General features: G+C 70.0%; 104 protein-coding genes and 1 pseudogene (1 of these 105 only partly in view). 57 read left to right on the plus strand and 48 right to left on the minus strand.

The window, feature by feature from the left end; translation table 11 throughout:
- Positions 1 to 242 precede the first annotated feature (242 nt).
- Complete coding sequence (locus BWR60_RS15895) at positions 243 to 902, minus strand: hypothetical protein (protein ID WP_088152002.1); 660 nt, start codon at positions 900 to 902, stop codon at positions 243 to 245.
- An 80-nt stretch (positions 903 to 982) separates the two neighbouring features.
- Between BWR60_RS15895 and BWR60_RS15900 the strand changes: the two genes are divergently transcribed.
- From BWR60_RS15900 to hpnJ, 11 genes are all read left to right on the plus strand, one after another.
- Positions 983 to 1,525 carry a TetR/AcrR family transcriptional regulator gene (locus BWR60_RS15900; protein ID WP_179221792.1) on the plus strand — a complete coding sequence of 181 codons (543 nt, stop codon included), beginning with the start codon at positions 983 to 985 and terminating at the stop codon, positions 1,523 to 1,525.
- Positions 1,526 to 1,550: 25 nt separating this feature from the next.
- A complete protein-coding gene (sugE, locus tag BWR60_RS15905) occupies positions 1,551 to 1,871 on the plus strand; it encodes a quaternary ammonium compound efflux SMR transporter SugE (RefSeq protein ID WP_088152004.1) in 321 nt (106 codons plus the stop codon).
- A 154-nt stretch (positions 1,872 to 2,025) separates the two neighbouring features.
- Positions 2,026 to 2,346, plus strand: a complete 321-nt coding sequence (locus BWR60_RS15910; RefSeq protein WP_088152005.1) for a DMT family transporter — start codon at positions 2,026 to 2,028, stop codon at positions 2,344 to 2,346.
- Between the two features lie 70 nt (positions 2,347 to 2,416).
- The gene (gene pseI / locus BWR60_RS15915) at positions 2,417 to 3,463 is read left to right on the plus strand and encodes a pseudaminic acid synthase (RefSeq protein ID WP_088152006.1); all 1,047 of its coding nucleotides are present in this window, start codon (positions 2,417 to 2,419) and stop codon (positions 3,461 to 3,463) included.
- A 241-nt stretch (positions 3,464 to 3,704) separates the two neighbouring features.
- A complete protein-coding gene (locus BWR60_RS15920; protein WP_088152007.1) occupies positions 3,705 to 5,096 on the plus strand; it encodes an FGGY-family carbohydrate kinase in 1,392 nt (463 codons plus the stop codon).
- Positions 5,097 to 5,143: 47 nt separating this feature from the next.
- On the plus strand, positions 5,144 to 5,842 hold the full coding sequence (locus tag BWR60_RS15925; RefSeq protein ID WP_088152008.1) for a class II aldolase/adducin family protein: 699 nt from the start codon (positions 5,144 to 5,146) through the stop codon (positions 5,840 to 5,842).
- Between the two features lie 19 nt (positions 5,843 to 5,861).
- On the plus strand, positions 5,862 to 6,602 hold the full coding sequence (locus BWR60_RS15930; RefSeq protein WP_088152009.1) for a lysozyme inhibitor LprI family protein: 741 nt from the start codon (positions 5,862 to 5,864) through the stop codon (positions 6,600 to 6,602).
- Positions 6,599 to 7,306, plus strand: coding sequence for a lysozyme inhibitor LprI family protein (locus tag BWR60_RS15935; RefSeq protein WP_088152010.1), 708 nt, complete (start codon positions 6,599 to 6,601; stop codon positions 7,304 to 7,306). Before BWR60_RS15930 ends, BWR60_RS15935 begins: the two co-directional genes overlap by 4 nt.
- Before the next feature lie 318 nt (positions 7,307 to 7,624).
- Entirely contained in the window at positions 7,625 to 8,092 is a 468-nt protein-coding gene (locus BWR60_RS15940) for a PRC-barrel domain-containing protein (RefSeq protein WP_088152011.1), read from the plus strand.
- A 214-nt stretch (positions 8,093 to 8,306) separates the two neighbouring features.
- Positions 8,307 to 9,455, plus strand: coding sequence for a bacteriohopanetetrol glucosamine biosynthesis glycosyltransferase HpnI (gene hpnI / locus BWR60_RS15945; RefSeq protein WP_088152012.1), 1,149 nt, complete (start codon positions 8,307 to 8,309; stop codon positions 9,453 to 9,455).
- Positions 9,452 to 10,879, plus strand: coding sequence for a hopanoid biosynthesis associated radical SAM protein HpnJ (hpnJ, locus tag BWR60_RS15950; protein ID WP_218823523.1), 1,428 nt, complete (start codon positions 9,452 to 9,454; stop codon positions 10,877 to 10,879). Before hpnI ends, hpnJ begins: the two co-directional genes overlap by 4 nt.
- A 71-nt stretch (positions 10,880 to 10,950) precedes the next feature.
- On the opposite strand, the pseudogene BWR60_RS38980 reads toward hpnJ, so the two are convergent.
- Positions 10,951 to 11,857: pseudogene (locus BWR60_RS38980) on the minus strand (agmatinase).
- Entirely contained in the window at positions 11,854 to 13,161 is a 1,308-nt protein-coding gene (locus BWR60_RS15960; RefSeq protein ID WP_088152014.1) for a PQQ-dependent sugar dehydrogenase, read from the minus strand. The pseudogene BWR60_RS38980 and the gene BWR60_RS15960 overlap by 4 nt, the downstream one beginning before the upstream one ends.
- A 201-nt stretch (positions 13,162 to 13,362) precedes the next feature.
- On the opposite strand from BWR60_RS15960, the gene BWR60_RS15965 reads away from it, so the two are divergent.
- Both BWR60_RS15965 and BWR60_RS15970 read left to right on the plus strand, forming a co-directional pair.
- Positions 13,363 to 13,923 carry a sugar O-acetyltransferase gene (locus BWR60_RS15965; RefSeq protein WP_088152015.1) on the plus strand — a complete coding sequence of 187 codons (561 nt, stop codon included), beginning with the start codon at positions 13,363 to 13,365 and terminating at the stop codon, positions 13,921 to 13,923.
- 97 nt (positions 13,924 to 14,020) lie between these two features.
- Positions 14,021 to 14,968 carry an amidoligase family protein gene (locus BWR60_RS15970; RefSeq protein WP_218823527.1) on the plus strand — a complete coding sequence of 316 codons (948 nt, stop codon included), beginning with the start codon at positions 14,021 to 14,023 and terminating at the stop codon, positions 14,966 to 14,968.
- Positions 14,969 to 15,152: 184 nt separating this feature from the next.
- Here the strand turns inward: BWR60_RS15970 and gshB are convergent, their stop codons facing one another.
- The 4 genes from gshB to rsmI are packed head-to-tail and all read right to left on the minus strand — an operon-like array spanning position 15,153 to position 18,271.
- On the minus strand, positions 15,153 to 16,100 hold the full coding sequence (gshB, locus tag BWR60_RS15975) for a glutathione synthase (RefSeq protein ID WP_088152017.1): 948 nt from the start codon (positions 16,098 to 16,100) through the stop codon (positions 15,153 to 15,155).
- Between the two features lie 8 nt (positions 16,101 to 16,108).
- Complete coding sequence (locus BWR60_RS15980) at positions 16,109 to 16,927, minus strand: SirB1 family protein (RefSeq protein WP_088152018.1); 819 nt, start codon at positions 16,925 to 16,927, stop codon at positions 16,109 to 16,111.
- A gap of 35 nt (positions 16,928 to 16,962) precedes the next feature.
- The gene (locus BWR60_RS15985; protein ID WP_088152019.1) at positions 16,963 to 17,349 is read right to left on the minus strand and encodes a YraN family protein; all 387 of its coding nucleotides are present in this window, start codon (positions 17,347 to 17,349) and stop codon (positions 16,963 to 16,965) included.
- Entirely contained in the window at positions 17,339 to 18,271 is a 933-nt protein-coding gene (gene rsmI / locus BWR60_RS15990) for a 16S rRNA (cytidine(1402)-2'-O)-methyltransferase (protein WP_144445636.1), read from the minus strand. The genes BWR60_RS15985 and rsmI overlap by 11 nt, the downstream gene beginning before the upstream one ends.
- 26 nt (positions 18,272 to 18,297) lie before the next feature.
- Here rsmI and BWR60_RS15995 point away from each other — a divergent pair, with 26 nt between their 5' ends.
- From BWR60_RS15995 to BWR60_RS16005, 3 genes are all read left to right on the plus strand, one after another.
- A complete protein-coding gene (locus tag BWR60_RS15995) occupies positions 18,298 to 19,479 on the plus strand; it encodes a penicillin-binding protein activator (protein ID WP_088152020.1) in 1,182 nt (393 codons plus the stop codon).
- A 75-nt stretch (positions 19,480 to 19,554) separates the two neighbouring features.
- Positions 19,555 to 21,150 (plus strand): CYTH and CHAD domain-containing protein, encoded by a 1,596-nt coding sequence (locus tag BWR60_RS16000; protein ID WP_179221793.1) that lies wholly within the window; start codon positions 19,555 to 19,557, stop codon positions 21,148 to 21,150.
- Positions 21,151 to 21,181: 31 nt separating this feature from the next.
- A complete protein-coding gene (locus BWR60_RS16005; protein ID WP_088152095.1) occupies positions 21,182 to 21,814 on the plus strand; it encodes an AAA family ATPase in 633 nt (210 codons plus the stop codon).
- Positions 21,815 to 22,078: 264 nt separating this feature from the next.
- On the opposite strand, the gene BWR60_RS16010 is transcribed toward BWR60_RS16005, so the two are convergent.
- From BWR60_RS16010 to bla, 4 genes are all read right to left on the minus strand, one after another.
- The gene (locus BWR60_RS16010; protein ID WP_088152022.1) at positions 22,079 to 22,273 is read right to left on the minus strand and encodes a hypothetical protein; all 195 of its coding nucleotides are present in this window, start codon (positions 22,271 to 22,273) and stop codon (positions 22,079 to 22,081) included.
- A gap of 241 nt (positions 22,274 to 22,514) precedes the next feature.
- A complete protein-coding gene (locus BWR60_RS16015) occupies positions 22,515 to 23,384 on the minus strand; it encodes an ABC transporter permease (protein ID WP_088152023.1) in 870 nt (289 codons plus the stop codon).
- The gene (locus BWR60_RS16020; protein WP_088152024.1) at positions 23,381 to 24,169 is read right to left on the minus strand and encodes an ABC transporter permease; all 789 of its coding nucleotides are present in this window, start codon (positions 24,167 to 24,169) and stop codon (positions 23,381 to 23,383) included. Before BWR60_RS16020 ends, BWR60_RS16015 begins: the two co-directional genes overlap by 4 nt.
- Before the next feature lie 66 nt (positions 24,170 to 24,235).
- The gene (bla, locus tag BWR60_RS16025; protein WP_088152025.1) at positions 24,236 to 25,117 is read right to left on the minus strand and encodes a class A beta-lactamase; all 882 of its coding nucleotides are present in this window, start codon (positions 25,115 to 25,117) and stop codon (positions 24,236 to 24,238) included.
- 174 nt (positions 25,118 to 25,291) lie between these two features.
- Here bla and BWR60_RS16030 point away from each other — a divergent pair, with 174 nt between their 5' ends.
- On the plus strand, positions 25,292 to 26,164 hold the full coding sequence (locus BWR60_RS16030) for a LysR family transcriptional regulator (RefSeq protein ID WP_088152026.1): 873 nt from the start codon (positions 25,292 to 25,294) through the stop codon (positions 26,162 to 26,164).
- A 167-nt stretch (positions 26,165 to 26,331) separates the two neighbouring features.
- Here the strand turns inward: BWR60_RS16030 and BWR60_RS16035 are convergent, their stop codons facing one another.
- Positions 26,332 to 28,518: a malate synthase G gene (locus BWR60_RS16035; RefSeq protein ID WP_088152027.1), complete on the minus strand. Its 2,187-nt coding sequence runs from the start codon at positions 28,516 to 28,518 to the stop codon at positions 26,332 to 26,334.
- Between the two features lie 224 nt (positions 28,519 to 28,742).
- Between BWR60_RS16035 and BWR60_RS16040 the strand changes: the two genes are divergently transcribed.
- On the plus strand, positions 28,743 to 29,507 hold the full coding sequence (locus BWR60_RS16040) for an IclR family transcriptional regulator (protein WP_218823528.1): 765 nt from the start codon (positions 28,743 to 28,745) through the stop codon (positions 29,505 to 29,507).
- Positions 29,508 to 29,512: 5 nt separating this feature from the next.
- Here the strand turns inward: BWR60_RS16040 and BWR60_RS16045 are convergent, their stop codons facing one another.
- From BWR60_RS16045 to BWR60_RS16080, 8 genes are all read right to left on the minus strand, one after another.
- Positions 29,513 to 29,722 carry a cold-shock protein gene (locus BWR60_RS16045; protein WP_034832428.1) on the minus strand — a complete coding sequence of 70 codons (210 nt, stop codon included), beginning with the start codon at positions 29,720 to 29,722 and terminating at the stop codon, positions 29,513 to 29,515.
- 367 nt (positions 29,723 to 30,089) lie between these two features.
- Complete coding sequence (locus tag BWR60_RS16050; protein ID WP_088152029.1) at positions 30,090 to 31,037, minus strand: MarR family transcriptional regulator; 948 nt, start codon at positions 31,035 to 31,037, stop codon at positions 30,090 to 30,092.
- Between the two features lie 16 nt (positions 31,038 to 31,053).
- Positions 31,054 to 32,070: a Csu type fimbrial protein gene (locus BWR60_RS16055; RefSeq protein WP_088152030.1), complete on the minus strand. Its 1,017-nt coding sequence runs from the start codon at positions 32,068 to 32,070 to the stop codon at positions 31,054 to 31,056.
- A gap of 13 nt (positions 32,071 to 32,083) precedes the next feature.
- The gene (locus tag BWR60_RS16060) at positions 32,084 to 33,055 is read right to left on the minus strand and encodes a Csu type fimbrial protein (protein WP_179221794.1); all 972 of its coding nucleotides are present in this window, start codon (positions 33,053 to 33,055) and stop codon (positions 32,084 to 32,086) included.
- A gap of 16 nt (positions 33,056 to 33,071) precedes the next feature.
- Positions 33,072 to 33,647, minus strand: coding sequence for a Csu type fimbrial protein (locus BWR60_RS16065; RefSeq protein ID WP_088152032.1), 576 nt, complete (start codon positions 33,645 to 33,647; stop codon positions 33,072 to 33,074).
- Between the two features lie 15 nt (positions 33,648 to 33,662).
- Entirely contained in the window at positions 33,663 to 36,158 is a 2,496-nt protein-coding gene (locus BWR60_RS16070; protein ID WP_088152033.1) for a fimbria/pilus outer membrane usher protein, read from the minus strand.
- The gene (locus tag BWR60_RS16075) at positions 36,121 to 36,843 is read right to left on the minus strand and encodes a fimbrial biogenesis chaperone (RefSeq protein WP_088152034.1); all 723 of its coding nucleotides are present in this window, start codon (positions 36,841 to 36,843) and stop codon (positions 36,121 to 36,123) included. The genes BWR60_RS16070 and BWR60_RS16075 overlap by 38 nt, the downstream gene beginning before the upstream one ends.
- A gap of 23 nt (positions 36,844 to 36,866) precedes the next feature.
- Complete coding sequence (locus BWR60_RS16080; RefSeq protein ID WP_088152035.1) at positions 36,867 to 37,415, minus strand: Csu type fimbrial protein; 549 nt, start codon at positions 37,413 to 37,415, stop codon at positions 36,867 to 36,869.
- A gap of 356 nt (positions 37,416 to 37,771) precedes the next feature.
- Here BWR60_RS16080 and BWR60_RS16085 point away from each other — a divergent pair, with 356 nt between their 5' ends.
- From BWR60_RS16085 to BWR60_RS16095, 3 genes are read left to right on the plus strand one after another with little or no spacing between them, the layout of a single operon-like run.
- Positions 37,772 to 38,416, plus strand: a complete 645-nt coding sequence (locus BWR60_RS16085) for a trimeric intracellular cation channel family protein (protein ID WP_088152036.1) — start codon at positions 37,772 to 37,774, stop codon at positions 38,414 to 38,416.
- A 40-nt stretch (positions 38,417 to 38,456) separates the two neighbouring features.
- Positions 38,457 to 39,059, plus strand: coding sequence for a UdgX family uracil-DNA binding protein (locus BWR60_RS16090; protein WP_088152037.1), 603 nt, complete (start codon positions 38,457 to 38,459; stop codon positions 39,057 to 39,059).
- A 45-nt stretch (positions 39,060 to 39,104) separates the two neighbouring features.
- Entirely contained in the window at positions 39,105 to 39,314 is a 210-nt protein-coding gene (locus BWR60_RS16095) for a dodecin (RefSeq protein WP_088152038.1), read from the plus strand.
- 198 nt (positions 39,315 to 39,512) lie between these two features.
- Here the strand turns inward: BWR60_RS16095 and pseG are convergent, their stop codons facing one another.
- Both pseG and BWR60_RS16105 read right to left on the minus strand, forming a co-directional pair.
- Complete coding sequence (pseG, locus tag BWR60_RS16100) at positions 39,513 to 40,595, minus strand: UDP-2,4-diacetamido-2,4,6-trideoxy-beta-L-altropyranose hydrolase (protein ID WP_088152039.1); 1,083 nt, start codon at positions 40,593 to 40,595, stop codon at positions 39,513 to 39,515.
- Positions 40,579 to 40,902: a cupin domain-containing protein gene (locus BWR60_RS16105; protein ID WP_088152040.1), complete on the minus strand. Its 324-nt coding sequence runs from the start codon at positions 40,900 to 40,902 to the stop codon at positions 40,579 to 40,581. Before BWR60_RS16105 ends, pseG begins: the two co-directional genes overlap by 17 nt.
- Before the next feature lie 166 nt (positions 40,903 to 41,068).
- Here BWR60_RS16105 and BWR60_RS16110 point away from each other — a divergent pair, with 166 nt between their 5' ends.
- From BWR60_RS16110 to BWR60_RS16120, 3 genes are all read left to right on the plus strand, one after another.
- Positions 41,069 to 41,941: a substrate-binding domain-containing protein gene (locus BWR60_RS16110; RefSeq protein WP_088152096.1), complete on the plus strand. Its 873-nt coding sequence runs from the start codon at positions 41,069 to 41,071 to the stop codon at positions 41,939 to 41,941.
- A gap of 219 nt (positions 41,942 to 42,160) precedes the next feature.
- Positions 42,161 to 43,105 carry an ABC transporter permease gene (locus BWR60_RS16115; protein WP_088152041.1) on the plus strand — a complete coding sequence of 315 codons (945 nt, stop codon included), beginning with the start codon at positions 42,161 to 42,163 and terminating at the stop codon, positions 43,103 to 43,105.
- Complete coding sequence (locus tag BWR60_RS16120) at positions 43,102 to 44,550, plus strand: xylulokinase (RefSeq protein ID WP_088152042.1); 1,449 nt, start codon at positions 43,102 to 43,104, stop codon at positions 44,548 to 44,550. The genes BWR60_RS16115 and BWR60_RS16120 overlap by 4 nt, the downstream gene beginning before the upstream one ends.
- 51 nt (positions 44,551 to 44,601) lie before the next feature.
- Here the strand turns inward: BWR60_RS16120 and BWR60_RS38690 are convergent, their stop codons facing one another.
- The 3 genes from BWR60_RS38690 to BWR60_RS16135 all read right to left on the minus strand — a co-directional run bounded on the left by BWR60_RS38690 (position 44,602) and on the right by BWR60_RS16135 (position 48,205).
- The gene (locus tag BWR60_RS38690) at positions 44,602 to 46,632 is read right to left on the minus strand and encodes a beta strand repeat-containing protein (protein ID WP_088152043.1); all 2,031 of its coding nucleotides are present in this window, start codon (positions 46,630 to 46,632) and stop codon (positions 44,602 to 44,604) included.
- 497 nt (positions 46,633 to 47,129) lie between these two features.
- The gene (locus BWR60_RS16130; protein WP_088152044.1) at positions 47,130 to 47,591 is read right to left on the minus strand and encodes an OsmC family protein; all 462 of its coding nucleotides are present in this window, start codon (positions 47,589 to 47,591) and stop codon (positions 47,130 to 47,132) included.
- Complete coding sequence (locus BWR60_RS16135; protein ID WP_088152045.1) at positions 47,588 to 48,205, minus strand: GntR family transcriptional regulator; 618 nt, start codon at positions 48,203 to 48,205, stop codon at positions 47,588 to 47,590. Before BWR60_RS16135 ends, BWR60_RS16130 begins: the two co-directional genes overlap by 4 nt.
- A 158-nt stretch (positions 48,206 to 48,363) precedes the next feature.
- Between BWR60_RS16135 and BWR60_RS16140 the strand changes: the two genes are divergently transcribed.
- The 3 genes from BWR60_RS16140 (at position 48,364) to BWR60_RS16150 (ending at position 52,217) form a co-directional block, all read left to right on the plus strand.
- Positions 48,364 to 49,809, plus strand: coding sequence for a phospholipase D-like domain-containing protein (locus BWR60_RS16140; protein WP_218823529.1), 1,446 nt, complete (start codon positions 48,364 to 48,366; stop codon positions 49,807 to 49,809).
- An 87-nt stretch (positions 49,810 to 49,896) separates the two neighbouring features.
- Positions 49,897 to 50,484 carry a DUF2585 domain-containing protein gene (locus BWR60_RS16145; protein ID WP_088152047.1) on the plus strand — a complete coding sequence of 196 codons (588 nt, stop codon included), beginning with the start codon at positions 49,897 to 49,899 and terminating at the stop codon, positions 50,482 to 50,484.
- Between the two features lie 14 nt (positions 50,485 to 50,498).
- Positions 50,499 to 52,217 (plus strand): ABC transporter ATP-binding protein, encoded by a 1,719-nt coding sequence (locus BWR60_RS16150; RefSeq protein ID WP_088152048.1) that lies wholly within the window; start codon positions 50,499 to 50,501, stop codon positions 52,215 to 52,217.
- Between the two features lie 132 nt (positions 52,218 to 52,349).
- Here BWR60_RS16150 and BWR60_RS16155 read toward each other — a convergent pair whose 3' ends face one another.
- Entirely contained in the window at positions 52,350 to 53,246 is an 897-nt protein-coding gene (locus BWR60_RS16155; RefSeq protein WP_088152049.1) for an alpha/beta fold hydrolase, read from the minus strand.
- 156 nt (positions 53,247 to 53,402) lie between these two features.
- On the opposite strand from BWR60_RS16155, the gene BWR60_RS16160 reads away from it, so the two are divergent.
- Positions 53,403 to 55,103: a calcium-binding protein gene (locus BWR60_RS16160; protein ID WP_088152050.1), complete on the plus strand. Its 1,701-nt coding sequence runs from the start codon at positions 53,403 to 53,405 to the stop codon at positions 55,101 to 55,103.
- Positions 55,104 to 55,283: 180 nt separating this feature from the next.
- Positions 55,284 to 58,250, plus strand: a complete 2,967-nt coding sequence (locus BWR60_RS16165; protein ID WP_088152051.1) for a beta strand repeat-containing protein — start codon at positions 55,284 to 55,286, stop codon at positions 58,248 to 58,250.
- Between the two features lie 195 nt (positions 58,251 to 58,445).
- On the opposite strand, the gene BWR60_RS16170 is transcribed toward BWR60_RS16165, so the two are convergent.
- Positions 58,446 to 59,339, minus strand: coding sequence for a LysR family transcriptional regulator (locus BWR60_RS16170; protein WP_088152052.1), 894 nt, complete (start codon positions 59,337 to 59,339; stop codon positions 58,446 to 58,448).
- A 130-nt stretch (positions 59,340 to 59,469) separates the two neighbouring features.
- On the opposite strand from BWR60_RS16170, the gene BWR60_RS16175 reads away from it, so the two are divergent.
- On the plus strand, positions 59,470 to 61,044 hold the full coding sequence (locus BWR60_RS16175; protein ID WP_088152053.1) for an MFS transporter: 1,575 nt from the start codon (positions 59,470 to 59,472) through the stop codon (positions 61,042 to 61,044).
- Positions 61,045 to 61,068: 24 nt separating this feature from the next.
- Here the strand turns inward: BWR60_RS16175 and BWR60_RS38170 are convergent, their stop codons facing one another.
- Positions 61,069 to 61,236 carry a YqaE/Pmp3 family membrane protein gene (locus BWR60_RS38170; protein ID WP_081991824.1) on the minus strand — a complete coding sequence of 56 codons (168 nt, stop codon included), beginning with the start codon at positions 61,234 to 61,236 and terminating at the stop codon, positions 61,069 to 61,071.
- A 190-nt stretch (positions 61,237 to 61,426) separates the two neighbouring features.
- Between BWR60_RS38170 and BWR60_RS16185 the strand changes: the two genes are divergently transcribed.
- The 4 genes from BWR60_RS16185 to BWR60_RS16200 all read left to right on the plus strand — a co-directional run bounded on the left by BWR60_RS16185 (position 61,427) and on the right by BWR60_RS16200 (position 65,897).
- Positions 61,427 to 62,209 (plus strand): transporter substrate-binding domain-containing protein, encoded by a 783-nt coding sequence (locus BWR60_RS16185; RefSeq protein ID WP_088152054.1) that lies wholly within the window; start codon positions 61,427 to 61,429, stop codon positions 62,207 to 62,209.
- A 191-nt stretch (positions 62,210 to 62,400) separates the two neighbouring features.
- Positions 62,401 to 63,075, plus strand: a complete 675-nt coding sequence (locus BWR60_RS16190; protein WP_088152055.1) for an amino acid ABC transporter permease — start codon at positions 62,401 to 62,403, stop codon at positions 63,073 to 63,075.
- Positions 63,072 to 63,725, plus strand: a complete 654-nt coding sequence (locus BWR60_RS16195; RefSeq protein ID WP_088152056.1) for an amino acid ABC transporter permease — start codon at positions 63,072 to 63,074, stop codon at positions 63,723 to 63,725. The genes BWR60_RS16190 and BWR60_RS16195 overlap by 4 nt, the downstream gene beginning before the upstream one ends.
- A 72-nt stretch (positions 63,726 to 63,797) precedes the next feature.
- Entirely contained in the window at positions 63,798 to 65,897 is a 2,100-nt protein-coding gene (locus BWR60_RS16200) for a mechanosensitive ion channel family protein (protein WP_144445638.1), read from the plus strand.
- Between the two features lie 4 nt (positions 65,898 to 65,901).
- Here BWR60_RS16200 and BWR60_RS16205 read toward each other — a convergent pair whose 3' ends face one another.
- Positions 65,902 to 66,819 (minus strand): hypothetical protein, encoded by a 918-nt coding sequence (locus BWR60_RS16205; RefSeq protein ID WP_088152058.1) that lies wholly within the window; start codon positions 66,817 to 66,819, stop codon positions 65,902 to 65,904.
- A gap of 579 nt (positions 66,820 to 67,398) precedes the next feature.
- Between BWR60_RS16205 and BWR60_RS16215 the strand changes: the two genes are divergently transcribed.
- Positions 67,399 to 69,303, plus strand: a complete 1,905-nt coding sequence (locus BWR60_RS16215; RefSeq protein ID WP_088152060.1) for a calcium-binding protein — start codon at positions 67,399 to 67,401, stop codon at positions 69,301 to 69,303.
- A 184-nt stretch (positions 69,304 to 69,487) separates the two neighbouring features.
- Here BWR60_RS16215 and BWR60_RS16220 read toward each other — a convergent pair whose 3' ends face one another.
- The 4 genes from BWR60_RS16220 to BWR60_RS16235 are packed head-to-tail and all read right to left on the minus strand — an operon-like array spanning position 69,488 to position 74,490.
- Entirely contained in the window at positions 69,488 to 70,462 is a 975-nt protein-coding gene (locus BWR60_RS16220) for a substrate-binding domain-containing protein (RefSeq protein WP_088152061.1), read from the minus strand.
- On the minus strand, positions 70,459 to 71,775 hold the full coding sequence (locus BWR60_RS16225; protein ID WP_088152062.1) for an ABC transporter permease: 1,317 nt from the start codon (positions 71,773 to 71,775) through the stop codon (positions 70,459 to 70,461). The genes BWR60_RS16220 and BWR60_RS16225 overlap by 4 nt, the downstream gene beginning before the upstream one ends.
- Positions 71,772 to 73,361, minus strand: coding sequence for a sugar ABC transporter ATP-binding protein (locus BWR60_RS16230; protein WP_088152063.1), 1,590 nt, complete (start codon positions 73,359 to 73,361; stop codon positions 71,772 to 71,774). The genes BWR60_RS16225 and BWR60_RS16230 overlap by 4 nt, the downstream gene beginning before the upstream one ends.
- 55 nt (positions 73,362 to 73,416) lie before the next feature.
- Positions 73,417 to 74,490, minus strand: coding sequence for a LacI family DNA-binding transcriptional regulator (locus BWR60_RS16235; RefSeq protein ID WP_088152064.1), 1,074 nt, complete (start codon positions 74,488 to 74,490; stop codon positions 73,417 to 73,419).
- Positions 74,491 to 74,599: 109 nt separating this feature from the next.
- On the opposite strand from BWR60_RS16235, the gene BWR60_RS16240 reads away from it, so the two are divergent.
- Complete coding sequence (locus BWR60_RS16240; protein ID WP_088152065.1) at positions 74,600 to 75,691, plus strand: MBL fold metallo-hydrolase; 1,092 nt, start codon at positions 74,600 to 74,602, stop codon at positions 75,689 to 75,691.
- A 154-nt stretch (positions 75,692 to 75,845) separates the two neighbouring features.
- On the opposite strand, the gene BWR60_RS16245 is transcribed toward BWR60_RS16240, so the two are convergent.
- Positions 75,846 to 76,070, minus strand: coding sequence for a hypothetical protein (locus BWR60_RS16245; protein WP_088152066.1), 225 nt, complete (start codon positions 76,068 to 76,070; stop codon positions 75,846 to 75,848).
- A gap of 68 nt (positions 76,071 to 76,138) precedes the next feature.
- On the opposite strand from BWR60_RS16245, the gene BWR60_RS16250 reads away from it, so the two are divergent.
- The 4 genes from BWR60_RS16250 to BWR60_RS16265 all read left to right on the plus strand — a co-directional run bounded on the left by BWR60_RS16250 (position 76,139) and on the right by BWR60_RS16265 (position 80,738).
- Positions 76,139 to 76,738: a histidine phosphatase family protein gene (locus tag BWR60_RS16250; protein WP_088152067.1), complete on the plus strand. Its 600-nt coding sequence runs from the start codon at positions 76,139 to 76,141 to the stop codon at positions 76,736 to 76,738.
- Positions 76,739 to 76,758: 20 nt separating this feature from the next.
- Positions 76,759 to 77,736, plus strand: coding sequence for an ABC transporter substrate-binding protein (locus BWR60_RS16255; protein ID WP_088152068.1), 978 nt, complete (start codon positions 76,759 to 76,761; stop codon positions 77,734 to 77,736).
- Positions 77,737 to 77,946: 210 nt separating this feature from the next.
- The gene (locus BWR60_RS16260) at positions 77,947 to 79,653 is read left to right on the plus strand and encodes an ABC transporter permease (RefSeq protein WP_218823530.1); all 1,707 of its coding nucleotides are present in this window, start codon (positions 77,947 to 77,949) and stop codon (positions 79,651 to 79,653) included.
- Positions 79,641 to 80,738, plus strand: coding sequence for an ABC transporter ATP-binding protein (locus BWR60_RS16265; RefSeq protein WP_088152069.1), 1,098 nt, complete (start codon positions 79,641 to 79,643; stop codon positions 80,736 to 80,738). Before BWR60_RS16260 ends, BWR60_RS16265 begins: the two co-directional genes overlap by 13 nt.
- 23 nt (positions 80,739 to 80,761) lie before the next feature.
- Here the strand turns inward: BWR60_RS16265 and BWR60_RS16270 are convergent, their stop codons facing one another.
- Positions 80,762 to 81,109 (minus strand): calmodulin, encoded by a 348-nt coding sequence (locus BWR60_RS16270; RefSeq protein ID WP_088152070.1) that lies wholly within the window; start codon positions 81,107 to 81,109, stop codon positions 80,762 to 80,764.
- A gap of 279 nt (positions 81,110 to 81,388) precedes the next feature.
- Between BWR60_RS16270 and BWR60_RS16275 the strand changes: the two genes are divergently transcribed.
- The 4 genes from BWR60_RS16275 to BWR60_RS16290 all read left to right on the plus strand — a co-directional run bounded on the left by BWR60_RS16275 (position 81,389) and on the right by BWR60_RS16290 (position 85,680).
- Positions 81,389 to 82,618: an ROK family transcriptional regulator gene (locus tag BWR60_RS16275; RefSeq protein ID WP_088152071.1), complete on the plus strand. Its 1,230-nt coding sequence runs from the start codon at positions 81,389 to 81,391 to the stop codon at positions 82,616 to 82,618.
- Entirely contained in the window at positions 82,615 to 83,412 is a 798-nt protein-coding gene (locus BWR60_RS16280; protein ID WP_088152072.1) for an ATP-binding cassette domain-containing protein, read from the plus strand. The genes BWR60_RS16275 and BWR60_RS16280 overlap by 4 nt, the downstream gene beginning before the upstream one ends.
- Positions 83,413 to 83,438: 26 nt before the next feature.
- Positions 83,439 to 84,494, plus strand: coding sequence for a sugar ABC transporter substrate-binding protein (locus BWR60_RS16285; RefSeq protein ID WP_088152073.1), 1,056 nt, complete (start codon positions 83,439 to 83,441; stop codon positions 84,492 to 84,494).
- Between the two features lie 157 nt (positions 84,495 to 84,651).
- Complete coding sequence (locus tag BWR60_RS16290) at positions 84,652 to 85,680, plus strand: ABC transporter permease (RefSeq protein ID WP_218823531.1); 1,029 nt, start codon at positions 84,652 to 84,654, stop codon at positions 85,678 to 85,680.
- Positions 85,681 to 85,861: 181 nt separating this feature from the next.
- Here the strand turns inward: BWR60_RS16290 and otsA are convergent, their stop codons facing one another.
- From otsA to BWR60_RS16305, 3 genes are all read right to left on the minus strand, one after another.
- On the minus strand, positions 85,862 to 87,232 hold the full coding sequence (gene otsA / locus BWR60_RS16295) for an alpha,alpha-trehalose-phosphate synthase (UDP-forming) (protein WP_088152074.1): 1,371 nt from the start codon (positions 87,230 to 87,232) through the stop codon (positions 85,862 to 85,864).
- Between the two features lie 14 nt (positions 87,233 to 87,246).
- Positions 87,247 to 88,005: a trehalose-phosphatase gene (otsB, locus tag BWR60_RS16300; RefSeq protein WP_179221795.1), complete on the minus strand. Its 759-nt coding sequence runs from the start codon at positions 88,003 to 88,005 to the stop codon at positions 87,247 to 87,249.
- Between the two features lie 161 nt (positions 88,006 to 88,166).
- Positions 88,167 to 89,108, minus strand: coding sequence for a LysR family transcriptional regulator (locus BWR60_RS16305; RefSeq protein WP_088152076.1), 942 nt, complete (start codon positions 89,106 to 89,108; stop codon positions 88,167 to 88,169).
- Between the two features lie 117 nt (positions 89,109 to 89,225).
- Between BWR60_RS16305 and BWR60_RS16310 the strand changes: the two genes are divergently transcribed.
- Entirely contained in the window at positions 89,226 to 90,113 is an 888-nt protein-coding gene (locus BWR60_RS16310; protein WP_088152077.1) for an alpha/beta fold hydrolase, read from the plus strand.
- Positions 90,114 to 90,129: 16 nt separating this feature from the next.
- On the opposite strand, the gene BWR60_RS16315 is transcribed toward BWR60_RS16310, so the two are convergent.
- From BWR60_RS16315 to BWR60_RS37090, 6 genes are read right to left on the minus strand one after another with little or no spacing between them, the layout of a single operon-like run.
- Entirely contained in the window at positions 90,130 to 90,792 is a 663-nt protein-coding gene (locus BWR60_RS16315; RefSeq protein ID WP_088152078.1) for a hypothetical protein, read from the minus strand.
- A 57-nt stretch (positions 90,793 to 90,849) separates the two neighbouring features.
- Positions 90,850 to 91,215, minus strand: coding sequence for a DUF4870 family protein (locus BWR60_RS16320; RefSeq protein ID WP_052121506.1), 366 nt, complete (start codon positions 91,213 to 91,215; stop codon positions 90,850 to 90,852).
- Positions 91,216 to 91,249: 34 nt separating this feature from the next.
- Complete coding sequence (gene pspC / locus BWR60_RS16325) at positions 91,250 to 91,651, minus strand: envelope stress response membrane protein PspC (RefSeq protein WP_088152100.1); 402 nt, start codon at positions 91,649 to 91,651, stop codon at positions 91,250 to 91,252.
- Entirely contained in the window at positions 91,648 to 91,881 is a 234-nt protein-coding gene (pspB, locus tag BWR60_RS16330; protein WP_034846345.1) for an envelope stress response membrane protein PspB, read from the minus strand. The genes pspC and pspB overlap by 4 nt, the downstream gene beginning before the upstream one ends.
- A 57-nt stretch (positions 91,882 to 91,938) precedes the next feature.
- A complete protein-coding gene (gene pspA / locus BWR60_RS16335) occupies positions 91,939 to 92,607 on the minus strand; it encodes a phage shock protein PspA (protein WP_088152079.1) in 669 nt (222 codons plus the stop codon).
- Positions 92,608 to 92,627: 20 nt separating this feature from the next.
- Positions 92,628 to 92,792 (minus strand): hypothetical protein, encoded by a 165-nt coding sequence (locus BWR60_RS37090; protein WP_179221791.1) that lies wholly within the window; start codon positions 92,790 to 92,792, stop codon positions 92,628 to 92,630.
- Positions 92,793 to 92,950: 158 nt separating this feature from the next.
- On the opposite strand from BWR60_RS37090, the gene pspF reads away from it, so the two are divergent.
- The 4 genes from pspF to BWR60_RS16355 all read left to right on the plus strand — a co-directional run bounded on the left by pspF (position 92,951) and on the right by BWR60_RS16355 (position 96,623).
- Entirely contained in the window at positions 92,951 to 93,967 is a 1,017-nt protein-coding gene (gene pspF / locus BWR60_RS16340; RefSeq protein ID WP_088152080.1) for a phage shock protein operon transcriptional activator, read from the plus strand.
- Complete coding sequence (locus BWR60_RS16345; protein ID WP_088152081.1) at positions 93,964 to 94,794, plus strand: SDR family oxidoreductase; 831 nt, start codon at positions 93,964 to 93,966, stop codon at positions 94,792 to 94,794. Before pspF ends, BWR60_RS16345 begins: the two co-directional genes overlap by 4 nt.
- Before the next feature lie 237 nt (positions 94,795 to 95,031).
- On the plus strand, positions 95,032 to 95,916 hold the full coding sequence (locus BWR60_RS16350) for an MBL fold metallo-hydrolase (protein ID WP_088152082.1): 885 nt from the start codon (positions 95,032 to 95,034) through the stop codon (positions 95,914 to 95,916).
- A gap of 95 nt (positions 95,917 to 96,011) precedes the next feature.
- Positions 96,012 to 96,623: a helix-turn-helix domain-containing protein gene (locus BWR60_RS16355; RefSeq protein WP_218823532.1), complete on the plus strand. Its 612-nt coding sequence runs from the start codon at positions 96,012 to 96,014 to the stop codon at positions 96,621 to 96,623.
- Here the strand turns inward: BWR60_RS16355 and BWR60_RS16360 are convergent.
- On the minus strand, positions 96,589 to 97,188 hold the full coding sequence (locus BWR60_RS16360) for a hypothetical protein (protein WP_088152083.1): 600 nt from the start codon (positions 97,186 to 97,188) through the stop codon (positions 96,589 to 96,591). The two genes, BWR60_RS16355 and BWR60_RS16360, sit on opposite strands and share 35 nt — an antisense overlap.
- A gap of 183 nt (positions 97,189 to 97,371) precedes the next feature.
- Here BWR60_RS16360 and BWR60_RS16365 point away from each other — a divergent pair, with 183 nt between their 5' ends.
- The 6 genes from BWR60_RS16365 (at position 97,372) to BWR60_RS16390 (ending at position 103,137) form a co-directional block, all read left to right on the plus strand.
- Positions 97,372 to 98,580: an ABC transporter substrate-binding protein gene (locus BWR60_RS16365; protein ID WP_088152084.1), complete on the plus strand. Its 1,209-nt coding sequence runs from the start codon at positions 97,372 to 97,374 to the stop codon at positions 98,578 to 98,580.
- Between the two features lie 165 nt (positions 98,581 to 98,745).
- A complete protein-coding gene (locus BWR60_RS16370; RefSeq protein WP_088152085.1) occupies positions 98,746 to 99,504 on the plus strand; it encodes an ABC transporter ATP-binding protein in 759 nt (252 codons plus the stop codon).
- The gene (locus BWR60_RS16375) at positions 99,497 to 100,207 is read left to right on the plus strand and encodes an ABC transporter ATP-binding protein (RefSeq protein ID WP_088152086.1); all 711 of its coding nucleotides are present in this window, start codon (positions 99,497 to 99,499) and stop codon (positions 100,205 to 100,207) included. The genes BWR60_RS16370 and BWR60_RS16375 overlap by 8 nt, the downstream gene beginning before the upstream one ends.
- 240 nt (positions 100,208 to 100,447) lie before the next feature.
- Positions 100,448 to 101,335, plus strand: coding sequence for a branched-chain amino acid ABC transporter permease (locus BWR60_RS16380; RefSeq protein WP_034844959.1), 888 nt, complete (start codon positions 100,448 to 100,450; stop codon positions 101,333 to 101,335).
- A gap of 1 nt (position 101,336) precedes the next feature.
- Complete coding sequence (locus BWR60_RS16385; RefSeq protein ID WP_088152087.1) at positions 101,337 to 102,293, plus strand: branched-chain amino acid ABC transporter permease; 957 nt, start codon at positions 101,337 to 101,339, stop codon at positions 102,291 to 102,293.
- Between the two features lie 82 nt (positions 102,294 to 102,375).
- Positions 102,376 to 103,137, plus strand: a complete 762-nt coding sequence (locus tag BWR60_RS16390; protein WP_088152088.1) for a sulfite exporter TauE/SafE family protein — start codon at positions 102,376 to 102,378, stop codon at positions 103,135 to 103,137.
- A 13-nt stretch (positions 103,138 to 103,150) separates the two neighbouring features.
- Here BWR60_RS16390 and BWR60_RS16395 read toward each other — a convergent pair whose 3' ends face one another.
- Positions 103,151 to 104,167, minus strand: coding sequence for a homoserine dehydrogenase (locus tag BWR60_RS16395; protein WP_088152089.1), 1,017 nt, complete (start codon positions 104,165 to 104,167; stop codon positions 103,151 to 103,153).
- Between the two features lie 173 nt (positions 104,168 to 104,340).
- Between BWR60_RS16395 and BWR60_RS36380 the strand changes: the two genes are divergently transcribed.
- Positions 104,341 to 105,036, plus strand: a complete 696-nt coding sequence (locus BWR60_RS36380; RefSeq protein ID WP_144445640.1) for a hypothetical protein — start codon at positions 104,341 to 104,343, stop codon at positions 105,034 to 105,036.
- 251 nt (positions 105,037 to 105,287) lie between these two features.
- On the plus strand, positions 105,288 to 106,361 hold the full coding sequence (locus BWR60_RS16400) for a type I restriction endonuclease (RefSeq protein WP_088152090.1): 1,074 nt from the start codon (positions 105,288 to 105,290) through the stop codon (positions 106,359 to 106,361).
- 123 nt (positions 106,362 to 106,484) lie between these two features.
- On the opposite strand, the gene BWR60_RS16405 is transcribed toward BWR60_RS16400, so the two are convergent.
- Together BWR60_RS16405 and BWR60_RS16410 are read right to left on the minus strand one after the other, a co-directional pair.
- Positions 106,485 to 110,111 carry a hypothetical protein gene (locus BWR60_RS16405; protein ID WP_088152091.1) on the minus strand — a complete coding sequence of 1,209 codons (3,627 nt, stop codon included), beginning with the start codon at positions 110,109 to 110,111 and terminating at the stop codon, positions 106,485 to 106,487.
- A 632-nt stretch (positions 110,112 to 110,743) separates the two neighbouring features.
- Positions 110,744 to 111,429, minus strand: the 3' portion of a protein-coding gene (locus BWR60_RS16410) for an IS3 family transposase (RefSeq protein WP_088152092.1). The gene runs 175 nt beyond the window's last position; 686 of the gene's 861 nt are visible here — the last part of the coding sequence; its start codon lies beyond the right edge, outside the window — the gene reads right to left on this strand; it ends in the stop codon at positions 110,744 to 110,746.

A 111,429-nucleotide genomic window follows, 5' to 3' on the forward strand; every position in this document is an offset into this window, starting at 1 on the left:
GGAAGATGCGGCCGCGGCGCCAAGCTACCCCACGGGCTGCAAACCAAGGGGGATACGGGCTCACGACCGCGATGCGGTGCCGGGCATTGCCCGGCACCGCATCTCCACCATCCTCGCAGATCTTCAACACACAAGGGGGAGGGGGTTTCCCCAGCCCGATCTGATCGCGAAAGCCTGCGGACCGGTCTCGACCGCGAGTGCGTTCCCAACCATTCGCGCGCAGACGCGCGCAGCCCCTCCCCCTACCCCCCTCCCGCAAGGGGAGGGGGGACTTGAATAGAGTGGGCCGACGGATGCAGCTCGGGCCGGTAGCCGGCGGCGAGGACGGCGAGGCTGGGCAGCGGCGTCAGCAGGCCGACCTTGCCTAAGGGTAGCGTCCGGCCCTCGCCATAGCCTGACGGCGACCAGCGGCGCAGGCCGCCGCCCAGCACCAGCCAGGCGCCGCCGGGATCGTCGGGCAGCGCCACCATCGCCCCGTCCGGCAGACCCGCCGCCGGGTGCGGCACCACGCGCTGGCGGCGGGTGGCGGCGTCGATGCGGGCGGGGTGCAGCACGGCGTCCATTGCCTCGGCCCGCGGGGCCACCTCCAGGCCCTGCGCCGTCATCCAGGCGGCGCGCCAGGCATTGTAGGCCTCGCGCCGGCATTCGGCGCAGGGGCGGTGGCCGGCGGCGATCGCCACCGCCTCGTCCAGGAAGAACAGATGGGTCCAGCGGTTCGGCTGCATCACCGGCCGCCAGCGGCCCTTGAAGGACAGCCGGCAGCAGATCCAGCGCGTGGTCGACCAGGGCCGGCGGATCCGCCCCGCCGGGTCGTGGATGACGCCGCGATTGCCCAGCATCGTGCCGCGGGCAGGGTCGGCGACGATCTCGCCGAAGGGCGTGACGCGGTTGCGATGGGCCATGCGGCATCATGGCATGGCGGCCATGCCCTGCCATCGGCTTGCGACTATACCGACCAGTCGGTATAGTAACCCTTATGAGCATGCCCGACACCAAGACCCGGATCCTGACCGCCGCCGAGCAGGTGGTGCTGGAGCGCGGCGTCCCGGCCCTGACGCTGGACGCAGTGGCCGAGGCCGCCGGCCTGAGCAAGGGCGGGCTGATCTACCACTTCGAGAGCAAGGAGGCGCTGATCCGCGCCATGATCGCCCGGATCGGCGCCTGCATGCAGGAGCGGATGGACCGGCTGACCGCCGCGGATGCGCAGCCGGGCGCGCTGACCCGAGCCTATCTCGGCGCCGCCTTCCCGCCGCCCGGCACGCCGGACGACCGGGACGCGATGCGGGAGGCGGCGCTGATCGCCGCCCTGGGCTACGACGCTTCGCTGCTGGCGCCCTATGCCGCGCAATATGCCGGCTGGGTCGACCGGCAGAAGGCGGACGGGATCGACCCGGTGCTGGCCGCCATCGTCCGGCTGGCGGCGGACGGGCTGTGGCTGAACGAGGTGTTCGGCATCCGCGCCGTCGCCCCGGAAGACCGGGCGGCGGTGCTGCGGCGCCTGGCCGAAATGACGCACGGCGCCTGACCTTCAATCCTGAGGAGTTGCTGTCATGGCTTGGGTGATCCTGATCATCGCCGGGCTGTTCGAGATCGGCTGGGCGGTCGGCCTGAAATACACCGAGGGCTTCTCGCGCCTGTGGCCGAGCGTGGCGACCGCGGCGGCGATGATCGTCAGCCTGCTGCTGCTGGGCCTGGCGCTGAAGGACCTGCCGATCGGCACCGCCTATGCGGTCTGGACCGGCGTCGGCGCGGTCGGCACCGCGATCCTCGGCATCTGGCTGTTCGGCGACCCGGCCAATTTCGCCCGGCTGGCCTGCATCGGCCTGATCGTGGCTGGCATCGTCGGGCTGAAGCTGGTGACGCCGCACTGAGCTGCCCCCGTCCCTCCTTACCGTCATGGCGAGCCCCGAAGGGGCGTGGCCATCCAGGGGCCGGTTCGCATTGGCCCCTGGATGGCCACGGCGCTGCGCGCCTCGCCATGACGGAAGGGGGAGCCCTTAAACCCCGTCTGAGCGAGTCCGCGCCATGACCTGGATCCTGCTGTTCGGCGCCATCGCCTTCGAGGTCGCCGGCACCGTCTGCATGAAGCTGTCCGACGGCTTCCGCAACCCGCTGCCCTCGGTGCTGATCTTCGTGTTCTACGCCGCGGCCTTCGGCTGCCTGACGCTGACTCTGAAACGCATGGACCTCAGCCTGGCCTATGCGATCTGGGCCGGAATCGGCACCGTCCTGACCGTGACCATCGGCGTGCTGTGGTTCCAGGAGGCGATGACCACGCTGAAGCTGGCCTCGGCCGCCCTGGTGATCGCCGGGGTGGTCGGCATGAACCTCGGCGGCGCTCACTGAGGGCTGGCAATCCGGCGTCGGCTGGGCTCAACTGGCGCCGTTTCAGCCGCGCCATATCAGGGTTGCCCGCATGCAGGACATTTCCATCGCCGGCCGCAGGATCGGCCCCGACCACCCGCCCTATGTGATCTGCGAGCTGTCGGGCAACCACAATGGCGATCTGGCCCGCGCGCTCAGGATGATGGAGGCGGCCAAGGCCACCGGCGCCGATGCGGTCAAGCTGCAGACCTACACCGCCGACACCATCACCCTGGACCATGACGGCGACCAGTTCCGGATCAAGGGCGGGCTGTGGGACGGCCAGCGCCTGTACGATCTGTACCAGGAGGCGTCGACCCCCTGGGACTGGCACGAGGCGCTGTTCGCCAAGGGGCGCGAGCTCGGCATCACCGTCTTCTCCAGCCCCTTCGACAAGACCGCGGTCGACCTGCTGGAGGGGCTGGGCGCCCCGGCCTACAAGGTCGCGTCCTTCGAGGTCGTCGACCTGCCACTGGTCGAGTACATCGCCAGCAAGAAGAAGCCGATGATCATCTCCACCGGCCTGGCCAATCTCGGCGAGATCCAGGAGGTGATCGACACGGCGCGCAAGGGCGGCGCCGACGGGCTGGTGGTGCTGCACTGCATCAGCGCCTATCCGGCGCCGATGGAGGACGCCAATCTGCGCACCATCCCCAACCTGGCCGAGACCTTCGGCGTGATCAGCGGCCTGTCCGACCACACCATGGGCACCACCGCCTCGGTCGCCGCGGTGGCGCTGGGCGGGTCGGTGATCGAGAAGCACTTCACCCTGGCCCGCGCCGATGGCGGCCCTGATTCCGCCTTCTCGCTGGAGCCGGCGGAGTTCACCCGGCTGGTCGAGGACTGCAAGGGCGCCTGGGCGGCGCTGGGTCGCATCCGCTACGACCTGAAGGGGTCGGAGGCCGGCAACATCGTCTATCGCCGCTCGCTCTACGTCACCGCGGACGTCAAGGCCGGCGAGACTCTGACCGAGGCCAATGTCCGGTCGATCCGCCCGGGCTACGGCCTGGCGCCGAAGCACCTGCCCGAGGTGCTGGGCCGCCGCGCCGCCCGCGACCTGTCCCGCGGCGAGCCCTTCGCCTGGGCGATGGTGGAATGATACCCGCCTAGGGCCCGGCCCTTACCCCTCCTGTCATTGCCGGGCTTGACCCGGCAATCCAGGGGCCACTCAGCGCGGCATCGGCATTTCCTGGATGCCCGGGTCAAGCCCGGGCATGACAACAGGGTGAGGCGCGGTCGGTCCCGGACGTCCTAAGTCGGACCTATCCATCCTGTCCGCCTTGGGCAACACTGCCGCGGCATCCCGAAAGGGAAGAGCCACAAACAGGGCAGGGAAGCGCATGTCCGTCGTCGCGGTGCTCGATGTCGGCAAGACCAATCTGAAGCTTCTGGCGGTGACGCCGGAGGGCGCGGTGCTGGAGGCGGTGCGAACCCGCAACCTGTCGCGGCCCGGCCCGCCCTACCTGCATGTCGACCTGGCCGCGATCGAGGCCTGGCTGCTCGGCGCGCTGGGCGAGCTGGCCCGGCGCCATCGCCTGGCCGCCTTCGTCGCCACCGGCTACGGCACCAGCGGCGTGCTGGTCGACGAGGCCGGCCCGGCACTGCCGATGATGGATTACGAGGCCGAAGCGCCCGGCTGGCTGGACGAGGCCTATGCCGCCGAGGGGCCGGGCTTCGCCGAGACCGGCTGCCTGGTCGACCCCGGCGCGCATCGCCTGGCCAAGCAGATGCTGTGGCTGGAGCGCGACTTCCCCGACGGCTTCGCCCGCGCCCGCTGGCTGCTGACCCTGCCGCAATACTTCGCCTGGCGCCTCGGCGGCGTGCCGGCCAGCGAGATCACCACCCTGGCCGCCCAGACCCATCTGTGGAACCCGGCGGCGGGCGACTTCACCGGCATCGTCCGGCACCGCCTCTGGGACCGGCTGATCCCGCCGCGCCGCAACGCCTGGGACGTGCTGGGCACGATCCGGCCCGGCCTGGCCGCCGCGCACGGCCTGCCGCCGGACCTCGCCCTGCTGTGCGGCGTGCATGACAGCAACGCCAACTACCACCGCTTCCTGGCCGCCGGCCTCGGCGACGTGCCGCTGCTGTCCACCGGCACCTGGATCATCGGCTTCCGCCCCGGCCTGACGCTGGACCGGCTGGATCCGCGGCGCGGCATGGTCGCCAATGTCGATGTCGACGGCCGGCCGATCGGCTGCACCCTGCATATGGGCGGGCGGGAGTGGGATCGGATCGCCGGCCCGGATCCGGCCGCAGCCACGCCCGCCGACCTGGCCGCCCTGGTCGCTGCCGGCACCATGGCGCTGCCCGGCTTCGCCGAGGGCGACGGGCTGTTCCCCGGCCGGGCCGGCCGCGGCGAGATCATCGGGCCGCCGCCCACAGGCCCCGCCGGCCGCGCCGCGCTGGCGACCCTCTACACCGCGCTGGGCTGCGCCGCGGCGCTGGACCTGCTGCAGGCGCGCGGCCGGGTGATCGTCGATGGCGGCATCGCGGCCAACCCGCTCTTCGCGCCGCTGCTGGCGGCGCTGCGGCCGGGCGACCGGGTCGAGACCTCCACGGAATCCGACGGCAGCGCCATCGGCGCGGCGCTGCTCTGGGCCCGCAACCGGGGCCGTGCCGCCGCCCGGGTGCCGCTGCAGCCGGCCGCGCCGCTGGCCCTGCCCGGCCTCGCCGCCTATGCCGGGCGCTGGCAGCGCCTCGCTGGCGCGCCGGCCGTCCCGGCGGTATAGATCAGACCTATCCGCCGCCCATCAACCAGCCCGACCGAGGAAGCCCCATGTCCGCCCTCACCCATCTCGCCCTGCGGCAAGGCATCATCGACACCTGCCGCGAGATGAACGCCAGCGGGCTGAACCAGGGCACCTCCGGCAACGTGTCGCACCGGATCGAGGGCGGCATGCTGATCACCCCGACCAGCCTGCCCTATGCCCAGATGCAGCCCGAGGACATCGTCGAGATGTCCTTCGACGCCAGCTATGACGGGCGCCGCCTGCCCTCCTCCGAATGGCGCTTCCACCGCGACATCCTGAAGAACCGCACCGACGTCAACGTCGTGCTGCACACCCATTCGGTGTTCTCGACCACGCTGGCGGTGCATGAGAAGGGCATCCCCTGCTTCCACTACATGGTGGCGGTGGCCGGCGGCACCGACATCCGCTGCTCGCCCTATGCCTGCTTCGGCACGCAGGAGCTGTCGGACCATGCGCTGAAGGCGCTGGAGGGCCGCACCGCCTGCCTCTTGGGCCATCACGGGCTGATCGTGCTGGCCGAGAGCTTCGCCCAGGCGATGTGGCGCGCGGTCGAGGTCGAGGTTCTGGCCAAGATGTATGTCCACGCCTTGGCGATCGGCGAGCCGCCGCGGCTGACCGAATCCCAGATGGCGCAGGTGATCGAGCAGATGCGGCGGATGAGCTACGGCCAGGCGCCGGACATCGACGGCGTGAGCGACACGCCGCGCCCGCGCAGCGCGGCCTGAGGAACCGTTCTCGATCGTCATGAGAGCGCTTGCCGCCGCGGCCTGCCTGGCCGCGCTGATCCCCGCATTCGCCCGGGCGGCCGAGGCGCCGTCGTTCGACGTGCAGGTGATCGCCGCCCGGACCGGTCCGAAGGCCGATGTCGTGCTGGTGCTGATGGTCACCGGCAACGGCCTGGACTCCAGCGCCCTGCCGGCCGATGCCGACCGCTGCGACGGCACCGGCTATGCCCGCACCGACGACCCGCAGGAGACCGGTTGCTACAGGATCGCAGCCACCGAGAACGGCAAGCCGATCGGCCGCGTCTCCTATGACCTGATGCTCAACCACGGCAGCACCGCCTATCTGTTGCTGAGCTACCGCAGCCCGGCCGATCCGAAATCGGCCCGTGCGCTGCGGCTCGACCTCTCCTTCAAGCTCTGGGACGACGTCGTCCGCAACCGCGCCCCGGAGACGGCGATCGACCTGGCCAAGGCGCCGGGCTTCGACGACCCGGACAACCCCTGGGCGCCGCTCTACGCCTTCCAGGACCGGCGGCTGAACGAGGTCTATGACGCGCTGACCGCCAAGGTCGCGGCGGGCGAGGCGCGCGAGCTGCTGGTCCAGGCCGAGCGGGACTGGATCGCGCTGAAGGACGCCGATTGCAAGGCGCCCCTCGAGGCGACTCCGGCGGCGGAGGACTGGTGCCGGACGCTGCGCACCATCGACCGGATCGACCAGCTGGCGGAGTTCCAGCGCGGCCTGGCCGGGGCGACGCCATGAGAAGGATCGCGGTCTTGCTGGCGGCGCTCCTCCTCCCCGTCCTGCCGGCGCGGGCGGAGCAGGTGCTGTCGCTGGAGGTGCTGTCGGCGCGGCTGGCGCCCGGCCAGACCGATGTGCTGCTGCGCCTGATCGACGAGAGCGGCATCGACGTGCTGCGGCCCGAGGGTCGGTGCGACAGCACCCAGCCCGGGGCCGGCGAGGCGTCGAGCGGCTGCTACGCCGTGACCGTGGTCGAGAACGGCGCCCCGGTGCCGCGCGTCGCCACCCGCATCCTGGAGACCCGCGGTTCCGACGGCTTCCTGCTGCTGAGCTGGCCGTCGACGGCGACCGGCGAGCGCCGGGCCAGCCTGCGGATCGAGTATAACGGCTTCACCAATCACGACCCGGAGACCGAGCTGGCGCTGGCCGAGGGCGATGGCGGCGCGCTGGACCCGCAGGACCCGTTCGCCACCCTGCACCGCCTCTATGCCGGCAGGCTCGAGGCCTTCGCCGCCGGGCTGGCGGGCAGCCCGCCGGACGGGGTCGCCGATACCGGCCGCTGGCGCGACGCCTTCCTGGCGGCGCAGCAGGCCTGGTCCCGCTTCGCCGAGAGCGACTGCGCCGCGGCCGCCGCGCTGCTGGGCGAGGCCGCGCGCAGCCGCTGCCAGGCCGACCGGGCGATGCAGCGGATCGACCAGCTGGACGGCAGCTACGCGCCGGAGTGACGGCGGTGGCCTCTTGAGATCGGCCCACGGCCCCTTTCCCGCCATTGCGAGCGCAGCGAAGCAATCCAGGAGCCGGTGCGCACCGGCCCCTGGATTGCTTCGTCGGCTTCGCCTCCTCGCAATGACGGCGAGGGGATGGCCGTTGTGAAAAGGTCCCGCCAGGCGGGCGAGGCGGCGCGAGGACGCTCGCCGTCTAAACTCACAACCGCAGCGGGACCGCATCAAAAGCTCTACTTCCCGCCGCAATTAAGGAACATTGTCCGGCTTCAGACCCTTATCTCGGTTCCGCATCCGCGACCGTGAGACTGGAGGAAAAACATGCGTTCCATCCGCCTGCCCCAGGCCGTCACCGCCGCCGTGCTGCTGCTGGCCGGCCCGGCTTCAGCCCAGGACATGCAGGATCTGCTGGGCCAGGCCGGCAAGGCCCTCGACCAGGCCGGCCGGCAGGTGCAGCAGGGCTATGAGGACACCGCCAAGGCGATCGACGAGGCCATCGCCAACCCGGAGGACCCGACCCACGGCTCGCTGGCGACCCGGCTGATCCGGTCCGACGTACTCGATTCGGCACAGCGCCCGATCGGCGAGATCGCCGATTTCGTGATCGCCCCGAACGGCCAGGTGCTGCTGGCGATCATCCGCATCGGCGGCACGCTGGGCGTCGGCGGCCGGCTGGTCGCGGCCGAGTACGGCCAGCTGGAGCCGGTGCTGGTCAAGCGCCGCCCCGCCTTCGTCTACCGGGGCGATCTCGGCGCGCTGCCGGACTACAAGGTCGCCACCGGGAACTGACCCGTCCAATTCACACATCGCTGAAGTGAGTCTTTTCCAGTCCCCCCTCCCGCAAGGGGAGGGGGGACTCAGGAAGAGTCGTCCGAAGCCCCAGATGACAGCCGTCAAAAATTAGGCATTCCCTAAAGGGAGGCTGCCGCTCTAGCTTGCGCATCATCCTCGCCGATGCCGGACCCGTGGTCCGGGCCCGGCGTGAAGCGCGCGGGCACGAACGATGCTGGACGTCCTGCTGATCCCGGTCCTGATCCTGGCGGCGCTCGGGTGCCTGTACCTGGCCGCCGCCATCCTGCTGACCGGTCGCCATGCGAGGCGGCGCCCGCCGGAGCCCGGCAGCTTTCCGTCGATCACCGTGATCAAGCCGCTGCATGGCGTCGAGCCCGGGCTGTTCGAGAACCTCGCCTCCTTCTGCCGCCAGGACTATCCCGGCCCGGTGCAGATCCTGCTGGGCGTGGCCGACCCGCGCGATCCGGCGATCGCGGTGGTCGAGCAGGTGCGCGCCGCCTTCCCGCAGGCGGTGCTGGAGCTGGTGGTCGATGCCCGCCGGCACGGCAGCAACCGCAAGGTCTCGAACCTGATCAACATGGCGGAGCGGATCCGCCACGACGTGGTGGTCTTCTCCGACAGCGACGTGCGGGTGCCGGCCGACCATCTGCGGCAGATGGTGGCGGAGCTGCAGGCGCCGGGCGTCGGCTGCGTCACCTGCCTCTATCACGGCGTGCCGACCGGCGGCGTATGGTCGCGGCTGATCGGCCTGGGCATGGACACGCATTTCACGCCCAGCGTGATCGTCGGCCTCGGCCTGCGCCTGGCGCGGCCCTGCATCGGCACCACCATCGTCATGGGCCGCGACATGCTGGCGGAGATCGGCGGCCTGACCGCCTTCGCCGACCTGCTGGCCGAGGATTACGCCATCGGCGCCGCGGTCTGGGCCGCCGGCCGCAAGGTCGCGGTGTCGACCCAGCTGATCGGCCATCTGTGCAGCGAGGCCTCGGCCGGCTCGATGTGGGCCCATGAGATGCGCTGGGCCCGCACCATCAAGAGCATCGATCCGCTCGGCTATGCCGGGTCGCTGATCACCCATCCCTTTCCGGTGGCGCTGATCGCCTGGGCCCTGGGCGGGGGCCTGCCGGCCCTGGCGCTGGCCGGGCTGGCGCTGGCCCTGCGGATCGGGCTGTGCATCCGCTTCGAACGCGCCTACTCTCTGCCGCCGCGGCCCTACTGGCTGATTCCGGCGCGCGACCTGCTGGCCTTCGCGGTTTTCGTCGTGAGCTATCTCGGCTCCGGCGTGAACTGGCGGGGCCATTTGTATCAACTCGTACCAGACGGCACCTTGGTGACGGATCGGAGGCCACCCTCCCCATGACGATGAAGACGTTGTTCCTGCAGGCGCCGTCCTTCGACGGCTTCGACGGCGGTGCCGGGTCTCGCTACCAGGCCAAGCGCGAGATCAAGTCCTTCTGGTACCCGACCTGGCTGGCCCAGCCGGCGGCGCTGGTCGAGGGCTCGAAGCTGATCGACGGCCCGCCGTCGCGCACCAGCCCGGCCGCGGTCGCCGCGCAGGCCAAGGATTTCGACCTCGCCGTCCTGCACACCTCGACCCCGTCCTTCGCCTCCGACGTCAAGATGATCGAGGCGCTGAAGGCGGTGAACCCGAACCTGAAGGCCGGGCTGGTCGGCGCCAAGGTCGCGGTCGACCCGAATGGCAGCATGGAAGGGTCGCCGCTGATCGACTTCGTCGCCCGCAACGAGTTCGACTTCACCATCAAGGAGGTCGCCGACGGCCGCGACCTGGCGAAGATCGACGGGCTGACATACCGCAATTCCGAGGGGGTGGTGGTCCACAACCCGGAGCGCGCGACGCTCGAGAACATGGATGCGTTGCCCTTCGTCAGCCCGGTCTACCACCGCGACCTGGTGATCGAGGACTATTTCATCGGCTATCTGAAGCACCCGTATCTGTCGATCTACACCGGCCGCGGCTGCAAGTCGCGCTGCACCTTCTGCCTGTGGCCGCAGACCGTGGGCGGGCACCGCTACCGCACCCGCAGCGTCGGCCATGTGATCGACGAGATCCGCTGGGCGAAGCAGACGATGCCGCAGATCCGCGAGTTCTTCTTCGACGACGACACCTTCACCGACGACGCGCCGCGGGCCGAGGCGATCGCCCGCGAGCTCGGCAAGCTCGGCGTCACCTGGTCGTGCAACGCCAAGGCCAACGTGCCGCGCGAGACCCTGAAGGTGATGCGCGACAACGGCCTGCGCCTGCTGCTGGTCGGCTATGAATCCGGCAACCAGCAGATCCTGTTCAACATCAAGAAGGGCATGCGGATCGAGGTCGCGGAGAAGTTCACCAAGGACTGCCACGAGCTCGGGATCCAGATCCACGGCACCTTCATCCTCGGCCTGCCGGGCGAGACCAAGGAGACGATCCAGGAGACCATCCGCTTCGCCACCCGGATCAACCCGCACACCATCCAGGTGTCGCTGGCCGCCCCCTATCCGGGCACCTTCCTGTACAATCAGGCGGTGGAGAATGGCTGGCTGGACGCGGACCATGCCGAGCTGGTGGACGAGAAGGGCGTGCAGATCGCGCCGCTGCACTACCCGCATCTGAGCCATGGCGAGATCTTCCACTCGGTGGAGGATTTCTACCGGCGCTTCTACTTCCGCGCCCCGAAGATCGCCTCGATCGTCGGCGAGATGGTGCGCAGCCCGGAGATGATGAAGCGCCGCCTGCGCGAGGGCGTGGAGTTCTTCCGCTTCCTCAAGGAGCGCAAGGCCGCCTGAGCCCGGCGGATACCGGCATCGATGGCGCAGAGGCCCCGGACACGCGTCCGGGGCCTTTGTCTTGAGGGGGCTCAGCCCTGCCGGACGACGGCGCCGATCGCGTTGACCAGCAGGCGCGCCGCCGTGAGGGCCGACAGGCCGCCGACATCCGCGGGCGGATAGAGCTCGACCAGGTCGAAGCCGGCGATCCGCGCCCGCCGGCCGAGGCCGGCGATCAGGTCGATCGCCTGGGTGTAGCTGAGGCCGCCCGGCGTCGGGGCCGCCACGCCGGGCATGATGCCGGGGTCGAGGCCGTCGCAATCCAGGGTGACGACGACCTGCGCCCCCTCCGGAATGTGCCGCAGCGCCGCGTCGGCGCCATGGGCGTGGACCTCGCGGGCGGTCACGAAGCGGCTGCCGTAACGCCGAGCCGCCTCGATCTCCTCCGCCCGCGCGCTGCCGACCGCGCGCAGGCCGACCTGCACCATCCCGGCGACATACGCCATCTCGCTGGCGCGGCGCATCGGGCTGGAATAGCCGTTCGCCATGCCGCTCGTCGCGCCAGTCGATATGGGCGTCGATCTGCAGGATCCAGACCGGCCCGTGGCCGGCAAAGCCCGCCAGGAAGGGGATGACGACCGAATCGTCGCCGCCCAGCAGCATCGGCACGGCGCCCGACGCCAGCACCTGGCGCGTCTGCTCCTCGATCCGGGCCCGGTTCCCGGCGTTGTCGCGCATCGCGGTCGGGATGGTGCCGATATCGATGCAGCAGGCCGGCCCGCCGTCGAACAGCGGGCCGCCGAGATCGAAGTCCCAATGCGCGACAAGGTCGGCATCGTCCTGGCTGGCGGCGCGGATGGCGTCGGGCGCCAGGGCGTGGCCGCTGCTGTCCGCGCCGGGATAGGTGGTGCCATGCCCGGCCCCGAAGATCACGATCCCGGGGCCGCGGTCGCCGGCGAGGCGGGCGGGGAAACCCAGGAAGCCGGGCGCGGCGGTCATGGCGCCCCGGTGACCCGCCAGATCACGTCGCCGACATCGTCCGCCATCAGCAGCGACTTGCCGTCCGGGCCGACCGTCACCCCGACCGGCCGGCCGTAGGAGACGCGCTCGTCGGGCGACAGGAAGCCAGTCAGGATGTCGCGCACCGGCCCGGCGGGGCGCCCGTCCGCGAACGGCACGAAGACGAGCTTGTAGCCGCTGAGCTTGCTGCGGTTCCAGGATCCGTGCTGGCCGATCGCCATGCCGTCGGGGAAGCCGGGCAGCGTGCCGGCCGGAACCCAGCACAGGCCCAGCGACGCGGTGTGCCCGCCCAGCGCGAAGTCCGGGGTGAGGGCCGAGGCGACCAGCGCCGGGTCCTGCGGCACCCGGTCGTCGACGATCCGGTTCCAGTAGCAATAGGGCCAGCCGTAGAAGCCGCCGTCGCGCACCGAGGTCAGATAGTCGGGCGGCGTCTCGTCGCCCAGCCCGTCGCGCTCGTTCACCACGGTCCAGAGGGCGCCCGTCGTCGGCTCCCACGCCGTGCCGACCGGGTTGCGCAGGCCGGAGGCGAAGATGCGGACCTTGCCGCTGTCGAGGTCCAGCTCATGGATGGCCGCCCGGCCCTCCTCCGCCGCCATCCCCTCGTCGCCGATATTGCTGAGCGAGCCGACGCCGACATAGAGCTTCCGCCCGTCGGGGCTGGCCAGCAGGCTGCGCGTCCAGTGCCCGCCGGGCTTGAACCTTGCCAGCGTCTGCCCCGGCGCGGTGATGCGGGTGTCTCCGCGCGCATAGGGAAAGGCCACCACGCCGTCGGTGTTGCCGACATAGAGCGTGTCGCCGAGCTGCGCCATGCCGAAGGGCTGGTTCAGCCCGCCGAGGAACACCTCGCGGGTCTCGGCGACGCCGTCGCCATCGGCATCGCGCAGCAGGGTGATGCGGTTCGGGCTGTCCCCCACCGCGGCGGCCCGCTTCATCGTGCTGACCATGGCGTAGTCGAAGACGGAGCGGATGCCCCCCGGCACGCTCAGCGCCTCGGCCACCAGCACGTCACGATTCGGCAGCACGTGGATCCAGCGCGGATGCTTCAGGCCGGGCGCGAAGGCGTTGACCCGCAGCCCTGGTGCGGCGACAGGCGTCTGCCCCGCGGCCCATCCCTTCGCGGTCGGCATCTTCAGGGTCGGGATGCTGCCCTGCGGCTTCGCCGCCGGGATCGCCGGCGCGCTGCCGAAGGCGGGCGCCTGCGGGCCGTCGTTCCGGTGCCGCACAAAGACCGCCCCGGCGCCGACCAGCGCGACCACCCGGGCGAAGATGCCGGACAAGCTCATTGCGTTCCCCACAGGCTTGGACATGAGCGACACGAAGCGCCCGGAGGTCGCACCAACGTCAAGGTGTCGGCATGCGGTGCGGGCCGGTTGCGGAAATGGCGGAATCGAGGATAAGCCGGACAAGTGTGGGGTGGAAGACGTCCGGTGTCGACGCGCCGGCGTCATGCTCCGCAGGCTCGTTCGACGCGCCCGGAGGACAGAATGGCGGATGACGATCGCACCAGGATCATCCCGAGGCGGACGCCGGAATCGGCGGCCATGCTGGCCGGCGTCAGGCGGGCGATGGCGCTCACCGCCGCCCTCAACCGCCTGACTTTCGACGATGCGGACGAGGTCCGGGCCCTGTTCAGCGAGCTGACCGGCAGGCCGGTGGATGACGGCTTCCGGCTGATCCCGCCCTTCTACACCACCGGCGGGCCCGACATCACCGTCGGCCGCAATGTCTTCGTGAACCAGAACTGCACCTTCTACGACCTCGGCGGGATCGATATCGCCGACGATGTGATGATCGGGCCGAATGTGAGCCTGATCACCTCCGGCCATCCCCTGGCGCCGTCGCAGCGGCGCGACGCGGTCACCGCGAAGCCGATCGTGATCGGGAGGAATGTCTGGATCGCCGCCGGCGCGATCGTCATCGGCGGCGTCACGGTCGGCGAGGATTCCGTGGTCGCGGCGGGGTCGGTCGTCACCCGGGACGTGCCGCCGGGCAGCCTGGTCGGCGGCAACCCGGCGCGGGTCATCCGCTCGATTGCCGATGGCTGAGGGGATGCCCGGGCATCCCCGTCGCCTTCATTCCGGCCGGCCGCCCCCCATATGAACCGCAAGCTGCTGCCTCTCACCCATGGGGTCCCGACGGCCTGTGCCGCCCACCGAGTCCCTCTCCTTCCATCCCCTCCCCGCCCTGTCGCCCGTGCCGCCACGCCTGGTCGGAGTCGAGGTCGAGTTCACGGGCCCCTCCGCCCGCCGCGCGGCGCGGGCCCTGGCGGCCGGCGCCGGGGGCGAGGTGGTGGCGGAGGATGCGCATGCCTTCGCCGTCCGGCGCAGCGCGCTGGGCGACCTGGCGGTGGAGCTGGACCTGCGCTACGCCCACCCGCAACGGCACGGCATGACCCTGCCGGTGCGCATCGGACCGAAGGCCGCCGCCGGGCTGGGCTGGCTGCTGTCCGGCGCGGTGCCGCGCGAGCTGATCGTGCCGCCGCTCCCGGTCGGCCGGCTGGCCGAGGTCGACCGCCTGCTGGACCTGCTGCGCGCCGCCGGGGCCAAGGGGCGCGGCGCCACCCTGTTCGGCTCGCTGGGCCTGCATTTCAACATCGACGCGCCGGCCGCGGACCTGCCCCGCATCACCGCGGTGATGCTGGCCTTCGGGCTGATGGAGGCGCGGCTGCGGCGGGAGGTCGCGCGGGGGCAACGACGCCTGGAGCGGCACCTGCCGCCGCCCTATCCGCCGGCCTTCCTGCGCCGGATCGCGGCGCCGGGCTACCGGCCCGACCAGGCCGGGCTGATCGACGACTACCTGGCCGCCAACCCGACCCGCGACCGCGGCCTGGACCTGCTGCCGCTGCTGCTGAGCCTGGACCCGGAGCGGGTGCGGGCCCGGCTGCCCTATGAGAAGATCGCGCCCCGCCCGGTCTTCCACTACCGCCTGCCCCAGGCCCATCCCGGCGACCCTGGCTGGAGCGTCGCGCCCGACTGGAACCGCTGGGTGGCGGTGGAGCGGCTGGCGGCCGACGGGGAGCGGCTGGCCGCGGCGGCCCGGGCGTGGCAGGGGCCTGATCGCCTGTCCCCCGCAGGCGAGGCCTTATCCTAACGCCCTCCCCTCGCCGTCATTGCGAGGAGGCGAAGCCGACGAAGCAATCCAGGGGCCGGTTCGCGCTGGCCCTGGATTGCTTCGCTGCGCTCGCAATGACGATGTTGAGAATTCCGAAAGGTCTTGCAAGCGGGAGAGGCTACGCACTCAGCAGTCGACGCCCGCCGTGCCGGAACCGGCAGCCCTACATTCCCGCCCGTCGCGCCTCGATCGCGTCCCACAGCGTGGCCTCGATCTTCACCCCGTCCAGGCGGTTGATCTCGTGGATGCCGGTCGGCGAGGTGACGTTGATCTCGGTCAGGTAGTCGCCGATCACGTCGATGCCGACGAAGATCTGGCCGGTGGCCCGCAGGTCCGGGCCGATGCGGGCGCAGATCTCGCGCTCGCGCTCGGTCAGCGTGGTCTTCTGGGCCCGGCCGCCGACATGCAGGTTGGCGCGCGATTCGCCCTCCGCCGGCATGCGGCTGACCGCGCCCACCGGCTCGCCCTCGACCAGGATGATGCGCTTGTCGCCCTTGCGGATCTCCGGCAGGTAGCGCTGGATCATGATCGGCTCGCGGTACATCCGCTCATAGACCTCGAGCAGCGACACCAGGTTCTCGTCATCCGGCCGGATGCGGAACACGCCGGCGCCGCCATTGCCGTAGAGCGGCTTGACGATGATGTCGCCATGTTCCTGCCGGAAGGCGCGGATCTCGTCGCGGTCGGAGGTGATCAGGGTCGGCGGCATCAGCTCCGGATAATGCGTGACAAGCAGCTTCTCCGGCGCGTTGCGCACCTCCTTCGGGTCGTTCACCACCAGGACGCGGCCGGAGACATGCTCCAAGAGATGTGTCGCGGTGATGTAGCCCATGTCGAAGGGCGGGTCCTGGCGCATCAGGATGACGTCGACGGCGCCGAGATCGACCGTCTCCCACTCGCCGAAGCTGAAATGGGCGCCGCGCACCGCCTGTACCGTCAGCGGCCGGGCCCTGGCGGTCAGCGTGCCGTCGCGCAGGGTCAGCGCCCGCGGCAGGTAGTGCCACAGGCGATGGCCGCGCGCCTGCGCCTCCAGCGCCATGGCGAAGGTCGAATCCCCGCCGATGTCGATCGTCTCGATCGGATCCATCTGGATGGCGACGGCAAGGCCCATGATTGCCCTCAGTTGAGGCTGGTGCGGAAGGACTGGAGCAGGATCGCCGCCTCGTGGCGCTGGGTCTCCGGCTCCCCGGGGGCGGAGACATAGCGGTCGAGCGCGTCGATCGCGGCGCGCATGTTGCCGAGCCGGGCGTAGAGGATGCCGGCCTCGCGCAGCAGCGGCGCGTGCAGGGGGGCGAAGCGGCGCATCGCCTCGATCACCGACAGCGCCTTGCCGAAATCGCCGGCGCGGATGTGGCGAACCTTCAGGTTGTTCTGCAGCCGCAGCAGGATGTCGCGGTCCGACACCGGCTCGTAATGGTCGGGCATCAGCTCGGCCCCGGCGTCGAGCACGGCCTTCAAGAGGTCGCGCAGCTCGCCCGGGCCGCGATTCATCCCGGCATGGAACGGGTCGAGGATGGTGCGGGCGCCGCCGGCGTCGAGCCGGACCAGGAAATGGCTCGGAAAGTTCAGCCCGACCATGGTCCAGCCCTGGGCCCGGGCGACGTGCAGATAGAGGATGCCGAGCGTCACCGGCAGGCCCTTCCGCCGGTCGATCACCCGCATCAGGTTGGCGTTCTGCAGGTCGTCATAGCTGTCGACGTCGCCGGCATAGCCCCAGCGCCGCGCCAGCACGGCGGTCAGCGCCTCGGCCGGGGTCACCCGCTCGGCCTCGCGGGTGACGTCGCCGGTCAGCTGGTCGAGATGGCGGCGATACCAGTCGAACCCGACGCCGCGCGGCCGGTCGAGCGCCGCCAGCGCCAGCGCCGCCTCGGCGAGATCGATGGCGTCGTCCGGCTGAGCGCCGGCGCGGTCGAGTATCGACTGGATCGTCGGGTCCATGATCCTGACTTAGCCCGATACTCGCCGGGATTCCACTACCGATCGACCTGCCACGCATCGGCAATATGGACAGGCCAGCGCCAGGGCCGCACCACCACCAGATCGAAGCGCAGGTCGTGGTCCCGGGCGTAGCGCGGCTGCTGCGCCAGGAACAGGGTCGCGGCCCGCCGCAGGCGCTCGCGCTGGCGCGGCTGCAGCGCCAGCACCCCGGCGGCCAGGTCGGGCCGCGCCTTGACCTCGACGAAGGCCACGACGCGGCCGCGCAATGCCACGATGTCGATCTCGCCGAGCGGCGTCTTCAGCCGCCGCGCCAGGATGCGCCAGCCCTTTGCCCGCAGCAGCCACGCCGCCGCGCGCTCGGCCCGGTGGCCGAAGGCCTCGGCCCGGCGGCGGGACTCGTCGCGGGTCGGGCTAGTCCTCATCGGCGGCGAGGTCGAGCGCCAGGCGGTAGACCTCGCGCTTCGGCTCCCCGGTCGCCGCCGCCACGGCCTCGACCGCGTCGCGCAGGCTCATGGTCGCGAGCGCGCGGCGCAACTGCCCGGCGAGGTCCTCCTCGCTCGGCCGCGCCGCCGCGCCGGGCGGGCCGATGACGATGACGATCTCGCCCTTGGGCGGCCCGGCCTCGGCGTAATGCGCCGCCAGCTCCGGCAGCGGGCCGCGCCGCACCTCCTCGAACAGCTTGGTCAGCTCGCGCGTCACCGCCGCCTCGCGGTCGCCCAGCACCGCGGCCAGGTCGCTCAGGCATTCCGGCAGCCGGTGCGGCGCCTCGAACAGGATCAGCGTGGCGGCGATCGGCGCCAGCTCCTGGAGGAAGGTGCGGCGGGCGGCGGATTTCGGCGGCGGGAATCCCGCGAACAGGAACCGATCCGACGGCAGGCCGGACAGCAAGAGGCCGGTCAGCGGCGCCGAGGCGCCGGGCAGGCAGGTGACCGGCAGCCCCTCGTCCCGCGCCGCCCGCGCCAGCTTGAAGCCGGGATCGGAGATCATCGGCATGCCGGCGTCGGAGACCAGCGCGATGGCCTGGCCCTCGGCCACCCGGCGCAGGATCTGCGGCCGCATCTCGGCGGCGTTGTGCTCGTGATAGGGAATCAGCTTGGTGCCGATGCCGTAGAGCGACAGCAGCTTGCGGGTGGTGCGCGTGTCCTCGCAGGCGATCGCATCGGCGCCGCGGAGCAAATCGAGCGCCCGGAGCGTTATGTCGCCGGCATTGCCGATGGGGACCGCGGTCAGGTACAGGCCGGGTGCCGGTTTACTCGGCGATGCAGCACCGGTAGGGTCGACGGCAGAGGGCCGCCGCTGCCCGGCGCCGGTCGATTGTCGAGAGTGAGGGGGCGTCCGTGACAAGACTTGCGACAGTCGCAGAGGGGTCGATGGGTGGTGGCCGCGAGAAGCTGCGCCGCCTCGTCCGGCTGGCGGGGGCCGCCGCGATGGCCGCGGCACTCGCTGCCTGTGCTCAGTTCCAGACCGTACAGAGGCCGACCCCGATCGCGCAAGCGCCGACGCAGCAGCCGACCGCGCCGAGCCGCCCGAATGACGGGGTGCTGCGGGTCGGGCTGCTGCTGCCGCTGTCCGGCAGCAATGCCGCGCTGGGCGAGGCGATGCAGCGCGCGGCGCAGATGGCCGTGTTCGACACCGGCACCCAGGTCGTGCTGCTGCCGCGCGACAGCGGCGAGAGCGCCAGCGCCGCCGGCCAGGCCGCGCAGGCGGTGATCGCCCAGGGCGCCGACATCATCCTGGGGCCGCTGTTCAGCAAGGCGGTCTCGCCGGTGGCGCAGCAGGCCCGCGCGGCCGGGATCAACGTCGTGTCCTTCAGCACCGACACCGCCCAGGCGGGCGGCAACGTGTTCCTGCTGAGCGTGCTGCAGCAGCAGGCGATCGACCGGATCGTCGGCTACGGCGTCAACCACGGCATGCGCCGCTACGCCTTCCTGGCGCCGGACACGCAGTACGGCCAGCTGATGAGCCGGGCGATGGCCGAGGCGGCGGCCAAGTACGGCGCCGAGGTGCCGGTGGTCGAGCTGTACAACAGCAAGCTGAGCGACCCGACCCCGCTGCAGCAGAAGCTGCAATCCACCCCGGTGGACGCCGTGCTGGTGGCCGATGTCGGCAACCGGCTGAGCGTGGTGGCGCCGATGCTGGGCTATTCCGGCGTCACCGCCAAGCTGATGGGCACGGGCCAGTGGGACGACCCGTCGGTCAACCGCCAGTCCTACCTGGCCGGCGCCTGGTACGCCGCGCCCGACCCGTCGCGCCGCGCCGATTTCGAGAGCCGCTACGCCCAGCAGTTCGGCGCCCCGCCGCCGCGGCTGGCGACGCTCGCCTATGACGCGGTGGCGCTGACCGCGGCGCTGGCGAACCAGCCGGCGGGCGGGGGCAACCCCTTCACCACCACGGCGCTGGAGGATCCCAACGGCTTCGTCGGCATCGACGGCATCTTCCGATTCGGCCCGAACGGACTGGTGCAGCGCGGCCTGGCGGTGCTGGAGGCGCAGCCGGGCGGCCCGACCGTGCTGGAGGCGGCACCGGACAGCTTCTCGGGCGCCGCGTTTTAGGATAGGTACGACACCTCCTCTGGGTAAACAGGCGCCAATGACGCTATTGTGACGTTGTTTCGCCGGGAGATGCCGATGTCGACCGTTCAGCCAAGCCGGCCGAACGAACAGCCGGGCGGGGGCGGGCTGCCCCCCGAGGCCCCCGTCGAGATCGAGCTGAAGCTGCGCGTGGCGCCGGGCGACCTGGACCGGCTGCGCGGCGCCGAGCTTCTGACGCGGATCGCGGCCGGGCCGGGCACCACCCGGTCGCTGACCTCCTTCTACTACGACACGCCGGATTGCGCGCTGCAGCGCCGCGGCGTGACCCTGCGCGTGCGCCGCATCGGCCAGCGCTTCGTCCAGAGCCTGAAGACCGAGCGCCGCGGCGACGGCCTCGCCCGCGGCGAGTGGGAGGTGGCGCTGCCGGCGATGGTGCCGGCGCCGGACGCCTTCGACGACCCGGAGGCGAAGGCCCTGCTGGACGGCGTGCCGGTCGACGCGCTGACCCATCTGTTCACCTCACGCATCCAGCGCGAGACCCGGATCCTGTCGCTGCCGGACGCGGTGGTCGAATGCGCCTTCGACACCGGCACGATCGAGACCCGCGACGCCAGCGACCCGGTGGCGGAGATCGAGCTGGAGCTGAAGGAGGGCCGCGCCGCCGCCCTGTACCGGCTGGCGCTGTCCTTCCTGGACGAGATCCCGCTCAGGGTCAGCGAGGTGACCAAGGCGGAGCGCGGCTATCGCCTGGTGGCGCGCCGCCCGCCCGGGGTGATGTACGACCCGAAGACGCCGCTGGTTTCCGGCATGACGGTGGACGAGGCGATCGCCACCGTGCTGGCGCGCTGCCTGCGCCACTGGACCGCCAATGAGGCGGCGGCGGAGGATGGCGGCAACCCCGGCGGCGTGCACCAGATGCGGGTGGCGCTGCGCCGGCTGCGCTCGGCCCTGACCCTGTTCCGCAAGACCGTGCCCTCGCCCACGCTCGACTGGCTGCGCGACGAGGCGAAATGGCTGGCCAGCGCGCTGGGGCCCGCGCGCGACTGGGACGTCTTCCTCGGCTCCACGGTCGAGCCGCTGGACACGCTGCGGCCGGACGATCCCGGCATCGGCGCCCTGCGCGCCGCGGCGCAGCGCCAGCGCGAGGCCGGCTATGTCGCGGTGCGCCAGGTCCTGGCCGATCCGCGCTGCGCCCGGCTGCACCTGACGCTGGGCGAGTGGCTGGAGCGGCGGGGCTGGCGCGACCACGCCTCGACCCAGACGCTGACCGCGCTGGTCGAGCCGATCGACGGGCTGGCCGGACGGCTGGTGGCCCAGGCGCACCGCAAGGTGGTGACCCGCGGCCGGCACCTGGCCCGGCTGGACCCGCATCAGCGGCATGAGGTGCGGATCGCGCTGAAGCGGCTGCGCTACGCCATGGACTTCTTCCGGCCGCTGTTCGCGGAGAAGCGGGCCAAGCCCTTCGCCACCCAGCTGTCGAAGCTGCAGGACGCGTTCGGCCATCTCAACGACGTCGCCACGGCCGAGGGGCTGCTGCTGCGGCTGACCAACGACACCGCCGACCCGGCGCTGCACCGCGCCGCCGGCATGGTGCTGGGCTGGCACGCCCGCGGCGCCGAATCGACCGAACCGGAGCTGCTGGCGCAGTGGGACGCGTTCCGCGCCGTCAAGCCGTTCTGGACCAAGGAGTGAGAGGCCACCGGGCCTGGAGATGGAGAACGGCATGATTTCCGTGCTCGTCGCGAACACCAAGGGCGGCTGCGGCAAGACCACGATCGCGACGACCCTGGCCTCGGCCTTCGCCGGGCAGGGGCATTTCACTGTCCTGGCCGATGTCGACCGGCAGCATTCCAGCCTGGACTGGGCGAAGCGGCGGCCGGACGGGGCGCCCGCCCTGGCCGGGGCGGACTGGGCGAAGTCGGACTTCGTCGTGCCCAGGGACGCCGAGCGCCTGGTGATCGACGCGCCGGCGGCGCTGAAGATGAAGGATGTCGAGGCGCTGGTGAAGATGGCGGACGTCATCGTCCTGCCGGTGCTGCCCTCGGCCTTCGACGAGGGGGCGACCCGCCGCTTCCTGAACCGGCTGGAGGAGCTGAAGCCGATCCGCAAGAGCCGCGCCGCGGTGGCGGTGGTCGGCAACCGGATGCGGGTGCGGACGCGGGCGGCGGCCCAGCTGGACAGCTTCCTGGGCGGGCTGGGACACACGGTGGTGTCGCGGATCCGCGACAGTGCGGCCTATACCGAGGCTGCGGCGGAAGGCCTCAGCGTGTTCGACCTGCGCGGCCGCCGTGCCGAGGATCTGCGGGAAGACTGGGCGCCGCTGCTGCGCCACATCGAGGAGGCGGGTGCCGCCTGACTGGAGCCGGGGGTTACACGGTGAGAACCGCGTAGCCTCTCCCGCTTGCGGGAGAGGCCGGAGACGCGAAGCGGCTCCGGGTGAGGGGAGTTCGTCGAGGCCTTGGCCAGCCCTCACCCGGTCGCCCTACGGGCGCCCGGCCTCTCCCGCGTCCGGCGGGAGAGGCTACGCGAAGATGCTTGGCATCCAGTTGTTCTTCAGCAGGGCGCGCCGGCCCAACTCAACTGATCGCTCTCTGATACCGCCGCTATAAGACGCGTGGGCTCAATGCCGCGCGGTGTGGTCGCGCAGGACGTCGGCGATGAAGGTGTTGGCCAGGTCGGATGACGCTTCCGGATGGCGCTTGCGGAACGCCTCGAGCGCGGCGTCGCACGCCGTCCATTCATCAGCGCCGGCGGCGCGGCGTGCCTCATAGGCGCTGATGACGATGTCGCTGATCGAAGGAATGGACTGGCCCACGGAACCTCTCCCATTGCGCAATATCGGTGCCTGACGCGGCTAACAATCCGGCGGGTGAAGCTATCAACATTGCACTGCACAAAATGTTCCCTGTCCAGCCGATTCTTCGGGTGAAATCCGGTCAACACACTGTCGAAATCGTGGAAATTTTGAGTAAAGCCCTGTCTTCCAGGCGTATAGGACAATGTCCGAAATGATGAAGCCAAGATCAGGACAAGACCATGTCCGACTTAAGGTTTGCCTAAGGCTTCAGGCGCCAGCCTCTTGCAATCAGCAGGGCTGAGCAGGCCCAGAGCGCGGCGCCGCTGCCGGCCAGGACGGCCAGGCTGCGGCCGATGGATTCGGTTCCCGCACCGCCGAAGGCGATGCGGGCGGCGTCGATCGCGTAATAGACCGGGTTCAGGGCCACCGCCGCCGCCAGCGGCCCCGGCAGCAGCGCCACCGGGGCGAAGACGCCGGACAGGAAGGTGACCGGGATCAGCAGGAAGCCGAAGAAGGCGGCGGCCTGGTCCCATTTCTGCGCCCACAGCCCCACCAGCGTGCCGGCGGCGGCCAAGAGGAAGGCGCCGAGCGCCAGCACCAGGGCCAGCAGCAGCGGGTCGGCGATGCCGGTGCCGGCGGCCAGCAGCAGCGCCACCAGGCAGGGCAGGCCAGTGACCAGGCCGGAGGCGGTGCCGGCCAGGGCGTAGGCGGCCGCCACCTCCCACGCCGCCAGCGGCGGCATCAGGATGTCGCCGACCAGCCGCTCGACCTTGAGGAAGGTCAGGCTGTAGACCGTGGTCTCCGCCGCACGCAGCAGCACGACATAGACCACCAGCCCGGGCGCCAGGAACGGCAGCAGCCCGCCGGGGCCGGCCCAGGCCGCGGCGCCCCCCACATCACCCGTCGGGCCGGCCGCGATGGCGAAGACCGCGACATAGAGCAGGGTGGAGAAGGTCGGGGCCACGACCGTCTCCGGCCAGTCCTTGAGATAGGCCCGGAACTCGCGCCGGAACAGCGTGGCCAGGCCCAGCCAGTGCACCGCGCCGTAGCGCCGGACCGGGCGCGCCGCGCCGGCCGGGCGGGCCGCCCCCGCCGGGCTCGCAGCCCCCGCCGGGATCTTCGTCGTCACGCCTTCAGCTTGTAGCCGGTGGCGAGCATGCGCAGCAGCAGCCCCAGCAGCGCCGCGTTGACGCCGAGCAGCACGGCAACGCCGATCGCCAGCGTGCCGTCGCTGACGCCGATGAAGCCGTAGCGGAACCCGTCGATCATGTAGAAGAACGGGTTGAGATGGGCGATGAAATGCCAGGCTGGCGGCAACCGGTCGAGCGAGTAGAAGGTGCCGGACAGGAAGGCCAGCGGCGTGACCACGAAGTTGGTGACGGCGGCGATGTGGTCGAACTTCTCCGACCAGATGCCGCCGATGGCGCCCAAGAGCGCCAGCATCATCGAGGCGGCGAAGCCGTGGAACAGCACGAAGCCGGGATGGACCGGGTCGACCGGCACGAAGATCCGGATCGCGCCCCAGGTCACCGCCCCGACCAGCAGGCCGCGGATGACGCCGCCGGCGATGTAGCCCACCGCCAGCTCGGCCGGCGCCAAAGGCGGCATCAGCACGTCGACGATGTTGCCCTGGATCTTGGCGATCATCAGCGAGGAGGAGGTGTTGGCGAAGGCATTCTGGGCCATCGCCATCATGATCAGCCCCGGCGCCAGGAACTGCAGGAACGGCACCCCCGCGGCCTGCCGCCCTGCCCCGCCGAGGGCCAGGGCGAAGATGGCATAGAACAGGAGGGTGGTGACCACCGGCGCGGCGATGGTCTGGGTCGCGACCTTGAGGAAGCGGTGGACCTCCTTCGCGGTCAGGGTCCACAGGCCGATCCAGTTGATGCGGCCGATCGGGCGGGGCTGGGGCATGGGCGTTCTGGTGGCGGCGGGCCCGCGACCATAGCCCGCCCCGCCGCGCCCGTCACGCCACCCGGCTCACACCCCCGCCACGATCCGGCCGATCTCGGCGACCACCGGGTTGCGCTGCGCGAAGCTCAGCGACGGCAGCTCGCAATAGGCGGCGACCAGGACCGGGCCGCGATCCGTGGGCCAGGCGACGGCGATGTCGTTGGTGCTGCCCTCCGGGTTGCCGCCGGTGCCGGTCTTGTCGCCGACCAGCCAGCCGGCCGGGAAGCCGGCGCGCAGCCGGGTGTCGCCGGTCTTGTTGGTGATCAGCCAGGCCGCCAGCCGGTGCCGCGAGGCCGCGGACAGCGCATCGCCGAAGACCAGCTTGCGCAGCGTCTCCAGCACCGCCGCCGGCGTGGTGGTGTCGCGCGGGTCGCCCGGCGCGGCATAGGCATTCAGCGTCGGCTCGGTCCGGTCCAGCCGCGAGACCTCGTCGCCGAGCGAGCGCAGGAAGCCGGTGAGGCCGGCCGGGCCGCCGAAGCTGGCCAGCAGCAAGTTGCCGGCGGTGTTGTCGCTGTCGGTCACGGCGGCGTCGCACAGCTCGGCCACCGTCACCCCGGCGCCGCCGACCCGCGGCTCCAGCACCGATTTGCCGACCAGGTCCTTGCGCGCGATCACGATCCGCCGGTCCAGCCGCTCCTGCTTGCGGTCGACACGGGCCAGGACGAAGGCGGCCGCCAGCGCCTTGAAGGTGCTGCACAGGAGGAAGCGCTCATCGGCGCGGTGGCCGATGCGGGCGCCGGTGGCCAGGTTCAGCGCCGCCACGCCCAGGCGACCGCCATGGGCGCGCTCCAGCTCGGCCAGCCGGGCCGCCGCGTCACCGCCGGATTGGGCGGCCGCCGGCAGCGCGGCCAGCGCGGGGACGAGCAGGGAGCCGGCCAGCGCCAGCCGGCGCGATACCAGGATCGTCAATCGAGTCTCCATCATTCGGGGCTGCCGGACAGGCCATCATCGCCGTCCGGTCCGGGCCGGCGCCGGGGTCGCCGGTCGCCGCTGCCCCCTGAATAGGCGGAAGCGATGCCCCTGGCCAAACGAGGAATGCTTGGCATAGACATGAGATAATGTTGGCCATGGAGGGGCGCCCGGATGGATATCTCGCAGATGCCGCTGAACGCCCTGCGGGCCTTCGAGGCGTCAGCCCGGCTGGGCAGCTTCACCCGCGCGGGGCTGGAGCTGCGGGTGACCCAGACCGCCATCAGCCACCAGGTGAAGGGGCTGGAGGATACGCTGGGCGTCACCCTGTTCGAGCGCCTGCCGCGCGGCCTGGCCCTGACCGACGAGGGCATCGCCCTGGTGCCGGTGCTGACCGATGCCTTCCGCCGCATGAGCGCCACGCTGAGCCAACTGGAGGAAGGCAATTTCCAGGAGATCCTGACCGTCGGCGTGGTCGCCACCTTCGCCACCGGCTGGCTGCTGCGGCGGCTGCACGGCTTCCGGCGGCTGCACCCGTCGGTCGACCTGCGGGTCAAGACCAACAACAACCGCGCCGACATGCTGGCCGACGGGCTGGACTGGTTCATCCGCTTCGGCGACGGCGCCTGGCATGGCACCGAGGCGCAGCCGCTGCTGGGCGCGCCGCTGTCCCCGGTCTGCGCCCCGGCCTTGCGCGAGCGCCTGCGCCGCCCGGCCGATCTGGTGCATGAGCAGCTGCTGCGGTCCTACCGGATCGACGAGTGGAGCCTGTGGTTCCGCGCCGCCGGCATCGCGGCGCCGAAGCTGCGCGGCTGGATGTTCGATTCGTCGCTGACGCTGGTGGAGGCGGCGGCGCAGGGGGCTGGGGTGGCGCTGGTGCCGGTCGCCATGTTCGCCGACCCGATCGCGGCCGGCCGGGTGGTGCAGCCCTTCGCCATCGAGGTGCCGGCCGGCACCTACTGGCTGACCCGCCTGAAATCGCGCAGCGAGACCTCGTCGATGCAGGCCTTCCGCCGCTGGCTTGTGGCCGAGATCGGCGGGGCGTGAGAGACCGTTTGGAAACTCTACTCTGGCGGCCATCTGACGCGGTTTTCTGCGCTTCCGGTGCTCACGGACCTCACGTCCGCTGCGCTCCGGTTCTCGAAAACCACGCCAGCTGACTCGCCAGAGCGAATTTCCAAACGGTCTCTGAGCCCCGCCGTCCCGGTGCCGCCTCACCCCGCCGCGGCGGCGGCCTTCGCCTCGCGGCGGCGGCGGTGCAGGATCGGCTCGGTGTAGCCGTTGGGCTGGTCCAGCCCCAGCAGCACCAGGTCCAGCGCCGCCTGGAAGGCGATGCTGCCCTCGAAATCCGGCGCCATCGGGCGGTAGGCCGGGTCGCCGGCATTCTGGCCGTCGACCACCGCCGCCATGCGCCGCATCGTCTCCCGCACCTGCGCCTCGGTGCACAGCCCGTGCTTCAGCCAGTTGGCGATGTGCTGGGACGAGATGCGCAGGGTGGCGCGGTCCTCCATCAGCCCGACATCGTTGATGTCCGGCACCTTGGAGCAGCCGACGCCCTGGTCGATCCAGCGCACGACATAGCCCAGGATGCCCTGGGCGTTGTTGTCCAGATCGCGCTGGATCTCCTCGGCCGACAGGTTGCGGCCGCTCAGCAGCGGCGGGGTCAGGATCGCCTCGAGCTTGGCCTTCGGGCGGGAGCGCAGCTCCTCCTGCCGCGCCGCCACGTCGACCGCGTGGTAATGCGTGGCGTGCAGCACCGCCGCGGTCGGCGACGGCACCCAGGCGGTGCTGGCCCCGGCGCGGGGATGGCCGATCTTGGCGACCAGCATCTCGGCCATGGCGTCGGGCTTGGCCCACATGCCCTTGCCGATCTGCGCCCGGCCCTTCAGCCCGGCGGCCAGGCCCTGGTCGACATTGTTGTCCTCATAGGCCGACAGCCACACGGCGTCCTTGATGTCGCCCTTGGGCAGCACCGGCCCGGCCAGCATGCTGGTGTRGATCTCGTCGCCGGTCCGGTCGAGGAAGCCGGTGTTGATGAACACCAGGCGGTGCCGCACCGCGCGCATGCACGCCTTCAGGTTGACACTGGTCCGCCGCTCCTCGTCCATCACGCCGACCTTCAGCGTGTGGCGCGGCAGGCCCAGCGCATCCTCGACCCGGGCGAACAGCGCGTCGGTCAGCGCCGCCTCGTCGGCCCCGTGCATCTTCGGCTTGACGATGTAGACGCTGCCGGCGCGGCTGTTGCGCGGGCTCGCGGTCTTCTTCAGGTCATGGATGGCGCAGAGCGCGGTGACCAGGGCGTCGAGGAAGCCTTCCGGCACCTCGCGGCCATCCGGGTCCAGCACCGCGTCGGTGGTCATCAGGTGGCCGACATTGCGGACCAGCATCAGGCTGCGGCCCGGCAGGGTCAGGGTGCCGCCGCCGACCGCGGTATAGGTCCGGTCCTCGGCCAGCCGGCGGGTCATGGTCTTGCCGCCCTTGGCGAAGGTCTCGGCCAGGTCGCCCTTCATCAGCCCGAGCCAGTTGCGGTAGACCGCGACCTTGTCCTCGGCATCCACCGCCGCGACCGAATCCTCGCAGTCCTGGATGGTGGTGATCGCCGCCTCCAGCACCACGTCCTTGACGCCCGACGGGTTGTCGGCGCCGATCGGGTGCGACCGGTCGATCTGCAGCTCGACATGCAGCCCGTGATGGCGGAACAGCAGGCTGCGCTTGTCGTCCTCGCCGGCATAGCCGACCAGCTGCGCCGGATCGGCCAGGGCGGTGGTGCTGCCGTTGTCCAGCACGACCTCCAGCCCCGCCGCCGCGCCCGTCGTCAGGCGGTATTCCTTGACCTCGGCATGGCGGCCGGCGGCCAGCGGGATCGCACCGTCCAGGAATTTCGCCGCCTCGGCGATCACCGCCTGGCCGCGCTTGCGGTTGAAGCCGGCGCCGGGCGCCAGGTCGCCGGCCTGCGGTATGGCGTCGGTGCCGTACAGCGCGTCGTACAGGCTGCCCCAGCGGGCATTGGCCGCGTTCAGGGCGAAGCGGCCGTTCATCACCGGCACCACCAGCTGCGGCCCGGCGATGGTGGCGATCTCCGGGTCGACATTCGCGGTGTCGATGGCGAAGTCCGGCCCTTCCTCCCGCAGATAGCCGATGCCGGCCAGGAACGCACGGTACTCGGCCGGGTCCAGGGCCTGGCCGCGCCGCTCCTGGTGCCAGGCGTCGATCTGCTGCTGCAGCCGGTCGCGCTCCGCCAGCAGCGCCCGGTTGACCGGGCCCAGCTCCGCCACGATCGTGGCGAAGCGCTGCCAGAGGGCGTCGGGGTCGATGCCGGTGCCGGGGGCGATCTCGGTCTCGACCAGATCCGCCAGGGACGAGGCCACCCTTAAGGTGTGCCGGGAAACATAGGAGGTCATATGCAGCGCCGTGGTTGAAGGGCCATGATCATCCGGCTAGTCGAACGGAAGCGGGCGGTCCAGCGCGCCTTGGGGAGTTTCCCGCAATGCGGAAAACGCCGGTCCGGTGCTATGAAGAGTGTACAGCCATCGGTGCGGCAGCGTCCCGCCTCAGGTCGGGTGGAGTCATGAGAGAGAGGCGATCGGCGCCGGCCAGGGCGGAGGGCACACCCAGATCGGGCAGCGTGCAGTCGGTGGAGCGGGCGCTGTCGCTGCTCGAGGCGCTGGGCGAGGATGAGGAGGGCACGCGGCTGACCGACCTGGCGCAGCGCACCGGCCTGTCGCCCTCGACCGTGCACCGCCTGCTGACGACGCTGGAGCAGCGGCGCTTCGTGCAGTTCGACCCGTCGGACGGGATGTGGCACATGGGCCGGCAGGCGTTCGCGGTGGGGGCCGCCTTCGTGCGGCAGCGCAACTTCGTCGCCCCCGCCCTGCCCTTCCTGCGCCGGCTGCGCGACCAGACGCGGGAGACCGCCAATCTCGGCGTGGTCGATGACGGTGAGGTGGTGTGCCTGACCCAGATCGAGAGCCGCGAGATCATGCGCGCCATCACCCGGGTCGGCGGCCGGGCGCCGATGGCCTCCTCCGGCATGGGCAAGGCGATCCTGTCGACCTATTCCGAGGCCGATGTGGCGGCGATCGTCGCCCGGCACGGCCTGCCGAAGCTGACGCCGCGGTCGCTAACTGGCGCCGGCGCCCTGGCGGACGAGCTGGTGCGGGTACGGATGCGCGGCTATGCGGTCGACGACGAGGAGTTCGTCACCGGGCTGCGCTGCGTGGCGGCGGTGGTGCATGACGCGCAGGGCGAGGCGCTGTGCGCGATCTCGGTCTCCGGCCTCGCCACCCGCCTGACGCCCGACCGGGCGGCGGTGCTGGGGCCGCTGCTGCGTGACACCGCACGGGAACTGACGCGCACCCTGGGCGGGCGCGCGCCAGACCCGGCGGGATAGTCCTCTCAGACGGCCTTCAGATTCTCGGCCGATGACTTGTTGCGCCGCGGATCCATCTGCTCCTCATAGGAGATCTTCTGGCCCTCGTTGAGGCCGCGCAGACCGGCGCGCTCGACGGCGGAGATGTGGACGAAGACGTCCGGGCCGCCGTTCTCCGGCTGGATGAACCCGAAGCCCTTGGTGCTGTTGAACCATTTCACGGTGCCGATCGGCATCGCCTGCCTCCCAGGAAAGATGGCGCCGCGCAACAGCGCGCGGCGCGTCAGTCGGTCGCCGGGAAGGCTGCGTCCAGGACCGCGATTGCGGCCGGCCGGCCATCCGAACCGGAGTGACCACGCTATGATGGAGCCGGTTTCGTCCCAATGGCAAGACCAACAGCACTTGATCGCCCTGATATCGCGGCCGACTGGCGACAACAGGAGGCCCTTCCTTTTGCTCCGCTCAATATTGAATAATTCATGGTTCAATCAATACTGGCCGCATTGATATTTGACGATCTTCAGCGATTTTGTGAAATTTTTCACGTCAATGCATGATTGATCCAAGGTCCGGAGAGCTTGAATGACGACCATCGCGGCGTCCTCAGCCCGGTTGGCTGCTGGGTCTCTCCAGCAGGCCGCCGATCGAGCTGCGCAGCCGGCCCAGGAAGTGCTCGACGACGGTGATGGACGGGCCGGCGATCTCGACATTGATCCGGCGCTTGTCGGCGGGATCGATGCTCTTGCGCAGATAGCTCCGCTTCGCCAGCTCGTCGATCCGGCGGACGGTGGTGGAATAGGGCGCGTCGATCAGGCCGCACAGCTCGCTGACCGACACGCCGCCCCGCCCCGCCAACCGGCTGCGGTGCAGATACATCAGGATCTGGACATATTCGACGCTGACGAACTCGTCGCCCAGCGCGCCGGCGAGCGATTTGATGATGTCGAGCGAGGCGTCGACCAGGGCAACGGGGTTGTCGGTCATGGCAGCACGTCCATGGCTGGCGGTGGCGGTCTCGGCCGGGGCTTCCTGGTGCAGGCTCAGCATCTCCGCATGCTGGGCCACGATCTCCTGGCTGAGGTCGGCCATCCGGTCGAGGGTGGAATCGAGCCGCCCCATGCGGCGGCGGAAGCCGGCCAGGAAGACGATGTTGCGCCGGATCAGCATCCGGATCGCCGCCTCCCCGAGGCCGTGGTCATAGGCGCTGTGGCCCACCAGGTCGAAGGCGAGATCGCTGGCGCCGAGCAGGGCCCGGTCGCCGATGACGAGCAGCTTGCGCGCGCCGCCGCGCAGCGTGCCGAGGACGCGGCGGGCGAAGGCGACATCCACCGGACCGGGCAGCGAGCTGAGATAGACCAGGACCAGGTCCGGCTCGAGCGAGCGGATCTGAGGCATGTAGTCGCCGGCGATCGGCAGTTCGAACAGATCCGCCAGCGGGCGGATCTCGCCGCGCACGAGGTCGAGATCCTGCGGCCGCGCGCCGTACAGCACCGCCAGGGTCAGCTTGCCCCGCGTCGCTGTACCGGGGCCGATGTCCTGATGGTCACCCATGGAGGCCTCGCCGCGGTCAGAAGGTCGCGGTGACGACGACGAGATCGGTGTAGATGCCGGCGGCGGGCGCCACGGCCAGCGGGGTGGCGAGCTGGGCGCAGACCTGGTGGTTGTTGATCAGGTTCACCGTGTTCCCGGTGCCGGCCAGCGGCGACGCCGTGGTCCAGGCGGTGTTGCAGCCGGGCTGGAACAGCGCATAGGCCAGGTAGTCCGTGCCATTCCGCATCCGCCGGGTGCCGCCGCTGACGTTCTGGCCGTCGCCGATGGTGATGCTGTAGGGCGTCTGGTAGGTGCAGCGGATGCCGACATTGCCGAACTGCCGCACGCCGGCGGAGCTGGCCTGCGCCGCCGCGACCGAGCCCCAGGAGCCGAAATCGACGTCCTGGAAGTTCTCGAACTGGCAGTTCTTCGGCACCACCGCGGTCAGGGTGAAGTTGGTGACGATCGTGCCGCTCGGGTTGGATAGGCCGGCCTCGCAGCTGGCGTTGCCCGGGTTGAACAGGTACTTCGAGACCAGCTGGTAGCTGTCGGTGTAGGTGCCGGACCGCACCCGGTCCTGCTGCTGCCGGTCGATATAGGTCAGCGTCAGCAGGTTGGACCCCTCGATGTCGGTGCCCGAGGCCGATCCCGGCGAGCTGCCGAAATACATCAGGATGCCGCCGGTCGACTGGCTGCCGCCGCCGTCCTGGGCGTAGAGGCGGTTGAAGTTCTCCTTCATCTGCCACGCCAGCCGGGAATCGGCGTCCTTGGTCTGGTAGGTGGTGTAGTCGCTCGGGCCGATCTGGTTCCCGGTCGCGCGGATATAGGCGCAGACGCGGACGCTGGTGAAGGAGGAGGGCCGGGTGCATTTGTAGCGGACCTCCACCCCGCTGACCGTCGCCCCGGTGTTCGGCACGATGTCCACGGTGACCGAGCCGAAGCTCGGCGGGGTCTTCACGATGCAGGTCTGCGCCCGGGCGTCGGCCGGCGCGAACAGCAGCGTGGCGGCGGCGGCGAACGAGAGGAGGACGAGCAGGCGGGACAGGGAGGTCATGGGGGCTCGTCGGCTAGTAGTTGACCGTGATGACGACGGCGTCGCCGTAGGCTCCGGCAGAGGGGGTGGGCTGCGCGGGAACGCGGCCGTAGACGGTGAGATTCGGGGCGTTTCCGGTTCCCGTGCCGCCAACGGTCGAGCCGGTGACGCCGTCGCCCCACACATTGGTGCGGCCCGCATTGGTGTAGAGCTGGTAGAGGATCGTCTCGGACCCCAGCTTCATCCGCCGGTTGGTAATGGTGGCGCCCGGCCCGGTGCCGGCGCCGAGCGCGATCGAGTACGGCGTGCCCGGGGTACAGCGCATGTCGATCGGCGCCTGGGCGTCGAAGGCGGTGCCCAGCAGGCCGTGCGATCCGAAGTCGAGGACGTTGGATCCCCCGACCAGGCATTTGGCGTTGACCTGGGCGGTGACGTTGAACGGAAAGCCCGGGGTCCTGTTCGCCCCGCCGGCGCAGTTCGCCAGGTAGCTGTAATACATGATCGTGTGGTTGCCGCCGAAGCTCGACGAATAGGTGCCGAGCGGCGTGGTCGGCTGGCCGCCGAAGACACGGCCATACATGGTGAAGGTCTTGCTGCCGGCGCCGTTTCCATCCAGCGCGATCGTGTCCACCAGCGGGCCGCGGGGGTTCTGGCCCGGGAACACGGCGCTGCCCCAGATGTTGGTGCGGCCCGGATCGGTGTAGAGGTCGAAGGACAGGGTGTTCGTCCCGCTGCGGAGATATCGCGGCGTCAGGCTGGACGAGGAGCCGCCGCTGCCGTCGCCAATGTGCAGGCAGACCCAGACGGTGCGGTTGCGCGTGCCGGTGCAGTTGACCCTGACCTGTGTGGTCTGGTCCTGCGACGTCGTGGACAGCGTGTCGATGACCCCGAAAGTGAGGTCGGCGGGGGTGGCCGAGCAGCTTTGGGCCTGCGCCTCGCCGGGCCTGAGCAGCAGTGCGAGGGCGGCGAGCGGGGCGAGAGCGAGGAGGCGGAGCAGCGGGATCATCGGCGCGGCCTCGTCCTCAATAGGCGACGGTGAAGCGGACCGGGCCGCGGTCGCCGACGGCATGGCCCGCCGCCGGCGCGGTGGCGCGCCCGTACAGGGGCACGGTGACCGGGGCGCCGGTGCCGCTGCCGGGAACGGTGTCGACGCCGGCCCGGTCGCCCCAGACGCTCCGGCGCCCGGGGTCGCTGTACAGCCGGTAGGGCATGGCGGGCACGCCGCCTCCCGCGTCGAGGGCGAGGAGATAGGGCAGGCCCTTGGTGCAGTCGATATCGACGCTGCCGGTCCCTTCCAGCATCCGGCCGTCGACTGCCCGGCCGCCGGCCGCGGGGGCCGGGAAGGTCAGGGCCGCGCTCCGGTCGACGCTGCAGGCGGTGTCGATCGTGATCGTGATGTGCAGCGTCGACGCGCCACGGGTCCGCGACCCGGCGGTGCCCGGCATGTTGTCGCCGGGCAGCGAGCCGAGACCGACGGTCGGCCCGGGGTTCTCCGCCACGGCCTCCTGGGCCCGGGCCGGCGGCGACCAGGCCCGGTTGGCTGCGAGGACCAGGGCGATGGCGGTGCCGGCGAGGACGACGAGATGCGAGGAGCGCATGGGATCCTCCTCTCTTCAGCGGCAGGGGACGGGCCCGATCTCGGGCTGGGCGCCCGGGACCGGCTGGTAGTCGAAGCCGGCGCGGCAGGTGCCGGCGGCCTCCGGCAGGGTGACGGTGACGCCGTTCCGGCCGGACAGCCCGGTCAGGTAGGTGCGGCCGTCATAGCCGGTGACGGTGGCCTGGTCGGTGCCGTCGAGCTGCACCACCGCGCCGACCGGCAGCGGCTTGCCGTCCGGGCCGGTCAGGCTGACCACGGCGGCATCGACCTTCTTCACCCCGAAATCGACCACCGCGCCGGAGCGGTCGGCCGGCACCACCACGGTCTGGGTCTCGTCCGGCTGCAGGTCGAGCGCCAGGTTGGCCGGATCGATCGAGATCGTGTTGTTCTGGTACGACTGCAGGTAGGGCACGAAGGCGCGACCGCCGGAGTTGGTGATGGCGACGCGGCGGTTGTTGAGCGAGACCTCGACATTGGGCCCGCCGGCCTTGACCACGGCGAAGGCGTCATCGACCCGGTTGGCCAGGAACACGCCGCCGCCGGCGGCGACGATCGAGCCCTCGACCGTGCCGGTGACGCGGCCCATGTCGCCCGACTGCTCGAGCGAGCCCTGGAGATAGGCGACCGCGCTGCGGTAGTTGACCGTGGCGGACCGGTTGCCGGTGCCGTCGACCGTCTCCTGGTCGCGGACGGCCCAGCCGAGCGAGCCCTCCTCGAGCCGGGCGGACTTGGTCACGCTGGTGTCGAAGCTGGTGCGGTTGCCGGTGCGCGAGACATTGGCCGAGGCGGTCATGTCGCCGCCCAGCGGGATGGTGACGCCGGCGAAGACGCCGTAGTTGCTGCGATCGTCGAAATCGCCGTAGCCGGTGACGTAGACCGAGACGTCGTCGAAGACGGTGCGCGACCAGGAGGCGGTCAGGATCGAGCTGTCGCCGTCCCGGCCGGCGCCGCGGATGCGGGAGAAGCCCAGGCTGAGCGACGAGGGGTCGAAGCCGAGCGGGAAGGACACGCCGGTGCGCAGGATCTCGCGGGCGCGGGAGGAGATCGGCGCGTCATTGTCGTGGCGGCGGTCGACCACCAGGCCGACATCGTTGTAGTCGCCGAGCATGCGGTCGGCGCCGGCATAGAAGGAGTAGCCATTGCGCGAGACCTGGTAGAAGGCGGAGACCTTGCCGCCGGTCTCGTCGCCGTCCTTGGCGCCGTACTGGCTGGCGGCGGCCGCGGCGTTGATGGCGCCGTAGGGGCCGAGGCTGGTGACCACGCCGGCGCCGCCATTGAACAGGCCGCGGGTGGCCTCGAAATGCCCCTCCAGCGTGACCCAGTCGGTGAGGCCGTAGCGGACGCTGGCCGAGCCGGCCAGGCTGCGGTCGTACTGGAACGACTTGTCGCCGTAGCCGAGGCGGACGAAGCCGAGCTCGACCGAGAAATCGAAGAAGTCCGCGCGCAGCATGTCGGGCGCGAAGAAGTAGGAGCGCTGGGTGACGATCTCGCGGCCGAGCGCGTCCTTCATGACGATGCGGGCGTCGCCGCCGCCGCCGAGGAAGGGCAGGCCGGTGAAGTCGAACGGCCCGGCCGGAACCTCGCCCGAGAACACCCGGATGTTGTTCAGATAGAGGTCGAGGGTCGACGGCACCGAGGCGGTTCCGGCCAGGTTCGGCACCGGGGTGGTGACCAGGTCCGGCCGGATGTCGAAGTTGCGTTTGAACTGCAGGCCGCCGAAGCGGTAGGACGAGGTCCAGGACAGCGAGCCGGAGATGCTGTCGCCGGCCTGGTAGACGAACAGGTTCTCCGGGTCGGTATAGCGCCAGGCGCTGTCGAGGCGGATGAAGCCGTTGCTCTCGTTGTCGAAATGGTCGAAGTCGTTGACCCGGGCCAGCGCCGTGGTCGAGACGATGCCGAGGCGGCTCAGCACCCGGGCATCGAAGCTGCCGCTGAGGGTGTTGGTGGTGCTGCCGGCGCTGCTCCAGTCGTACTGGGACGTGCCGTACAGCGTGTAGTTCAGCAGGAAGCCGAGATCCGAGCGCACGGCGGAGAGATCCACCGGCCGCGACCCGGCGCCGACATCGACGCTGGTCGGCACGCGGGCGGTGTCCGGGGCGGTGAAGACGACCGTCTGCTTCGGCTCGTCATAGCGCCAGGTGACGCCGGCCAGGCTGTCGAGCGGGACCAGGCCGTCATTGTTCACCGTGCCGATTCCCGGCTTGATGCCGGCGGTCGACAGGTCGCCCGGGGTGGCGGCGAGCCTGCCGTCCGGCAGGCGCCTGAAGGTGGCCAGCGTGCCGGTCGAGCGGTCGTTGACGATGACGCCGAGCAGCAGGTCCTGGCTCGCATCCGGCCCGCCGGTCGGCAGCGCGTCGGGCGGCGGCACGTCCTGCGAGGACGGCGCGTCCTGGGCGGCCGCCGGCGCCGCGGTGCCGGCGACGCCGAGGGCGATAAGCAGGCACCAGGAGGCGACGCGCGGCCCGGCTCGCAGATTAACGGCCGGCGACCGTCGCCGTCTGGTTGACCGCATAGTCGTCCCCCTTGGCGGTAATGCTGACGCTGCTGCCCGGCTGGATGCGCTGGGCCCCGGCATTGGCGGTCCAGCGCTTGGTGCTGCCCGGCAGGACATAGCCGTTCAGCCCCTCCCCGAAGGAGACGCGGCCGGCAGGCGACGCGACCGTCAGGTTGGCGATCTTGGCGTGGCGGTCGCCGCTGTTGGTGGCCTCGACCACCAGGCTGCCGCCCTCGCGCCGGACATCCCAGCGCAGCTCGGCGCCGGCGGCACGATCGGCGAAGAACACCGGGATCGAGTAGCGGACGACGAGGTTCACGGCGTCGGCCGGGCGGCGGACATTGACCTCCGGCAGCTCGTCGATCAGCAGGCGGTAGGTCTGCTCGCCGCTGGCGACGGGGGCCGCGGTGCGGGCGACGCGGATGGTGTAGGTGGTGCCCGGCTGCAGCGAGGCGGCCGGCGGGCTGGCGACCACGTCGGTGGCCAGGGCCAGTTGGTCGTCGCCGCCGCTCTGCGTCCATTTGAAGACGCGGACCTGGACGTTGACCGGCCGGTCGCCGTTGTTGCGGAGGTTGACGGCGGACGCCTGGGCCGGCGCGGTCAGGTCGACGGAGACGGGCGACACCTGGAGGGATGCCGCCCGGCCGTCGGTTGCAAAGACCAGCCCAGGGACCACCGCGAGAAGCGCGAGGAAGCGGCGCATCAGGGGTGTCCTCGGGTCGGCGGTCAGTAGGTGACGGTGATGGTGACGGTGTCGTTGTAGACGCCGGCCGTCGGGGTGTTCTGCGGCGGGACGCGGCCGAACACCTGGGTGCTCTGGACGGTGCCGTCGGCGGTCTTCGACACGGTGTTGCCGCCGGCGCCGGTGGTGTTGCCCCAGACGGTGGTCCGGGCCGAGTCCTGGTACAGCTGGTAGGCCACGAACTCGGTGCCGTTCTTCATCCGACGGGTGGTGACGTCGCCGGGCGTGGACGGGTTCAGGCCGGCGTTGAGGCCGATCTGGTAGGCGGTGCCGTTGGTGCACTGGACCTGGATCGAGCCGGTGCCGCTGGTCGCGGTCTGGCCGTCCACATTGGCGTTCAGCACGCCGTGGCTGCCGAAGTCGAGCACGGCGTCGCCGGCGCCCGTGCCGCCGCTGCCGGCATTGACCTGGCATTCCTTGGTGATGGTGATCTTGACCTGCAGGTTGCCGGTCGCGGTGGCGGCGTCCGCCACGGTCGAGAACCCAGCCACGGCCAGCGCCGCCGCAGCCAGGATCGGGGTAACAGCCTTCATCGTCCTCTCCAAAACCCATGTTATGAGGCCGGGCTTCTCAATTGCCCGGTTCAGCCCGCACCCCCTTCCCTGGCCGTCGCGGCCCGCAGGCGAGTCGTGCGCTCTGACGCGTTTGCCAAAGGCGGGCCCAGTCCCCCGGAGCCGCATTCGAACTGATTTGTATCAAATTTTAGATAATTTAGAGTTACAGCTGCAACAGCAATCTTTCCCAATTTTGAGAGAATGTGGCCCGAGCCCCTGCCCACGGGATTGAATTCCGCGCAGATTCAAGGAGATATGGCGCCTTGGACGCTGCTTGGCGCCCGGCTAGGATGCCGGGGCCGGCGACGGGGCGGGGCCGGGTCAGGGGGGGTGGAATGCACGGGCAGATCGGGATCTGGCTGGATTGGGTCGGCGTCGCCGTCTTCGCGCTGACCGGCGCCCTGGTCGCGGCCCGCCGCCAGGCCGACCCGGTCGGCTTCATCATCCTGGCCACCGCCACCGGCATCGGCGGCGGCACGCTGCGCGACCTGCTGCTCGGCATCGGGCCGGTGTTCTGGATCGCCGATCCGGTCGACCTGGTGATCTGCGTCGCCGTGGCCCTGGCCGTGTTCTTCGGCCATCCGACCTTCGCCGGCCAGGGCCGGCGGCGCCGGGTGATCGTCTGGGCCGACGCGGTCGGCATGGCGCTGTTCGCGGTGACCGGCGCGGGGCGGGCGATGGATACCGGGGCGCCGGCGGTCTCGGCCATCGTGTGCGGCGCCATGACCGCCACCTTCGGCGGCATCATCCGCGACGTCATCATCGGCCAGGTCACGCTGATCGTCAGCGGCGAGATCTACGTCACCGCCGCGGTGCTGGGCGCGACCGTCTATGTGGTGATCCGGATGATCACCGGCGACGCGCTGCTGGCCGCCTGCCTCGGCGCCGCGGCGGCCTTCGGCCTGCGGGCGATGGCGCTCGGCCTCGGCTGGTCGCTGCCGCGATTCCCGCCCTCGCCGCCCGACACGCCGGCCGGCTGACCGTCCGGAACCGGCCCTCCGCCATTGCCATTCTCCAGGAATGGCAACCGAGACGCTGCAGGACCTGGCGGCCGAGGCACGCGGCTGCACCCGCTGCCCGCTGTACAAGCCCGCGACGCAGACGGTGTTCGGCGAGGGCCCGAGAGGCGCCGCCATCGTCTTCGTCGGCGAGCAGCCGGGCGACCAGGAGGACCGGCAGGGCCGTCCCTTCGTCGGCCCGGCCGGCCGGATCTTCGACCAGGCCCTGGCCGAGGCCGGCATCCCGCGCGACCGGGCCTACATCACCAACGCGGTCAAGCATTTCAAGTTCACGCCGCGCGGCAAGCGCCGCCTGCACAAGCGGCCGAACGCCTTCGAGATCGACCGCTGCAAATGGTGGCTCGACCGCGAACTGGCGCTGATCCGCCCGCGCCTGACCGTTGCTCTCGGCGCCACCGCGGTCCGGGCGCTGACCGGCCGGCCGCTCGCGATCGGCGAGACTCGCGGCCGGATCTTCGACCTGGCGCCGGACCTGCCGGGCCTGGTCACGGTGCATCCGTCCTCGCTGCTGCGGGTGCCGGATCCGGAGGCGAAGCGGCTGGCCTATGCCGCCTTCGTGAAGGATTTGGCCGTCGCCGCGGATGCGCTCACACTCACGGGGTGAACCGGCGGCACCCGCGACCGTCCGGACCGAAGGAGGAGACCGACCATGGGCCATACCTACGCCATCACCGAGCTCGCCGGCTCGTCGGAGAAGGGTCTCGAGGACGCGATCCAGACCGCCATCGCCACCGCGTCGAAGACGCTGCGCAACCTCGACTGGTTCGAGGTGAAGGAGATCCGCGGCCATCTCAAGGACGGCAAGGTGGGGCACTATCAGGTCGTGCTGCGTGTCGGCTTCCGCTACGACGAGAAATAGGCTCCGACTGGGTGAGCCGATCGGGCCAGTTGGTCACGTATTGCCTCTCCCGCTTGCGGGAGAGGTCAGAGACGCGAAGCGGCTCCGGGTGAGGGGAGTTTGTCGAGGCCTGGGCCCGCCCTCACCCGGTCGTCCTGCGGACGCCCGACCTCTCCCGCCACGCGGAAGAGGCCACGCGTGAGGACGCCCGGCATCCTGTCAGGCCCTGGCGTGACCGGCTCTCGATCCATTCCGCTCGAGCCCGTCCAGCAGCGCCGCCGCGACCCGGCCCGCGCCCAGCCCGTCGCACAGGTCGGCCGAGGCGCGGGACAGGCGGCGCAGCCCGTCCGTGTCACCGAGGAAGGCGGCGATCGCGGCCCGCAGCGCGGCATCGTCCAGCGCCGCCGTGTCGCCGGCCAGCGCGACGATGCCGGACGCGACCAGCGCCTGCGCCGTCGGCCGCTGGTTGTCGGCCAGGGTGACGGCCAGCGTCGGCAGGCCGAGGCAGCAGCGCTCCCACGAGCTGCTGCCCATCGCCCCGATCGCCGCGTCGGCCTGCAGCATCGCCTGCGCCATGTCGTCCAGCCCGACATGGCAGCGGAAGCGCGGATCGGCATCGGCGAGCGACCGCACCCGGGCGATGCTGGGCGCCGCCGGCCCGAGCACGACCTCGGCACGGGCGAAGCCCGGGATCGCCGCCAGCGCGGCGCAGACGCGGCCGGTGATGCCGCCGACATCGGTCAGGCCCAGCGACACCAGGATCGTCCCCGGCCGTCCTGCAGCCTGGCGCCGCTCCAGCGCCGCCGGCCGCAGCGCCGCGAAATCCGGGCGCAGCAGGGCATAGTCCAGGCCGACCAGCCGCCGGCAGCCGGGCGGCACCAGCCCGTCATAGGCGGAGGCGACGGCGCCGAAATTCTGGTTCAGCAGCAGGTCGCAGTGGTGCGGCGCCGCCGCGAGGTCGTCGATCACCAGCAGCCGGCGCGCTGCGGCGGCGAAAACCTGCTCCTGCTGCGCCGTCCAGCTGTAGAGATCGCACACCGCCGCATCGGCGCCGTCCGGCCAGGCAGCCTGGAGCGCCGCCACCGCCGCGTCGGGATCCGGCCCGACCACACGGCAGTCGGCGCCGGCCAGGGCCGGCACCACGGCCAGGGCGTCCTCGTTCACCAGGAACAAGCAGTCGGCGCCGCGATCCGCCAGGGCCCGGGCCAGGGACAGGCAGCGCATGGCATGGCCACCGCCGATCGCGGCCGACGCGTCCAGCCGGAAGGCGACGCGGGGCGCCGCCTCAGACGGTCCAGCCATCGAGGGCGCCCGGCCGCTTGATCTCGATCTCGACGAAGGCGATCGGATGCGGCGAGCCGTTCATCACGTCGTGGCGGATGCCGGCCGGGCGCATGTAGGACTGGCCCTCGGCCAGCGGCACGTCGGTCTCGGCCTCGCCATTGTGGATCCGCAGCGTGCCGGCGCGCAGCATGATCACGAAATAGGGATAGCCGTGCTGGTGCCAGCCGGTGGCGGCGCCCGGCTCGAAGTCCCAGCGGGTGATCCGGACGGTGTCGTCGTCCTGCTGCACGGTCGGCACCGCCCGCGGTGCGTTCTGGAAGGCCATGATCTGCTCCGACTCTGCCGGCGCCACAGTGCGGGCTGGGTCCGCCGCAGGCAAGCGGCACGGGTCGTTGTCAGGCCAGGACGGAGGGGCTAGACAGGCGGAAACGCAGGAGGGGCTGATGATGCGGGGATGGATCGGGGCGATTGCCTCGGCGGTCATGATCGGAATGGCCGTTCCGGCTGCGGCCGAGACGGTGTCGGTGCTGACGCCCTATCTCTCCGCCGTCGCCACCGGCGAGATGGTCGAGACCTTCAAGGCCGATGCCGAAAAGCGCGGCTGGACCGTCTCGGTGGTCGACACCGCCGGCGATTTCGGCGCCCTGGCCAGCCGGGTCGAGGATGTGGTCCACGCCCGGGCCGGCGCCATCGTGCTGGTGTCGATCAACCCGGCGCAGATCCAGGACCAGGTCGGCAAGGCCGCCGCGGCCGGCATCCCGGTCTTCGCCATCGACGGCGCGACGGGGCCGGGGGTGACGCTGAACGTGACCTCGGACAACCACGCCCTCGGCAAGACCATGACCGACTTCCTGTTCGGCCGGCTGGGCGGCAAGGGCACGATCGTCCGCTTCTTCCATTCGGCCCATCCCGGGGTGCATCAGCGCGAGATCGCGCTGGACGAGGCGCTGCAGGCGGCGCCGGGCATCCGCCAGGTGGCCGACCACTACGTCCAGGTGCCGGGCCAGATCGACGACAGCCGCAACGCCATGGAGGCGATGCTGGCCGCCAACCCGGCGCCGGGCGCGATCGACGCCGTCTGGGCGGCCTGGGACGAGCCCGGCATCGGCGCCCTCTTGGCGCTGCAGGCGGCCGGGCGGACCGACATCGTCATCGCCGGCATCGACGGCAACCCGCAGACGATCGACCTGATCCGGCAATGCACGCCCTTCATCGCCACGGTCCGCCAGAACTTCGCCGAGATGGCGACGATCACCGCCGGCCAGATGGCCAAGGTCTTCGCCGGCGGCAAGCCCGACGCCGCCGAGCTCTACGCCCCCGGCACGCTGGTCACCCGCGACAGCCTGGGCGTGACCTGCCCGTGAGAGCTCTTCGAAATGGGAATTTGTTCCTTTCAAATCCCCCCTCCCCTTGCGGGAGGGGGGCAGGGGGAGGGGGTTGTCGATCGAACAGAGCCGGCCGTTCCCATTCAAATTCCTGCAGCAATCCGGCCACTGAACTGACGTTTGCGTCTGCGGCGCGAACCCCCTCCCCCTATCCCCCTCCCGCGAGGGGAGGGGGGGCTCTTTTGGCGAGACCGCGCCATGCTGGCTGAAGCCCGGCTGGTCGAGCGGTTCGGCACGCCGGCGGCGCTGGCGGCGATCGTGCTGGGCTTCGCCCTGGCGCGGCCGGACGCCTTCGCCACCGCCGCCAACCTGCTGAACGTCACCCAGCAGATGGCGATCCTGGCGATCGTCGCCGCCGCCGCGACCCTGGTCATGGTGATCGGCGAGTTCGACCTGTCGGTCGGCTTCATCGCCTCGCTGGCCGGGGTGCTGGTGGTCAAGCTGCTGGCCGCCGGCACCGGCATCGCGCCCGCGATCCTGCTGACGCTGCTGGCCTGCGCCGCCATCGGGGCGCTGAACGGGCTGGTGGTGCACGGCCTCAGGGCGCCGTCCTTCATCGCCACGCTGGCGCTGGGCACCATCGCCTCGGGCCTCGCCTACTGGCTGTCGGGCGGCGCCAGCCTGTTCCAGGGCATCCCGCCCGGCTTCACCGCGCTGGCCCGGGCCGCGGCCGGCCCGGTGCCGGTGCTGACGCTGTGGATGCTGGCGGTGCTGCTGGCGGCCGGCGGCACCCTGGCGCTGACCGTGTTCGGCCGGCGGCTGATCGCGATCGGCAGCAACCGCGAGGCGGCGCGCCTGTCCGGCGTGCCGATCGGCCGGCCGGTGGTCGTGGTCTTCGCCCTCTCCGCCGCCCTGTCCGGCCTGGCCGGGGTGCTGCTGGCGGCGCGGCTGGGCAGCGTCCAGCACACCATGGGCGAGAGCCTGCTGCTGCCCGCCTATGCCGCCGTCTTCCTCGGCATGACCGCGTTCCGCGGCGGCCGCCCGAACATCCTGGGCACCGCGGTCGGCGTCGCCATCATCGCGGTGCTGGCGAACGGGCTGACCATCCTCAACGTCGATCCCTTCTTCCAGAAGATGGTCACCGGCGCGATCATCATCGCCGCGGTGATGTTGCGCCGCTTCGGCATGGCGGCGGCGCGATGAGCATCCTTCTGGTCTTCGATCTCGGCACCACGGCGCTGAAGTTGGTGGCCTTCGGCGAGGACGGCCGGCCCGCCCGCCAAGTCGAGGCGCGCCACCCGACCCGGTCGACCCCCGGCGGCGGGCAGGAGCAGGACCCGGAGGATTGGTGGACCGCCGCCGCCACCGCCTGCGCCGCCCTGCCGACGGCGATGCGCGAATCGGTGCGGGCGATCGCCCTGGTCGGCACCATGGAGAACCTGGTGCCGATCGACGCCGGGGGGCGCCCGGTCCGGCCGGCCCTGCTGTACAGCGACGGCCGCAGCGGCGCGACCTTCGCGCCGGTCCGCGACCGGCTGCTGGCGGCGGGCGCCCCGCCCGTGCTGGGCAACGCGCCCGGGCCGCTGAACACGGTCGCCAAGCTGCGCTGGCTGCAGCAGGCGGAGCCCGAGGCGGCGCGGCGGGTCGCGACCATCCTGCCGGGGGCCAAGGACTATCTGGCGCTGCGCCTGACCGGGCGGATCGCCACCGATCCCGCGGCCGGCACCACGGTCGGGCTGATGGACATCGCCCGACGCGACTGGTCGGCGCCGCTGGTCGAGGCGGTCGGCCTGGACCCCGCCCTGCTGCCGCCGATCCTGCCGGCCGATGCGGTGATCGGGGAGCTGCTGGGCCCGGCGGCGCAGGCGCTGGGCCTGCCGCTGGGCTGCCCGGTGGTGAATGGCTGCGGCGACGCCGCGGCCTCGACCATCGGCGCGGCCGCCGACGGCCAGCTGCATGTCTATCTCGGCACCAGCGGCTGGGTCGCGCGCAGCGGGCCGCTCGACCCCGCCGCCCTGCCGCGGCCCTTCACCACCCTGGCGCATCCGCGCGCCGGCTGGGCGATCGAGATCGCGCCGCTGCTGACCGCCGGCGACGCCGCCGGCTGGTTCGGCCGGATCGCCGGCGCCGAGCTGGCGGTGCTGGATGCCGAGGCGGAGGCGGCCGATGCGGCGCCGCCGGAGACGCTGTTCCTGCCCTATCTCAAGGGCGAGCGGTCGCCCTTCGTCGACCTGGCGCTGCGCGGCGCCCTGCTCGACCTCGACATTTCCCAGGGCCGCGGCGCCCTGCACTATGCGGTGCTGGAGGGCGTGGCGCTGGCGCTGCGCAACAATCTCGACGCGATGGCGGCGCGGCCGGGGCCGATCCGGCTGACCGGCGGCGGCGGCGCCAGCCGGGTCTGGCCGCAGCTGATCGCCGACGCCACCGGCCGGGTGGTGGAATGCGCCGACCTGCCGACCGCGACCACGGCGATGGGCGGATACCGCATCGCCGCCGCGGCGCTGGGCTGGCCGGAGCCGCCGGACGGCGTCGCCGCGATCCACGAGCCGCGCCGGGACCGGGCGGCGCGGGCGGAGCGGCGCCTCGCCCGCTTCCGCCAGGCCACGGAGGAGGCGCGGCAGCGGGCGGCCGAAGGATCGGATCGATAAAAAAGGGCCGCCCCGAAGGGCGGCCCGAACACGCGATGCTTTTGGATCCGCTTACAGCACGAAGTCGCCGGCGGTGAAGGTGATCGACCCCGCGGCGCTGATGATCAGGTCCGCATGGCCGTCGCCATTGACGTCACCCTCGATCAGGGTGCCGGCCGCGGTGATCTCGAACCGCAGCTGCCCCGCCACGTTGCTGAAGGCGGACGAGCCGATGAAGCTGAACGCCTGGTCGCCGGCGGTGCCGGTGTTCGCGTCGACCCCCGACAGGTCGATCTTGTCGCCCTGGTCCTGGCCGAAGTCATGGATCAGGTCAACACCAGTAACGCTGTTGCTGTCGGCGGTCGAGGTGTAGACGAACTTGTCGGCGCCGGCATCACCGATCAGCTCATCGACGCCGCCGCCGCCCTTCAGGACATCGTCACCGGCATAGCCGCGGAGGATGTTCTTGCCGGCGTCACCGGTCAGCGTGTCGTTGAACTGCGAGCCGCCGACATTCTCGATATCGATCAGCAGATCGCCCTGAGCGTGGCCGCCGAAGCCCTGGCCGGTGACCAGGTTCACCGTCACGCCGGCATTGCTCTCGAAATAGTAGGCCGTGTCCCGCCCGGCGCCGCCGTTCAGGGTGTCGGCCCCGGCGCCGCCGCGCAGGTCGTCGCCGCCCGCGCCGGCGTTGATGACGTCGTTGCCGGCGCCGCCGCGGAGGTCGTTGTAGCCGGCATTGCCGGTCAGGGTGTCGGCGAAGGCCGAGCCGATCACCTTCTCGATGCTGGTCAGGGTGTCGCCCTGCGCGTCGCCGCCGATGCCGGCGCCGGTGGACAGGTCGACATTCACCGCCGCGGACGAGGTCTCGTAGCTGGCCGTGTCGATGCCGGCACCGCCGTTCAGCGCATCCGCCCCGGCGCCGCCGACGAGGATGTCGGCGCCGTCGCCACCGTTGAGGATGTCGTTCCCGGCCAGGCCGGACAGCGAGTTGGCCTGGAAGTCGCCGGTGATGACGTCGTTGAAGGACGAGCCGACGACGTTCTCGACATTGGCGATCGAGTCGCCCGAGGCCTCGCCGCCGGTGTTGATGTTGGTGGCCAGGTTGACCGTCACCGCAGCGGCGGAATTCGAGTAGTAGATGGTGTCGATGCCGGAGCCGCCATCGATGGTGTCGGCGCCGAGGCCGCCGACGATGGCATCGTTGCCTCCGGCACCGATCAGGATATCATTCCCACGATAGCCGTTCAGGACATTGGCGCCGTCATCGCCGGTCAGCTTGTCGTCGAATGTGCTGCCGGTGAGGTTCTCGACGCCGGTCAGGATGTCGCCGGAGGCATGGCCGCCGGTGTTGATGCCGGTGGTCAGGTTGATGGTGACGGCCGCGTTCGAGTTCGAATAGTTCGCAGTGTCGTTGCCGGTGCCGGCGTCGATCGTGTCCTTGCCGGCGCCGCCGGTGATGACGTCGTCGCCGGCGCCGCCGGTCAGCACGTTGTCCGCAGCGCTGCCGATCATCACATCGTTGAAGCGCGAGCCGACCACGTTCTCGATGTTCAGCAGCGTGTCGCCCTCGGCATCGCCGCGGGTGCCGACGCCGTTGATCAGGTCGATGGTCACGCCGGAGCCCGACTCGCCGTAGTTCACGGTGTCGATGCCCGTGCCGCCGTCCATCCGGTCGGCCCCGGCGCCGCCGATGAGCAGGTCGTTGCCGGCGCCGCCGTTGAGGGTGTCGTTGCCCGCCAGGCCGGCCAGGGTGTTGGCGGTGGCGTCGCCGGTGAGGGTGTCGCCGAAGGCCGAGCCGACCACGTTCTCGAAGCCGATGCTGACCAGGTCGCCGGTGGCGTCGCCGCCGGTGTTCAGGCTGATCAGCCCGAGCAGGCCGGGCGCGAGGCTCACGGTCACCGCCGCCGGCGAGGTCTCGTAGCTTAGCGTGTCGATGCCGTCGCCGCCGCTGATGACGTCGGCGCCGCCTTTGCCTTCGATGACGTCGTTGCCGTCACCGCCGCTGAGGACGTCGATGATGTTGCCGCCGACCAGCACGTCGTCGTCGGTGTCGTCGAGGTTGATGCCCAGCAGCCCCAGGAGTTCCAATGACAAAGCCATATTCGTTCTCCGCTATCGCGTGTTCAGTATCGGTCCCGGCGCTGCCGGCACACGGCGTCGCTCTCGACCTAAGATCACAAAATCGTCGTTTACAAACAACTTAAAGGATCATGACAAGCTAGGCGACTCCTCTTGATGCCAAAAATATCAATAAGATTATTTATTATGATATTTCGAAAGGGCGGCACAATATTTCTTATTATGGAAATTAAATTACACATCCTGCAGAGATGGTTTCAAGGACCTCCGAAACTGGATAGAAATTTCCAGACTGGGAGTTGTTTCGTTATCGCAGGTGAATGGAGAGCACCCCGCTGCTCTAAAATGGTCAGTAAGTTGAAACTAAATTTCGATCCTGCCGAATGAGGTTTCTTTTTATTGCGATTTTTGCATAAGCGCCATGCGCTAGACGCACATATGCATGTCGGTTGCCGGACCGCCAGGGATGCGGCTCGGACGGGACCGTCCCGTCCGAGCCGGCACTCGCTCTGGCGGCGTCAGCCCAGCCGGGTCTCGATCATGGTCCTCACCGAATTGGCCAGGAAACATTGCTCATGCGCCGCATGGTGCATCGCCTCCTCCACGGTGCGGTCCGGGGCCGGGCCGACATAGGCCACGCGCGGGTTCAGCACCACGCGGGTGACGGCGAGCCGGCCGTCACCGTTCTTCTCCATCACCCCCTCGGCGGTGTCGCCGTAGCGGTCGACGACGAAGCGGCGCCTGGCCGCGATCGACAGGAAGGTCAGCATGTGGCAGCTCGCCAGGGCGGCGACATAGGCCTCCTCCGGATCGACCGGCTCCGCGGCCGAGAAGGGCAGCGGCACGACGTGCGGCGAGGCCGAGGCCGGCACCTCGACCCCGCCATCGAAGCGCCAGAGATGCACCCGGCTGTAGCGGCCGTCGGTGAAGGCGACGTCCGGCGGGCGCTGCCACAGCACGGTGGCCTGATAGTGACTCATCGGGTGTCTCCTGGTTGCGGATCGGCCGCTGCCCGCAGATGGGCGGCCAGGGCGGCGACCGCGGCGGCGGCGTCGCCGTCGCGGCAGGCCGCCAGGATGCCGTCGTGCTGCATCGCCATCGCGGCGCGGAAGGCGGAGCCCGGGGGCTGCAGCGTGTAGGCCCGCCGGCCCTCGCGCCGCAGCGAATCGATCAGGCACAGCAGCCGGGCATTGCCGCAGGCGCCGTACAGGGCGGCGTGGAAGGCGATGTCCAGCTCCTCGATCGCCGCCGGATCCTCCTCCTCGGCCAAATCCTCGGCCAGCCGCGCGGCGCGGCGCAGGTCGCGCGGCGCCAGCCGCGGCAGGGACAGGCGCAGGGCCTCGCCCTCCACCAGGATGCGCAGGGCCGCCAGCTCCCGCCCCTCCTCCGCCGACAGGCCGGCGACGGCCAGGCTGCGGTCGGACCGGCGCACCACCAGTCCTTCGGCCAGCAGCCGGTCCAGCGCCTGACGCACCGGCTGGCGGCTGACCCGGAACCGGTCCGCCAGGCTTTCCTGGCGCAGCACCGAATCGGGCGGCAGCAGGCGGGCCTCGATCTCCTGGCGCAGCGTGTCGGCGATCGTGTTTGGATCCATGGATCCAAACTACTGCAGGACCGAAGCCGCATCAACCCCGCCGGCGCGATTCGACCGGCGCCGTATGACGGTTATGCTGCGGGGGTAGCCCTGCCGGGCTTGCCGGCCGCCGGCGGTGCTGGCAGGGGATGAGGCGACGCATCTGGCGCATGGATGGTATGGACGCCTTCTGGACAATGTACTGGCCCGACATCGTGCTGGCAGCCAGCCTGGTGCTGGGCATCGCCGGCGCCATCCATGCGATCATGACCAAGGACGATGTCCGCGCCGCCTCCGGCTGGGTCGGCGTGATCGTGCTGAACCCGATCCTGGGCGCGCTGATCTACTTGGTTCTGGGCGTCAACCGGGTGCGGCGCGCCGCCATCGCCCGCCGGCGTCGCCGGTCCGGCGCCGGGATGGACGACCGGGAGACCAGCCCGGCGGTGGATGTGGCGGCCGCCTCGGCGCCGCAATTCGCCTCGCTGCAGCGGCTCGGCGACAAGGTCTCGCCCTTCCCGGTGACCGACGGCAACCAGCTGCGGCTGCTGCGCGGCGGCGACGAGGCCTATCCGGCGATGCTGGAGGCGATCCGCGGCGCCCGGGCCTCGATCGCGCTGCAGAGCTACATCTTCGACAACGACCCGGTCGGGCAGGAGATCGCCGGGGCGCTGATCGACGCCGCGCGGCGCGGGGTCGAGGTGCGGGTGCTGATCGACGCCATCGGCGCGCGCTACTCGCGGCCGCAGATCGTCGGCCAGTTGCGCGAGGGCGGGGTCACCACGGCCCGCTTCAACGGCAATGTCATCGGCCTGCGGCTGCCCTATGCCAATCTGCGCTGCCACCGCAAGCTGCTGGTGGTGGACGGCGAGACCGCCTTCACCGGCGGCATGAACATCCGGGCCCAGTTCGCCAGCGCCCATGCCGACGGGCCGCCGGCCCGCGACACCCACGCCCGGATCTGCGGCCCGATGGTGCAGAGCCTGCTGGCCGCCTTCGTCCAGGACTGGCGCTTCACCACCGGACGCCGGCTGCACGGCAAGGCCTGGGAATCGGTGCCGCAGCCGCAGCCCGCGCCGACGGTGCCGGCCCGGGCGGTGCTGTCCGGGCCAGACCACACACTGGGCTCGAACCACAGCCTGGTGATGGGCGCGATCGCCGTGGCCCAGCGCTCGATCCTGATCTGCTCGCCCTATTTTCTGCCCGACCTGCCGCTGACCAGCGCCCTGGCCATCGCCGCCCAGCGCGGGGTCGAGGTCGACATCGTCATCCCCAGCCAGAACAACCTGGCGCTGGTCGACGCGGCGATGACGGCGCAGCTGGACCAGGTGCTGCGGCCCGGCTGCCGGGTGTGGCGGGCGACCGGCCCGTTCGACCATTCCAAGCTGATGGCGGTGGACGGCGCCTGGGCGCTGATCGGCTCCTCCAACCTCGATTCGCGCAGCCTGCGCCTCAATTTCGAGCTGGATGTGGAGATCTACGACCGCGGCATCGCCGGCGAGGTCGACGCCGCCATCCGCCAGCGCATCGCCTCGGCCTGGCCGGAGACGCTGGCGACGCTGCGCGCCCGCCCGTTCCTGACCCGGCTGCGCAACCGGACGGTGTGGCTGGCCTCGCCGTATCTGTGATCCTCCCTGCCGTCATGCCGAAAGCGGCGCTTCGCTCTGCCAACCGCGAATGGTTCGCAGCGTTCCGTCCGTGCTAGGACTGCACGCATGGTGAACGGATCCTTCAAGGCGGTGCGGCCGGCCGGGCGCATCACTCTCCTGCTCGGCCTCGGGCTGGTGGCGGCGACGGCGGCGATCCTGCTGGCCATGGGCCGGGTGCCGATCTGCACCTGCGGCACGGTCAAGCTGTGGGCGCCGGACGTGATGAGCGCCGACAACTCCCAGCACATCGCCGACTGGTACACGCCGTCGCACATCATCCACGGCTTCCTGTTCTTCGGGCTGACCCGGCTGTTCGCCCGGCGCCTGCCGCTCGGCGCCCGGGCGCTGATCGCGCTGGCGGTCGAATGCGCCTGGGAGATCGCCGAGAACAGCCCGATGGTGATCGACCGTTATCGCGAGGCGACCATCGCGCTGGGCTACACCGGCGACAGCGTCATCAACTCGGTCTCCGACATCGGCTTCATGACGCTGGGCTTCTTCTTCGCGGCGCGGGCGCCGGTCTGGCTGACCATCGCCCTGGCGATCTTCTTCGAGCTGCTGACCGGCTGGCTGATCCGCGACAACCTCACCCTGAACGTGCTGATGCTGCTGCACCCGGTCGATGCGATCCGGGTGTGGCAGTCCGGCGGCTGACTTCAAGACGACCGATGCTGAGACGCTTCTTCGCCTATTACCGGCCGCATCGCGGGCTGTTCCTGCTCGATTTCTGCTGCGCCATCGTCTCCGGCCTGCTCGAGCTCGGCTTCCCGATCGCGGTCAAGCTGTTCGTCGACAGCCTGATGCCGAGCGGCGACTGGCCGTTGATCCTGCTGGCCGCCGCCGGCCTGTTGGTGATCTACGTCTCCAACACCGGCCTGATGGCGGTGGTGACCTATTGGGGCCACATGCTCGGCATCAACATCGAGACCGAGATGCGGCGGAAGGCCTTCGACCATCTGCAGAAGCTGTCCTTCAGCTATTTCGACAACCAGAAGACCGGCCATCTGGTCGGCCGCCTGACCAAGGACCTGGAGGAGATCGGCGAGGTCGCGCATCACGGGCCGGAAGACCTGTTCATCGCGGTGATGACCTTCATCGGCGCCTTCGCGCTGATGCTGACGGTGCATATGGAGCTGGCGCTGATCACCGCGGCGATCGTGCCGCTGACCGCCTGGCTGACCAGCCGCTATGGCGGCCGCATGACCCGCAACTGGCAGGCCCTCTACAGCCGCGTCGGCAACTTCAACGTCCGGATCGAGGAGAATGTCGGCGGCATCCGCGTGGTGCAGGCCTTCGCCAATGAGGAGCATGAGCGCCGGCTGTTCGCCGACGACAACCAGAACTACCGGCGCACCAAGCTCGACGCCTACCGAATCATGGCGGCCAGCACCTCGCTCAGCTATCTCAGCATGCGGCTGATCCAGATGGTGGTGATGATCGCCGGCGCCTATTTCGTGCTGACCGGCCGGCTCAGCGAGGGCGGCTTCGTCGGCTTCCTGCTTCTGGTCAACGTGTTCTTCCGGCCGATCGACAAGATCAACTCGGTGATCGAGACCTATCCCAAGGGCATCGCCGGCTTCCGCCGCTACACCGAGCTCCTGGACACCGAGCCGGACATCGTCGACCGGCCGGGCGCGGTCGACGTGCCGGTGCTGAAGGGCGACATCCGCTACGAGGGCGTCAGCTTCGGCTATGGCGACGGCACGCCGGTGCTGCGCGGCATCGACCTGGCGATCCGGGCCGGCGAGACCGTGGCCTTCGTCGGCCCCTCCGGCGCCGGCAAGACCACGATCTGCTCGCTGCTGCCGCGCTTCTACGAGGTCCAGGGCGGCCGCATCACGATCGACGGCATCGACATCCGCGACATGACCATGACCTCGCTGCGCCGGCAGATCGGCGTGGTGCAGCAGGACGTGTTCCTGTTCGCCGGCACGATCCGCGAGAACATCGCCTATGGCCGGCTGGGCGCGACCGAGGCCGAGATCATGGAGGCGGCGCGGCGGGCCCGGCTCGACGGCGTCGTCGCCGGCCTGCCGGACGGGCTGGACACGGTTATCGGCGAGCGCGGGGTGAAGCTGTCGGGCGGGCAGAAGCAGCGCCTGGCGATCGCCCGCATGTTCCTGAAGAACCCGCCGATCCTGATCCTGGACGAGGCCACCTCGGCCCTGGACACGGAGACCGAGCAGGCGATCCAGCAGTCGCTGGCCGAGCTGTCGCAGGGCCGCACCACGCTGGTGATCGCCCATCGCCTGGCCACCATCCAGCATGCCGACCGGATCGTGGTGGTCGACACCAGCGGCATCGCCGAGCAGGGCCGGCACCGCGACCTGGTCGCCGCGGGGGGCTTGTACCGCCGGCTGCACGACGCGCAATACGGGGGGCGGTGACGGCCGGTCACCACGCTCATTCCACTCCGTCATTGCGAGGAGGCGAAGCCGGCGAAGCAATCCAGGGGCCGGCACACACCGGCCCCTGGATTGCTTCGCTGCGCTCGCAATGACGGTTTGGGTCTGCGGGGTTCAGCCCGCCCAGCCCCTCACCGTCAGCATCGCGTCGGCAAACGCCTCCGGCGCCTCCTGCGGCAGGTTGTGGCCGATCCCGGGGCCGATCACCCGGTGCTCGTGCCGGGCGGTGAAGCGGCCAGCATGAGGAGCGGTGCCGCCGGGCGCCATCACCCCGTCGGCGTCGCCGTCCAGCGTGATCGCCGGCACCGTGATCGGCGGCCGCGCCGCCAGAAGGCGCTCCACCTCCGCCACCGCCGGGTCGCCCTCGGCCAAGGCGTAGCGGTGGCGGTAGGACTGGATCACGACATCGACGAAATCAGGGTTGTCGAAGGACCCGGCGCTGCGGTCATAGGTGGCGTCGTCGAAGCGCCATTCGGGCGACCACAGCCGCCACAGCAGGCGGCACAGCTCGCGCCGGTTGCGCTCCAGCCCCCGCCGGCCGCGCTCGCCGTGGAAATAATACTGGTACCAGTAGCGAAACTCGGCTTCGGGCGAGGCCGGCTCGCCCGACTTGGCGATGTCCTGGATGTTGTAGCCGTTGACCGAGACCAGGCCGCGGACCCGGTCCGGCCACAGCGCCGCGACGATGCAGGCGGCGCGGCCGCCCCAATCGTAGCCGCCCAGCACCGCCGATCCGATCTTCAGCGCGTCCAGGAGATCCAGCAGGTCGTGGCCCAGCGCCGCCTGCTCGCCCGACCGCGGCGTGTCCGCCGACAGGAAGCGGGTCGGGCCGTAGCCGCGCAGATACGGCACGATCACCCGGGCGCCCTGCGCCGCCAGGCGCGGCGCCACCTCGTCATAGCTGCGGATGTCGTAGGGAAATCCGTGCAGCAGCACCGCCGGCCAGCCGGACGGGTCGCCGCTCTCCTCATAGGCGACGTCCAGCACCCCGGCCTCGATCCGCTTCAGCATGGCCGCGACTCCTTGGTTGGACTCCGCCGATTGGAGCACATCCGCCCGCCGGGGTGACCCCGGTAACACGCAGCGCCCCCGCTCCCCGGCATCCTGGCCGGGTGAGACAGCGAAAGGCGGCCGCCGGCCGCCCTGAGACGAAGGGGAAACGACACCATGGCCATCATCAACGGCACCAACGGCGCCGACCATCTCGAAGGCTCGGACGGCATCGACACCATCAACGCGCTCGGCGGCAACGACGTCGTCAACGGCAACAAGGGCGACGACATCGCCAATCTCGGCGACGGCAACGACGAGTTCGGCTGGGTCCCGGGCGACGGCAGTGACACCATCGACGGCGGCGCCGGCCTCGACACCCTCGACTTCGACGGCGCCAATGCCGACGAGAACATCCTGATCTTCGCCAATGCCGGCAAGGCGATCTTCTTCCGCGACATCGCCTCGGTCCAGATGACCCTGACCAATCTCGAGACCATCGAGTTCGAGGCGCTCGGCGGATCCGACCTGGTCACCGTCAACAGCCTGGCCGGCACCGCGGTCAAGCATGTCGAGATCGACCTGGCCGGCGTGCATGACGGCACCGCCGCCGACGGCGCGGAGGACACGGTGATCGTCAACGGGGCCGGTTTCACCAACGGCGCCCCCGTCAACGACGCGATCAAGCTGACCCAGACCGGCACCGGCGCGGATGCGACCGTGCATGTGGCCGGGCTGGCGGCGGAGACGACGATCAGCCATTTCGATCCGGGCGACCACCTGATCATCAACGGGCTCGGCGGCAACGACCGGCTCGACGCCAGCCTGCTGCCGCAGTCGATGGTCCTGGTCCTCGATGGCGGCGAGGGCAGCGACACCCTCATCGGCAGCGCCGGGGCGGACCTGCTGCTCGGCGGGGCCGGCAACGATCTCGTGATCGGGGCCAAGGGCGACGACACTGCCTTCCTCGGCTCCGGGGACGACACCTTCGCCTGGGCGCCGGGCGACGGCAGCGACACCATCGAAGGCGGCCCGGGCACCGACAGCCTGGCGTTCCTGGGCGCCGGCGTGAACGAGGCGATCGACATCTCGGCCAATCACGGGCGGACGACCTTCTTCCGCGACGTCGCCGCCGTGAACATGGACATGAATGATGTCGAGCGCATCCAGTTCACCGCGCTGGGCGGCGCCGACAAGGTCACGGTCCACGACCTGACCGGGACCGACACCACCCGCATCGGCATCGACCTGGCGGCGACGGCGGGCGGCACGACCGGAGACGGCGCGGTCGATTCGGTGACCGTCGAGGGCACCGCCGGCATCGACAAGATCTCGCTCTCCTCCTCCGCCGACGCGCTCGGCATCGGCGGCCTGCAGGCCTCGGTCGCGATCCAGCATTCGGAGGCGGGCGACCGGCTGCTGATCAGCGCCGGCGACGGCGACGACGTGATCAACGCCGCGGCGGTCGCGGCGGGCAAGATCAGCCTGACCCTGTCGGGCGGGGCCGGGAACGACAAGCTCGTCGGCAGCGCCGGCACCGACACCTTCCTGGGCGGCGCCGGGACCGACCGGTTCCAGTTCAACCTGGTGTCGGACAGCGTGGTCGGGCCCAAGGCCGACCGGATCGCCGATTTCCGCCACGCCCAGGGCGACCGCATCGACCTGTCGGTGATCGACGCCAACACCGGCGCGGCCGGCAACCAGGCCTTCACCTTCATCGGCAACGGCCTCTACACCCACCATGCCGGCGAGCTGCGCTTCGCCGTCAACGGCGCCGACACCACCATCGCCGGCGACGTCAACGGCGACGGCACCTCCGACTTCCACATCACGCTGACCGGGCACGTCGCCCTGACGGCGGCGGACTTCGTGCTGTAGCCCGCGAGGCCGGACGCCCGGGCCAGCCCGGGCGTCCGACGTCGGTCCACGGCATTCGCCTCGAATCCATGGTATGTTGCGGGCGTGCCGGCCCACGGTTTCCGCCGGCAACGCGATATTGGCTGGGATTGATCGGGAGGGCGGTTCTCCGGCCGCCCCCCTCTCGGATGGGGAATTTCCATGTCCGTCTTCACCGGCACCGACGCCGCAGAAACCATCACCCCCGGCTTCGTGTCGCCCAGCGTGACGGCCTCCGGCCAGCCGCGGCCCTCGGACGAGGCCGACGTGATCTCCGCCGCCGGCGGCAACGACATCGTCGCCGGCGGCCGCGGCAACGACACCGCCCTGCTGGGCACGGGGGACGACATCTTCCTGTGGGTGCCGGGCGACGGCAGCGACACGGTCGAGGGCCAGGCCGGCACCGACACGCTCGATTTCAGCGGCTCGAACGTCGCCGAGGCTATCAACATCTCGGCCAATGGCGGGCGGGTGCTGTTCACGCGCGACGTCGGCTCGGTCGTCCAGGACCTGAACAGCATCGAGCGGATCGAATTCCACGCCTTGGGCGGGGCCGACCGGGTCACCGTCAACGACCAGACCGGCACCGGCCTGGCCCGGGTGACGGTGGACCTGGAAGGCGTGCTGAACAGCGGGGCCGGCGACGGCCAGGCCGATGTGGTGACCGCCAACGGCGGCGCCGCCGCCGAGACCGTGACCCTGACCCTGTCCGGCACGGCGGTGGTGGCGACCGGCCTCGCGGCCCAGCTCGTGGTCGACCATGCCGAGACCTTCGACCAGCTCTCCATCAACGGGCTGGACGGCAACGACCGGATCGACGCCCGGCTGCTGGCGACGGCGCCGGTGCTGCTGACCTTCGACGGCGGGGCCGGCAACGACATGCTCTTCGGCGGGGTCGGGGCCGATGTGCTGCTGGGCGGCGACGGCGACGACATCGTGGTCGGCGGCCGCGGCAACGACGTCGCCTTCCTCGGCGCCGGCAACGACACCTTCGCCTGGATCCCGGGCGACGGCAGCGACACGGTCGAAGGCCAGGCCGGCACCGACGATCTGAGCTTTGTCGGGGCCGGCGCCAACGAGACCTTCAACATCTCGGCCAATGGCGGCCGGGTCCTGTTCGTCCGCGACATCGGCTCGGTCACTCTCGATCTGAACGATGTCGAGCGCATCCAGCTCAAGACGCTGGGCGGCACCGACACCATCGCGGTGCACGACCTGACCGGCACCGACATCACCCGGGTCGGGGTCGACCTGGCCGGGACCACCCCGACGGCCGGCGACGGCGCCGCCGACATGGTGACCGTGGACGGCACCGCCGGCGACGACGTGGTCACCCTGGTGGCGTCGACCGCCGTCGTCGCCGTCAGCGGGCTGCCGGCATCGGTCTCGATCCAGCATGCCGATGCGGCGCTGGACCGGCTGACGATCCAGGCGCAGGCCGGCAACGACGTGATCGACGCCTCGGCGCTGCCGGCCGGCCGGATCGGCCTGACCGTGCTCGGCGGCCTCGGCGCCGACGTGGTCTTCGGCAGCGCCGGCGCCGACATCGTGCGCGGCGGGGACGGCAACGACACCGCCCTGCTGGGGGCGGGGGACGACCTGTTCGGCTGGGCGCCGGGCGACGACAACGACATCGTCGAAGGCCAGGCCGGCACCGACATGCTCGACTTCGCCGGCTCGAACGTCACGGAGACCGTCACCGTCTCGGCCAATGGCGGGCGGGTGCTGTTCGTCCGCGACGTCGCCAGCGTCGTCATGGACCTGAACGATGTCGAGCGCATCGAATTCCACGCTTTGGGCGGGGCCGACCGCGTCACCGTCAACGACCTGACCGGCACCGACGTGACGCGGGTGACGGTGGATCTCGAAGGCTTTCTGGGGGGCGGGACCGGCGACGGCCAGGCCGATGTCGTGACCGCCAACGGCTCGGCCGCCGCCGAGACCGTGACCCTGACCCTGTCAGGCACCACGGTGGTGGCGACCGGCCTGGCGGCCCAGCTCGTCATCGAACATGGCGAGACCGCCGACCAGCTCACGATCAACGGCCTGGGCGGCAATGACCGGATCGATGCCCGGGCCCTGACGACGGCGCCGATGGCCCTGGCCCTCGACGGCGGCGCCGGCAACGACGCGCTCTTCGGCGGCGCCGGGGCCGACCTGCTGCTGGGCGGCGACGGCGACGACCTGGTGGTCGGCAGCCGCGGCAACGACGTCGCCTTCCTCGGCGCCGGCAACGACACCTTCGCCTGGATCCCGGGCGACGGCAGCGACACGGTCGAAGGCCAGGCCGGCATCGACGATCTGAGCGTCACCGGGAGCGCCGCCAACGAGACCTTCAACATCTCGGCCAATGGCGGGCGGGTCCTGTTCGTCCGCGACGTCGGCTCCGTCGTCCTGGACCTGGACGATGTCGAGCGCATCCAGCTCAAGGCGCTCGGCGGCGCCGACACGGTCGCGGTGCGCGACCTGACCGGAACCGACATCACCCGGGTCGGCATCGACCTGGCGGGAACCACCCCGACGGCCGGCGACGGCGCGGCCGATGCAGTGACCGTGGACGGCACCGCCGGCGCCGACACGGTCTCGCTCTCCTCCTCGGGCGCCGATATCGGCATCGGCGGCCTGGCGGCGACGGTGGTGGTGCAGCGCACCGAGGCGATCGACCGCCTGACGATCGGCACCGGCGACGGCAACGATTTGGTCAATGCCGCCGCCGTGGCGGCCGGGCGGATCGGCCTGACCCTGTCCGGCGGGGCGGGGGACGACCGGCTGATCGGCAGCGCCGGCATCGACACCTTCATCGGCGGCGCCGGGGCCGACCGTTTCGGCCTCGCCGCCGCCGCGCACAGCGTGGTCGGGGCCAAGGCCGACCGGATCGCCGACTTCAGCCGCGCCGAGGGCGACCGCATCGACCTGGCGGCGGTCGATGCCAACACCGCGGTCGCGGGCAACCAGGCCTTCACTCTCATCGGCACCGGCCTCTACACCGGCGTCGCCGGCCAGCTGCGCTACGCCTTCAACGGCGCCGACACCACCATCGCCGGCGACGTCAACGGCGACAAGGTCAGCGACTTCCACATCGTGCTCACCGGCACCATCGCCCTGGTGGCGGCCGATTTCATGCTGTAGGGCGAGACAAGACCGGATCGGGCCACCCGACCAAGGCGAGGCGCTGCTTCAGCCCCACGCCGTCATTGCGAGGAGGCGAAGCCGACGAAGCAATCCAGGGGCCGGCGCGCACCGGCCCCTGGATTGCTTCGCTGCGCTCGCAATGACGGTTCTGGGAATTGTGAAAGGGTCTCGCTTGCAGGAGAGGGGGACGACTCAGGGCGCCGGGATCAGCCGGGTGCACAGGAAGTCGACGAACACCCGCACCTTCGGCGACAGCTGCCGACTGGACGGCCACAGCGCCCAGAACAGGCCGGGCGGCGCCTCATAGGCGTCGAGCACCGTCCGCAGGGTGCCGGCCTGCAGCGCCCGCCCGACGATGAAGTCCGCCGTGTACAGCAGGCCGAGCCCGCGTTCCGCCGCGGCGATGAGCGCATCGGTGCTGTTGGAAACGAGGGTCGCCGGCACGCGCCAGGGGGGCGTGCCGGGCTCCGCCTGCAGCGTCCACTCCATCATCGCGCCGGAGGTCGGGAATTTGTAGCGCAGGCAGGCATGGCGCTCGAGATCCGCCGGCCGTGCCGGCACGCCGTGCCGCGCGAGATAGCCGGGCGACGCGACGACGTGGAAGCGGAACTGCCCGACGCGCCGGGACATCAGCCGGGAATCGCCCAGCGCGCCGCTGCGCATCACCACGTCCAGCCCCGCCTCGATCACGTCGACGATGCGGTCGTTGAAGTCGAGGTCGAGCTCGATCTCGGGATAGGCCCGCAGGAACTCCGGCAGCACCGGCACCAGCAGCCGGTGCGTCGCCAGCGGCATGCTGACCCGCAGGCGGCCGCGCGGCGCGTCCAGCGCGCGCTGCAGCTCCGCCTCCGCATCGGCGATGTCGCCCAGGATGCGCTGGCAGCGCTCGTAGAACAGCGTGCCCTCGGCGGTCAGGCTGATCCGCCGGGTGCTCCGCTGGAACAGCCGGGCGCCCAGCCGCTCCTCCAGCTTCGCCACCGCCTTGCCGACCGCCGAGGCGGTGAGGCCGAGCTCACGGCCCGCGGCGACGAAGCTGCGCGCCTCGGCGGCGCGGACGAAGGCGGCGAGGCCGTTCAGATTGTCCATGACGGGCCCGATTGCGGAACGATATTCCGGTCAGAGCGGAATTTGTGCCGATTGGTCCAGCATTACGGCGGGATTATCTCTGGTGCAAGCCGCGACGGAAATGCGGCCTCCCGTCACCAACGAGTTGCCCATGCCCCGGATCTCCGATTCCGCGGCCACGGCACCCGCGCCCTCCGCCGGCCCCGGCCGGACGGAGAGCCTGCTGGTGCTGGCCGCCGTGTGCCTGTCGCTGCTGGCCCTGCCGTTCAACTTCACCGGCCCGGCCGTGGCCATGCCGGCGATCGCCCGGTCGCTGGGCGGCGACCCGGTCGCGCTGAACTGGATCACCAACGCCTTCATGCTGTGCTTCGGCAGTACGCTGATGATCGCCGGCGCCCTGGCCGACAGCTTCGGCCGCAAGCGCGTGTTCCTGATCGGGCAGCTGGTGTTCCTGGCCTCCTCCCTGGCTCTGACCCAGGTGCGCGACCTGCTGTGGCTCGACCTGCTGCGGGCGCTGCAGGGCGGCGCCGGCGCCGCCGCGTTCTCCGCCGGCCTCGCCGCTTTGGCGCAGGAGTTCGACGGGGCGGCGCGGACCCGTGCCTTCAGCCTGATCGGCACCACCTTCGGCATCGGCCTGGCCTTCGGCCCGCTCTTGTCCGGCTGGCTGGTCGAGGCCGCGGGCTGGCAGGCGATCTTCCTCGGCACCGCGCTGCTGGCCGCCGTCGGCCTCGCCGCCGGCTGGCGCTTCATGCGGGAATCCCGCGACCCCGGCGCCGTCGGCCTCGACTGGCCGGGCGCCGCCAGCTTCACCGCCGCCCTGTCGCTCCTGACCTATGCCGTGCTGCTGGCGCCGGAGCAGGGCTGGGGCAGCCCCTGGGTGATCGGCCTGCTGGCCGGCGCCGTGGTGCTGGGCGCGGCCTTCGTCGCGATCGAGACGCGGGTGGCGCGGCCGATGCTGGACCTGTCGCTGTTCCGCTTCCCGCGCTTCGTCGGCGTCCAGCTGCTGGCCGCGGCGCCGGCCTATTCCTTCGTCGTGCTGCTGATCCTGCTGCCGCTGCGCTTCGTCGGCATCGAGGGCTGGGGCGGGCTGGGCGCCGGCTGGATGATGATGGCGCTGTGCGGCCCGATGCTGGTGGTGCCGATGCTGGCGGCGCTGCTGACCCGCTGGGTCTCCGCCGGCGCCCTGTGCGGCGCCGGGCTGCTGGCGGCGGCCGCCGGGCTGGTCTGGCTGGCGCAGGTGCCGCCGGGCCTTCCCGGCGCGGCGATGGTGCCGGCGCTCTTCGTGATCGGCCTCGGCATCAGCCTGCCCTGGGGGCTGATGGACGCGCTGGCGGTCAGCGTCGTGCCGAAGGAGCGCGCGGGCATGGCCGCCGGCATCTTCAGCACCACCCGGGTGGCGGGGGAAGGCATCGCCCTGGCCGTGGTCGGCGCCATCCTGGCCGGGCTGTCCCGGTCCGGGCTGGGCGCAATCCTCAGCCCGGCCGATCCGGCGGCGCTGACCCTCGCCTCGCAGCGCCTGGCGATGGGCGACCTGGCGCAGGCCGCGGCGGCGCTGCCGCAGGCCGGGCCGGCGCTGCTGGTCCGCGCCTATGGCGACGCCTTCCACGGCCTCTGCTTCGTGCTGGCCGCGATCACCGTGGTCACCGCCGCCGTCGTCTTCGGCTTCCTGTCGCGCCCGGCCCGGCCGGAACCGGCGCTGCAGCCGGCGGAGGCCGCCGCGGAGTGATCCAGCGTCGTCAGAGACTGTCTCTCAATGTGGCGGGTGGATCGAGAGGATGTACAGGGCGTGGATGATGCCGGGGATCCAGCCCAGGATCGTCAGGATGATGTTCAGCCGCAGCTCGTCCCCCGCGCCGATGTCGAGATAGACGGCCAGCGGCGGGCACAGGAAGGCGAGGATGTAGAGGAGCGTGGTCAATGACCGGCCTCGGTTGTTGATCCCGCCCTTGCCTAGCGCCCCCCGCCGGCCGGGACAATGCCGGGGGCGTAACGATTTGTTGCCCTTTGTTGCATCGGCCCTGTGGCATGCCGCTTGCTGATCCCGTCCCGATGGCGCGGCGGTCGCGCCGACAGGGATGGGGCACGGGATGTCGTTGCGGAACTGGGGAATGGGGCTGTTCTGCGGCCTGGCGGTCGTGATGGGGCTGGCCGGGGCGGTGCGGCCCGCTGCCGCCGACGCGCTGGACGACGTGCTGGCAGCCAAGGTGATCCGCATCGCCGTGCCGCAGGATTTCCCGCCCTTCGGCTCGGCCGGGCCCGACCTGCAGCCGCAGGGCTACGACATCGACATGGCCACCCTGATTGCCCAGGATTTGGGCGTGGCGGTCGAGCTGGTGCCCGTGACCAGTGCAAACCGGCTGCCCTATCTGCAGACCCACAAGGTCGACCTGATCATCTCCAGCCTCGGCCGCAACGCCGAGCGCGAGAAGGTGATCGACTTCACCAGCGCCTATGCGCCGTTCTTCTCCGGCGTGTTCGGCCCGGCCGATTCGACCGTGGCCAAGGCCGAGGACCTGGCGGGCAAGACCGTCGGCGTCACCCGCGGCGCGCTGGAGGACCTGGCGATCTCCAAGATCGCGCCGGCCGACGCCGACATCGAACGGTTCGAGGACAACAACACCACCATCGCCGCCTTCCTGTCGGGCCAGACCGAGCTGATCGCCACCGGCAATGTCGTCGCCGCCGCGATCCTAGCGCGCGACCCGGCGGTGCGGCCGGAGCCGAAATTCATCCTCAGCCAGTCGCCCTGCTTCATCGGCCTGAACAAGGGCGAGCCGAAGCTGCTGGCCAGGGTCAACGCCATCATCGCCGCGGCGAAGCAGGACGGGCGGCTGGACGCGATCAGCAAGAAATGGCTCGGCGCGGCGCTGCCGGGCGACCTGCCGGTGTAGTGACTGCCAGACCGGCATTCCCCCTCACCCTCCCGCCGCCAACGCGGCGGGCCCCTCCCTCTCCCCGAGGAGAGGGAGAAAAGCGCCGGCCACCGACACCTCTCCTTGGGGAGAGGTCGAAATCGCAAAGCGATTTCGGGTGAGGGGGCGAGCACCGCTTTCAACGGCCACGCACGAGGCGAAGCCCCACCTTGACCATCCAGTTCCACTTCGCCGACCTGCTCGGCTATGGCGGGCTGATCCTGCGCGGGATCGGGCTGACCATCCTGCTGACCCTGATCGCCATCGCCGGCGGGTTGGCGCTGGGCGTGCTCGGCGCCCTTGGCCGCCGCTCGCGCCGAGCACCCGTCCGGTTCGTGGTCGGCGCCTATGTCGAGCTGATCCGCAACACGCCCTTCATCATCCAGCTGTTCTTCGTCTTCTTCGGCCTGCCGCGGCTGGGGCTGCGGCTCGGCAGCGTCGAGGCGGCGCTGCTGGCGATGATCGTCAATCTCGGCGGCTATTCGACCGAGATCGTGCGCGCCGGGCTCGACGGCGTCGGCCGCGGGCTGTGGGAGGCCGGGGCCAGCCTGGGCCTGTCGCGCTGGCGCACCTTCCGGCTGGTGGTGCTGATCCCGGCGCTGGAGACGGTGTACCCGTCCCTGACCGGCCAGTTCGTCATCATCATGCTCGGCTCCTCGGTGGTGTCGCAGATCGCGGTGCGCGACCTGACCTTCGCCGGCAGCTTCATCCAGTCCCGCACCTTCCTCAGCTTCGAGACCTATCTCGTGGTCGGCGCGATCTACCTGGTCCTCTCCGTCGTCCTGCGCCGGCTGGCGGACCGGGTCGGCCGGCGCCTGTTCCGCCACCGGCAGGTGCCCGCATGACCGGCTTCACCACCTGGGACATCCTGCGCAACCTGCTGCTGGCGGCGCGCTGGACCATCGCGTTGAGCCTGATCGCCTTCCTCGGCGGCTTCCTGCTCGGCGCCGGCCTGCTGCTGCTGCGCCTGTCCGGCCGGCGCTGGGCCCGGCGCGCGACCGGGCTGTACGTCCAGCTGTTCCAGGGCACGCCGCTGCTGATCCAGCTGTTCCTGTGCTTCTTCGGCCTGGCGCTGGTCGGGCTCGACCTGCCGCCGCTGGCCGCCGCCGCGGTGGCGCTGACCCTCTACGCCGCCGCCTTCCTGTCGGAGATCTGGCGCGGCGCGGTCGACAGCGTGCCGCGCGGCCAGTGGGAGGCGGCGCGGGCCCTGGCCCTGACCTGGCCGCAGCGGCTGCGGCTGGTGATCCTGCCGCAGGCGCTGCGCGTCGCCATCGCGCCCACCGTCGGCTTCCTGGTGCAGGTGGTGAAGGGCACGGCGCTGGCCTCGGTGATCGGCTTCGTCGAGCTGACCAAGGCCGGCACCATCATCGTCAACGCCACCTTCGACTCCGCCCGCACCTACGGCTTCGTCGCGCTGCTCTACTTCGCCCTGTGCTATCCGATCGCGCTCGCCGCGACGGTGCTGGAGCGGCGGCTGGCCCGCGGCACGCGCTAGCCCCTCCGCGCGACGCCCGTTGCCACCGGCCGCGCGGCGCGACAGCATGCGTGCAGGGGACGGGAGGGGCGGATGCGCTGGTTTCGAGGCTTGTTGATCGCGATGCTGGTTCTGGCCGGGGCAACGGCCTGGGCGCAGCAGGCGCCCACACCGGCGGCGGAGCCGCCCCCACCGGCCGCCGTCCAGCAGCTGCTCGACCTGCTGCGCAACCCGGAGGTGCAGGCCTGGCTGGCACAGAAGCAGGCGCAGCCGGCCGCCGCGGCGCCGGCTGCCGCGGCCCCGCCGCCCGGCATGGACGAGATCGACATGATGCGGATGCAGACCCGCAGCAAGCTGCATTGGTATGTCGAGACGCTGCGCGGCCTGCCGAGCATCCTGGCCGCGGTCGGAACCCGGATCGGGGGGGCCTTGGCCGAGCTCGGCGTGCTCGGCCTGGTCCTGGCGGTCGGCGGCTTCGTCGGCACCGGCATCCTGGCCGAATGGCTGTTCCGGCGCCTGACCGCCTCGATCCGCGGCCGCCTGATCCACACGCCCGGCGCCGGGATCGGCGAGCATCTCACCGTCTTCGCCGCCCGCCTCGTCTTCGCCGTCGGCGCGTTGGTCGCCTTCGCCGTCGGCAGCCTCGGCATCTTCCTGATCTTCACCTGGCCGCGCGGTTTCCAGCACCTGGTGCTGGCGCTGCTCGCCATCGTGCTGGTCGCCCGGCTGGCGCGGGCGGTGCTGCGACTCGGCCTCGCCCCCGGCCGGCCGGAGCTGCGCCTGGTCGCGGCGCCGGAGGCGGCGATCCCGGCGATCATGGCCTGGCTGATCGCGATCCCGACAGTGATGATCGGCGGCATCTTCCTGGCCCGGCTGATGCGTCGGCTGGACGCGCCCGACGACGCCGCGCTGCTGATCCGCGAGTTGACCTCCTTCCTGGTGCTGGGCCTGGTCGTCGCCTTCACCTGGGTCCGCCGGGCCTGGGCGGATGGTGAAGGCGTCAAGCACGACCTCGGGCGCTGGGTGGTGACGGCGGCGATGGCCGCCGCCGCGGCGCTGGTCGCGCTGGGCGCCGCCCGCGCCGCGATCACCGTCTTCGTCCTGGCGCTGCTGCCCTGGGGCCTGCGCCAGATCCGCGAGGCGGCGCGGTCGGTGGCGTCGCCGGATTCGGTCGAGGGCAAGGACAGGCCGCTGGCCATGCTGCTGGAGCGCACGGCCCAGGCGCTGGTTATCCTCAGTGCCCTCGCCTATCTGGCGCAGCGCTGGGGCGTCGATTCGATGCATGCGATGATGGCGGCTGAGGAGCCCGGAGCGATGGCGCTGCGCGCCGCGCTGCGCATCGTCCTGACGCTGATCGTGGTCGACCTGCTGTGGCATCTCGGCCGGGCCGTGATCGACCACCATCTCAGCCGGTCGACCGCGGCGATGTCGGCGACCGACGCGGCGCACCAGTCACGGCTGCGCACCCTGCTGCCGCTGTTCCGCAACGCCTACTTCGTCACCCTGGCGACGGTAGCGGCGCTGGTGGTGCTGTCCTCGCTCGGCATCGACATCGGGCCGCTGCTGGCCGGCGCCGGCGTGATCGGCCTGGCCATCGGCTTCGGCGCCCAGACCCTGGTGAAGGACATCGTCTCCGGCGTGTTCTTCCTGCTCGAGGACGCGTTCCGGGTCGGCGAATATGTCGAGATCGGCAGCCTGAAGGGCACGGTCGAGGCGATCTCGATCCGCTCGCTGAAGCTGCGCCATCAGCGCGGCGCGCTGCAGACCGTGCCGTTCGGCGAGGCCCGGGCGATGACCAATCTCAGCCGCGACTGGGTGGTGATGAAGATGGAGTTCCGCGTGCCCTTCGACACCGATGTCGAGCAGGTGCGGAAGATCGTGAAGAAGATCGGCGCCGAGATCGCGGCCGATCCGCAGCTCGGGCCGCATCTGATCGATCCGCCCAAATCCCAGGGCGTCCGGCGGATCGAGGAGTTCAACATGGTGGTCGGGATCAAGTTCATGTCACGGCCGGGCGAGCAGTTCCTGATCCGCCGGATGCTGTACCAGCGCATCCTCGAGGAGTTCGATGCCGCCGGCATCCATCTCGCCCGCCGCGACGTGGTGGTGCGCAACCCGGACGGCAGCGAGGCCGACCCGGCGGTGGCCGCCGCCGCCATCGCCGCGACCGGCGGCGGTCCGGCGCCGGGGTGAGGTCTCAGCCCCCCGGCACCATGATGTGCGGCGGCAGCGGCTCCAGCCCCGGCGCGCCGAGGTAGCTGACCACCGGCCGCTTCGGGTCGTCCTTGCGGTACTCGCCATAGATCGCCCCCGCCCGGCACTGCCGGTCCATCGCCGGGGTCCGGCCGTCGCGGTGGATCCAGACCTTGGAGCCGACGCGGGTGAACCGGATCAGCCCGCCCTGGCCCGGGAGCGCCGAAGGGGTGCCCGGATCGGCCAGGTACAGCCGGTCGCGGCCGCCGATCGCCCCGTCGCGCAGGTCCGGCAGCGGGAAGCGGTCGTGCAGGTCCTGGCGGACGCCGGTCAGCGCCAGGGCGCATTCGCGGCCGTTGCGGTCGAGGGTCAGGAAGACGTTGACCTCGCCGACATACTGGGCCGGCAGCACATACATGGTCCAATAGGGGCCGTCGTAGCGGCCGCCCCATTGCGCCCCGTCGATCGCCGCCGTCAGGGTGCGCAGCATGCCGAACTGGCGCGACTGGATGCAGCCGATGTCGGCGCCGCACTGGTCGACCCAGCGCCGCACGGCCGTGCGCATGGCGCCAGTCTCGGCCTTGCCGACGGCGGCCGGGCCGGCGATCTTCCAGCCCTGGATGCCGTCGAGCTGCCGGTCCAGCCACAGCGCGGTCGGCGACCCGCAGATCGCGCGCTGCGACGGGGTCAGCCGGCCGGAGGCGCAGCCGGGGCCGGCGCCGATCTCGGCGACGGCGTCGGGCGGCGACGGCTCGGGCATCGCTGCGACCCGGGGCATCGGCGACGTGATGCCGGGGATGACCGTGCCCGGATAGGGCACCGCGGTCAGCGGCCCTTCGGTGACCAGCGGCGCTTGGGAGGTGGTAACGTTGCCACAGGCGGCCAGAAGAAGGCACGCCACCAGGCAGAGTCTGTATGTCATGGCCGTTCGTCCCGCTCGTGGTCGAGGACAACAGCGACGGCTGGGAAGATCCAGTCGAGCCGGCTTGAAATCTGCGGCCGGCGCGCCTCGATTTCGGTCAACGCATCGTGTGTCAAATAAATCCTAAGAATCGCATGCTTAAGATAAGGTTAATTGTCGGTTTTGTCTTGAGGGAACTGCAACCAAAAATCAGATAAAGATTGATGCTTTTTGTATGGATCGCGGCCTGAAATACTGGCCGGCCATGGTGCATCTCGCTCTATGCCGACGTCCGGTCCCATGGCCGCACCGGGCTGATCGCGGTCCCCAATGCCGGCGACGGCGGAGTCCCGACCCGGGCCGCCGCCGATCGCCGCGCTGGCCACCGCCTGCTGGTTGTCGGCTATGATGACGGCCTGTGCGCGGTGCAGCTTCGGCCTGTGCGCGGTGCAGCTTCGGCCCGTGCCGGGGCATCGGCTGGGCCGGCAGCGGCGACCATATGTGGATGACCTACGACACCTTCCAGGCCTTGGCCCAGGGCAGCGCTACTTCATTGATAAGGGCTGATTCCGTTCACCCGCAGCATCACAGGAGCATGTAATGGCACTCGGATTCTTCATGGTCCCGCCCGGCTACACCGGCCCGGTTCCGCCCGGCTACACCCTGGTCGAGTACAGCAACACACAGTTCAATTTCGGCGGCGCCGACGACGACTTCGTCATCGGCAGCGACATCCAGGCGAAGATCATTCCCGAGACGGGCTACGACACCCTCGACTATTCCGGCTTCGGCCGGGGCATCCGGATCGACGAGACCGAGGGCACGGTGCGGGATGCCAACGGCATCATCGCCTCGCTTGTCGCCAATCCGGTCCGCGGCTTCGAGGAGTATCGCGGCACCGCGTTCGACGATGTGCTGATCGCGGCGACCGGCGCCGACCAGACGCTGCGCGGCAATGGCGGAAACGACATCCTGGTTGGGGGCGTCAATGCCGAGCTGCTGGACGGCGGCGCCGACATCGACACCGCCAGCTACGCCAATTCCGCCGCCGGCGTCACGGTCGACCTGCGGCTGTCGACGGCCCAGGTCTCGGCCGGCGACGCCAGTGGCGACACGCTGACCGGGATCGAGAACCTGACCGGGTCGGCCCTGGCAGATTCGCTGCATGGCGATGCGGGTAACAACGTCCTCATCGGTGGTGCCGGCGCCGATGCGCTGGTCGGCGATGCCGGCATCGACACGGCCGACTACTCGGCGTCCGCGGCCGGGGTGACCGTGGACCTGGCGCCGGGCACCGGTGTCGGCGGCGACGCCGAGGGCGACACGCTGTCCGGCATCGAGAACCTGGTCGGGTCGGCCTTCAGCGACCATCTGTACGGCGACGGTGGCGTCAATGCGCTGGCCGGTGGCGCCGGGGACGACACCCTGCGCGGGGGCGCCGGGGCGGATGCGCTGGATGGCGGTGACGGGTCGGACTTCGCCAACTACCAGGGCTCGGGCGCGGCGGTGACGGTCGATCTTCTGGCCCACACCGCCTCGGGCGGCGATGCCGAAGGCGACACGCTGGCCGGTATCGAGAACCTGTACGGGTCGAGCTTCGACGACCACCTGTCGGGCGATGACGGCCGCAACATCATCGGCGGCGAGCTCGGCAACGACACGATCGTCGGCAATGGCGGCGACGATTCCCTGTCGGGAGAGGGTGGCGACGACAGCCTCGACGGTGGCGACGGCAACGACCGGCTCGTGGGCGGCGACGGCGTCGACACGATCCATGGCGACACCGGCAACGATTCGGTGGACGCCGGCACCGGCAACGACCAGGTCTTCGGCGAAGCCGGCGACGACAATCTCTACGGCGGCGCCGGTGCGGACACGCTCGACGGCGGCGACGGCAACGACATCCTCGAGGGCGGCGCCGGTGCGGATGCGCTGATCGGCGCCGCCGGTATCGACACGGCCAGCTATGCCGGCTCGGCCGCCGGTGTGGCGGTCGACCTGGCCACCGGCACCGGCGCGGGCGGCGGCAGCGATGCCGAGGGCGACACTCTGACGGAGATCGAGAGTGTGATGGGGTCGGCCTTTGCCGACCTGCTGACCGGCGACGCCGGCGCCAACACCCTGTGGGGCTTGGCCGGCGACGACGTGCTGGTCGGGGGCGGCGGTGGCGACCTGCTGAAGGGTGGCGCCGGCAATGATCGCTTTTCCTATGCCGCCCTGTCCGACAGCGCCGTGTCGGGGGCCGGCAAGGACGTGATCGCCGACTTCACGACGGGCGACGTGATCGACCTGTCGGCGATCGATGCCGACGGCAATGGCGGCAACGGCGACACCGCCTTCACCTTCGGCACCGGCGACTTCACCCGTCATGCCGGTGAGCTGCGGGTGGTGACGGCCGGGGCGATCCAGGTGGTCTATGTCGACGCCAATGGCGACAAGGCGCCCGATTTCGCCATCAACGTCATCGCCGACCATCCGCTCACGGTCGCGGATTTCCTGCTCTGAGGAGGCTTGTGCCGGCGGCCCGAGACATGGCCCGTCATGGCGAGCCCCACCCCTTACACCCATTGGGGGCGGGGCCATCCAGAGGCACCGCCCCCTGGATGGCCCCACTGGATTCAAGGGGGCGCTGCGCGCTCCGCCATGACGGCCTCAAAGGCCGGCGCCTCGATGTCGATGCCGGTTGCCGTCACATCAGCCCGTTCTGCTTCAGGATCTCCGGTGCGTTCTCCTTGGTGATGGCCATGGTCGGCAGCACGATCGTCTTCTCGACCTTCTCGCCCTTCAGCAGCTTCACCGCCTGGCGCAGGCCCTCGGCGCCCGGGGTGGGGTACAGGAAGGTCGCCGCCAGCTCGCCCTTGTTGACCCAGACCACGCCCTCGTTCGGCAGGCCGTCGACGCCGACGAACTTGATCTCCTTCTCCCGGCCCGCATCCTTGGCGGCGAGATAGGCGCCATAGGCCATCGGGTCGTTGTGGCCGTAGACCAGGTCGATCTTCTCGAAGTTGCGCAGCGCCGTGGTCATGATGTCGTAGGCCAGGTTCTGCTTCCAGTCGGCCGACTGCTTGTCGAGCAGGAACTTCAGCCCCGTCTCCTTGTCGGCGACGGCATGGAAGCCGTCCGACCGGTCATGCGCCGGCTGGGTGCCGAGGCCGCCCCAGATCTCGACCACGTTGCCGGCCGCCTTGCCGGGGCCGCCCAGCGCCTTGACCACGAAGTCGCCGACCGCCTTGCCGATGACGACGTTGTCGCCGCCGATGAACTGGGTGTAGCGCTGGGTGTCGACGTTGCGGTCCAGCACGAAGACCGGGATCTTGGCGTCGATCGCCTTGTCCACCACCCCGGTCAGCCCGGCCGATTCCTTCGGCGAGATCAGCAGGGCATTGACCTCCTGCCGGATGAAGTTCTCGACATCGGCGACCTGCTTCTCGGTCTTGTCCTCGGCATCGGCGATCAGCAGCTCGACATCGGGCTGCTTCTCGGCCTCGGCCTTGATGTCCTTGTTGAACTGCACCCGCCACGGCTCCAGCGTCGTGGCCTGGGAGAAGCCGATGCGCCACTTCTTGTCGGCGGCGCGGGCCGGGGTCCAACCGGCCGGCAGGTAGAGGGTGACGCCGGCGCCCAGCGCCAGCGCGGTCGTTTTCAGAAGATCGCGACGGTTCATGGTTGCGTTCCTTCCCGATGGATCAGCGAGGATCCTTGTTGGCCCGTCGCCTCGGATCGGGCGGCGGGGTCCCGCCGGGCTGCGCGCGCCGTGCGGAACGGCGCCAGCAGATCGGCCAGGTTGCGCTCCTGCAGCAGCACGGTGACGATGATGATCGCCCCCTTGAACACCAGCTGCAGGTTGGAGTTGATGTTGTGGAGCTGCAGGATGTTCGACAGCAGCCCGAAGATCAGGACGCCGACCAGCGTGCCGGCCAGGGCGCCGCGACCGCCCATCAGGCTGGCGCCGCCGATCACCACCGCGGCGATGGCGTCCAGCTCCAGCCCCGCCCCGGCATCCGGCTTGCCCTGACGGTACTGGGCGACATAGAGGATGCCGGCCAGGGTGGCGAGCATGCCGGAGAAGGCGTAGGCCGCGATCTTCACCCGGTCGACCGGGATGCCGGACAGGCGCGCCGCCTCCTCATTGCCGCCGATGGCGTAGACATAGCGGCCGAACACGGTCAGGCGCAGCAGCACGGCGAAGACCGCGACCGCGGCCAGGAAGAACAGGCCCGGCACCGGCAGCACGCCCCACAGCATGCTGCGCAAGAGCTCGATGTCCTCGGTGGCGTTGGTGCCGGCATAGACCGGCAGCACGGCGCTGTCCTGCCCCGCGGTCAGGCGCGACAGGCCCAGCATGCCGACCATCATCGCCAAAGTGACGATGAAGGGCTGCAGCCGCCCGGCGACGATGATGGCGCCGCTGACAGCGCCGACCATCAGCCCGGCGCAGGGCACCGCCACCAGCAGGGCCGGGACGCCGAACTTGCTGCCGACCTGCGGCACCAGCCACGCGGCCACCAGCGCCGCCAGGGCCAGGCCGGCGGCGCCGGGGATCCAGCCGTCGCGCAGCGGGTCGCGGTTGTGCCGCCGGCGAGCGCCGACCGGCCCCTCGGTGTGCTTGAGGCCGCGGCCGAGGAAATGGACCAGCAGGAAGACGGCGAAGAAGGCGACCAGGATCGCCGCCGGCACCGCGACGCCGGCGGAGCTGGTCCAGTCGTCCTGAGTCAGCAGCGTCGCGCTCAGCACCGTGCCGAAGGCCATCACCGACCCGACCGACAGGTCGATGCCGGCGATCAGGATCACCACGGTCATGCCGACGGCGACGAGGCCGGTGATCGACACCTGGCGCAGCACGTCGGTCAGGTTGCCGTAGGACAGGAAGATGTTGCGGCCGCTGCCGCTGACCGGCGAGAAGGCGATGCCGATCAGGAGGATGACCAGCAGGCCCCAGTACAGCTTGGTGCGGGACAACAGGCGCAGGACGCTCATGGCACGGTCTCGGCGGCTCGGGAAACGGGGCGGGATGCGCGGGGCGAGGCCAGCTCCATGATCGCCTCCTGGCTGGCCTCGGCGCGGGACAGGAGGCCGGTCTGCCGGCCCTCGCACATCACCAGGATACGATCGGCGAGCAGCAGCAGCTCTGGCAGCTCGGAGGAGACGAGGAGGACAGCGATGCCCTGGTCGGCCAAAGCGAAGACCAGGTCGTAGATCTCCTTCTTGGCGCCGACATCGATGCCGCGGGTCGGCTCGTCCAGCAGCAGCACGCGCGGCACAGTGGCCAGCCACTTGCCGATCACCACCTTCTGCTGGTTGCCCCCGGACAGGCGCCCGGCCGGCTGGGCCGGTCCGGTGCAGCGCACGCCGAGGCGGCCGATGGTGCCGCGCGCCAGCTCCGCCTCGCGCCCAAAGCGGCGCAGGCCGAGCCGCGCCAGGAGGGGCAGGGAAGGCAAAGCCAGGTTGTCGCGGATCGAGGCGCCGAGCTGCAGGCCGGTGACCTTGCGGTCCTCGGTCACCAGCGCCAGGCCGTGGCGCTTGGCCGCCGCCGGATCGTCGATCGTCACCGCCTCGCCGTCGATCCGCACCGTCCCGCCGCGGCGGCCGCGGGCCGAGCCGAAGATCGTCTCCAGGATCTCGGTGCGGCCGGCACCCAGCAGGCCGGCGATGCCCAGGATCTCGCCCGGATGCAGGTCGAAGCCGACGCCGTCCAGCACCCGGCGCCAGCCGCCGCGCCGGCCCGGCACCTCCAGCGACAGGTCGCGGACACTCAGCACCGGCCGGCCGCCGGCGCCGCCGCGCCCGGCCGGATGCTCCGCCTTGGCCAGCTCGCGGCCGACCATATGGGCGATGATCCGCTCCCGCGTCAGATCGGCGATCGGGGCGGTGACGACGTGGCGGCCGTCGCGCAGGATGGTGACGCGGTCGGCCAGCTCCATCACCTCGTCCATCCGGTGCGAGATGTAGACGACCGCGACGCCGTCGCGCGCCAGCTGCCGCACCACCGCGAACAGGGTGGCGCATTCGGCCTGGGAGAGGGCGGAGGTCGGCTCGTCCATGATCAGGATGCGGGTGTCGAGCGACAGCGCCTTGGCGATCTCGACCAGCTGCTGCTCGCCGACCCGCAGGCTGCCGACCCGCGCATCGGGGTCGACGGCGATGCCCAGGCGGCGGATCAGCCGCGCCGCCGCCTCGCGCAGCGCCGGCCCGTCGACGAACATGCCGCCGCGCAGCGGCTCGCGGCCGAGGAAGATGTTCTCGGCCACGGTCATGCCCGGCACCAGGTTCAGCTCCTGGTGGATGATGCCGATGCCGGCCTCCTCGGCGTCGCGCACCCCGGCGAACTGGCGCGGCGCGCCGTCGACCAGGATGGTGCCGTCATAGTCGCCATGGATGCCGGCCAGGATCTTCATCAGGGTCGACTTGCCGGCACCGTTCTCGCCCATCAGGGCGTGGATCTCGCCCGCGAACACGTCCAGGCCGACGCCGTGCAGCACCGTCACCCCGGCAAAGGTCTTGCCGATGCTCGCAGCGCGCAGCACCGGCGGCGCGGCGCTCGTCTCAGTGTCTATGCTCGACACCTCTCCTCCCTCTCTGGTCGCCGGCGGCTTCGTGGCGGCCGCCCGGCCCGGCGGTTCAGGGCAGGGCCCCGTCCACCGTGTCCTTGAAAGCTTTCATCCGGCGCGGTGCCTTGACCTTGCCCGGCGGCGCGGCGGTGGTCTCGCGCGCGATCAGCGGCGCCGGCAGGCGGATATGCTCCGCGGGCCGGTCCGGCGCCTCGAAGGCGGCGGTCAGGATCCGCCAAGCGTGGCCGGCCAGCGCCTCGGTCGGCTGGCGGATGGCGCTGACGAAGGGGCGCAGCACGGTCAGCCAGGCGAAATCGTCGAAGGCCAGCAGCGACAGGTCCTGCGGGATCGCCATCCCGGCATCCTGCACCGCCCGCAGCACGCCCAGTGTGGCGACGTTGCTGCCGGTGAACACGGCGGTCGGCCGGTTGGCGGCGGTGAGGACGGGCAGCACCCCGGCCCGCGTCTCCTCCTCGGTCATGCCCGGCAGCAGCACGCGGGCGCGCTTTTCCAGCCCGGCGGCGCGCATGGCGGCCAGGAAACCCTCGACCCGCGCGGCGCTGTTCCACAGCCGGGTGGAGTTGATGACGAAGGCGAGGTCGCGATGGCCGAGGCCCAGCAGATGCTCGGTGCCGAGCCGGGTGGCGGCGGCGTTGTCGACCGCGACGGAGGGGAAGTGGTCATGGGCGGCGACGCGGTCCAGCACCACCACCGGGATGCGGTGGTGCCGCATCTCGCGCTCGGTCGCCGACCAGTCGCGAGTCGGCACGATCACCAGCCCGTCGACCCGCCGCGACAGCAGCGCCCGCACCCGCTCATGCTCGCGCTCCGGGTCCTCGCGCGAGGTGACGATGATCACCTCATAGCTCTGCGACAGGGCGATGTTCTCGAGATGCTCGACCAGCTCGTTGAACACGATGTTCAGCACGTCGGGCACCACCAGGCCGATGGTGCGGGTGCGCTGGCGGCGCAGCCCGGCGGCCAGGCTGTTCGGGCGGAAGCCCAGCGCCTCGGCCGCCTCCAGCACCCGCTGCCGGCTCTCGGCCCCGACCCCGGCCTTGCCGTTGAACACGTTGGACGCCGTGCCGAGCGAGACCCCGGCGCGCGACGCCACCTCCCTGATCGTCGTCTTACGCTGCGACATGGCACCACTATGAAACGTTTCATATGGGAGTCAAGGGACCCTTGCGGAGGATGCGGTGGCGCCTCGCCCCGTTCCCGTCTAGGCAGAGATCTGCGATCTGGAGGATCCGATGACGGCGAGCGTACGGGCGATCTCGGGGGTCGGGGGCAAGGGCCCCGCCTGCTTCCTGGTGGAGGCGGAGGGCTTCCGCCTGCTGCTCGACTGCGGCGCCGGGCCGGACGAAGGCATGCGGCCCGATTTCTCCGGCCTCGGCCCGATCGACGCCATCCTGCTGAGCCACGCCCATCCCGACCATGTCGACTCGCTGCCGGAGGCCCGGTTCGGCCCGGTGCCGGTCTATGCCACCCCGCCGGTGCTGCGGGCGCTGCCGCAGGGCGCGCCGGCCGACCGCCGGCCGCTGGCGCCGGGCCTGAACCGGCTGGCGGGCGGCCTCGCCGTCACCTGCGGCCGCTCCGGCCATGCGCCGGGCGGGGTGTGGCTGCATCTCGCCATCGGCGGCGGGCTGTTCTATGCCGGCGACATGGGCTTCGACTCGGTGGTCTTCGCCGTTGATGCCGAGCCGCCGCCGGCGAAGGTCGCCATCCTCGACGCCTCCTATGGCGACGACGACACCCCGCATGAGGCGCGGCTGGCCGCCTTCGCCCCGGTCTTCGCGGCGAAGCGCGCGCTGCTGCTGGCCCCGGCCGGCGGGCGCGGGCCGGAGATGGCGCTGGCCGCGGCGGCGGCGAACGGCCGGAAGCCGGCGGTGTGCGACGCCAATCGCGCCATGATCGACACGCTGATCGCCGACCCCGCCTGGCTGCGCCCCGGCGCCGGCACGATGCTCGACTCGCTGCGCCGCCGGATCGAGCCGATCGCCTCGGTCGAGCCGCCGCCGGAACGGGCGATCATCGCCGCCAAGCCGAATGCCACCGGCGGCGCCGCCAGGCCGCTGCTGGAGGGCTGGGGCGCGCAGGACGGCCCGGTGGTCGCCACCGGCTACGTCGCCGCCGGCACCCCGGCGCGAAAGGCGGTGGAGGACGGCCGGGCGATCGCGCTGCGCTGGCCGGTGCATCCGCGCCTGTCGCAGAATGCGGCGCTGGCCAGGACGCTCAGGGCCGAGACGGTGATCCCGGCCTTCGGTGCTGCCAAGTGCCGCGCCGCCTGGACCAAGGCCTTCGCCCCCGCCCGCATCGCCCTCGACGAGACGGTGGAGATTTGACCTCATGCCAATGGCTTTGAGATCCGCTCTTCGGCCCAAACCGTCATGGCGAGGCGCGCAGCGCCGTGGCCATCCAAGGGCCGGTGCGAACGGCCCTGGATGGCCACGCCCCTTCGGGGCTCGCCATGACGGATCAATATTTCGGGCGCTGTTATCAGGCTTCGACGAGGTTCAGGCGCTTCCGGATCTGCTCGATGTCGTCGCCCTGGCGGTCGATGCGGTTCGACAGAACGGCGTATTGTCCGAACAGGCTCGCCACCTGCCCTTCCAGCAAGCCGAGCCTGGTCTTGACCTCGCGCAGATCGGTCTTCACCTCGGACAGATCAGTCCGGATCGCGCGCAGATGCTCCAGCACCAGATTGTTCGTCTTGTCGTCCATCGTGCACCCGACTCCGCGAATACCCTGACGTCCGATCGCATTCTATAACATAGGGACGATTCAGAGCGATGCAGCCCTTCCTGTTCCTGCGCCACGGCCAGAGCACCGCCAACCGCGACGGCGTGATCGCCGGCAGCACCGACGCCGCCCTGACCGAACTGGGCGAGGCCCAGGCGCGGGAGGCGGCGGCCGCGCTGGCCGGGTCCGGCATCCGCCGCATCGTCGCCAGCCCGCTGAGCCGGGCGCTGCGCACGGCCGAGGCCGTGGCCGACGCGCTGGGCCTGCCGGTCGAGACCGATGCCGGGCTGGTCGAGCGTGACTGGGGCGTGCTCGAGGGCCAGCCGCTCGCCGCGCGGGACGGGTACTTCACCAATCCCGAGGGCGGCGAGAGCTGGGAGGCATTCCGCGACCGTGCCTGGGCCGCCTGCCAGCCGATCATTGCCGCCGGGCCGGCGCCGCTCGCCCGGCCCTCGCCGGTCCTGATCGTGGCCCATGCCGGCATCATGCGGGTGCTACGCGACCGGCTGGGGCTGGACTTCGAGGCCAAGGGCGTGGCCAACGCCCTGCCGATGCGCTTCACCCCGCCGGACAGTGCGGGGTTGCCCTGGACGCTGGAACCGGTCACGAAACTGCAACCGGAACCTGCTAGCACCCCGGTCATTGTCTAAAATCCTTGGGATCGACGCCGATGCTGACCCGCCTGCTTTTCGCCGCCGCCTTGACGGCCGTGTCCACCGCGGCGCTCGCGGCGCCAGGATCGCTGATGATCTACACCTCGACCCCGAACGAGGCGATGACGGCCCTGGTCGCCGAGTTCAACAAGGCGCATCCGGAGGTGAAGGTCAAGTTCTTCCGCTCCGGCACCACCGAGGTGCTGAACAAGCTGCAGGCGGAGTTCGCGGCCGGGTCGCCGCAGCCGGATGTGGTGTTCATCGCCGATGCGGTGGCGATGCAGCAGCTCAAGGATGACGGCCGCCTGCTGGCCTACACCGACGCGCCGATCCAGGGCTTCCCCGACGGCTTCGCCGATCCGGACAAGACCTATTTCGGCACCAAGCTGATCCCGACCGGCATCGCCTGGAACACCAAGTCCGGCGCGCCGGCGCCCAAGTCGTGGGCCGACCTGCTGTCGGCCGCGGCCAAGGACCAGGTGATCATGGCCAGCCCGCTCTATTCCGGCGCCGCCGTGATCCATGTCGGCACCGTCGCGGCGCAGCCGGGCCTGGGCTGGGACTATCTCGACAAGCTGGCGGCGAACGGTGCGGTCGCCGGCCAGGGCAACGGCACGGTGATGGAGGCGGTGGCCACCGGCCAGAAGAGCTACGGCATCATCGTCGACTTCATGGCGCTGAACGCCAAGGCCAAGGGCTCGCCGGTCGACTTCGTCTATCCGTCGGACGGCGTGTCGGTGGTGACCGAGCCGGTGGCGATCCTGAAGACGGCGGACGACGTCGCCGACGCCAAGACCTTCGTCAACTGGCTGCTGTCGGATGACGGGCAGGCCTATATGGCGAAGCAGGGCTACATCCCCGGCAAGCCCGGCGTCGCCCTGCCGCCCGGCCGCCCCGCGGCCGCGGCGCTGAAGCTGATGCCGGTCTCGGCCGAGACCCTGTCCAAGGGCGTCGACGAGAACAAGCGCAAGTTCACCGACGCCTTCGGCGGGTGAGGGACGCTTTAGGCTGATAGGCCGGCGCCGCCCCCTCACCCGGAATCGCTGCGCGATTCCGACCTCTCCCCGAGGGAGAGGTGATTTTCCCTCTCCTTGGGGAGAGGGAGGGGCCCGTTGCGTTGGCAACGGGAGGGTGAGGGGGAGACCGGCGCCCGCGATGATGGTACGGGAGGCTCCGAGATCGTCGATCGCAGTTCCAGCGTGCCCGTGACCGAGTCCCTGGCGACCACTCCCGCAGCCCTCCGCCCCCGCCGCTGGGGCGATCCTGCCCTGGCCGGGGCGGCCGCTGCCTATGTGCTGCTGCTCTGCGCCTTGCCGCTCTTGCGCCTGTTCGCCGAGGGGCTGGCGCAGCCGGACGCGGCGCTGGCCATGCTCGGCGGCCGGGCGACGCTGCGGGCGCTGCAGAACACCATCGTCTCCGGCCTCGGCTCCACCCTGGTCTCGGTCGTGGTCGGCGGCGGGCTGGCGCTTGCCATCGGCCTGACCGACATCCGCCGCCGCGGCGTGCTCGCCCTGCTGTGCCTGCTGCCGATGCTGATCCCGCCGCAGATCGCCGCTTTGGCCTGGATCCGGCTGCTCGACGCCGGCACCCCGGCGCGCGCCCTGCTGGACGCCGTCACCGGCCGCTGGCCGAACCACCCGCTCTATTCCGGCGGCGGCGTGGTCTGGATCATGGGGCTGGAGCATGCGGCGCTGGTGTTCCTCGCCGTCACCGCCGCGATTCGAAGCCTGCCCTGCGACCTGGTCGAGGCCGCGCGGGCCGCCGGCGCCAGAGGCCCGCGGATCCTGCTCGGCATCCTGCTGCCGCTGCTGCGCCCGGCCTTCGGGGCCGGCGCGGCGCTGGCCTTCGTCTCGGCCATCGGCAATTTCGGCGTGCCGGCGCTGCTTGGCATCCCCGGCCGCTACAGCGTGCTGACCACGCTGATCTACCAGCGGCTCAGCGGCTTCGGCCCTTCGGTGCTGGGCGAGGTCGCGGCGCTGGCCCTGGTGCTGGCCGCGCTGGCGGCCCTCGGCCTCGGGCTGCAGCGCTGGGCCGCGGCCCGGGCGCCGGTGCTGGTGCGCACCGGGCCGACCGGGCCGGTCCTGCCGCTCGGCCGGGCCCGGCCCTGGGCGGAGGCGGCGCTTTGGATGATCGTCGGCGTGCTGTCGATCGCCCCGCTGCTGGCTCTCCTGGCCTCGGCCCTGGTGCCGGCGCTGGGGGTGGAGCTCAGCCTCGACACCGCCAGCCTCGACCAGTTCGGCTACATCCTGTTCCAGCACGACGCCACCCGCCGCGCCTTCCTGAACAGCGCGCTGCTGGCCGCCATCGCGGCGCTGGCCACGGCTTCGGTCGGGCTGGTCCTGGCCTATTACGCCGAGGCGCGGCGCTGGCGGGCGATGCGCTGGCTCGACACCCTGGCCGACCTGCCCTATGCGCTGCCCGGCGTGCTGACCGCGATCGCCGCGATCCTCCTGCTGCTGCGGCCGCTGCCGGTGCTGGGGATCAGCCTGTACGGCACGCTGTGGATCATCCTGGCCGCCTATCTCGGCCGGTTCCTGGCGCTGGCGCTGCGGCCGGTGGCGGCGGCGATGGCCCAGGCCGACCCGGCGCCGGAGGAGGCGGCGAGGCTGGCCGGCGCCCGCGGCCCGCGGCGCCTGCTCGGCATCGTCCTGCCCGCCGTGGTCCCGGCGGTGGCGACCGGCGCCATCCTGGTGTTCCTGACCGCCTTCAACGAGCTGACGGTCTCCGCCCTCCTCTGGTCGCGCGGCAGCGAGACGGTCGGGGTGATGGTGTTCTCGCTGCAGGCGGAGGGTGCCGCCACCGCCGCCTCGGCCGTCGCGGTGCTGACCGTGCTGGTCACGCTCGGCCTCGCCGGCCTCGCCACGCTGTTCGCCCGCCGCCTGCCCAGGGGATCGCTGCCATGGCTGCCGTAGACATCGACCGCGTCGTCCGGCGCTTCGGTCCCCGCGTCGCGGTCGACGGGGTGGACCTGCAGGTGGCGCAGGGCGAGTTCCTGGCGCTGCTCGGCCCGTCCGGCTGCGGCAAGACCACGCTGCTGCGCCTGCTCGCCGGCTTCGACGCGCCGGATGCCGGCACGATCCGGATCGGCGGCCGCGTGGTCGCCCAGGCCGGGGCCGGCGGTGGGACGATGGTGCCGGCGGAGGAGCGCGGCATCGGCATGGTGTTCCAGTCCTACGCGCTGTGGCCGCATATGACGGTGCGCGAGAATGTCGACTACGCCCTGCGCATCCGCCGGCTGCCGGCGGCGGAACGGGCGCAGCGGTCCGACCAGGCGCTGGCGGCGGTCGGCCTGACCGACCGCGCCGAGGCCCGGCCGGAGACACTGTCCGGCGGCCAGCGCCAGCGTGTGGCCCTGGCCCGCTGCCTGGCGATGGCGCCGGCCCTGGTGCTGATGGACGAGCCGCTGGCCAATCTCGACGTCCATCTGCGCGACGCGCTGCAGGCGGAGTTCCGCCGGCTGCACCGGCAGCTGGGCGCCACCGTGGTCTATGTCACCCACGACCAGGCCGAGGCGATGGCGCTGGCCGACCGCATCGCGGTGATGGATCACGGCCGCCTGCAGCAGGTGGCGCCGCCGCGGCAGCTCTATGCCGAGCCGGCGACGGCGATGGTGGCGGATTTCGTCGGCCGCGGCATGGTGGTGCCGGTGACCTGGCGCAGCGGCGCCGGCCCCGGCCTGTGCGCCGCGGATCTGTGGGGCCATGCGGTGCGGCTGCGCTGCGGCCCGGGGGCGCACACGCCCTCGCAGACCGCCTGCCTGCGGGCCGAGGGGCTGGCGGTCGACCCGGCCGAGGGCATCCCGGCGCGGCTGGAGCGCGCGGTGTTCGAGGGCGCGGTGACCATCCTGCATTGCCGGCCGGATGCCGACCCGGACCGAGTGCTGCGGGTCGCCCATCGCGGCGCGCCGCCGAAGGAGGGCGCGACCCTGCGTCTCAGGCTCGAGGATGGCTGGCTGATGCCGCCGGGGTCCGATTCAGCGGCGATGGCGGCGGAGTGACGGCTCCGCCGCCGGTGTGAGGCTTACGGGCTGACCTCGCGGCTCAGCTTCGAGTTCCAGGGGCACCAATGGCAGCCCGGCAGGAAGGCGCCGCAGGCCTCGTCGAGATGGTCTTCGACATACTGCATGTCCGCATCGCAGACCTCGATCGCATAAGCGAAGAAATCGATCGTCTGCGGGTCGAGGTAGAAGTTGAATTTCGGGTTGTAGGGCGCCCTGCGCTTGACGATCCGGCCATGGACGTGAACCTTTTCCGTTTCCTTGCCGGACAGGATGTCACGGGCCTGCTGGATTCGATTTTGATCGTCGAGCTGGATGACGAATTCCTGGCCCGGGCTGGACGGCTGCGTGAATGCGAAATAAGCAGGCATGTCTATGCTCCGTATGTTACTAAGTGTACAAGGAAATTTACTGATGAATCGGACTCCATAACTAAGTTAGGTTCATATTCTTCCTGAGTCAATTAACAATTGTTGAATATAAAATACAGTTTTATGTAATGTTGAGAGACATTGCTGGAAGACAACCGATTTTGGATGACGTCCGTGTGGAGGATGGGGCCGCCACCCACCGCAACGGCGCGCCGCCGAATTCATAAAACCATTTGACGAATTATCCGGCCCGGATCAGGCTTCCGATCGGGAGGCTGCATGGCAACGCGGCTGAAAGGCACGAACCAGGATCTCGGACGGCCGTACAACCGGCGCATCGTGCTGGAGGCTGTGCGCCTGCACGGGCCGATCTCGCGCGCCGACATCGCCCGGCTGGTGGCGCTGAGCCCGCAAACCATCACCAACATCATCCGCGAATTCGAGGAGATGGGCTTGCTGACCGCGCGGCGCGGCACGCCGAAGGGCCCCGGCCAGCCGGCGATCGAGCTGGCGGTCGACCCCGATGGCGGCTGCGCCGTCGGCCTGCAGCTGACCCGCGACCGACTGCGCGGCGCGCTGCTGGACCTGACCGGCGTCGTGCGCGGACGCACGGAAACGACCCTGCCCGCCCCCACCCCGGAAACGGCCCTGCCGGCGATGGCGGCGATGGTGCGGCGGCTGGGCCAGGCGGCGCGGGGCCGAAAGCCGGGGCGGGTGCTGGGGGTCGGCCTGGCTATGCCCGGGCCGTTCGATGTCGATGCCATGAGCTTCGTCGGCCCCACCACCCTGCCCGGCTGGGCCGGCGTGCCGGTGGCGGAGCGGCTGCAGGACCTGGCCGGCCTGCCATGCTTCGTCGGCGGCGACGCCCCCGCCGCGGCGCTGAGCGAGGCGATGTTCGGGCTGGGCCGCAGCCTGCGCGACTTCTTCTACATCCATTTCGGTATCGGCCTGGGCAGCGGGCTGGTGGTCGACGGCCAGGTCCATCCCGGCGCCTGGGGCAATGCCGGCGAGCTCGGCCACATGCCGATCGTGCCGGGCGGCCGCGCCTGCAGCTGCGGCAATGAGGGCTGCCTCGAGACCTATGTCTCGGTGCATGCGCTGCGGACCGCGCTGGCCGAAGCCGGGGCGGCGCCGGACCTGGCCGATCCGGACCATCCCGCCGTGATCGCCTGGATCGAGGCGGCAGTGCCGCCGCTGCGCCGGACCCTCTGCGCGCTCGAGAACCTGCTAGACCCCGCCTGCATCGTGCTGGGCGGAGAGCTGCCGGGGCCGATCCTGCACCGGCTGGCGGAGCGGCTGGAGCCGCTGCTGCCGTCGGTCAGCCGGCGCGCCGACCGGACCATGCCGCGCCTGGCCCTGTCGGCGATCGGCGCCGAGAACGCGCTGGTCGGGGCGGCCGTCCTGGCCATCTCGGGCCTGCTGTCGCCGCGATCCGGCCTGCTGTTCGCCGAGCCGGAGCCGCTTCCGACCCAGCCCGCCATCCCCATCGCCACGGAGGCACGCGCATGACCGACACGGCCCGAAGCACGGCGGCCCAGGCGGCAACGGACGGCCGCGAGCTGCTGCGGCTGGAGCATATCCAGATGCGCTTCGGCGCGGTCACGGCGCTGACCGATGCCAGCTTCAGCGTGCGCGCCGGCGAGGTGCTGGCCCTGCTGGGCGACAACGGCGCCGGCAAGTCGACCCTGATCAAGATCATCTCCGGCGGGCTGCAGCCGACGGCCGGCCGGGTGGTCTTCGAGGGCGACGAGTGCCGCTTCGCCAGCCCGGCCGACGCCAAGGCGCGCGGCATCGAGACGGTCTATCAGGACCTGTCGCTGTGCATGAATGTCGACGTCGTCGCCAATTTCTTCATGGGCCGCGAGCTGACCCGCAGGATCCTGGGCATCCCGGTGCTGCGCGAGCGCGAGATGCAGGCGATCACCGAACAGGCGCTGAGCGCCGCCGGCACCCGCATCCCCTCGGTCCGCACCCATGCCGAGCACCTGTCCGGCGGCCAGCGCCAGGCGATCGAGCTGAGCCGCTTCGTCCATTGGGGCGGCAAGATGGTGATGCTGGACGAGCCCTTCGCCGCGCTGGGCGTCGAGCAGACCCGGCGGGGGCTGGAGATGATCGCCCGGGTCCGCGACCAGGGCGTCGCCGTGATCCTGATCACCCACAACATGACGCATGCCTTCCAGGTGGCGGACCGGATCGTCGTGCTGCGCCACGGCCGGATCACCGGCGACGTGGCGACGGCCGGGAGCAGCCCCGAGGAGGTGGTGCGGATGATCACTGGCGACGTGACGCAACGCGTCGCCTGAGAAACCAGAACAGAGGAGGCAACAACATGCGGATCGCGAGACGGATAGTCGGGGCGGCGGCGATCGCCCTGATGGCGCTGACGGCCATGGCAGGGGGCACTGGCGCCTTCGCCCAGGACAAGGGCAAGGTCTACTACCTGGTGCCGACCCTGCTGGACGAGTTCCAGACGGAATCGGTGACCGTGATCACCAATGCAATGAAGCAGGTCGGCTACGAGACGGTGTCGCTGGACGCCCAGAACCGCACCGACCTGCAGCTGAACCAGTTCGACGACGTGATCAGGCTGAAGCCGAAGGCGATCGTGCTGGCCGCGGTCGATTTCGATTCGGTCGTGCCCGGCATCCAGAAGGCGCGCGACGCCGGCATCCCGGTGCTGGTGTTCGACCGGCAGATCACCTCGACCCCGGTCGACCTGACCTCGGTCGCCGGCACGGTGCAGATCGGCGAGATCGCGGCCGACCAGATCCAGGGCCTGCTGAAGGCCCGCCACGGCTCGGTCAAGGGCAAGGTGCTGCAGATCCTGGGCGACCCGGGCGACAGCTACACGCTGGACATCCAGAAGGGGTTCGAGGCCAAGATGAAGGCCTTCCCGGACGTCAAGATCATCACCCAGGCGGCGCTGCAATGGGAGGCGACCAACGCCGGCAACATCGCCTCGGACCAGCTGCTGACCAACCCGGACATCGACCTGATCTTCGTCCATGCCGCGCATCTGGCGGTGCCGGTGGCCGGCATCCTGGAGGCCAAGGGCAAGAAGCCGGGCGACGTCATGCTGGTCAGCTCGAACGGCGCGCCGGTCGGGCTGGACCTGATCCGCAAGGGCTGGGAGCAGGTGGAGGTGGAGCAGCCGCTCTACGCCCAGGCCTATGGGCTGGCGATGTTCGTCGACAAGATCGCGGCCAAGGAGACGCTGAAGCCCGGCACCTATGACGTGCTGGGGCTGAAGGCCGAGCTGACCGACGAGACATGGGGCCCGAACCTGAAGATCCCGGGCGCCGCGATCACCAAGGACAACGTCGACGACCCGCGCTTCTGGGGCAACCTGAAGGCGCCGACCACGCCGGTGCAGCCGGTGAAGTGACGCCGGCGAGAAGAGCCATTGCTCCTTCCTCCGCCGTCATTGCGAGCGCAGCGAAGCAATCCAGGGCCGTTTGGCGTGGCCCCTGGATTGCTTCGTCGGCTTCGCCTCCTCGCAATGACGGCATGGGAACCCCGACAGCGCCTTGCCCCGAGGACCGATGATGGACCGCAGCGTGCCCGCCTCCCCGACCGCCGACCGGCGCGGCCGCGCCTGGATCGAGCCGGTGCTCGACCACATCGTCTGGCTGATCCTGCTGGTCGTGCTGGCGGTGTTCTCGCTGGCGATCCCGGGCTTCCTGCAGACCGGCATCTTCCTCAACATCCTGGAGCAGTCGACCTTCGTCGGCATCCTGGCGGTCGGGCTGTCGCTGGTGATCATCGCCGGGCAGATGGACCTGTCGATCGAATCGGTGCTGGCGCTGTCGGCGATGACGACGGCGCTGTTCTTCGGCACCAACGGCGCCGGGCTGGGCTGGACGCTGGACCCGCCCTGGCTGGTGCTGCCGGTGACGCTGATCGGCGCGGTCCTGGTCGGCTGCGTCGTCGGCCTGGTCAACGCCGCGCTGGTGGTGCGGTTCAAGATCAACGCCTTCATCGTCACCCTGGCCGGCTATATCGCGCTGCGCGGGGCGGTCGTCGCGTCCTCCGGCGGCCGGTCGGTCTACGGCCTGCCGGCCGAGCTGCGCGCCGTCGCCATCGGCACGGTCCTGGGCATCCCGGTGCTGGCCTGGATCCTGATCGCGGTGTTCATCGTCTTCGGCTTCATCCTGGCCAGGACACCGTTCGGCCGGCACCTGTACATGATCGGCGGCAACCCGCAGGCGCCGTTCCGGGCCGGGATCAAGGTCGACCGGCTGGTGACGATCGCCTTCATGCTGTCCGGCGGCCTGGCCGCCTTCGCCGGCTGGCTGCTGGCCGCCCGCACCGCCGGCGCGACCGCCAATCTCGGCATCGGCATGCTGTTCGAGACCTTCGCCGCGGTGGTGATCGGCGGCGTCAGCCTGAAGGGCGGCGCCGGCCGCCTGTCCGGCGTCTTCGCCGGCGTGCTGCTCTTGAGCGCGATCCGCACCGCGATCAACGTCATGGGCATGCCGCCGCACTACACCCAGGTGATCCAGGGCACGCTGGTGCTGGCCGCGGTGCTGCTGGACACGCTGAAGACCTCGATCCGGAAGCGGTATCTGTAGTCGGCGACCTCTCAAGCGCCATTCGATTGCCTCTCCCGCAAGCGAGATCTTTTCAGAATTCCAAACACCGTCATTGCGAGCGCAGCGAAGCAATCCAGGGCCAGTGCGAACCGGCCCCTGGATGGATTCGTCGGCTTCGCCTCCTCGCAATGACAGCGAGGAATGAGCGTTCCGGAAAGGCCTAGGCCGCCGCGCCCTCCAGCGCCGCCATGAAGCGGCGCCGCCAATGGCCGATGTCGTTGCCGCGCAGCACCCGCATCAGCGCGGCGTGGCGCTCGCGCCGCTCCTCCACCGGCATGGTCAGGGCCCGCTCCAGCGCCTCGGCCACGCCTTCGACGTCGAACGGGTTGACGATCAGCGCCGCCTCCAGCTCCTCCGCCGCGCCGGCGAATTCCGACAGCACCAGCACGCCCGGAGCCTCCGGGTCCTGGGCCGCGACATACTCCTTGGCGACCAGGTTCATGCCGTCGCGCATCGGCGTCACCAGCCCGACCCTGGCCGAGCGGTAGAAGCCCAGCAGCGTCTTGCGCGGCACGCTCTTGTTCAGGTAGCGCAGCGGCACCCAGTCGATGTCGGCGAACTCGCCATTGACCGCCCCGGCCAGGCTTTCCAGCTGGTGCCGGATCTCCTGATACTCGGCGACATCGCTGCGGGTCGGCGGCGCGATCTGCATGTAGCTGACGCGGCCGCGCCGGTCGGGCCAACGCTCCAGCAGGGTGCGGAACGCCTCGAAGCGGCGCGGCAGGCCCTTGGAATAGTCCAGCCGGTCGACGCCGATGATCAGGTCGCGCCCGACCAGGCTGTCGCGCAGCCGGTGCGCCGACCGCATGTTCCAGGCGCCGGGGGCGTCGGCCGCGATCTCCTCGGTCTCGATCGAGATCGGGAAAGCCTCGACCACGATGCGGCGGCCGTCGACCTCGACCCGGCCGTCGGTGGTCTCGCGCCAGGTGCGGTGCCAGGCGGACAGCAGCGCGTCACGGTCGCGCGTGGTGTGCAGGCCGACCACGTCATAGGCGGCGAGGTCGCGCAGCAGGTCGCGATGCGTCGGCAGGGTGCGCAGCACCTCCGGCGTCGGGAAGGGCGTGTGCAGGAAGAAGCCGATCGGCGCCTCCACCCCACGCTCGCGCAGCGCCCGGCCCAGCGGGATCAGCTGGTAGTCATGCACCCAGATCCGGTCGCCGGGCTGCAGCAGCGGCAGCAGGGCGTCGGCGAACAGGGCGTTGACCCGGCGATAGCCATCCTCCGCCGCGCGGGTGTAGTGCACCAGCTGGGTGCGGTAGTGGAACACCGGCCACAGCACCGAATTGGCGTGGCCGTTGTAGTAGAGGTCGAAATCCTGCGGCGTCAGGTCCAGCATCGCATAGGTCAGCGGCCCGGCGCGCTTCAGCTTCGGCTGCGGCGACGCATCCTCCGCCAGCCGGCCGCTCCAGCCCAGCCAGATGCCCCCGGTCTCCTTCAGCGCCGCCAGCACGGCGACGGCCAGGCCGCCCTGCGGCGCCTTGCCCTCCTCCACCGGGGCGATGCGGTTCGAGACCACGATCAGGCGGCCCATGCGTTCCCTCGCCGTCAACGGGATGCGGCCAGATGCGCGATCCATTCGCGCATGGCCGCGGGATCAGGCAAACGGCGGTTCGCCACGGTCGGTTCCCTGTCGCCGACCTGCAGCGCGATGCCGTCATGGCGCAGCGCCGCGGCGAAGCTATCCTCGTCGGTGATGTCGTCCCCCGCCGCCAGCGGCCGGCGCCCGGCGAAAGGGGGCAGGGCCAGGAACCGCTCGACCGCGGCGCCCTTGTCGACGCCGTCGGGCTTGAGCTCAACCACCATCTTGCCGGCCAAAGCGTGCCAGCCCGGCGCGCCGGCCGTCAGGCCGCGGGCGAAGGCGATGACCTCGGGCCCGAGGGCGGGCGCCTGGCGGTAGTGGATCGCCACCGCGGCGCCCTTGGGCTCGACCCGCAGCCCGGGGCGCCCGGCGGCGAAGCCGGCCAGGGCCGCGCCCAGCCGGTCGAGCACCGCGCGGTCGATCGGCACCCGCTCGACCGGGCCTGACGGCGTTGCGCGCCATTCGAGGCCGTGCTGGCCGGCGGCGGGCAGCGACAGCGGGCCGAACAGCCGGTCGAGATCGGCGATGGCGCGGCCGGAAACCAGGGCCAGGGCGCCGCCGACACGATCCGAGAGCCGCAGGAGGTCGCCGGGCAGGCCGGGCGGCACCACCACGTCCTCGGGCCGCTCGGCCAAGTCGATCAGACAGCCATCGACATCGAGAAACAATGCCAGCCCAGAAATACTGTCGGCGAAAGCGGTCGTGTCGATGATCTGCGGCGCCATGCGCGGTGACATCTCCGTGTCAATTTTTCGTAAAGATTGCCGGACCGGAATGACTCCGGACACGACGACAGGCGTATCCGCCGCCGGATCTGGCCGGCGGAGCGATGCGCCTGACACTTGTTGTAGGGACGATGGTCCTCCCTGGCAAGGGAGGGGCAGGATTATCTTGCCGAGGTTCCGACCGCCCGCGACTCGAACAGGACCGCGTCGTCCTGCAGCCGGGCTTTCAGCCGCGGCGCCGCGAAATCGAGGAAGGCCCGCGTCTTGCGCGGCAGCAGCTGCTGGCCGGGATAGACCAGGCTGACCGGCCAGGGCGGCAGCTCATGCTCCTCGAGGACCGGCTCGAGCTTTCCGGCGCGCTTCGCCTCCGAGACCTGGTACGACAACAGCCGCGTCAGCCCCAGACCGGCGACGGCCCCGTCGACCGCGGCCTCCGCCGTCGTGACGACCAGCCGCGACCGGATCGGCACCATCACATCGCCTTTCGCCGACGAGAAGCGCCAGGCCACCGGCGATGCGAGGTTGTCGAAGGTGACACAGATGTGGTCCCGCAGCTCCTCCGGCCTCTGCGGCCGGCCATGGACGCCGAGATAGGACGGGCTGGCGCAGGTCACGCGGCGCACCGTGCCGATGCGCGAGGCGATCAGGCTGCTGTCGCCCAACTCGCCGATCCGCAGCGCGACATCGACATCGGACTCCAGCAGATCCACCAGACGATCGGCGAGAACCAGCTTGAGGTCGATTTCGGGATACTGGGCCAGGAATTCCGCGACGATCGGGATCATGTGGGTGCGCCCGAAGACGATCGGGGCCGTGACCGTCAGCCGCCCCCTGGGGTCTGCGTGGATCCCCGTCGCGGCCCGCTCCGCCTCCTCCACCTGCTCGAGGATGCGCCGGCACGCCTCGACATACAGCCGCCCCGCCTCGGTCAGGGCGAGCCGGCGGCTCGACCGGTTCAACATGCGGGCCTGCAGATGCGCCTCGAGCTCCGCGATCCTCCGGCTGACCGTGGCCAGGGGCACGTCCAGCTGCTTCGCGGCGGCCGAAAGGCTGCCGGCCTCCACGGTCTTCAGCAGGATGGCCATCGCGCCCAGCTTGTCCATGGCCGATCCTTCCAGATTCAGCAACCTTGCTTCTCAGAAGCGGAGGATGTTCCCGATATCGCATTTCTATACCACTGGGGCCGCGGACCTGCCGATGCCGATTCCCAGGAGATTGTCATGAGCCCGAAGCCCGCCTATCCCGTGACGCACCACCGGACCGCGACCGTGGACGGCGTCAGCATCTTCTACCGCGAGGCCGGCCCGGCGGACGGCCCGGTCGTCCTGCTGCTGCACGGCTTCCCGACCTCCTCGCACATGTTCCGCAATCTGATCCCGTATCTGGCCGACCGCTACCACGTCATCGCGCCGGACTATCCCGGCTACGGCCAGAGCGACGCGCCGCCCGCCGGGTCCTTCCCCTACACCTTCGAGACCTTCGGCACGCTGGTGGACGGGTTGGTGCAGCAGCTGGGGATCCGGCGCTATGCCATGTATGTGATGGACTACGGCGCCCCGGTCGGCTGGCAGCTGGCGCTGAAGCATCCGGACGCCGTCACCGGCCTGATCATTCAGAACGGCAACGCCTATGACGAGGGGCTGAAGGAATTCTGGGACCCGATCAAGGTGTACTGGGCCGACGGCAAGGCGGAGAGTCGGGACAAACTGCTGAGCCTGGTCGCGCCGGAGACCACGATCTTCCAGTACACGGACGGCGTCTCCGACCGGACCCGCGTCTCGCCGGACAACTGGGCGCATGACCAGCCGCTGCTGGACCGCCCCGGCAACGCCGACATCCAGATGGCGGTGATGTACGACTACCGCAACAACCTGCCCCTGTACCCCAAGGTGCAGGCCTGGTTCCGGGAGAAGCAGCCGCCGGCGCTGATCATCTGGGGCAAGAACGACTTCATCTTCCCCGAACCGGGTGCCCATCCCTACAAGCGGGACCTGCGGGATCTCGAATTCCACCTGCTCGACACCGGCCATTTCGTGCTCGAGGACAAGGCCGACGAGGCCTTCCCGCTGATCCGCGGCTTCCTCGACCGCAAGGTGGCCGGCGCGTAGCTGCCGGGCGCCCGCCTCAGTCGTCGTAGCCGATGCGGGCGCGGACGAAGTCGCCCTTGATCGAGACCAGCGGCGGCCGGTCGCCGGCGGCGGCGGGAATGGCGCTGTCGACCAGCGACATGCGGGCGTCGACGACCCAGCTGACCGGCGTGCCGCGGCGGAAGCTGAGGTCGAGGTCGGCGGCATCGGCCTGGATGCGGATGGCCTCGCCCGGATCGTCGGCGCGCAGCGTCGCCTGCACCGCATTGGCCGTGAGGTCGAGCGTCCGGGCCCGGCCGGACAGCGACAGCCTGGCCGCGTGGGCCTGGACCGCGACGGCGCCGAAGCGACCGTCCAGCGTGGCCTCGACCGCGGCCGGCCGCAGCGCCAGGCCGGTGCCGGGCCGCAGGTTGAGCGACAGCGTCGGCCGGTAGTCGCGCGGCCAGATCGAGGACTGCTCGCGGACATCGACGGTCAGGACATGGCCGTCGACCTTCAGCGTCGTGGCGCAATCCTCCGTCCGCCGCAGCGCCGCCAGCAGCGGCCGGGCGGGGTCGGTGGTGGCGGCGACGGACAGGCCCTCGCCGGTCACCACCACCGCGTCGACCCCGGAGAGGTCGACCGGCGCGGCCATCTCCGCCGCGGAGGGATCGGCGGTGCCCAGTCCCGCCAGGAAGGCCAAGGTCTGCAACGAACCCATCACGAACCCTCCTTGGACGGCCGGCGGCGCCGGCCCGGTTTCAGCGGTGCATCGGGATCAGCGGTACAGCGGCGTGCGGTTGGCCACGGCCAGCCAGCCGCGGACGACGCGGTAGACGGTCCACAGCCACAGCAGGCCCAGCAGCGGCCAGCCGATCAGCACCCAGGTCAGGGCGCCGAACACGAGCCCGAGCAGCAGGAACGCCCAGAAGGTGCGGATCGCCCAGGTGAAATGGTCCCAGCCCACGGTGCCGCGGGCGTCGCCGCGCGCCAGATAGGCGATGACCACGCCGATCAACATCGGCAGGGCGGTGAACAGCGAGACGGCGTAGATCGCATAGACCACATGGCCGACCGTGCCCAGGCTGCCGCGCGCGCCGCGCGGCGAGACGATGTCGTAATCCGGTCGGTAGGAGGCGGCCATTGCTGGCTCCTTTCTTCGGGTGGGTGTCCGGTTCTCAACGACCTTCGAGGTCGCGAAAATCCCGGTTCAGCTTGAACTCGCTGGAGGTGACGTAGCGCTCCATCCCGGCCATGCGCTGCTCCAGCTCGCGGAAGTTGTGGCGGATGGCGGAGAAGGTGTCGGCCGGCTGGACCGAGACCGAGCGCCAGAACACCTCCTCGTCCGGGCTGCGGTACAGGAGCGTCGGCCGGCGCTTCAGGAACACCGCCGCCGCCAGATAGGCGATCAGGATGTGCGGGAAGAAGATGAAGGCCAGGACGACGGTGCCGAAGCGGACCTTGCCCGGCGACACGCCGAAATAGGCCGCCAGCCCGGCGCAGACGCCGAGGAACATGCCGTTGTCCGGATCGCGGTAGAGGCGATGCGGGTTCGGCGATTCGGTGAAGCGGCCGCTCATGGCGCCGGCCTCCGCCACTGCGGCGCCTCGGCGTCGAGGATCTTCTCCAAGGTCTGGATCCGCAGCTCCATCCGCTTGGCGCTTTCCCACAGGTCGACCAGCATGCGCTCATCCTCACGCGACAGCGTCCGCGACGCCCGCCAGCGGGTGACGTAGTGCAGCACCAGCCAGATCGGCGCCACGATCACCAGGAAGACGATGACCGGGACGAAGAAGAAGGCGTGAAACATGGTTGTCCTTGCGTCTGCGGCCCGGCATCAGGCGCCGGGCCGGTTGGACGATACCGGTCAGGAGCCGCTGCGGCCGAGGCGGTCCTTGATCGCCTGCAACTCCTTCTCGACGCCGCTCTCGGCCTCGAGGTCGGCGAACTCCTCGTTCAGGCTCTTGCGCCGGCCGAGGTCGAAGGACTCGACCTGGCCCTCCAGCGTGTCGATCTTGCGCTCGATCTGCTCATAGCGGGACAGCGCCTCGTCGATCCGGCCATCATGCAGCTGGGTGCGGATGCGGATCTGGTCGCGCGCCGCATCGTGCCGGATGGCGAAGGCCTTCTGCTTGTTCTTGGCCTCGGTCAGCTTGGCCTCGAGCCGGCCGAGATCCTCGTTGGTCTTGGCCAGCGCGGCCTCGATCACCTCCAGCTCGCGGCGCAGCAGCTCCGCCGCGGTGGCGGCCTGGGCCTTGGCGACCAGGGCGCCCTTGGCCAGGTCCTCACGGCCCTTCTCGACCGCCAGCTCGGCCTTGCGCTGCCATTCGGCCTGCGCCGCCTCCAGCTGGTCGACCTTGCGCAGGATCTCCTTCTTCTCCGCGATCGAGCGGGCGGCGGCGGCGCGCACCTCGACCAGCGTGTCCTCCATCTCCTGCACGATCAGCCGGACGATCTTCTCGGGATCCTCGGCGCGGTCGAGCATGGAATTGATGTTCGAGTTGATGATGTCGCCAAGGCGGGAAAAGATACCCATCACATGGTCCTCTTTCGATCCTACAGGAACAGGGAAGCGATCAGCACGCCGGCGCCGAAGAACACCCAGTTCTCGGTCGGCCGGCTGGCGATCCAGGCCAGCAGGCGCCCACCCGTGCGGCGCCAGTCGGCGGTCCCGGCGCTGTGGCCGTAACGGGAGCGGGTGCCGGTCGGGTCGAAGCTCATTGGTCCTCCTCAAGCCCCGATGCGTTCGGGTCGTCCCCTGGGTTGCAAGGGCCGTGCCAGAACCGGATCCGGCCGGATTCCGCCGTTCCGCCCACCGGGCCCCTTGACCATCCGGCGAAAATTTCCAGATCATCGGAAAATTTCGCCGAAGGGATTCCATGGCCGACGGTCTGCCGCATCTGCTGGGCGAGGCGCCCGCCTTCGCCGACCTCTTGGACCGGGTCTCGGCCGCGGCGCCGCTGGACCGGCCGGTGCTGGTGATCGGCGAGCGCGGCACGGGCAAGGAGCTGATCGCGGCGCGGCTGCACTTCCTGTCCCCACGCTGGGACCGGCCCTTCGTCAAGCTGGACTGCGCCGCCCTGTCGCCCGAGCTGTTGGAGAGCGAGCTGTTCGGCCATGAGGCCGGGGCGTTCACCGGCGCGGTGCGGCGCCATGTCGGCCGGTTCGAGCGCGCCGATGGCGGCACCCTGTTCCTGGACGAGCTGGCCAATGCCGGCCTCAGGGTGCAGGAGAAGCTGCTGCGCGTGATCGAGTACGGCGAGATCGAGCGGGTGGGCGGCGCCCAGACCATGACGGTGGATGTCCGCGTCGTCGCCGCCACCAATGTCGACCTGCCGGGCGAGGTCGCGGCCGGGCGGTTCCGTGGCGACCTGCTGGACCGCCTCGCCTTCGACGTGCTGACCGTGCCGCCCCTGCGGGCGCGGCCGGAGGACATCCCGCTGCTGGCGGCGCATTTCGCCCAGGGCATGGCGCGCGACCTGGACCGGCCGGGCTTCCCCCGCTTCGCCCCGGCGGCGATGGCGGCGCTGAACGGCCATGGCTGGCCCGGCAACATCCGCGAGCTGAAGAACGCGGTGGAGCGCGCGGTGTACCGCACCCCGCCGGACGAGGCGGTGGCCGAGATCGTGCTGGACCCCTTCGCCTCGCCCTGGCGGCCGAAAGGGCCGCAGGCCGGGGCCGAGCCCGCCCCCGCCGCGGCGGAGGCGCCGGCCCTGCCCTACGACTTCCGGGCGGAGATCGCGGCGGTGGAGCGGCGCTGGCTGGAGGCGGCGCTGCAGGCCCAGGGCGGGCACCAGGGCCGGGCGGCCACCGCGCTCGGCCTCGGCTACGACCAGCTGCGGCACCTGCTGCGCAAGCACGGGCTTTCGGCACGGTCGGGGGGAGACGAGGCGTGAAGACCGTGCTGATCACCGGCTGCAGCTCGGGCTTCGGCTTCGCTGCGGCGCAGCGCTTCGCCACCGCCGGCTGGTCGGTGCTGGCGACCTTGCGCGGGCCCGCGGACCGGCCCGAGACGGCGGCGCTGGCCGCCATCCCCGGCGTCACCGTGCTGCCGCTCGACGTCACCGACCCGGCGCAGCGGGCGGCGGCGGCCGCCGCGGTGGCCGGGGGCCTGGACTGCCTGATCAACAATGCCGGCTACGGCCTGTACGGCCCGCTGGAGGCGCTGGACGACGACCAGGTCCGGCGCCAGATCGCGACCAATCTCGAGGCCCCGATCCTGCTGACCCGCGACCTGCTGCCGGCGCTGCGGCTGCGGCGCGGCCGGGTGATCAACATCTCCTCGGTGCTCGGCTTCATCGGCACGCCGTTCATGACGATCTACAGCGCCAGCAAGCACGGCCTGTCCGGCTTCAGCGAGGCGCTGCGGCTGGAGCTGGCGCCGCATGGCGTGCAGGTCTGCGCGGTCGAGCCCGGGCGCCACGACACCGGCTTCAACGCCCGGCTGGACGCGCCGGCGGCGGTGAGGGACCTGCCCTATCGCGCCGCCTTCGACCGCTCCCTGGCCCGCCGGGCTGCGCGTGGCGGAGTGGCACCGGAGCGCGCCGCCGCGATCAGCGACCGGGCGGCGGACCGGCTGCTGCGCCTGGCCGAATCCCGCCGGATGCCGCCGCGTCTGCGCCTGGGCAGCGATGCCAGGCTGGTGTTCCGGCTGAAGCGGCTGCTGCCGGAGGCGCTGTTCGACCGGCTGATGATCTTCGCGACAGGGCGAGGGGTGAACTGAGGGCGGCGGGAGGTCCCCTGGCTCCCCGGAAGCGGACAATTCCGGCGAATCCATCCGCGCCAGACGCGCCCGGCGGCCCAAGGCATCCTGCAGCGCGCCGCCGCCGGATGAAATTCTTCTATAGGAGATTGAATTCTGCTATAGAAGAAATCCCGCCGAGATGGCCAGGTTGGATCCGGCTTCGGCACAGCCATCGCCATGGAGCGAGCTGTGCCGCTATCTGAGGGCTTTGGCGCCATGACACATCGCAACATTCCGGGAGCGGCCGATGCGGCCGCTTCGCAGAACAACGCCTCCGCCGGTGAGCGTCGTCTGAAAAGGACGGCGTCCGGCACGAACTTCGCACGCTACGAATTCGGCGATCTCACCGTGGTCGCTCTCCGCGACGGCTATGTCGACATGCCGCCCAGCCGATTGCGCCAGGCGGGTGACCGTCCTTTTGGATCGGACATGCCGGCCCAGGTGAAACTGGTCGACGGACACCTCCGGCTGTCGGTCAACGCCTTTCTGGTGATCGATCGCGACCAGACCGTGCTGATCGATACGGGAGCGGCGAATGCATGGCTGCCGACGATGGGCTCGCTGCCCGACGCGCTGGCCGAGGCCGGCGTGGCGCGTGAGAGCATCGGGACCGTCGCCGTCACGCACACCCATGCGGACCACGTCCACGGCCTGGTCGCCGCCGACGGCTCGGATGCGTTTCCCAACCTCCGGCGGCTGCTGGTTCCGCAGGAGGAAGTGTCGATGTTCGACGAGTACGAGCGGCTTTCCCGGTTTCGCCAGGCACGTTTGCCGTTCGGGGATGGCTTCAAGCTGAGCGACAGCATCACCGCCGTTCAGGCGCATGGCCATGAAGTCGGACACACTGCGTTCGACGTGTCGAGCGGAGGCGAGACTCTGCTGATCTGGGGGGATCTCATCCATGTGCCCTCGATCCAATTCGAAAGGCCGGAGCTGACTTGGGAATACGACTCCGACCAGCAGCAGGCACGGGTCTGCCGCGCCGGGATGCTGGAGCGCGCGGCACAGCGCGGTGTGTTCGTCGCCGGCGCGCATCTCGATTTTCCCGGCGTCGGTCATGTCGAGCGTGCCGGCCGGGCCTATCGGTTCCTGCCGCTCTGATCCCGTTGGTGCCATGGCCCCGGCCGCCCGAGTGACATGCGCCCGCCCCGTATCTAGGATGGCCGCCGAAGCACGCGAGCGGAAAGCGCAGCCACTTGAGGAACTCTGGACAAGCCCGGCCTGGAGCACGCGACGCCGTCGGCGCTTTCGGCGACCGTGTCCGAACCATCCGCGAGCAGGCAGATCTCACGCTTGAACACCTCTCCAAGCTGTCCGGGGTGAGCCGGGCAATGCTGTCCAAGATCGAACGTGGAGAGAAGAGCCCGACGATCGGCGTCGCCAAGCAGATCGCGCACGCTCTCGGCGCTTCCTTCTCGTCCCTTGTCGGTGACGAGGCGCCGACGCGTCGCGCCTTCGCACTCGTGACGAAGGATCAGCGTCAGGTGTTTCGGGATCCGGAAACGGGTTTCGAGCGCTCCCTGCTTTCCCCGAACATGCCCGGCATGACCGTCGAAGTCGTTCTTCACCATCTGCCGGCGAACACGTCGACCGGCCGTTCGCCACCGCACCCGTCGGGGACCGGCAAGCACATCGTGGCCTCCCGGGGTCACGTGGTCGTCGCCACCCCGGACAATGAGACGGTGCTGAACGAGGGTGATTGCCTGTATTTCGAGGCGGACATCGAACACTGGTTCGAGAACCGCACATCCAGGCCAGCCGAATACTATCTGATCATCTCGGCGCCGCCCGCGAACCGCTCGTCCTAGGGCTTCCGAAGCTCGGCGGCTGGCCGACCTCCACCGGCGCGTCGGTGTCGCAGGCGAAGTTCCGCGCCCGCTCGTCGGCCAGCCTGCGCGCCGCCTCGTTGGCGTCGGGATGGCCGGTGGCCGTCACCAGCCCGACGACGCAGCCCTGCCGGTCCTCCAGCTGCGCGACCCGGGATACGACCAGCACCTCGGTGCGCCGGCCGTCCGCCCCGTCGACCGTCCAGCGGTGGATCGCGGCGACGGGCGTGTCGCCGTCGATCCGCCATTCGATCCGCGGGCCCACCCCGTTGAAGCCGGCGAAGGTCTGGAACGGCCGGTCGCCCGCCGGCGGGAAGCCGTAGAACACCGAACTCCGCAGATCGGCGGTCGACAGCAGCACCGGGAAGCCGCGCCAGCCGGCGCAGACCAGGTCCTGCCAGTCGCCGTCGTCCGGGCCGGCCGCGGCGACGACGGCGCAGTCGCGCCCGGGGTCGAGCTCGGTGTAGGCGCTGGCGATCCCGGCAGCGGCCGCCGGGCCGGCCCAGGCCGATGCCGTCAAGGCGAGGATGATCGGAGCGTGGCGCATGAAATCCCTCCCTTCCACCTGTGAAATCTAGGCGATATCCAGCGCCGGACCAGCCTTCGGCCTGAATCGTTGTGCCGATTTCCTCCCGCACTGCGAAAAGGCGATTGCACCGCCGGCCCCGACTCAGGCAGGGTTTCGAAAATCCTAAAATCCTTGCGAATGAAACGTCCTCGGGGAGGCATCATGAACCGGAACGCTGTTGCTGTCGGCCTGCTGGTGGCGGGCTTCGCCCTGCCGGCCGCGGCCCAGGTCTCGGGCAACGTCGTCAAGATCGGCGTGCTGAACGACCAGTCCGGCGTCTATGCCGATTACGGCGGCAAATGGTCGGTCGAGGCCGCGAAGATGGCGGTCGAGGATTTCGGCGGCAAGGTGCTGGGCGCCCCGATCGAGATCGTCAACGCCGACCACCAGAACAAGCCCGACATCGGCTCGAACATCGCCCGCCAGTGGTTCGACGTCGACGGTGTCGACATGATCAGCGAGCTCACCACCTCCTCCGTCGCCCTCGCCGTGCAGGCGCTGGCGGCCGAGAAGCACAAGGTCACCATCACCTCCGGCGCCGTGACCTCGGACCTGACCGGCAAGGCGTGCTCGCCCACCGGCTTCCACTGGGCCTTCGACACCCATGCGCTGGCGGTCGGCACCGGCGGCGCGCTGGTCGACCAGGGCGGCGACAGCTGGTTCTTCCTGACCGCCGACTACGCCTTCGGCTATTCGCTGGAGGAGCAGACCACCAAGTTCGTCACCTCCAAGGGCGGCAAGGTGCTGGGCAGCGTGCGGCACCCGCTGAACACCACCGACTTCTCCTCCTTCCTGCTGCAGGCCCAGGCCTCGGGCGCCAAGGTGGTCGGCCTGGCCAATGCCGGCCTGGACACCGCAAACGCCATCAAGCAGGCGGCGGAGTTCGGCATCGTCGCCGGCGGCCAGAAGCTGGCCGGCCTGCTGTTCACCCTGGCCGAGGTGCACGGCCTGGGCCTCGAGGCGGCGCAGGGGCTGGTGCTGACCGAGGATTTCTACTGGGACCGCAACGACGAGAGCCGGGCCTTCGCCCAGCGCTTCTTCGAGCGCACCAAGCGCATGCCGAACTCGGTCCAGGCCTCGGAATACTCCTCGGTGCTGCAGTATCTGAAGGCGGTGCAGGCCGCCGGCACCGATGACGGCGACAAGGTCGCGGCCAAGCTGAAGGAGCTGCCGGTCGACGACGTCTTCGCCCATGGCGGCAAGGTCCAGGCCGACGGCCGCATGGTGCACGACATGTACCTGTTCCAGGTCAAGGCGCCGGCGGAGAGCACCAAGCCCTGGGACTACTACAAGCTGCTGGCGACCATCCCGGGCGACCAGGCCTATCTGAGCCCGACGGAGAGCGGCTGCCCCGCGACGGCGAAGAAGTAAGACGGACGGCGGAATGCTCGCCCTATCCCTTCGCTTCAAACCGTCATGGCGAGCCCCGCAGGGGCGTGGCCATCCAGGGGCCGGTGCGAGCCGCCCTGGATGGCCACGGCGCTTCGCGCCTCGCCATGACGGATTGGCTATGACCATCGTGTATCTGAGCGCGTGATGCCGGACTCCCAGCCGATCCTGGTGGCGGAGGGCCTGACCAAGGCCTTCCGCGGCTTCCTCGCGGTCAAGGGCGTTGACCTCAGCGTCCGCGAGGGCACGATCCACGCTTTGATCGGCCCGAACGGCGCCGGCAAGACCACCGTCTTCAACCTGCTGACCAAGTTCCACCAGCCGACCTCCGGCCGCATCGCCTTCAAGGGCGAGGACATCACCCGGCTGAAGCCGGCCGAGGTGGCGCGGCGCGGCCTGGTGCGGTCGTTCCAGATCTCGGCCGTGTTCCCGCATCTGACCGTGCTGGAGAATGTCCGCGTGGCGCTGCAGCGGCCGGAGGGGCTGTCGCGCCAGTTCTGGCGCTCCGCCGCGGTGCTGCGCCGGCTGGACCAGCGGGCGCTCGAGCTGATCGAGGCGGTCAACCTGACCGAATTCGCCCGCACCGCCGCGGTCGACCTGTCCTATGGCCGCAAGCGGGCGCTGGAGATCGCCACCACCCTGGCGCTCGACCCGCCGATGCTGCTGCTGGACGAGCCGATGGCCGGGATGGGGCATGAGGAGATCGGCCGCATCGCCGAGCTGATCCGCAAGGTCGGGGCCGACCGCACGGTGCTGATGGTGGAGCACAACCTGTCGGTGGTCGCCGATCTGTGCCACCGGGTCACGGTGCTGCAGCGCGGCGAGATCCTGGCCGAGGGCAGCTACGCCGAGGTCTCGGCCGACCCGCGGGTGCGCGAGGCCTATATGGGGTCCGAGCATGAGTGAGCCGGCGCCCCTGCTCCATGTCCGCGGCCTGCAGGGCTTCTACGGCGAGAGCCATGTGCTGCACGGCGTCGACCTGGACGTGTTCCCGGGCGAGACCGTGACCCTGCTGGGCCGCAACGGCGCCGGCAAGACCTCGACCCTGCGCGCCATCATGGGCATCCTGCGCCGGCGCCAGGGCACGATCCGGATGAACGGCGCCGACCTGCTGCGGACGCCGCCGCACCGCATCGCCCGCGCCGGCATCGGCTATGTGCCGGAGGAGCGGGGCATCTTCGCCTCGCTGTCGGTGGCGGAGAACCTGACGCTGCCGCCCAAGGTGGCCGAGGGCGGCATGAGCCTGGCCGAGATCCACCGCCTGTTCCCCAACCTGGCCGAGCGCGCCGGTAGCCAGGGCACCAAGCTGTCGGGCGGCGAGCAGCAGATGCTGGCGATCGCCCGGGTGCTGCGCACCGGCGTGAAGCTGCTGCTGCTGGACGAGCCGACCGAGGGGCTGGCGCCGGTGATCGTGCAGCGCATCGGCGAGCTGCTGCGCACGCTGAAGGCACAGGGCATGACCATCCTGCTGGTCGAGCAGAATTTCCGCTTCGCCAGCACCCTGGCCGACCGGCACTACGTGATGGAGGACGGCCGCGTGGTGGCCGAGATCCGGCGCGAGGAGATGGCCGGCAAGATGGAGCTGCTGCATGAGACGCTGGGGGTCTGAGATGGCATTGCGGTCCCCGACGGCGCCTCGTTTCTTGTCCCCCCTCCCCTCGCGGGAGGGGGCTAGGGGGAGAGGGTTGCCGATGCCGGGCGCCGGCCTGCCTCTGCCTGAGATCCGTCGCCGCGCATTCAACCCGGCCGCCCGCTCTGTCGGTACGAACCCCCTCCCCCTASCCCCCTCCCGCAAGGGGAGGGGGGACTCAATCGGGAGGCACTTGCAGGGACAGCAAGGAGCCACCCCATGATCCCGCTGCTCGGCATCCCGACCCAGGTGCTGTTCGGCCAGCTGCTGCTGGGGCTGATCAACGGCTCGTTCTATGCCCTGCTGAGCCTGGGCCTGGCCGTGATCTTCGGCCTGCTCAACGTCATCAACTTCGCCCATGGCGCGCAGTACATGCTGGGGGCCTTCGCCTCCTGGATGCTGCTGAGCTTCCTCGGCATCGGCTACTGGCCGGCGCTGGTGCTGGCGCCGATCGCGGTCGCCATCACCGGCGTGATCCTGGAGAAGCTGTTCCTGTCGCGGCTGTACCGGCTCGACCCGCTCTACGGCCTCCTGCTGACCTTCGGCGTCACCCTGATCCTGGAGGGGCTGTTCCGCAGCTGGTACGGCACCTCGGGTCAGCCCTACAGCCCGCCGGCGATGCTGACCGGCGCGGTCAATCTCGGCTTCATGGTGCTGCCGATCTATCGCGGCTGGGTCGTCCTGGCCTCGATCGTGATCTGCTTCGCCACCTGGTTCGTGATCGAGAAGACGCCGCTGGGCGCCACGCTGCGCGCCGCCACCGAGAACCCGACCCTGGTCCAGGCCTTCGGCATCAACGTGCCGCGGATGATCACGCTGACCTATGCCTTCGGCGTCGGCCTGGCCGGCCTCGCCGGCGTGCTGGCGGCGCCGGTCTACCAGGTCAGCCCGCTGATGGGGTCGAACCTGATCATCGTCGTCTTCGCCGTGGTGGTGATCGGCGGCATGGGGTCGATCCTCGGCGCCATCGTCACCGGCTTCGCGCTCGGCATCTTCGAGGGGCTGACCAAGGTGTTCTACCCGCCGGCCTCGAACATCGTGGTCTTCGTCATCATGGCGGTGGTGCTGCTGGTCCGCCCCGCCGGCCTGTTCGGGCGGGAGCGCTGAGATGGCCGCGATCGAACGCGAGGCCGAAGGCGGCCTGACCGGCGCGAAGCTCGCCATCGCCCTGGCGGTGGCGGTGATCGCGCTGGGGGCGCCCTACCTGCTGTACCCCGTCTTCCTGATGAAGCTCTTGTGCTTCGCCCTGTTCGCCTGCGCCTTCAACCTGCTGATCGGCTATGTCGGCTTGCTGTCCTTCGGCCACGCCGCCTTCTTCGGCGGCGCCGCCTATGTGACGGCGCATGCCGCCAAGGTCTGGGGCTGGCCGCCGGAGCTGGCGATCCTGGCCGGCACCGCCGCCGCCGCGGCGCTGGGGCTGGTGATGGGCTTCCTCGCCATCCGCCGCCAGGGCATCTACTTCGCCATGATCACCCTGGCGCTGTCGCAGATGGTGTTCTTCGTCGCGCTGCAAGCCCCCTTCACCGGCGGCGAGGACGGCATCCAGTCGGTGCCGCAGGACCGCATGTTCGGCCTGCTCGACCTGTCGGATTCGCTGACCTTCTACTATGTCGTGCTGGCGATCTTCGGCCTCGGCTTCTTCATCATCTGGCGCATCGTCCACTCGCCCTTCGGCCAGATCCTGAAGGCGATCCGCGAGAACGAGCCGCGCGCCATCTCGCTGGGCTACCGGGTCGACGCCTACAAGCTGACCGCCTTCGTCATGTCGGCGGCGCTGGCCGGCCTGGCCGGCGGCACCAAGGCGCTGGTGTTCCAGCTGGCCTCGCTGACCGACATCCAGTGGCAGATGTCGGGCGAGGTGATCCTGATGACGCTGCTCGGCGGCATCGGCACGCTGGTCGGCCCGGTGGTCGGCGCCGGGCTGGTGGTGACGCTGCAGAACTACCTGGCCGAATCCGCCTTGCCGGTGACGGTGGTGACCGGCGCGATCTTCGTCGTCGTGGTGCTGCTGTTCCGCCGCGGCATCGTCGGCGAGGTCGCCCATTGGCTGCGGCGCAAGGGATAGGCCCGTCCCGCTCCGTCCCGTATTGCGCTGAGAGCAATGTTCCGGTGGCCCCGGCCGGGGCGCCGGGACACTCTGCGGCATCATGCTCGACCTGACCGCCGCCACCATCCTGGTCGCCTTCGCCGGCGTTTTCCTGATCTCGCTGCTGCGCGGCGCCTTCGGCGGCGGCTTCGCCATCATCGGCATCCCGCTGCTGTCGCTGGTGATGGACCCGGTGACGGCGGGCGGCCTGCTGGCGCCGCTGTTCGTGGCGACCGACCTGGTCGCGCTGCGCTACTGGAAGCCGTCGACCTGGTCGCGGCCGGACCTGCTGCCGCTGCTGCCGGGGCTCGTGGTCGGCATCGGCCTCGGCTATCTGCTGTTCACGCATCTCGACCACCGCGCCATCGCCATCGTGATGGCGGCCGTCACGCTGGCCTTCGTCGGCCTGTGGTTCGTCGCCGGCGCCCAGGTGACGATCCGGCCGCGCTCGACGCCGAAGGCCGTCGCCGCCGGCCTGGCCTCGGGCATGACCACCATGGTGGCGCATTCCGGCGGGCCGCCGCTGGCGATGTACCTGCTGCCGCTCGGCCTCGGCAAGGCGGTGTATGCCGGCACGACCAGCCTGTTCTTCACCGTCGGCAACGCCACCAAGGCGCTGCCCTGGCTGCTGCTGGCGCAGCCCACCGCCGAGGCCTGGACCCTGATGGCGCTGTGCCTGCCCGCCATCCCCGCCGGGGTGTGGCTGGGCTGGCGGCTGCACGGCCGGCTGGACCAGCTCCAGACCTACCGCGCCGTCTACGGCCTGCTGGTGGTGACGGCGCTGAAGCTGCTGTGGGACGGCGTCTCCGGCTATCTGGCCTGAGGCGCACGGCCGCTCAGAGCGTTCCCCGATCCGCGAAGATGTGCACCGCGTCGCGCAGCATCGACGCGGCGGTGGGCGTGGGCTCGCGCTCCCACAGCTTGTGATAGCTGATGCCGTAGATGTCGGTGTGCATCTCGACCGCCATCTCCCAGCCCCGGCACTGGGCCAGGAAGTCGGCGGCGGGCAGGGCCAGCGGCGCCACGGCGTAGCGCCCGGCCTCGGCGCTGGCGACCAGGCGGATGACGTTGCCGCGCGCCGCCTCGGCCGCCAGGCTTTCCTGCGTCACCCCGGCGATGCCGGTGACGGCGATATCGGCCAGCGCGATATCGGCGCCGAGCAGGCTGTTGGCGATGATCAGCAGCTTGTTGGCCGTGTCCCAGCCCTCGACGTCGAGCGAGGGGTCGGCCTCGGCGATGCCGCGGCGCTGGGCCTCGGCCAGCGCGTCGCCATAGGCGATGCCGGTGGCCATCTGGTCGAGGATGAAGTTGGTGGTGGCGTTGAAGACGCCGCGCAGCGTGCGGATCTCGCCTGCGATCATGTCGCGCCGGCCGATGTTGAGGACCGGCAGCCCGCCGCAGACCGTGGCGCTGTATTTCAGCCGCGCCCCGCTGCGCGCGGCGGTCTCGTGCAGTTCGCGGAAGGCCAGGACCACCGGGCCCTTGTTCGCCAGCACGACGGAGATGCCCCGCCCCAGCGCCGCCCGCGCCAGCGCCAGCCCCGGCCCGCCGGTGCGCAGGTCGACCGGCGACGCCTCGAACACCAGGTCGACCCCGTCCAGCAGGCTCTCCACCGGCACGGCGCCGCGGAAACCGGCCAGATCCGCGGTCGAGCCGCCGGCCGCCTTGTGGGCGACGAGGCCGGCGGGATCGAACCCGGCGGGGTCGACCGCGACGCCCCGGCTGTCGGCGACCAGGACGATGCGGAAGCCGATGCCGTGGTCGCGCCGCAGCACGGCCGCCTTCGTGGCCAGGATCGTCAGCAGGTTCCGGTTGACGCTGCCGAGCCCGATCAGGGCGGCGTTGATCAGCATGGGTGGTCCTTGGTTCGGCGCGGAATCGCAGCCGCAGTTTCCAGGTCCCGGCCCGTCATGGCGAGCCCCAAAGGGCGTGGCCATCCAGGCTGTCACCGCGATTGCGGATTGTGGTATAGGGGCCGGATAGTCATCGATGTCCACTGCACGCCTGACAGGCGAAATCATGAGACATGAAACATGATCCATCGACGTTTCCGACGGATGAGCTCGTAAAGCAGATCCAGATTCTCGGGAAGGACGACGCCGATTTCGCATACGAGGCCGAACGGCTTCTCTTCACGAGATGGGGACGAGGAGAAGATTTACGGCCTCTCATCGATCTTTTGACGTCAGAACGATCCAGCGACCGAATCCTCGGCGCATACTATCTGGACGAAATTGATGGGAACGTCGAAGACCTGAAGACCCCCGTGATGCGGCTTTTAGATGATCCTATTCCAGACTGCCGCCGTGTCTTCGTCCTGTATATGTCAAGATACTACGGTGAGGAAATTGGGAAGGGATTCGCGAAACTCTTATTGGACATCAATCTCTGTGTAAGAGTTACTGTTATAGAATGGGGGATCCGAACATCCGCCAGGCGATTCGAACATTTTTCTCGATTGGTTGAGGCGGGAGCCGGCAGGCGGGAATCGGCATTCCTCAATCCGCTCGACCAGGATTATTGGGATGAATCCGAACTGAAACGCGGAATCCGCGGACTGAACATCATTCGCCGCGTCCGGGCAGGAGAAGAAATCTCGCAGATCAGAGATGAAATCCCTGAGGAGGACAATTTCGTCTTTGACAGTATCGAATTTTTAAGAACGTTCCGGAAGCGCTACGAGAAGTGGAAAGAAACAGAAAGGCGCAAGACCGATTCCTAGCAGGAGCTGGTGACGCTGCACGACGCGGGGTGGGATGGCTCGCCGCCCGCTCCCTCATCCCATCGCGGCGACCACCTTGCCGATGCGAATCATCGCAGTCGGCTATTGACAAAGCCGACAATCCCATCATCGTCGATCCTGATAGAGTCGAGTTCGATAACTTAGACCGCTTCACTAGGCTCGTCGCCAAACTAGGTGACTGTATTAAGGGTATATTTCCAGAGAAAGAAAATTTCCAATAGGGGGAAACGATGGATCTTAGTACCCGCCTCGTCGATCTTCAAAAGAAAGTCGTCGCCCATCGAGAAATACTTCTGACGGAGGAAGCCGCCAAGAACGCCCTCGTGATGCCTTTTATTCAGGCTTTGGGGTATGACGTCTTTAACCCGGGAGAGGTTATACCGGAGTTTACCGCGGATGTTGGAACCAAGAAGGGGGAGAAGGTCGACTACGCCATCTGCAAGGATGGCAAGATTTCCATCTTGGTTGAGTGCAAGCCGTCCACAGCAGAGCTGAGCCTCAATCACGCAAGTCAGCTCTTCCGGTATTTCAGCGTCACCGACGCAAGGCTGGCGATCTTAACCAATGGCGTCGTCTACCAGTTCTACTCTGACATCGACCGTCCGAACAAGATGGACGACAGACCATTTTATATTCTCTCCATAGAGGCCATCAAGCCGTCGGATCCAAAGATCCTTGAGAAATTCAGCAAATCTTCTTTTGACATCGAACAGATAATTCAAGAAGCTGCGAACCTAAAGATGCAGTCACAACTCAGAAAGGAGCTGGAAAATGAATTCAGCGAACCTTCTGAGGAATTTGTACGCATCCTCGCCTCTCGCGTCTATGGCGGACGGCTTACACCGGCGATCAAAGACGGCTTTGGCAAAATACTGCCGGCGGTGATTGCCAACCTGATACGCGATCTGGTGAACGAACGGCTATCCTCCGCTCTCAATGCTGCAGCCCCCGAAATTCCAGGCGTCTCCGACGAGGGCTCGGCCGAAGAGGCCGTCATCACGACCCCGGAAGAAATTTCGGGCTTCCACATCATCCAGGCGATCGTCTCCCGGATCACCAGCCCCAAGCGCGTCGTGATCAGAGATGCGAAGTCCTATTGCGCAGTGCTGCTGGACGACAACAACCGCAAAACCATCGCACGCCTCCATTTCAACGGGGTTACGATCAAGCATCTCGGCCTGTTCACGGGCAAGGAGGAGGTCAGGCATCCGCTGTCAGACCTGACGGAGATCTATCAGCACACAGATCAAATCGAGGCTCGCATCAGGGAATTGGATCCGAGCATCGCGCCGCGCCCGGCTTGAGCGCTGACGGACCTCCTGCACCGGCTTGCAGGCAAGCGCAGCCGCCCCGCCCGCCCGCCAGACGGGGCAGAAGCCCGTTAAAGATGCACCGTCATGCCGGCGCGGCGCCGGAAAGGGCGGCCCCTATGCCTCGACATACTCCTTGATCGCGTCGAGATCGTTGTATTTGTCGGTCTTCCCGAAGATGTCGTTCATCCTGTCGACCCGGTCCTGGCTGAGCTTGCCGTCGGGATGGGCCAGCTCGTACAGGCCCTTCAGGTACTGGATGATCGATTCACGGGTGCCGCGGTCCGAATCATCGCCGGCGGACGGGTTGATGATCTGCTTCACGCCGTCCTTCACGAAGATCACGCGGCCGTCATCCAAGAGCTTGATGGACCCGACATCCACCCGGTCGACATCCTCCCGGAAGTCGCCGAAGGTGCCGGGAATCCCGCCATCGCCGAAGACCGGCAGCCCGGTCGGGTCGGCATCCAGCCCCAGCTCCTCCCGCAGCGCGTCGAGGTCGTTGAAGTCGTCCGATCGATTGTGGAGATCGGTGATCTTCTTCACGAGGTCCTGATCGAGGCCGCCGCCCGGGTGGACCATGATGTGCAGGTTCTTCAGGTAATCGAAGATATCGTTCGCATCGCTGTCGGACAGGCTGCCGTGGTCGTCCTTGTCCAGCTGCCACCGCTTGCCGTCCTTGACGAAGGTGAGGCTGCCGCTGTCCGTGGGGTCGAGCTCGATCGATCCCACATCCACGCGATCGATATCCTCCTTGAAATCGGAGAACGTCCCGGCGCTGCCCTCCCCGTCCTTGCCCAGCAGCGGAGGCCTGGACTCGTCGAGGGCGCGCTTGAGGTCGTCGATCTCGTTATAGCGGTCCGACTCGTCATGCAGCCGGGTGATCCTGTCGATGATGTCCTGGTCGGCCTTCCCGCCGGGATGGGAGATCTCATACAGGTCCTTCAGGTAGTCGACGATCTTCTGCCGGTCCTTGTCGTCGGCCTCGCCGCCGACGAGCGGGTCGATCACCTGCTTGACGCCGTCCTTCTTGAAGATGATGCGGCCATCCTCCGCCAGCTCGATGGAGCCGACATCCACCCGGTCGACATCCTCCTTGAAGTCGCCGAAGCTCCCGGGCTTGCCGTCATCGCCGAAGCGCGGCAGGCCGGACGGGTCGGGCCGGTCCTCGCCGATGCCCGAATCGTGATCCTTGTCCCAGTCCCGGAACCAGTCGTCCGAGATGTTGCCGTGCTCGTCGACGTATTTGGTGAAGTCCTTGTACTGCTCGGGCCGCGCCACCCACACCGGCACATCCTCGGGATAGAGGTCGTAGTAGCGATCGGAGCCGTGGTAGTAGTTGTACTCGTAGCGGGAGTGGATGGTGTAGTTGAGCTTGTCGCCCCAATTGTCCTCGGTGACGCCCAGCGTGCTCCAGTTCCGGAAGTCGTCGCGGACGTCCTCGGCCTTCTGGTCCTGCTTCTGCTTGGCGATGACGCCGGTGACGATGGCGGCGATGGCGCCGAAGGCGACGCCGGCGACGCCCAGGACGCCGGAGGCGATGCCGAGCGCCGAGGCCGTCGCCGGCCCGGCGATCATGCTGGCCAGGCTGGTCCCGGCCATCCCGGCGATGCTGACCCCGCCCAGCAGCTGCATGGTCGCGGCCGCATATTCGCTGGGCAGCGCGTCCGGGTTGTCCCTGAGCTTGTCGATCGACATCGCCCCCAGGGCCAGGTCCAGGATGCCGCCGGCGAAATCGGCGACGCCGCCGACGGTGTTCAGGACGGTGCCGACGATCCGCAGCTTGCTGGGCGCATCCAGGTCGCTCGGGTCCACGCCCATGTTGCTGATCCGGTCGTCCACCATCCCCATGACGCTGGCCCGGTCGGCGTCGTCGAGATTGTCGAGGATGCTGGTGTACTGGGACCCCCGTTCGGACTGGACGCTGGAGACCCGGTCGTTCGGGTCGTCCATCGCGTCCTCGAGGTCCATGGCCGCATCGTCCGGAAGCGGCACGAAGCGGGCCCCGTCGCCCTCGCCGGAGGCGATATCGTCGAACCAGTGCTCGACATCGTCGGCCCAGCCCGGAACGGTGTCGGGCTCGTCCAGCCGGGGCGGGGCGTCGCCGATCGCCCCGCGCAGCTCGTCGAGCGTGTCCAGCTCGACGACGGAGGAGCCCGGGACCGAGACCGGCCGGTTCGAGTCCGGGAAGCGCTTGAGGAAGGCGTCGCGCAGCTGGGTGTTGTTCTCCAGGCCCAGCATGGTCGCCATGCCGGGCTTGTTGAAGATCGTCTCCAGCGTCTTCGTCGTCGCCAGGGCCAGCGCCGGCGACGTCGCGATGCTGATCATGAACAGCCGCGCCGCCCCCATCCGCTCTTCCGGGGTGTCGCCCATGTTCTTGTTCAGCGTGTAGATCGCCGCCGTGGTGGCCAGGACGCCGCCGATCGCCGGCAGGACGCCGTTCTTCATGCTGGCCTGCAGCAGGGCGGCCGCGCCGTTGCGCGCCCCGGTCGGGATGTCCGGATTGTTGCCCTTCAGCACGTCCGAGATGCGGGAGGACACATCCTTGATGTCGAACTGGCCGTTGGCCTTGAAGGAATCGAGGATCGAGTTGGTGGCGATCTTGACCGCCGCCTTGTAGCTGTCCAGGCCCCGCTTGACGTCGTCGGGCAGGTCGGCCTTGCCGTCCTTCAGATAGCTCTGCACCGCCTTGTCGGTGAAGCCGATGCTGAAGATGGCCGACCATGTGCCCTGCAGGCCCAGCTGCACCTGGTCGCTGACCGCAGTCTTCAGGCCCTCGTCGGAGTATTTGCCATCCTCGATGATGCCGCTGACCTCCTCGATCAGCCCCTTGTCGAGGATCTTGTTCCGGATCTCCGTGGCCTTCTGCTTGTCCAGATAGTCCAGGGACTTCAGGTCGTTGGAGAACCGGGTCTTGGCCCCGTCATCCTCCATGGACTCCAGCATCTCCGAATAGTCCTGGCTGCCCATGGTCTTGTAGATCTTGTTGGCCAGGCCTTCCTTGTCCTCGATCTTGTCGACGGCGTCGGCCATGAAGCCGTCGATGCCGTCGACGACCTGGTCGTTCTTGGACAGCTCGGCCAGCTTCTTGGAGATCTCCTCCTCCTTCAGCAGGCCGTAGGTGCTGGCCTGGTCCATGATGACGGAGTTGGGCAGATAGGCGGTGGTGTCGCCCTTCCAGGGAAAGGCGTCCTTCTCGGTCTGGTACGGCAGGTAGTCATAGCCGCCGATCAGCGCCGCCTTGGCCTGCAGCAGCTCGTAGTACTGGCGGCGGGGGTCCTTCAGGTCCAGGTCGCCCCACCCGTCCTTCATCTTGTCATGGAACAGCTCGCCCACCGTCTTTCCGTCCTCGGTGGTCTTGGCGTTCATGAAATCGGTCGCCTCGGATTCGGCGACCTTGATGTCGATGTTGTTGTCCGTCTGGCTGATGCTGGTGCCGGCCAGCTTGTTCTCCAGCACCGAATACTTGAACGGGGCCAGATGCTCCGAGACCGCGTAGGTCTTGCCCTTGTACTGGTAGGTGATGGTCGTGGAATCTTCCCGCTTGGGATCCAGGTTGCTCACCGGGGGCAGGCCGTCGACCTCCTCCACCACCGTCCAGCCCTTGCTCTCGGCCTTGCCGCGGAACGCCTTCTCATCCGCCGGGCCGCCGGCCTGGTCGCTTTTCTGCTTCTGCTGAAGCTGGAGAGGCGGCGGGTTGCCTGCCGGAGCCCCCGAAACGGCATTCGTCGCTGAAACGACCATGGCTTTCCCCCTTTTGCGGCTGTCCGATCCGGCACGTCCGGCCTGGAGGCGATCCCGCCGCGGTTCTGAAAGGACGGCGCGGCCGCTGTCCGGTCTTGATCCGGGTGGTCCCGGACGACGTTTCGATCGCCGTATCGAACGCTTCGGTTGTGTCTGGATGGATGTGGCTTGACCCGGGTGACACCTCAGGGAGCCATGCGTCCTCCTCCGCGGTTTGAGCTCCGCCGCCCGAGCAATTGCTCAGCCGTCGGTCAAATGTGCAGCGAGGCTAGGGGCAATCCGGAGAACGGGCAAGAATTTTTGCAAGAAGGTGAAATTTTTTGGGAATAATTGCCAGACAAATGGCCTGGCCGCATGGCCGCGAGCCGGACGATCGGGCCGCGATGCTTGCCGTCTGGATGAACCATGGCGATCCGCGTGCGTCAGGTGGACTGCACCCCTGGGGTGAGACAGTGGAGTTTAAGTGACAGGGGGCTGTTGAGGTCAGCGGGGCCAAGGGTTGGTGAGGTCAGCTTCGAATTCGGTTGGGGGTTTGTAGCCGAGGGCAGAATGGAGCCTTTGGCGGTTGTAGGTTGNTGGACTGCACCCCTGGGGTGAGACAGTGGAGTTTAAGTGACAGGGGGCTGTTGAGGTCAGCGGGGCCAAGGGTTGGTGAGGTCAGCTTCGAATTCGGTTGGGGGTTTGTAGCCGAGGGCAGAATGGAGCCTTTGGCGGTTGTAGGTTGTCTCCAGGAAGGTGGCGATATTGCGCCTGGCATCGTTGATTGACGAGTAGGCGCTGGCGTTGACCTCCTCGGTCTTGAGGGTCTTGAAGAAGCTCTCGGCCTTGGCGTTGTCGTAAGGGTTGCCGGGGGCGCTCATGCTGAGGCGGATGGCATGGTCGTGGAGGCGCCTGGTGTAGTCGCCGCAGGCATATTGAACACCTCGGTCGGAATGATGGATCAGGCTGTCGGGCGGCGGCCTGCGAAGGTGCAGGGCCATGTCGAGGGCGGCGAGAGCGAGCTCGGCGCGCAGGTGATCTTCCAGCGCCCAGCCGATGACGCGGCGGGAGAAGGCATCGAGGATGACGGCGAGATAGACGAAGGCCTCGGCCAGGCGGACATAGGTGATGTCGGCCACCCAGATCTGATCGAGCCCGGTGGGGACGAGCGATCGGATCCGGTTGGGGGCGATGCGGAAGCCATGGTCGCTGTCGGTGGTCCGGGGCAGGAAGGCCTTGCTACGCAGGACCAGCAGGTTGTCCTCGTGCATGAGGCGCAGCACCCGCTTGGCGTTGACCGCGATGCCTTGGCGTTTGAGCTCCGCGGCGACGCGGCGGT

The sequence above is a fragment of the Inquilinus limosus genome, assembly GCF_002195995.1.
Classification (GTDB): Bacteria; Pseudomonadota; Alphaproteobacteria; order DSM-16000; family Inquilinaceae; genus Inquilinus; species Inquilinus limosus_C.

What these genes read in the sequence shown, in the direction of transcription:
- BWR60_RS15895 (WP_088152002.1), bottom strand. Translation starts at nt 902, where the DNA reads ATGGCCCATCGCAACCGCGTCACGCCCTTCGGCGAGATCGTCGCCGAC.
- BWR60_RS15900 (WP_179221792.1), top strand. Translation starts at nt 983, where the DNA reads ATGCCCGACACCAAGACCCGGATCCTGACCGCCGCCGAGCAGGTGGTG.
- sugE (WP_088152004.1), top strand. Translation starts at nt 1,551, where the DNA reads ATGGCTTGGGTGATCCTGATCATCGCCGGGCTGTTCGAGATCGGCTGG.
- BWR60_RS15910 (WP_088152005.1), top strand. Translation starts at nt 2,026, where the DNA reads ATGACCTGGATCCTGCTGTTCGGCGCCATCGCCTTCGAGGTCGCCGGC.
- pseI (WP_088152006.1), top strand. Translation starts at nt 2,417, where the DNA reads ATGCAGGACATTTCCATCGCCGGCCGCAGGATCGGCCCCGACCACCCG.
- BWR60_RS15920 (WP_088152007.1), top strand. Translation starts at nt 3,705, where the DNA reads ATGTCCGTCGTCGCGGTGCTCGATGTCGGCAAGACCAATCTGAAGCTT.
- BWR60_RS15925 (WP_088152008.1), top strand. Translation starts at nt 5,144, where the DNA reads ATGTCCGCCCTCACCCATCTCGCCCTGCGGCAAGGCATCATCGACACC.
- BWR60_RS15930 (WP_088152009.1), top strand. Translation starts at nt 5,862, where the DNA reads ATGAGAGCGCTTGCCGCCGCGGCCTGCCTGGCCGCGCTGATCCCCGCA.
- BWR60_RS15935 (WP_088152010.1), top strand. Translation starts at nt 6,599, where the DNA reads ATGAGAAGGATCGCGGTCTTGCTGGCGGCGCTCCTCCTCCCCGTCCTG.
- BWR60_RS15940 (WP_088152011.1), top strand. Translation starts at nt 7,625, where the DNA reads ATGCGTTCCATCCGCCTGCCCCAGGCCGTCACCGCCGCCGTGCTGCTG.
- hpnI (WP_088152012.1), top strand. Translation starts at nt 8,307, where the DNA reads ATGCTGGACGTCCTGCTGATCCCGGTCCTGATCCTGGCGGCGCTCGGG.
- hpnJ (WP_218823523.1), top strand. Translation starts at nt 9,452, where the DNA reads ATGACGATGAAGACGTTGTTCCTGCAGGCGCCGTCCTTCGACGGCTTC.
- BWR60_RS15960 (WP_088152014.1), bottom strand. Translation starts at nt 13,161, where the DNA reads ATGAGCTTGTCCGGCATCTTCGCCCGGGTGGTCGCGCTGGTCGGCGCC.
- BWR60_RS15965 (WP_088152015.1), top strand. Translation starts at nt 13,363, where the DNA reads ATGGCGGATGACGATCGCACCAGGATCATCCCGAGGCGGACGCCGGAA.
- gshB (WP_088152017.1), bottom strand. Translation starts at nt 16,100, where the DNA reads ATGGGCCTTGCCGTCGCCATCCAGATGGATCCGATCGAGACGATCGAC.
- BWR60_RS15980 (WP_088152018.1), bottom strand. Translation starts at nt 16,927, where the DNA reads ATGGACCCGACGATCCAGTCGATACTCGACCGCGCCGGCGCTCAGCCG.
- BWR60_RS15985 (WP_088152019.1), bottom strand. Translation starts at nt 17,349, where the DNA reads ATGAGGACTAGCCCGACCCGCGACGAGTCCCGCCGCCGGGCCGAGGCC.
- BWR60_RS15995 (WP_088152020.1), top strand. Translation starts at nt 18,298, where the DNA reads ATGGGTGGTGGCCGCGAGAAGCTGCGCCGCCTCGTCCGGCTGGCGGGG.
- BWR60_RS16000 (WP_179221793.1), top strand. Translation starts at nt 19,555, where the DNA reads ATGTCGACCGTTCAGCCAAGCCGGCCGAACGAACAGCCGGGCGGGGGC.
- BWR60_RS16005 (WP_088152095.1), top strand. Translation starts at nt 21,182, where the DNA reads ATGATTTCCGTGCTCGTCGCGAACACCAAGGGCGGCTGCGGCAAGACC.
- BWR60_RS16020 (WP_088152024.1), bottom strand. Translation starts at nt 24,169, where the DNA reads ATGCCCCAGCCCCGCCCGATCGGCCGCATCAACTGGATCGGCCTGTGG.
- BWR60_RS16030 (WP_088152026.1), top strand. Translation starts at nt 25,292, where the DNA reads ATGGATATCTCGCAGATGCCGCTGAACGCCCTGCGGGCCTTCGAGGCG.
- BWR60_RS16045 (WP_034832428.1), bottom strand. Translation starts at nt 29,722, where the DNA reads ATGCCGATCGGCACCGTGAAATGGTTCAACAGCACCAAGGGCTTCGGG.
- BWR60_RS16050 (WP_088152029.1), bottom strand. Translation starts at nt 31,037, where the DNA reads ATGGGTGACCATCAGGACATCGGCCCCGGTACAGCGACGCGGGGCAAG.
- BWR60_RS16055 (WP_088152030.1), bottom strand. Translation starts at nt 32,070, where the DNA reads ATGACCTCCCTGTCCCGCCTGCTCGTCCTCCTCTCGTTCGCCGCCGCC.
- BWR60_RS16060 (WP_179221794.1), bottom strand. Translation starts at nt 33,055, where the DNA reads ATGATCCCGCTGCTCCGCCTCCTCGCTCTCGCCCCGCTCGCCGCCCTC.
- BWR60_RS16065 (WP_088152032.1), bottom strand. Translation starts at nt 33,647, where the DNA reads ATGCGCTCCTCGCATCTCGTCGTCCTCGCCGGCACCGCCATCGCCCTG.
- BWR60_RS16070 (WP_088152033.1), bottom strand. Translation starts at nt 36,158, where the DNA reads ATGCGGTCAACCAGACGGCGACGGTCGCCGGCCGTTAATCTGCGAGCC.
- BWR60_RS16075 (WP_088152034.1), bottom strand. Translation starts at nt 36,843, where the DNA reads ATGCGCCGCTTCCTCGCGCTTCTCGCGGTGGTCCCTGGGCTGGTCTTT.
- BWR60_RS16080 (WP_088152035.1), bottom strand. Translation starts at nt 37,415, where the DNA reads ATGAAGGCTGTTACCCCGATCCTGGCTGCGGCGGCGCTGGCCGTGGCT.
- BWR60_RS16085 (WP_088152036.1), top strand. Translation starts at nt 37,772, where the DNA reads ATGCACGGGCAGATCGGGATCTGGCTGGATTGGGTCGGCGTCGCCGTC.
- BWR60_RS16090 (WP_088152037.1), top strand. Translation starts at nt 38,457, where the DNA reads ATGGCAACCGAGACGCTGCAGGACCTGGCGGCCGAGGCACGCGGCTGC.
- BWR60_RS16095 (WP_088152038.1), top strand. Translation starts at nt 39,105, where the DNA reads ATGGGCCATACCTACGCCATCACCGAGCTCGCCGGCTCGTCGGAGAAG.
- pseG (WP_088152039.1), bottom strand. Translation starts at nt 40,595, where the DNA reads ATGGCTGGACCGTCTGAGGCGGCGCCCCGCGTCGCCTTCCGGCTGGAC.
- BWR60_RS16105 (WP_088152040.1), bottom strand. Translation starts at nt 40,902, where the DNA reads ATGGCCTTCCAGAACGCACCGCGGGCGGTGCCGACCGTGCAGCAGGAC.
- BWR60_RS16110 (WP_088152096.1), top strand. Translation starts at nt 41,069, where the DNA reads ATGGCCGTTCCGGCTGCGGCCGAGACGGTGTCGGTGCTGACGCCCTAT.
- BWR60_RS16115 (WP_088152041.1), top strand. Translation starts at nt 42,161, where the DNA reads ATGCTGGCTGAAGCCCGGCTGGTCGAGCGGTTCGGCACGCCGGCGGCG.
- BWR60_RS16120 (WP_088152042.1), top strand. Translation starts at nt 43,102, where the DNA reads ATGAGCATCCTTCTGGTCTTCGATCTCGGCACCACGGCGCTGAAGTTG.
- BWR60_RS38690 (WP_088152043.1), bottom strand. Translation starts at nt 46,632, where the DNA reads ATGGCTTTGTCATTGGAACTCCTGGGGCTGCTGGGCATCAACCTCGAC.
- BWR60_RS16130 (WP_088152044.1), bottom strand. Translation starts at nt 47,591, where the DNA reads ATGAGTCACTATCAGGCCACCGTGCTGTGGCAGCGCCCGCCGGACGTC.
- BWR60_RS16135 (WP_088152045.1), bottom strand. Translation starts at nt 48,205, where the DNA reads ATGGATCCAAACACGATCGCCGACACGCTGCGCCAGGAGATCGAGGCC.
- BWR60_RS16140 (WP_218823529.1), top strand. Translation starts at nt 48,364, where the DNA reads ATGGACGCCTTCTGGACAATGTACTGGCCCGACATCGTGCTGGCAGCC.
- BWR60_RS16145 (WP_088152047.1), top strand. Translation starts at nt 49,897, where the DNA reads ATGGTGAACGGATCCTTCAAGGCGGTGCGGCCGGCCGGGCGCATCACT.
- BWR60_RS16150 (WP_088152048.1), top strand. Translation starts at nt 50,499, where the DNA reads ATGCTGAGACGCTTCTTCGCCTATTACCGGCCGCATCGCGGGCTGTTC.
- BWR60_RS16155 (WP_088152049.1), bottom strand. Translation starts at nt 53,246, where the DNA reads ATGCTGAAGCGGATCGAGGCCGGGGTGCTGGACGTCGCCTATGAGGAG.
- BWR60_RS16160 (WP_088152050.1), top strand. Translation starts at nt 53,403, where the DNA reads ATGGCCATCATCAACGGCACCAACGGCGCCGACCATCTCGAAGGCTCG.
- BWR60_RS16165 (WP_088152051.1), top strand. Translation starts at nt 55,284, where the DNA reads ATGTCCGTCTTCACCGGCACCGACGCCGCAGAAACCATCACCCCCGGC.
- BWR60_RS16170 (WP_088152052.1), bottom strand. Translation starts at nt 59,339, where the DNA reads ATGGACAATCTGAACGGCCTCGCCGCCTTCGTCCGCGCCGCCGAGGCG.
- BWR60_RS16175 (WP_088152053.1), top strand. Translation starts at nt 59,470, where the DNA reads ATGCCCCGGATCTCCGATTCCGCGGCCACGGCACCCGCGCCCTCCGCC.
- BWR60_RS16185 (WP_088152054.1), top strand. Translation starts at nt 61,427, where the DNA reads ATGGGGCTGTTCTGCGGCCTGGCGGTCGTGATGGGGCTGGCCGGGGCG.
- BWR60_RS16195 (WP_088152056.1), top strand. Translation starts at nt 63,072, where the DNA reads ATGACCGGCTTCACCACCTGGGACATCCTGCGCAACCTGCTGCTGGCG.
- BWR60_RS16200 (WP_144445638.1), top strand. Translation starts at nt 63,798, where the DNA reads ATGCGCTGGTTTCGAGGCTTGTTGATCGCGATGCTGGTTCTGGCCGGG.
- BWR60_RS16205 (WP_088152058.1), bottom strand. Translation starts at nt 66,819, where the DNA reads ATGACATACAGACTCTGCCTGGTGGCGTGCCTTCTTCTGGCCGCCTGT.
- BWR60_RS16215 (WP_088152060.1), top strand. Translation starts at nt 67,399, where the DNA reads ATGGCACTCGGATTCTTCATGGTCCCGCCCGGCTACACCGGCCCGGTT.
- BWR60_RS16220 (WP_088152061.1), bottom strand. Translation starts at nt 70,462, where the DNA reads ATGAACCGTCGCGATCTTCTGAAAACGACCGCGCTGGCGCTGGGCGCC.
- BWR60_RS16225 (WP_088152062.1), bottom strand. Translation starts at nt 71,775, where the DNA reads ATGAGCGTCCTGCGCCTGTTGTCCCGCACCAAGCTGTACTGGGGCCTG.
- BWR60_RS16235 (WP_088152064.1), bottom strand. Translation starts at nt 74,490, where the DNA reads ATGTCGCAGCGTAAGACGACGATCAGGGAGGTGGCGTCGCGCGCCGGG.
- BWR60_RS16240 (WP_088152065.1), top strand. Translation starts at nt 74,600, where the DNA reads ATGACGGCGAGCGTACGGGCGATCTCGGGGGTCGGGGGCAAGGGCCCC.
- BWR60_RS16245 (WP_088152066.1), bottom strand. Translation starts at nt 76,070, where the DNA reads ATGGACGACAAGACGAACAATCTGGTGCTGGAGCATCTGCGCGCGATC.
- BWR60_RS16250 (WP_088152067.1), top strand. Translation starts at nt 76,139, where the DNA reads ATGCAGCCCTTCCTGTTCCTGCGCCACGGCCAGAGCACCGCCAACCGC.
- BWR60_RS16255 (WP_088152068.1), top strand. Translation starts at nt 76,759, where the DNA reads ATGCTGACCCGCCTGCTTTTCGCCGCCGCCTTGACGGCCGTGTCCACC.
- BWR60_RS16265 (WP_088152069.1), top strand. Translation starts at nt 79,641, where the DNA reads ATGGCTGCCGTAGACATCGACCGCGTCGTCCGGCGCTTCGGTCCCCGC.
- BWR60_RS16270 (WP_088152070.1), bottom strand. Translation starts at nt 81,109, where the DNA reads ATGCCTGCTTATTTCGCATTCACGCAGCCGTCCAGCCCGGGCCAGGAA.
- BWR60_RS16275 (WP_088152071.1), top strand. Translation starts at nt 81,389, where the DNA reads ATGGCAACGCGGCTGAAAGGCACGAACCAGGATCTCGGACGGCCGTAC.
- BWR60_RS16280 (WP_088152072.1), top strand. Translation starts at nt 82,615, where the DNA reads ATGACCGACACGGCCCGAAGCACGGCGGCCCAGGCGGCAACGGACGGC.
- BWR60_RS16285 (WP_088152073.1), top strand. Translation starts at nt 83,439, where the DNA reads ATGCGGATCGCGAGACGGATAGTCGGGGCGGCGGCGATCGCCCTGATG.
- BWR60_RS16290 (WP_218823531.1), top strand. Translation starts at nt 84,652, where the DNA reads ATGATGGACCGCAGCGTGCCCGCCTCCCCGACCGCCGACCGGCGCGGC.
- otsA (WP_088152074.1), bottom strand. Translation starts at nt 87,232, where the DNA reads ATGGGCCGCCTGATCGTGGTCTCGAACCGCATCGCCCCGGTGGAGGAG.
- otsB (WP_179221795.1), bottom strand. Translation starts at nt 88,005, where the DNA reads ATGGCGCCGCAGATCATCGACACGACCGCTTTCGCCGACAGTATTTCT.
- BWR60_RS16305 (WP_088152076.1), bottom strand. Translation starts at nt 89,108, where the DNA reads ATGGACAAGCTGGGCGCGATGGCCATCCTGCTGAAGACCGTGGAGGCC.
- BWR60_RS16310 (WP_088152077.1), top strand. Translation starts at nt 89,226, where the DNA reads ATGAGCCCGAAGCCCGCCTATCCCGTGACGCACCACCGGACCGCGACC.
- BWR60_RS16315 (WP_088152078.1), bottom strand. Translation starts at nt 90,792, where the DNA reads ATGGGTTCGTTGCAGACCTTGGCCTTCCTGGCGGGACTGGGCACCGCC.
- BWR60_RS16320 (WP_052121506.1), bottom strand. Translation starts at nt 91,215, where the DNA reads ATGGCCGCCTCCTACCGACCGGATTACGACATCGTCTCGCCGCGCGGC.
- pspC (WP_088152100.1), bottom strand. Translation starts at nt 91,651, where the DNA reads ATGAGCGGCCGCTTCACCGAATCGCCGAACCCGCATCGCCTCTACCGC.
- pspB (WP_034846345.1), bottom strand. Translation starts at nt 91,881, where the DNA reads ATGTTTCACGCCTTCTTCTTCGTCCCGGTCATCGTCTTCCTGGTGATC.
- pspA (WP_088152079.1), bottom strand. Translation starts at nt 92,607, where the DNA reads ATGGGTATCTTTTCCCGCCTTGGCGACATCATCAACTCGAACATCAAT.
- BWR60_RS37090 (WP_179221791.1), bottom strand. Translation starts at nt 92,792, where the DNA reads ATGAGCTTCGACCCGACCGGCACCCGCTCCCGTTACGGCCACAGCGCC.
- pspF (WP_088152080.1), top strand. Translation starts at nt 92,951, where the DNA reads ATGGCCGACGGTCTGCCGCATCTGCTGGGCGAGGCGCCCGCCTTCGCC.
- BWR60_RS16350 (WP_088152082.1), top strand. Translation starts at nt 95,032, where the DNA reads ATGACACATCGCAACATTCCGGGAGCGGCCGATGCGGCCGCTTCGCAG.
- BWR60_RS16360 (WP_088152083.1), bottom strand. Translation starts at nt 97,188, where the DNA reads ATGCGCCACGCTCCGATCATCCTCGCCTTGACGGCATCGGCCTGGGCC.
- BWR60_RS16365 (WP_088152084.1), top strand. Translation starts at nt 97,372, where the DNA reads ATGAACCGGAACGCTGTTGCTGTCGGCCTGCTGGTGGCGGGCTTCGCC.
- BWR60_RS16370 (WP_088152085.1), top strand. Translation starts at nt 98,746, where the DNA reads ATGCCGGACTCCCAGCCGATCCTGGTGGCGGAGGGCCTGACCAAGGCC.
- BWR60_RS16375 (WP_088152086.1), top strand. Translation starts at nt 99,497, where the DNA reads ATGAGTGAGCCGGCGCCCCTGCTCCATGTCCGCGGCCTGCAGGGCTTC.
- BWR60_RS16380 (WP_034844959.1), top strand. Translation starts at nt 100,448, where the DNA reads ATGATCCCGCTGCTCGGCATCCCGACCCAGGTGCTGTTCGGCCAGCTG.
- BWR60_RS16385 (WP_088152087.1), top strand. Translation starts at nt 101,337, where the DNA reads ATGGCCGCGATCGAACGCGAGGCCGAAGGCGGCCTGACCGGCGCGAAG.
- BWR60_RS16390 (WP_088152088.1), top strand. Translation starts at nt 102,376, where the DNA reads ATGCTCGACCTGACCGCCGCCACCATCCTGGTCGCCTTCGCCGGCGTT.
- BWR60_RS16395 (WP_088152089.1), bottom strand. Translation starts at nt 104,167, where the DNA reads ATGCTGATCAACGCCGCCCTGATCGGGCTCGGCAGCGTCAACCGGAAC.
- BWR60_RS36380 (WP_144445640.1), top strand. Translation starts at nt 104,341, where the DNA reads ATGAAACATGATCCATCGACGTTTCCGACGGATGAGCTCGTAAAGCAG.
- BWR60_RS16400 (WP_088152090.1), top strand. Translation starts at nt 105,288, where the DNA reads ATGGATCTTAGTACCCGCCTCGTCGATCTTCAAAAGAAAGTCGTCGCC.
- BWR60_RS16405 (WP_088152091.1), bottom strand. Translation starts at nt 110,111, where the DNA reads ATGGTCGTTTCAGCGACGAATGCCGTTTCGGGGGCTCCGGCAGGCAAC.